The sequence below is a fragment of the Enterobacter sp. MF024 genome, assembly GCF_005843915.1.
In the GTDB taxonomy this organism is placed as follows: domain Bacteria; phylum Pseudomonadota; class Gammaproteobacteria; order Enterobacterales; family Enterobacteriaceae; genus Enterobacter; species Enterobacter barmai.
The window spans coordinates 459,961-575,303 of the sequence record NZ_VCBB01000005.1 but is presented as its reverse complement, the minus strand read 5'-3'; the positions used below and the strand labels follow the sequence as shown (position 1 = coordinate 575,303).

Annotated in this window: 108 protein-coding genes, 4 tRNA genes and 1 other annotated feature (2 of these 113 only partly in view); of the genes, 47 read left to right on the top strand and 65 right to left on the bottom strand. The window is 55.8% G+C overall.

Features of this window, described 5'->3' with window-relative positions; all coding sequences use genetic code 11:
- From fliD to amyA, 4 genes are all read left to right on the top strand, one after another.
- Positions 1-690, top strand: partial view of a flagellar filament capping protein FliD gene (gene fliD / locus FFB58_RS12115; protein ID WP_039032567.1) — the end only. The gene continues 714 nt to the left of window position 1, outside the view; 690 of the gene's 1,404 nt are visible here — the last part of the coding sequence; its start codon lies off the left edge, out of view; its stop codon occupies positions 688-690.
- Between the two features lie 24 nt (positions 691-714).
- Positions 715-1,125 (top strand): flagellar export chaperone FliS, encoded by a 411-nt coding sequence (fliS, locus tag FFB58_RS12110; RefSeq protein WP_039032566.1) that lies wholly within the window; start codon positions 715-717, stop codon positions 1,123-1,125.
- Complete coding sequence (gene fliT / locus FFB58_RS12105; protein WP_039032565.1) at positions 1,125-1,484, top strand: flagella biosynthesis regulatory protein FliT; 360 nt, start codon at positions 1,125-1,127, stop codon at positions 1,482-1,484. Before fliS ends, fliT begins: the two co-directional genes overlap by 1 nt.
- A 102-nt stretch (positions 1,485-1,586) precedes the next feature.
- Complete coding sequence (gene amyA / locus FFB58_RS12100) at positions 1,587-3,074, top strand: alpha-amylase (protein WP_138369996.1); 1,488 nt, start codon at positions 1,587-1,589, stop codon at positions 3,072-3,074.
- Between the two features lie 44 nt (positions 3,075-3,118).
- On the opposite strand, the gene yedD is transcribed toward amyA, so the two are convergent.
- Positions 3,119-3,532, bottom strand: coding sequence for a lipoprotein YedD (gene yedD, locus FFB58_RS12095; protein WP_039032563.1), 414 nt, complete (start codon positions 3,530-3,532; stop codon positions 3,119-3,121).
- A gap of 68 nt (positions 3,533-3,600) precedes the next feature.
- On the bottom strand, positions 3,601-3,915 hold the full coding sequence (gene fliE, locus FFB58_RS12090) for a flagellar hook-basal body complex protein FliE (protein WP_039032562.1): 315 nt from the start codon (positions 3,913-3,915) through the stop codon (positions 3,601-3,603).
- 227 nt (positions 3,916-4,142) lie between these two features.
- Between fliE and fliF the strand changes: the two genes are divergently transcribed.
- The 14 genes from fliF to rcsA all read left to right on the top strand — a co-directional run bounded on the left by fliF (position 4,143) and on the right by rcsA (position 15,641).
- A complete protein-coding gene (fliF, locus tag FFB58_RS12085; RefSeq protein ID WP_039032561.1) occupies positions 4,143-5,828 on the top strand; it encodes a flagellar basal-body MS-ring/collar protein FliF in 1,686 nt (561 codons plus the stop codon).
- Positions 5,821-6,816 carry a flagellar motor switch protein FliG gene (gene fliG, locus FFB58_RS12080; RefSeq protein ID WP_039032560.1) on the top strand — a complete coding sequence of 332 codons (996 nt, stop codon included), beginning with the start codon at positions 5,821-5,823 and terminating at the stop codon, positions 6,814-6,816. The genes fliF and fliG overlap by 8 nt, the downstream gene beginning before the upstream one ends.
- Positions 6,809-7,516 carry a flagellar assembly protein FliH gene (fliH, locus tag FFB58_RS12075; RefSeq protein WP_138369995.1) on the top strand — a complete coding sequence of 236 codons (708 nt, stop codon included), beginning with the start codon at positions 6,809-6,811 and terminating at the stop codon, positions 7,514-7,516. Before fliG ends, fliH begins: the two co-directional genes overlap by 8 nt.
- Positions 7,516-8,886, top strand: coding sequence for a flagellar protein export ATPase FliI (gene fliI, locus FFB58_RS12070; RefSeq protein ID WP_039032558.1), 1,371 nt, complete (start codon positions 7,516-7,518; stop codon positions 8,884-8,886). The genes fliH and fliI overlap by 1 nt, the downstream gene beginning before the upstream one ends.
- A gap of 20 nt (positions 8,887-8,906) precedes the next feature.
- Complete coding sequence (gene fliJ, locus FFB58_RS12065) at positions 8,907-9,350, top strand: flagellar export protein FliJ (RefSeq protein ID WP_039032557.1); 444 nt, start codon at positions 8,907-8,909, stop codon at positions 9,348-9,350.
- Positions 9,347-10,543, top strand: a complete 1,197-nt coding sequence (gene fliK / locus FFB58_RS12060) for a flagellar hook length control protein FliK (RefSeq protein ID WP_138369994.1) — start codon at positions 9,347-9,349, stop codon at positions 10,541-10,543. Before fliJ ends, fliK begins: the two co-directional genes overlap by 4 nt.
- A gap of 111 nt (positions 10,544-10,654) precedes the next feature.
- Positions 10,655-11,122, top strand: a complete 468-nt coding sequence (gene fliL / locus FFB58_RS12055) for a flagellar basal body-associated protein FliL (protein WP_039032555.1) — start codon at positions 10,655-10,657, stop codon at positions 11,120-11,122.
- A 4-nt stretch (positions 11,123-11,126) separates the two neighbouring features.
- A complete protein-coding gene (gene fliM / locus FFB58_RS12050; protein WP_039032554.1) occupies positions 11,127-12,131 on the top strand; it encodes a flagellar motor switch protein FliM in 1,005 nt (334 codons plus the stop codon).
- Positions 12,128-12,541 carry a flagellar motor switch protein FliN gene (fliN, locus tag FFB58_RS12045; RefSeq protein ID WP_039032553.1) on the top strand — a complete coding sequence of 138 codons (414 nt, stop codon included), beginning with the start codon at positions 12,128-12,130 and terminating at the stop codon, positions 12,539-12,541. The genes fliM and fliN overlap by 4 nt, the downstream gene beginning before the upstream one ends.
- Before the next feature lie 2 nt (positions 12,542-12,543).
- Entirely contained in the window at positions 12,544-12,918 is a 375-nt protein-coding gene (gene fliO / locus FFB58_RS12040) for a flagellar biosynthetic protein FliO (RefSeq protein WP_039032552.1), read from the top strand.
- A complete protein-coding gene (gene fliP, locus FFB58_RS12035) occupies positions 12,918-13,655 on the top strand; it encodes a flagellar type III secretion system pore protein FliP (RefSeq protein ID WP_039032551.1) in 738 nt (245 codons plus the stop codon). The genes fliO and fliP overlap by 1 nt, the downstream gene beginning before the upstream one ends.
- 10 nt (positions 13,656-13,665) lie before the next feature.
- Positions 13,666-13,935 carry a flagellar biosynthesis protein FliQ gene (fliQ, locus tag FFB58_RS12030; RefSeq protein ID WP_039032550.1) on the top strand — a complete coding sequence of 90 codons (270 nt, stop codon included), beginning with the start codon at positions 13,666-13,668 and terminating at the stop codon, positions 13,933-13,935.
- A gap of 2 nt (positions 13,936-13,937) precedes the next feature.
- Positions 13,938-14,723: a flagellar biosynthetic protein FliR gene (gene fliR / locus FFB58_RS12025; protein WP_039032549.1), complete on the top strand. Its 786-nt coding sequence runs from the start codon at positions 13,938-13,940 to the stop codon at positions 14,721-14,723.
- Positions 14,724-15,017: 294 nt separating this feature from the next.
- Positions 15,018-15,641 (top strand): transcriptional regulator RcsA, encoded by a 624-nt coding sequence (gene rcsA / locus FFB58_RS12020; RefSeq protein WP_039032548.1) that lies wholly within the window; start codon positions 15,018-15,020, stop codon positions 15,639-15,641.
- 92 nt (positions 15,642-15,733) lie between these two features.
- Here rcsA and dsrB read toward each other — a convergent pair whose 3' ends face one another.
- Complete coding sequence (gene dsrB / locus FFB58_RS12015) at positions 15,734-15,922, bottom strand: protein DsrB (protein ID WP_039032547.1); 189 nt, start codon at positions 15,920-15,922, stop codon at positions 15,734-15,736.
- A gap of 128 nt (positions 15,923-16,050) precedes the next feature.
- Between dsrB and yodD the strand changes: the two genes are divergently transcribed.
- Both yodD and FFB58_RS12005 read left to right on the top strand, forming a co-directional pair.
- Entirely contained in the window at positions 16,051-16,278 is a 228-nt protein-coding gene (yodD, locus tag FFB58_RS12010; protein WP_039032546.1) for a YodD family peroxide/acid resistance protein, read from the top strand.
- Positions 16,279-16,577: 299 nt separating this feature from the next.
- Positions 16,578-17,390, top strand: coding sequence for a mannosyl-3-phosphoglycerate phosphatase-related protein (locus FFB58_RS12005; RefSeq protein WP_138369993.1), 813 nt, complete (start codon positions 16,578-16,580; stop codon positions 17,388-17,390).
- Here the strand turns inward: FFB58_RS12005 and dgcQ are convergent.
- The 3 genes from dgcQ to FFB58_RS11990 form a co-directional block, all read right to left on the bottom strand.
- Entirely contained in the window at positions 17,372-19,045 is a 1,674-nt protein-coding gene (gene dgcQ, locus FFB58_RS12000) for a cellulose biosynthesis regulator diguanylate cyclase DgcQ (RefSeq protein WP_138369992.1), read from the bottom strand. The two genes, FFB58_RS12005 and dgcQ, sit on opposite strands and share 19 nt — an antisense overlap.
- A gap of 123 nt (positions 19,046-19,168) precedes the next feature.
- Complete coding sequence (locus tag FFB58_RS11995) at positions 19,169-19,351, bottom strand: DUF2158 domain-containing protein (RefSeq protein ID WP_039032543.1); 183 nt, start codon at positions 19,349-19,351, stop codon at positions 19,169-19,171.
- A 78-nt stretch (positions 19,352-19,429) separates the two neighbouring features.
- Positions 19,430-20,347 (bottom strand): DUF808 domain-containing protein, encoded by a 918-nt coding sequence (locus FFB58_RS11990; protein WP_138369991.1) that lies wholly within the window; start codon positions 20,345-20,347, stop codon positions 19,430-19,432.
- Between the two features lie 177 nt (positions 20,348-20,524).
- On the opposite strand from FFB58_RS11990, the gene yedA reads away from it, so the two are divergent.
- A complete protein-coding gene (gene yedA / locus FFB58_RS11985; protein ID WP_138369990.1) occupies positions 20,525-21,439 on the top strand; it encodes a drug/metabolite exporter YedA in 915 nt (304 codons plus the stop codon).
- On the opposite strand, the gene FFB58_RS11980 is transcribed toward yedA, so the two are convergent.
- From FFB58_RS11980 to drpB, 4 genes are read right to left on the bottom strand one after another with little or no spacing between them, the layout of a single operon-like run.
- The gene (locus FFB58_RS11980) at positions 21,411-21,902 is read right to left on the bottom strand and encodes a very short patch repair endonuclease (protein WP_138369989.1); all 492 of its coding nucleotides are present in this window, start codon (positions 21,900-21,902) and stop codon (positions 21,411-21,413) included. The two genes, yedA and FFB58_RS11980, sit on opposite strands and share 29 nt — an antisense overlap.
- On the bottom strand, positions 21,883-23,316 hold the full coding sequence (locus tag FFB58_RS11975) for a DNA cytosine methyltransferase (protein WP_171029957.1): 1,434 nt from the start codon (positions 23,314-23,316) through the stop codon (positions 21,883-21,885). Before FFB58_RS11975 ends, FFB58_RS11980 begins: the two co-directional genes overlap by 20 nt.
- 49 nt (positions 23,317-23,365) lie before the next feature.
- On the bottom strand, positions 23,366-24,061 hold the full coding sequence (locus FFB58_RS11970; RefSeq protein WP_138369988.1) for a phosphohydrolase: 696 nt from the start codon (positions 24,059-24,061) through the stop codon (positions 23,366-23,368).
- Between the two features lie 41 nt (positions 24,062-24,102).
- On the bottom strand, positions 24,103-24,375 hold the full coding sequence (gene drpB / locus FFB58_RS11965) for a cell division protein DrpB (protein ID WP_039032537.1): 273 nt from the start codon (positions 24,373-24,375) through the stop codon (positions 24,103-24,105).
- A gap of 636 nt (positions 24,376-25,011) precedes the next feature.
- On the opposite strand from drpB, the gene FFB58_RS11960 reads away from it, so the two are divergent.
- The 5 genes from FFB58_RS11960 (at position 25,012) to FFB58_RS11940 (ending at position 29,750) form a co-directional block, all read left to right on the top strand.
- Entirely contained in the window at positions 25,012-26,088 is a 1,077-nt protein-coding gene (locus FFB58_RS11960; protein WP_138369987.1) for a porin, read from the top strand.
- A gap of 133 nt (positions 26,089-26,221) precedes the next feature.
- Positions 26,222-27,835 carry a sensor histidine kinase gene (locus FFB58_RS11955; RefSeq protein ID WP_138369986.1) on the top strand — a complete coding sequence of 538 codons (1,614 nt, stop codon included), beginning with the start codon at positions 26,222-26,224 and terminating at the stop codon, positions 27,833-27,835.
- Positions 27,832-28,557: a two-component system response regulator DcuR gene (dcuR, locus tag FFB58_RS11950; RefSeq protein WP_138369985.1), complete on the top strand. Its 726-nt coding sequence runs from the start codon at positions 27,832-27,834 to the stop codon at positions 28,555-28,557. The genes FFB58_RS11955 and dcuR overlap by 4 nt, the downstream gene beginning before the upstream one ends.
- A gap of 219 nt (positions 28,558-28,776) precedes the next feature.
- Positions 28,777-29,574: a DgsA anti-repressor MtfA gene (gene mtfA, locus FFB58_RS11945; RefSeq protein ID WP_039032533.1), complete on the top strand. Its 798-nt coding sequence runs from the start codon at positions 28,777-28,779 to the stop codon at positions 29,572-29,574.
- A gap of 100 nt (positions 29,575-29,674) precedes the next feature.
- Positions 29,675-29,750 (top strand) — tRNA-Asn (locus FFB58_RS11940).
- Positions 29,751-29,823: 73 nt separating this feature from the next.
- On the opposite strand, the gene FFB58_RS11935 is transcribed toward FFB58_RS11940, so the two are convergent.
- From FFB58_RS11935 to nac, 3 genes are all read right to left on the bottom strand, one after another.
- A complete protein-coding gene (locus FFB58_RS11935) occupies positions 29,824-30,126 on the bottom strand; it encodes a helix-turn-helix transcriptional regulator (protein WP_138369984.1) in 303 nt (100 codons plus the stop codon).
- 297 nt (positions 30,127-30,423) lie between these two features.
- Entirely contained in the window at positions 30,424-31,374 is a 951-nt protein-coding gene (gene cbl, locus FFB58_RS11930) for an HTH-type transcriptional regulator Cbl (RefSeq protein WP_039030218.1), read from the bottom strand.
- Between the two features lie 96 nt (positions 31,375-31,470).
- Complete coding sequence (gene nac, locus FFB58_RS11925) at positions 31,471-32,388, bottom strand: nitrogen assimilation transcriptional regulator NAC (RefSeq protein WP_039030219.1); 918 nt, start codon at positions 32,386-32,388, stop codon at positions 31,471-31,473.
- Positions 32,389-32,707: 319 nt separating this feature from the next.
- Between nac and FFB58_RS11920 the strand changes: the two genes are divergently transcribed.
- Positions 32,708-32,783, top strand: a tRNA-Asn gene (locus tag FFB58_RS11920).
- Positions 32,784-32,857: 74 nt separating this feature from the next.
- On the opposite strand, the gene FFB58_RS11915 is transcribed toward FFB58_RS11920, so the two are convergent.
- From FFB58_RS11915 to ldtA, 5 genes are all read right to left on the bottom strand, one after another.
- Entirely contained in the window at positions 32,858-33,385 is a 528-nt protein-coding gene (locus tag FFB58_RS11915) for a fimbrial protein (RefSeq protein WP_039030220.1), read from the bottom strand.
- 39 nt (positions 33,386-33,424) lie between these two features.
- Positions 33,425-34,381 carry a fimbrial protein gene (locus FFB58_RS11910; RefSeq protein WP_138369983.1) on the bottom strand — a complete coding sequence of 319 codons (957 nt, stop codon included), beginning with the start codon at positions 34,379-34,381 and terminating at the stop codon, positions 33,425-33,427.
- A complete protein-coding gene (locus tag FFB58_RS11905) occupies positions 34,365-36,824 on the bottom strand; it encodes a fimbria/pilus outer membrane usher protein (RefSeq protein ID WP_286172684.1) in 2,460 nt (819 codons plus the stop codon). The genes FFB58_RS11910 and FFB58_RS11905 overlap by 17 nt, the downstream gene beginning before the upstream one ends.
- Positions 36,825-36,938: 114 nt before the next feature.
- Positions 36,939-37,616, bottom strand: coding sequence for a molecular chaperone (locus FFB58_RS11900; RefSeq protein WP_039030222.1), 678 nt, complete (start codon positions 37,614-37,616; stop codon positions 36,939-36,941).
- Positions 37,617-37,817: 201 nt separating this feature from the next.
- A complete protein-coding gene (ldtA, locus tag FFB58_RS11895) occupies positions 37,818-38,771 on the bottom strand; it encodes a L,D-transpeptidase (RefSeq protein ID WP_138370008.1) in 954 nt (317 codons plus the stop codon).
- Between the two features lie 237 nt (positions 38,772-39,008).
- Here ldtA and shiA point away from each other — a divergent pair, with 237 nt between their 5' ends.
- The 3 genes from shiA (at position 39,009) to FFB58_RS11880 (ending at position 43,632) form a co-directional block, all read left to right on the top strand.
- The gene (gene shiA, locus FFB58_RS11890; RefSeq protein ID WP_039030224.1) at positions 39,009-40,319 is read left to right on the top strand and encodes a shikimate transporter; all 1,311 of its coding nucleotides are present in this window, start codon (positions 39,009-39,011) and stop codon (positions 40,317-40,319) included.
- Between the two features lie 73 nt (positions 40,320-40,392).
- On the top strand, positions 40,393-41,847 hold the full coding sequence (locus FFB58_RS11885) for an AMP nucleosidase (RefSeq protein WP_039030225.1): 1,455 nt from the start codon (positions 40,393-40,395) through the stop codon (positions 41,845-41,847).
- An 18-nt stretch (positions 41,848-41,865) separates the two neighbouring features.
- Entirely contained in the window at positions 41,866-43,632 is a 1,767-nt protein-coding gene (locus FFB58_RS11880; protein WP_138369981.1) for an aminopeptidase P family protein, read from the top strand.
- Positions 43,633-43,717: 85 nt separating this feature from the next.
- Here the strand turns inward: FFB58_RS11880 and FFB58_RS11875 are convergent.
- The 3 genes from FFB58_RS11875 to FFB58_RS23155 all read right to left on the bottom strand — a co-directional run bounded on the left by FFB58_RS11875 (position 43,718) and on the right by FFB58_RS23155 (position 45,536).
- Positions 43,718-43,793 (bottom strand) — tRNA-Asn (locus tag FFB58_RS11875).
- An 80-nt stretch (positions 43,794-43,873) separates the two neighbouring features.
- Entirely contained in the window at positions 43,874-45,349 is a 1,476-nt protein-coding gene (locus FFB58_RS11870) for an EmmdR/YeeO family multidrug/toxin efflux MATE transporter (protein ID WP_039030227.1), read from the bottom strand.
- 94 nt (positions 45,350-45,443) lie between these two features.
- Positions 45,444-45,536 (bottom strand): DUF5951 family protein, encoded by a 93-nt coding sequence (locus FFB58_RS23155; protein WP_223073807.1) that lies wholly within the window; start codon positions 45,534-45,536, stop codon positions 45,444-45,446.
- Between the two features lie 6 nt (positions 45,537-45,542).
- Between FFB58_RS23155 and FFB58_RS11865 the strand changes: the two genes are divergently transcribed.
- A tRNA-Asn gene (locus FFB58_RS11865) sits at positions 45,543-45,618 on the top strand.
- Positions 45,619-45,728: 110 nt separating this feature from the next.
- On the opposite strand, the gene FFB58_RS11860 is transcribed toward FFB58_RS11865, so the two are convergent.
- From FFB58_RS11860 to dacD, 4 genes are all read right to left on the bottom strand, one after another.
- Positions 45,729-46,064 (bottom strand): DUF496 family protein, encoded by a 336-nt coding sequence (locus FFB58_RS11860; protein WP_039030228.1) that lies wholly within the window; start codon positions 46,062-46,064, stop codon positions 45,729-45,731.
- 166 nt (positions 46,065-46,230) lie between these two features.
- A complete protein-coding gene (locus FFB58_RS11855) occupies positions 46,231-47,289 on the bottom strand; it encodes an FUSC family protein (RefSeq protein WP_138369980.1) in 1,059 nt (352 codons plus the stop codon).
- A 102-nt stretch (positions 47,290-47,391) separates the two neighbouring features.
- Positions 47,392-47,865, bottom strand: coding sequence for a DNA gyrase inhibitor SbmC (gene sbmC / locus FFB58_RS11850; protein WP_039030230.1), 474 nt, complete (start codon positions 47,863-47,865; stop codon positions 47,392-47,394).
- Between the two features lie 121 nt (positions 47,866-47,986).
- Complete coding sequence (gene dacD, locus FFB58_RS11845; protein WP_039030231.1) at positions 47,987-49,153, bottom strand: serine-type D-Ala-D-Ala carboxypeptidase DacD; 1,167 nt, start codon at positions 49,151-49,153, stop codon at positions 47,987-47,989.
- Between the two features lie 210 nt (positions 49,154-49,363).
- On the opposite strand from dacD, the gene sbcB reads away from it, so the two are divergent.
- On the top strand, positions 49,364-50,788 hold the full coding sequence (gene sbcB / locus FFB58_RS11840; RefSeq protein ID WP_138369979.1) for an exodeoxyribonuclease I: 1,425 nt from the start codon (positions 49,364-49,366) through the stop codon (positions 50,786-50,788).
- A gap of 87 nt (positions 50,789-50,875) precedes the next feature.
- Here sbcB and FFB58_RS11835 read toward each other — a convergent pair whose 3' ends face one another.
- The 4 genes from FFB58_RS11835 to FFB58_RS11820 all read right to left on the bottom strand — a co-directional run bounded on the left by FFB58_RS11835 (position 50,876) and on the right by FFB58_RS11820 (position 54,299).
- A complete protein-coding gene (locus tag FFB58_RS11835; RefSeq protein ID WP_039030232.1) occupies positions 50,876-52,234 on the bottom strand; it encodes an APC family permease in 1,359 nt (452 codons plus the stop codon).
- A complete protein-coding gene (gene yoeI / locus FFB58_RS23150) occupies positions 52,224-52,286 on the bottom strand; it encodes a membrane protein YoeI (RefSeq protein WP_138370007.1) in 63 nt (20 codons plus the stop codon). Before yoeI ends, FFB58_RS11835 begins: the two co-directional genes overlap by 11 nt.
- Positions 52,287-52,504: 218 nt before the next feature.
- On the bottom strand, positions 52,505-53,434 hold the full coding sequence (locus tag FFB58_RS11825; protein WP_138369977.1) for a LysR family transcriptional regulator: 930 nt from the start codon (positions 53,432-53,434) through the stop codon (positions 52,505-52,507).
- 40 nt (positions 53,435-53,474) lie between these two features.
- Complete coding sequence (locus FFB58_RS11820; protein ID WP_138369976.1) at positions 53,475-54,299, bottom strand: SDR family oxidoreductase; 825 nt, start codon at positions 54,297-54,299, stop codon at positions 53,475-53,477.
- A gap of 174 nt (positions 54,300-54,473) precedes the next feature.
- On the opposite strand from FFB58_RS11820, the gene hisL reads away from it, so the two are divergent.
- The 9 genes from hisL (at position 54,474) to hisIE (ending at position 61,779) form a co-directional block, all read left to right on the top strand.
- Entirely contained in the window at positions 54,474-54,524 is a 51-nt protein-coding gene (hisL, locus tag FFB58_RS11815; protein ID WP_001364200.1) for a his operon leader peptide, read from the top strand.
- Positions 54,500-54,623, top strand: a sequence feature (His leader region). Its footprint overlaps the gene before it by 25 nt.
- Before the next feature lie 45 nt (positions 54,624-54,668).
- Positions 54,669-55,568 (top strand): ATP phosphoribosyltransferase, encoded by a 900-nt coding sequence (gene hisG, locus FFB58_RS11810; protein WP_039030235.1) that lies wholly within the window; start codon positions 54,669-54,671, stop codon positions 55,566-55,568.
- 94 nt (positions 55,569-55,662) lie between these two features.
- On the top strand, positions 55,663-56,967 hold the full coding sequence (gene hisD / locus FFB58_RS11805; protein WP_138369975.1) for a histidinol dehydrogenase: 1,305 nt from the start codon (positions 55,663-55,665) through the stop codon (positions 56,965-56,967).
- Positions 56,964-58,025: a histidinol-phosphate transaminase gene (gene hisC / locus FFB58_RS11800; RefSeq protein ID WP_138369974.1), complete on the top strand. Its 1,062-nt coding sequence runs from the start codon at positions 56,964-56,966 to the stop codon at positions 58,023-58,025. The genes hisD and hisC overlap by 4 nt, the downstream gene beginning before the upstream one ends.
- On the top strand, positions 58,022-59,089 hold the full coding sequence (gene hisB / locus FFB58_RS11795; protein WP_039030238.1) for a bifunctional histidinol-phosphatase/imidazoleglycerol-phosphate dehydratase HisB: 1,068 nt from the start codon (positions 58,022-58,024) through the stop codon (positions 59,087-59,089). The genes hisC and hisB overlap by 4 nt, the downstream gene beginning before the upstream one ends.
- A complete protein-coding gene (hisH, locus tag FFB58_RS11790) occupies positions 59,089-59,679 on the top strand; it encodes an imidazole glycerol phosphate synthase subunit HisH (protein ID WP_138369973.1) in 591 nt (196 codons plus the stop codon). The genes hisB and hisH overlap by 1 nt, the downstream gene beginning before the upstream one ends.
- Positions 59,679-60,416: a 1-(5-phosphoribosyl)-5-[(5-phosphoribosylamino)methylideneamino]imidazole-4-carboxamide isomerase gene (gene hisA, locus FFB58_RS11785; protein ID WP_138369972.1), complete on the top strand. Its 738-nt coding sequence runs from the start codon at positions 59,679-59,681 to the stop codon at positions 60,414-60,416. Before hisH ends, hisA begins: the two co-directional genes overlap by 1 nt.
- Positions 60,398-61,174 (top strand): imidazole glycerol phosphate synthase subunit HisF, encoded by a 777-nt coding sequence (gene hisF / locus FFB58_RS11780; protein WP_039030241.1) that lies wholly within the window; start codon positions 60,398-60,400, stop codon positions 61,172-61,174. Before hisA ends, hisF begins: the two co-directional genes overlap by 19 nt.
- A complete protein-coding gene (gene hisIE / locus FFB58_RS11775) occupies positions 61,168-61,779 on the top strand; it encodes a bifunctional phosphoribosyl-AMP cyclohydrolase/phosphoribosyl-ATP diphosphatase HisIE (RefSeq protein ID WP_039030242.1) in 612 nt (203 codons plus the stop codon). The genes hisF and hisIE overlap by 7 nt, the downstream gene beginning before the upstream one ends.
- A gap of 44 nt (positions 61,780-61,823) precedes the next feature.
- On the opposite strand, the gene wzzB is transcribed toward hisIE, so the two are convergent.
- A complete protein-coding gene (gene wzzB, locus FFB58_RS11770) occupies positions 61,824-62,804 on the bottom strand; it encodes an LPS O-antigen chain length determinant protein WzzB (RefSeq protein WP_138369971.1) in 981 nt (326 codons plus the stop codon).
- A gap of 194 nt (positions 62,805-62,998) precedes the next feature.
- Between wzzB and FFB58_RS11765 the strand changes: the two genes are divergently transcribed.
- A complete protein-coding gene (locus FFB58_RS11765) occupies positions 62,999-64,003 on the top strand; it encodes an NAD-dependent epimerase (RefSeq protein ID WP_138369970.1) in 1,005 nt (334 codons plus the stop codon).
- Between the two features lie 46 nt (positions 64,004-64,049).
- Here the strand turns inward: FFB58_RS11765 and ugd are convergent, their stop codons facing one another.
- The 31 genes from ugd to FFB58_RS11610 all read right to left on the bottom strand — a co-directional run bounded on the left by ugd (position 64,050) and on the right by FFB58_RS11610 (position 99,258).
- A complete protein-coding gene (gene ugd, locus FFB58_RS11760; RefSeq protein ID WP_039030245.1) occupies positions 64,050-65,216 on the bottom strand; it encodes a UDP-glucose 6-dehydrogenase in 1,167 nt (388 codons plus the stop codon).
- A 252-nt stretch (positions 65,217-65,468) separates the two neighbouring features.
- Complete coding sequence (gene gndA, locus FFB58_RS11755; protein ID WP_039030246.1) at positions 65,469-66,875, bottom strand: NADP-dependent phosphogluconate dehydrogenase; 1,407 nt, start codon at positions 66,873-66,875, stop codon at positions 65,469-65,471.
- A 149-nt stretch (positions 66,876-67,024) separates the two neighbouring features.
- The gene (locus FFB58_RS11750) at positions 67,025-68,137 is read right to left on the bottom strand and encodes a hypothetical protein (RefSeq protein ID WP_052246191.1); all 1,113 of its coding nucleotides are present in this window, start codon (positions 68,135-68,137) and stop codon (positions 67,025-67,027) included.
- Positions 68,138-68,179: 42 nt separating this feature from the next.
- Complete coding sequence (locus FFB58_RS11745) at positions 68,180-69,070, bottom strand: glycosyltransferase (RefSeq protein ID WP_138369969.1); 891 nt, start codon at positions 69,068-69,070, stop codon at positions 68,180-68,182.
- 15 nt (positions 69,071-69,085) lie between these two features.
- Positions 69,086-69,988 carry a rhamnosyltransferase gene (locus FFB58_RS11740; protein WP_138369968.1) on the bottom strand — a complete coding sequence of 301 codons (903 nt, stop codon included), beginning with the start codon at positions 69,986-69,988 and terminating at the stop codon, positions 69,086-69,088.
- A 39-nt stretch (positions 69,989-70,027) separates the two neighbouring features.
- The gene (locus FFB58_RS11735) at positions 70,028-70,999 is read right to left on the bottom strand and encodes a glycosyltransferase family 2 protein (protein ID WP_138369967.1); all 972 of its coding nucleotides are present in this window, start codon (positions 70,997-70,999) and stop codon (positions 70,028-70,030) included.
- Entirely contained in the window at positions 70,996-72,258 is a 1,263-nt protein-coding gene (locus tag FFB58_RS11730; protein ID WP_039030249.1) for a flippase, read from the bottom strand. Before FFB58_RS11730 ends, FFB58_RS11735 begins: the two co-directional genes overlap by 4 nt.
- A gap of 138 nt (positions 72,259-72,396) precedes the next feature.
- Positions 72,397-73,275, bottom strand: a complete 879-nt coding sequence (rfbA, locus tag FFB58_RS11725; protein WP_039030250.1) for a glucose-1-phosphate thymidylyltransferase RfbA — start codon at positions 73,273-73,275, stop codon at positions 72,397-72,399.
- A gap of 53 nt (positions 73,276-73,328) precedes the next feature.
- On the bottom strand, positions 73,329-74,228 hold the full coding sequence (gene rfbD, locus FFB58_RS11720) for a dTDP-4-dehydrorhamnose reductase (RefSeq protein ID WP_039030251.1): 900 nt from the start codon (positions 74,226-74,228) through the stop codon (positions 73,329-73,331).
- Positions 74,228-75,313 carry a dTDP-glucose 4,6-dehydratase gene (gene rfbB / locus FFB58_RS11715; protein ID WP_039030252.1) on the bottom strand — a complete coding sequence of 362 codons (1,086 nt, stop codon included), beginning with the start codon at positions 75,311-75,313 and terminating at the stop codon, positions 74,228-74,230. Before rfbB ends, rfbD begins: the two co-directional genes overlap by 1 nt.
- Before the next feature lie 370 nt (positions 75,314-75,683).
- On the bottom strand, positions 75,684-76,580 hold the full coding sequence (gene galF, locus FFB58_RS11710) for a UTP--glucose-1-phosphate uridylyltransferase GalF (RefSeq protein WP_039030253.1): 897 nt from the start codon (positions 76,578-76,580) through the stop codon (positions 75,684-75,686).
- A 178-nt stretch (positions 76,581-76,758) separates the two neighbouring features.
- The gene (gene wcaM, locus FFB58_RS11705; RefSeq protein ID WP_138369966.1) at positions 76,759-78,144 is read right to left on the bottom strand and encodes a colanic acid biosynthesis protein WcaM; all 1,386 of its coding nucleotides are present in this window, start codon (positions 78,142-78,144) and stop codon (positions 76,759-76,761) included.
- A gap of 11 nt (positions 78,145-78,155) precedes the next feature.
- Positions 78,156-79,376, bottom strand: coding sequence for a colanic acid biosynthesis glycosyltransferase WcaL (gene wcaL, locus FFB58_RS11700; protein ID WP_138369965.1), 1,221 nt, complete (start codon positions 79,374-79,376; stop codon positions 78,156-78,158).
- Positions 79,373-80,653 (bottom strand): colanic acid biosynthesis pyruvyl transferase WcaK, encoded by a 1,281-nt coding sequence (wcaK, locus tag FFB58_RS11695; RefSeq protein ID WP_039030256.1) that lies wholly within the window; start codon positions 80,651-80,653, stop codon positions 79,373-79,375. The genes wcaL and wcaK overlap by 4 nt, the downstream gene beginning before the upstream one ends.
- 51 nt (positions 80,654-80,704) lie before the next feature.
- The gene (wzxC, locus tag FFB58_RS11690) at positions 80,705-82,183 is read right to left on the bottom strand and encodes a colanic acid undecaprenyl disphosphate flippase WzxC (RefSeq protein ID WP_039030257.1); all 1,479 of its coding nucleotides are present in this window, start codon (positions 82,181-82,183) and stop codon (positions 80,705-80,707) included.
- A 1-nt stretch (position 82,184) separates the two neighbouring features.
- Positions 82,185-83,579 (bottom strand): undecaprenyl-phosphate glucose phosphotransferase, encoded by a 1,395-nt coding sequence (wcaJ, locus tag FFB58_RS11685; protein WP_039030258.1) that lies wholly within the window; start codon positions 83,577-83,579, stop codon positions 82,185-82,187.
- Between the two features lie 113 nt (positions 83,580-83,692).
- Positions 83,693-85,063, bottom strand: coding sequence for a colanic acid biosynthesis phosphomannomutase CpsG (cpsG, locus tag FFB58_RS11680; RefSeq protein WP_138369964.1), 1,371 nt, complete (start codon positions 85,061-85,063; stop codon positions 83,693-83,695).
- A 109-nt stretch (positions 85,064-85,172) separates the two neighbouring features.
- Positions 85,173-86,609, bottom strand: a complete 1,437-nt coding sequence (gene cpsB, locus FFB58_RS11675) for a mannose-1-phosphate guanyltransferase (protein WP_039030259.1) — start codon at positions 86,607-86,609, stop codon at positions 85,173-85,175.
- A 3-nt stretch (positions 86,610-86,612) separates the two neighbouring features.
- Entirely contained in the window at positions 86,613-87,836 is a 1,224-nt protein-coding gene (gene wcaI, locus FFB58_RS11670; protein ID WP_138369963.1) for a colanic acid biosynthesis fucosyltransferase WcaI, read from the bottom strand.
- Positions 87,833-88,306 carry a GDP-mannose mannosyl hydrolase gene (locus FFB58_RS11665; protein ID WP_138369962.1) on the bottom strand — a complete coding sequence of 158 codons (474 nt, stop codon included), beginning with the start codon at positions 88,304-88,306 and terminating at the stop codon, positions 87,833-87,835. The genes wcaI and FFB58_RS11665 overlap by 4 nt, the downstream gene beginning before the upstream one ends.
- Positions 88,307-88,308: 2 nt before the next feature.
- Positions 88,309-89,274: a GDP-L-fucose synthase gene (locus FFB58_RS11660; RefSeq protein ID WP_138369961.1), complete on the bottom strand. Its 966-nt coding sequence runs from the start codon at positions 89,272-89,274 to the stop codon at positions 88,309-88,311.
- A gap of 2 nt (positions 89,275-89,276) precedes the next feature.
- Positions 89,277-90,398 carry a GDP-mannose 4,6-dehydratase gene (gene gmd / locus FFB58_RS11655; protein ID WP_138369960.1) on the bottom strand — a complete coding sequence of 374 codons (1,122 nt, stop codon included), beginning with the start codon at positions 90,396-90,398 and terminating at the stop codon, positions 89,277-89,279.
- Between the two features lie 27 nt (positions 90,399-90,425).
- A complete protein-coding gene (wcaF, locus tag FFB58_RS11650) occupies positions 90,426-90,974 on the bottom strand; it encodes a colanic acid biosynthesis acetyltransferase WcaF (protein WP_138369959.1) in 549 nt (182 codons plus the stop codon).
- A 15-nt stretch (positions 90,975-90,989) separates the two neighbouring features.
- Complete coding sequence (gene wcaE / locus FFB58_RS11645; protein ID WP_138369958.1) at positions 90,990-91,736, bottom strand: colanic acid biosynthesis glycosyltransferase WcaE; 747 nt, start codon at positions 91,734-91,736, stop codon at positions 90,990-90,992.
- Between the two features lie 11 nt (positions 91,737-91,747).
- Positions 91,748-92,968 (bottom strand): colanic acid polymerase WcaD, encoded by a 1,221-nt coding sequence (wcaD, locus tag FFB58_RS11640; RefSeq protein ID WP_138369957.1) that lies wholly within the window; start codon positions 92,966-92,968, stop codon positions 91,748-91,750.
- On the bottom strand, positions 92,943-94,160 hold the full coding sequence (gene wcaC, locus FFB58_RS11635; protein ID WP_138369956.1) for a colanic acid biosynthesis glycosyltransferase WcaC: 1,218 nt from the start codon (positions 94,158-94,160) through the stop codon (positions 92,943-92,945). Before wcaC ends, wcaD begins: the two co-directional genes overlap by 26 nt.
- Entirely contained in the window at positions 94,157-94,645 is a 489-nt protein-coding gene (gene wcaB, locus FFB58_RS11630; protein WP_103792230.1) for a colanic acid biosynthesis acetyltransferase WcaB, read from the bottom strand. Before wcaB ends, wcaC begins: the two co-directional genes overlap by 4 nt.
- Positions 94,646-94,647: 2 nt before the next feature.
- On the bottom strand, positions 94,648-95,487 hold the full coding sequence (gene wcaA / locus FFB58_RS11625; protein ID WP_039030281.1) for a colanic acid biosynthesis glycosyltransferase WcaA: 840 nt from the start codon (positions 95,485-95,487) through the stop codon (positions 94,648-94,650).
- A 20-nt stretch (positions 95,488-95,507) separates the two neighbouring features.
- Entirely contained in the window at positions 95,508-97,670 is a 2,163-nt protein-coding gene (gene wzc, locus FFB58_RS11620; protein WP_039030269.1) for a tyrosine-protein kinase Wzc, read from the bottom strand.
- A 2-nt stretch (positions 97,671-97,672) separates the two neighbouring features.
- Positions 97,673-98,116 (bottom strand): low molecular weight protein-tyrosine-phosphatase Wzb, encoded by a 444-nt coding sequence (wzb, locus tag FFB58_RS11615; RefSeq protein ID WP_039030270.1) that lies wholly within the window; start codon positions 98,114-98,116, stop codon positions 97,673-97,675.
- 5 nt (positions 98,117-98,121) lie between these two features.
- Positions 98,122-99,258, bottom strand: a complete 1,137-nt coding sequence (locus FFB58_RS11610) for a polysaccharide export protein (protein ID WP_138369955.1) — start codon at positions 99,256-99,258, stop codon at positions 98,122-98,124.
- 689 nt (positions 99,259-99,947) lie between these two features.
- Between FFB58_RS11610 and FFB58_RS11605 the strand changes: the two genes are divergently transcribed.
- Positions 99,948-101,531, top strand: a complete 1,584-nt coding sequence (locus FFB58_RS11605; RefSeq protein ID WP_039030272.1) for a TerC family protein — start codon at positions 99,948-99,950, stop codon at positions 101,529-101,531.
- Between the two features lie 146 nt (positions 101,532-101,677).
- Here FFB58_RS11605 and asmA read toward each other — a convergent pair whose 3' ends face one another.
- The 3 genes from asmA to udk all read right to left on the bottom strand — a co-directional run bounded on the left by asmA (position 101,678) and on the right by udk (position 104,870).
- The gene (asmA, locus tag FFB58_RS11600; RefSeq protein WP_138369954.1) at positions 101,678-103,531 is read right to left on the bottom strand and encodes an outer membrane assembly protein AsmA; all 1,854 of its coding nucleotides are present in this window, start codon (positions 103,529-103,531) and stop codon (positions 101,678-101,680) included.
- Between the two features lie 26 nt (positions 103,532-103,557).
- Positions 103,558-104,139, bottom strand: coding sequence for a dCTP deaminase (gene dcd / locus FFB58_RS11595; protein WP_138369953.1), 582 nt, complete (start codon positions 104,137-104,139; stop codon positions 103,558-103,560).
- An 89-nt stretch (positions 104,140-104,228) separates the two neighbouring features.
- On the bottom strand, positions 104,229-104,870 hold the full coding sequence (gene udk, locus FFB58_RS11590) for a uridine kinase (RefSeq protein WP_032612454.1): 642 nt from the start codon (positions 104,868-104,870) through the stop codon (positions 104,229-104,231).
- A gap of 344 nt (positions 104,871-105,214) precedes the next feature.
- Between udk and FFB58_RS11585 the strand changes: the two genes are divergently transcribed.
- Positions 105,215-108,544, top strand: a complete 3,330-nt coding sequence (locus FFB58_RS11585; protein ID WP_039030282.1) for a diguanylate cyclase — start codon at positions 105,215-105,217, stop codon at positions 108,542-108,544.
- Here the strand turns inward: FFB58_RS11585 and alkA are convergent.
- Positions 108,512-109,378, bottom strand: coding sequence for a DNA-3-methyladenine glycosylase 2 (gene alkA, locus FFB58_RS11580; RefSeq protein ID WP_138369952.1), 867 nt, complete (start codon positions 109,376-109,378; stop codon positions 108,512-108,514). The genes FFB58_RS11585 and alkA overlap by 33 nt on opposite strands.
- Positions 109,379-109,511: 133 nt before the next feature.
- Between alkA and yegD the strand changes: the two genes are divergently transcribed.
- From yegD to FFB58_RS11565, 3 genes are all read left to right on the top strand, one after another.
- A complete protein-coding gene (gene yegD, locus FFB58_RS11575; protein ID WP_138369951.1) occupies positions 109,512-110,864 on the top strand; it encodes a molecular chaperone in 1,353 nt (450 codons plus the stop codon).
- A 279-nt stretch (positions 110,865-111,143) separates the two neighbouring features.
- Positions 111,144-112,376, top strand: a complete 1,233-nt coding sequence (locus tag FFB58_RS11570) for an MdtA/MuxA family multidrug efflux RND transporter periplasmic adaptor subunit (RefSeq protein WP_138369950.1) — start codon at positions 111,144-111,146, stop codon at positions 112,374-112,376.
- A protein-coding gene (locus FFB58_RS11565) for an MdtB/MuxB family multidrug efflux RND transporter permease subunit (RefSeq protein WP_138369949.1) crosses the window boundary here: on the top strand, positions 112,376-115,343 show its 5' portion. It continues 158 nt past the right edge of the window; 2,968 of the gene's 3,126 nt are visible here — the first part of the coding sequence; its start codon is at positions 112,376-112,378; its stop codon lies off the right edge, out of view. Before FFB58_RS11570 ends, FFB58_RS11565 begins: the two co-directional genes overlap by 1 nt.

The window sequence follows — 115,343 nt, the reverse complement described above, 5'->3', positions numbered from 1 at the left end:
AGCAACGCCATTACCGATGCGCCGGAAGGCGTGACGCTCAACCTGACCAAAACTAACGTCGGCAGCCCGGAAACCTTGTCGATAGTGAAAGACAACCAGCCGATGACCGATGCGATCCAGGCGTTTGTCGATGCGTATAACTCGTTGCAGACCACCATCGGCAACCAGACCAAATATACCGCGGTTAAACAGGGCGATGGTTCTCAGGACACGAGCAACGGCGATCTGCTGGGCGATGGCACGCTGCGTAATATCCAGACGCGCCTGCGTTCTGCGGTCTCGGCTACACAAGGTTCCGGTTCTCTGTCTTCGCTGTCGCAGTTGGGTATTACCCAGGATGTAAACGGTAAGCTGACCGTGGACAGCACCAAGTTAGGGAAAGCCCTGACGGAAAAATCTACCGACGTGCTTGCATTGCTGTCCGGTGACGGTAAAACCACCGGCTTAGCGACCCAGACCAGCAACCTGCTGAAAGACATGTTAGGGACAGAGGGTTCGGTCAAGAGTGCCACCGATGGTATCAATAAGACGCTGAAAAACCTGTCAGATCAGTACGACCGTGTTAACGCACAGATTACCGCCACCATGGCGCGCTACAAAACGCAGTTCACCAGTTTGAGTCAGCTGGTCTCTTCCATGGATCAAACCGGGAGCTATCTGACCCAACAGTTCAACGCCATGAACAGTTAATGAATGATGAGTTGAGGTTTTACGATGTATACAAAATCGGGAATTCAGGCCTATGCGCAGGTTAGCGTAGAGAGTGCCGTCCTGAGTGCCAGCCCGCATCAACTGGTGGTATTACTTTTTGATGGCGCGTTAAGCGCCATGAAAAAAGCCATTATTTTGATTGAGCAAGGTGATATTCCCGGTAAAGGGCAGGCGCTGGGCAAAGCCATCAATATTATCAGTAATGGTCTGCAGTCAGGGCTGAATCATGAGGTTGGTGGTGAGTTAACCACCAATCTGGACAGCCTCTACGACTACATGACCCGACGTCTTTTACAGGCCAATATTCATAATGACATTGATGCCATTAATGAAGTGGCGGGGTTACTCAATAACATCGCTGATGCCTGGAAAGAGATAGGCCCCAATTCTCAACATATCCGGGACAATTACTAATGGAAGCCAATCTGGGATTGCTCCAACACTATCAGCAACTGCTAACCACCAGCGCCTCGATGCTGGCCCTGTCAAAATCAGGGCGCTGGGATGAGCTGATTACTTTTGAAGTGAAATATCTGACCGCCGTTGAAAAGCTAACACAGTTTCAGGATGCGAATGAAATTGCGCCGCACATACAGGCGCAAATACGCCCGATGCTGCGTCAGATCCTCGACAATGAAATTGAGCTTAAAGCCTTGCTGCAACAGCGTATGGACGAGCTGAGAACTTTGGTTGGGCACTCTTCCCGACAACATAATCTGAATGCAACTTATGGACGTCTCTCTGGCAATATTCTTTTCCCCGCGGATATCTGAACGGGGGTTGATTACAGGCGGGTGAATATATTTCACTATTTCACCCGCTAACTTCTTCCGTCTCGCTCATACTCTCTGTGTTCTTAAACTGGAGCACGGAAGATGAAAAACCCCACCCTTTTGCAGTTCTTCCATTGGTATTACCCTGAAGGCAGTAAACTCTGGCCGGAAGTGGCCGAGCGTGCCGACGGCTTAAACGAGATCGGTATCAACATGGTCTGGCTGCCCCCGGCCTATAAAGGCGCTACCGGCGGCTACTCTGTGGGTTACGACTGTTACGATCTTTTCGATCTCGGCGAGTTCGATCAAAAAGGATCTATCCCCACCAAATACGGTGACAAAAACCAGCTGCTGGCCGCTATCGACGCGCTGAAACGCAACGACATCGCAGTGCTGTTGGACGTGGTGGTGAACCACAAAATGGGCGCCGATGAGAAAGAGTCCATCCGCGTTCAGCGCGTCAACGCCGACGATCGCAATCAGATCGATGACGAGATTATTGAATGCGAAGCCTGGACCCGCTACACCTTCCCCGTTCGCGCCGGAAAGTACTCAGAGTTTATCTGGGATTACAAATGCTTCAGCGGCATCGACCATATCGAAAATCCTGAGGAAAATGGCGTCTTTAAGATCGTCAATGATTACACCGGCGACGGCTGGAACGATCAGGTCGATAACGAGATGGGGAATTTTGACTACCTGATGGGCGAAAACATCGATTTTCGTAACCGTGCGGTAACCGAGGAGATCAAATACTGGGCGCGCTGGGCGATGGAACAGACCCAGTGCGACGGCTTCCGTCTGGATGCGGTGAAACATATTCCGGCCTGGTTCTATAAAGAGTGGATCGAACATGTGCAGGAGGTCGCGCCGAAGCCGCTGTTTATCGTGGCGGAATACTGGTCGCATGATGTCGATAAACTGCAGCAGTATATCGATCAGGTTGAAGGCAAAACCATGCTCTTCGACGCCCCGCTGCACATGAAGTTTCACGAAGCCTCGCGACAGGGTCGGGATTACGACATGAGCCAAATCTTCACCGGCACGCTGGTGGAGGCCGATCCGTTCCATGCGGTGACGCTGGTTGCAAACCACGACACCCAGCCTCTACAGGCGCTGGAAGCCCCGGTCGAAGCCTGGTTTAAGCCGCTGGCCTATGCCCTGATTTTGCTGCGTGAAAACGGCGTGCCCAGCGTCTTTTACCCCGACCTATATGGTGCCAGCTACGACGACACCGGCGGTGATGGCGAGACGTACCACATCGACATGCCGGTGATCGAGCAGCTCGACCAGTTGATCCTCGCCCGTCAGCGCTTTGCACACGGCATCCAGACCCTGTGGTTCGATCACCCTAACTGTATCGCCTTCAGCCGCAGCGGCACCGACGACGATCCCGGCTGCGTGGTGGTGCTCTCTAACGGTGACGAGGGCGAAAAAACGATCGCGCTTGGGGAGAACTACGGCAACAAGAGCTGGAAAGATTTTCTCGGCAACCGGGAGGAGATCGTGACCACTGACGAAACCGGCACCGGCGTCTTTACCTGCAACGGTGGCAGCGTCAGCGTGTGGGTGATGGAAGAGGTGTTATAAGCGGTAAAGCCGGGCGGCGCTGCGCCCGCCCGGTCTGCAGATCGTTACGGCAGTTTGCTTTCGAGCGGATTTTTACTGAGGTAAGCGGCGCACTCGACGGTAGGACGATCGACGCGCTGCAGGATCATCCCGTCATACTCGATGGCCGAGCCTTCACGCTCCAGCGGATAAATATCCAGCTTGCGGGTGACGTTATAAAAATCGTCAGAACGCAGCATGATTTTCCCCGGTACGGCCACTACCCGCTGCCACTGACGGCAATCCAGGGTATCCCCTTCTTGCGTCACCACCAGCGTCGCCATCGCTTCCGGGCTGACCAGGCTGCTTTGCGGCCCTTTCGACTGCCAGTACCCCGCCAGTTCCGCCGGGACAGGATGCTTGATCACGTCCTGATATTTATCGACCTGCACACAGCCGGTTAAAGCCAGCAGCCCCGCCATAATTGCTATTTTTTTCATCATGATTCCATGTACGGAGAAAAAAATAGTGTGGCATTAAAGCCGTCGCGTCGCCAGCACCAGAAGGACTAAACCTGCATACTCATCACGTCCTGGTACGCCTGCATCAGCTTGTTACGCACCTGGATGCCCATCTGCATCGACACCGACGCTTTTTGTAAATCGGTCATCACATCGTTCAGCCCGATGCCCGGCGCGCCCATAGTGAATTTTTCGCCCTGCACGCGCGCCGCGGTTTGCGTGTCGCTGATCCGGTCCAGCGCCGCATGCAGCTGGCCCGCGAAGCTGACGGTTGACTGCACGTCAGCCACGTTCTGATTCCGGGCGGTCATTGCCGTTGCCTGAAGCTGGCTGATGACGCCTTCAATCCCCTGTATTGCCATGACTTTCCCCTGATGGATTTTTACGCGCTCAAGAGTAGCAGTCTGTCAATGAGATAAAGGCGCTAAATAGCGATAAAAAACCAGGTTATTTGACGCATAGAAATTCCCGATTCATCAAATAATGGCACGGCCATGATTATGGAATTTTTGTTGTGTTTGCCGACCCGGGAGTCTGTTTTGTTTCTCCACACCAATAATGAAATCCACGATGAGTCACGAGGTGCGCTATGACTGCGTCAGCAACATCAGGCCCTCAAACTAAATCTCTCGAATGGATGAGCCGCCTGCGCGCGAACCCTAAAGTGCCATTGATCGTGGCAGGTGCTGCCGCCATCGCTATTGTGGTCGCTATGGTCTTATGGGCCAAACAACCTGACTACCGCACCCTGTTCAGCAACCTCTCTGACCAGGATGGCGGCGCTATCGTCACCCAGTTAACCCAGATGAACGTCCCTTACCGCTTCGCGGATAATGGCGGCGCGCTGGAAGTCCCTGCCGATAAAGTTCATGAACTCCGCTTACGTCTTGCCCAGCAAGGGCTGCCGAAAGGCGGCGCGGTAGGCTTTGAGCTGCTGGATCAGGAAAAATTCGGTATCAGCCAGTTCAGCGAGCAGGTTAACTACCAGCGCGCGCTGGAAGGCGAACTGGCCCGCACCATCGAAACGCTGGGCCCGCTGAAGAGCGCCCGTGTTCACCTGGCCATGCCAAAACCGACGCTGTTTGTGCGTGAACAAAAAGCCCCGTCGGCTTCCGTCACCGTTAATCTGCAGCCTGGCCGCGCGCTTGATGAAGGGCAGATTAGCGCGGTGGTGCATCTGGTCTCCAGCGCCGTGGCGGGTTTACCGCCGGGTAACGTGACCCTGGTGGATCAGATGGGCCGCCTGTTAACCAAATCCAATAACGGCGATCGCGATCTGAATGACGCGCAGCTGAAATATGCCACTGACGTGGAAAATCGCGTTCAGAGCCGCATCGAAGCGATTCTGGGCCCGATTGTCGGGACAGCTAACGTGCATGCCCAGGTCACCGCGCAGATCGATTTCTCCGATAAAGAGCAGACCGAAGAGCAATATCGTCCGAACGGCGATGCCGCCCAGGCGGTCATGCGCTCGCGTCAGGTGAATGAAAACCTGCAGGTCGGCGGGCCAAATCCTGGCGGCGTGCCGGGCGCGCTCTCTAACCAGCCTGCCCCGGCCAACACCGCGCCCATTAACGCCCCGGCACAGAACCAGCAGAACGGCCAACAGGCGAACCAACAGCAGCAGCAAACGGCGTCGGCCGCGAATTCCGGCCCGCGCACCAGCAGCCGCAACGAAACCACTAACTACGAAGTCGATCGCACCATTCGCCACACCAAAATGAACACCGGCGATGTGCAGCGTCTCTCCGTGGCGGTGGTCGTTAACTACAAAACCCTGCCGGACGGTAAGCCGCTGCCGCTGACCGCCGAGCAGATGAAACAGATCGAAAACCTGACCCGTGAAGCCATGGGTTACTCCGAGAAGCGTGGCGATACCTTAAACGTCGTGAACTCGCCGTTCAGCGCGGTTGACGATACCAGTGGCGAGCTGCCGTTCTGGAAAACCCAGTCGTTTATCGAGCAGATGCTGGAAGCCGGTCGCTGGCTGCTGGTGGTGATTGTCGCCTGGCTGCTGTGGCGTAAAGCGGTACGTCCGCAGATCGTCCGTCGCGCAGAGGAAGCGAAAGCGCTGAAAGAGCAGACCATGCTGCGTCAGGAAACAGAAGAAGCGGTGGAAGTCCGCCTCAGCAAAGACGAACAGATGCAGCAGCGCCGTGCTAACCAGCGCATGGGCGCTGAAGTGATGAGCCAGCGTATTCGCGAAATGTCAGATAACGATCCGCGCGTCGTGGCGCTGGTCATTCGCCAGTGGATGAGTACAGAAAATGAGTAACCTTACCGGAACGGATAAAAGCGTCATCCTGCTGATGACCATTGGCGAGGACCGGGCGGCAGAGGTGTTCAAACACCTCTCCCAGCGCGAAGTACAGGTTCTCAGCGCGGCGATGGCCAACGTGCGTCAGATCTCCAACAAACAGCTGACCGAGGTGCTGGCAGAGTTTGAGCAGGAAGCGGAACAGTTCGCGGCGCTCAACGTCAACGCCAACGAATACCTGCGTTCGGTGCTGGTCAAAGCGCTCGGCGAAGAGCGCGCGGCCAGCCTGCTGGAAGATATTCTCGAGACCCGCGACACCGCCAGCGGCATCGAAACGCTCAACTTTATGGAGCCGCAAACCGCTGCCGATCTTATTCGCGACGAGCATCCGCAGATCATCGCCACCATCCTGGTTCACCTCAAGCGGGGTCAGGCGGCCGATATTCTGGCGCTGTTCGACGAACGCCTGCGTCACGATGTGATGCTGCGTATCGCCACCTTCGGCGGCGTCCAGCCGGCGGCGCTGGCGGAGCTGACCGAGGTGCTGAACGGCCTGCTCGACGGCCAGAACCTCAAGCGCAGCAAAATGGGCGGCGTGAGAACGGCGGCCGAAATTATCAACCTGATGAAAACGCAGCAGGAAGAGGCGGTTATTACTGCAGTACGCGAGTTCGACGGCGAACTGGCGCAGAAAATTATCGACGAGATGTTCCTGTTCGAAAACCTGGTCGACGTGGACGACCGCAGTATCCAGCGCCTGCTGCAGGAAGTGGACTCCGAATCGCTGCTTATCGCCCTCAAAGGTGCCGAACAGCCGCTGCGCGAGAAGTTCCTGCGCAATATGTCCCAGCGTGCGGCGGATATCCTGCGCGACGACCTTGCCAACCGTGGTCCGGTGCGTCTGTCTCAGGTGGAAAACGAACAGAAAGCAATCCTGCTTATTGTGCGTCGTCTGGCCGAAACCGGCGAGATGGTGGTAGGCAGCGGCGAGGATACCTATGTCTGATGAACTGCCGTGGAAGGTCTGGACGCCGGATGACCTCTCCCCTCCCCGCGCGGAATTTGTGCTCGCGAGCGTCGCCCCTGCCGAACCCGGCGAGGACGACGACGCGCCCGAATTAAGCGAAGAGGAGCAGCGCGCGCAGCAGCTGGCACAGATCCAGATGCAGGCGCACGATCAGGGCTATGCTGCCGGGCTGAACGAAGGCCGGCAGAAAGGTCAGGATCAGGGCTATCAGGAAGGTCTGGCTCAGGGCCTGGCGCAGGGGTTAGAGCAGGCGCGCTCGCAGCAGGCGCCGATCCATGCCCGCATGCAGCAGCTGGTGAGCGAGTTCCAGAACACGCTTGATGCGCTGGACAGCGTTATCGCCTCGCGTCTGATGCAGATGGCGCTGGAGGCGGCACGCCAGGTGATCGGCCACACGCCGCCGGTAGATAATTCGTCGCTCATCAAACAGATTCAGGGGCTGTTGCAACAGGAGCCGCTGTTCAGCGGCAAACCGCAGCTGCGCGTTCACCCGGACGATCTTCAGCGCGTGGAAGAGATGCTCGGCGCGACCCTGAGCCTGCACGGCTGGCGTCTGCGCGGCGATCCGACCCTGCATCACGGCGGATGTAAAGTCTCCGCCGATGAAGGGGATCTGGATGCCAGCGTAGCCACCCGCTGGCAGGAACTGTGCCGCCTGGCGGCCCCGGGAGTCATCTGATGACCGCACGCCTCACCCGCTGGCTCAACACCCTCGACAACTTTGAAACGAAGATGGCGCAGCTGCCCGCCGTGCGTCGCTATGGCCGCTTAACCCGCGCCACCGGCCTGGTGCTGGAAGCCACGGGCCTTCAGCTGCCGTTGGGGGCCACCTGCATTATTGAGCGGCCAGACGGGAACGAGATCCGCGAAGTCGAGAGCGAAGTGGTCGGCTTTAACGGCCAGCGCCTGTTCCTGATGCCGCTGGAAGAGGTCGAAGGGGTTCTGCCCGGCGCGCGGGTGTATGCCAAAAATTTATCCGGCGACGGACTGCACAGCGGCAAACAACTGCCGCTCGGCCCGGCGCTGCTCGGACGCGTGCTGGACGGCGGCGGTAAGCCGCTGGACGGCCTGCCCGCGCCCGATACCACCGAAACCGGCGCGCTGGTAACCCAGCCCTTCAATCCGTTACAACGAACGCCGATCGAGCATGTGCTGGATACCGGCGTGCGCCCGATCAACGCCCTGCTGACCGTCGGTCGCGGCCAGCGTATGGGCCTGTTTGCCGGTTCCGGCGTCGGCAAATCGGTGCTGCTCGGGATGATGGCTCGCTATACCCAGGCCGACGTTATCGTGGTTGGGCTGATTGGCGAGCGTGGCCGTGAAGTGAAAGATTTTATCGAGAACATCCTCGGCCCCGAAGGGCGTGCCCGCTCGGTAGTGATTGCCGCCCCGGCGGACGTCTCTCCCCTGCTGCGTATGCAGGGCGCCGCCTATGCCACCCGCATCGCCGAAGATTTCCGCGACCGGGGTCAGCACGTGCTGCTGATCATGGACTCCCTGACCCGTTATGCGATGGCCCAGCGTGAGATCGCCCTGGCGATCGGCGAACCGCCGGCCACCAAAGGTTATCCGCCGTCGGTGTTTGCCAAATTACCGGCGCTGGTCGAGCGCGCGGGTAACGGCATCAGCGGCGGGGGCTCGATTACCGCGTTTTACACGGTTCTGACCGAAGGCGATGACCAGCAGGATCCGATTGCCGACTCGGCGCGTGCGATCCTCGACGGCCATATCGTGCTGTCGCGCCGCCTGGCCGAAGCGGGCCACTACCCGGCGATTGATATTGAAGCCTCGATCAGCCGTGCGATGACGGCTCTGATCACCGAGAAGCATTACGCCCGGGTGCGTAACTTCAAGCAGCTGCTCTCCAGCTTCCAGCGCAACCGCGATCTGGTCAGCGTCGGGGCCTATGCCAAAGGCAGCGACCCGATGCTCGACAAGGCGATTGCCCTGTGGCCGCATCTGGAGGCGTATCTGCAGCAGGGTATTTTTGAAAAAGCCGACTGGGAAAGCTCAATCCAGGCTCTGGAGATGATCTTCCCGCAGGCGTAACCAGGTAGAGGGCGAATGTCATGGCACAACACGGCGCATTAACCACGCTGAAAGATCTGGCCGAAAAAGACGTTGATACTGCCGCACAGCAGCTGGGCGCGATGCGCCGCGGTTACCAGCAGGCGGAAGAGCAGCTGAAGATGTTGATCGACTACCAGCATGAGTATCGCAATAACCTCAATACCGATATGACGCAGGGCATCGGCAGCCAGCGCTGGATCAACTACCAACAGTTCATTCAGACGCTGGAAAAAGCGATCGAACAGCATCGCCAGCAGGTACTTCAGTGGACCGAAAAGGTTGACCGGGCGTTGAACGTCTGGCGCGAAAAGAAACAGCGTCTACAGGCCTGGCAGACGCTGCAGGATCGCCAGCTTGCCGCCGCTATGCTGGCGGAAAACCGTCTCGATCAGAAAAAAATGGATGAATTTGCCCAGCGGGCAACAATGAGGACCCCGGAATGATCACCCTTCAACAACTGCTCTCGACCGACAGCGAACTTACTGCTGGCGTCCGGGGCGGAAAAGCGGCCGATGGCGCGCAGGATTTTCTTGCCCTGCTGGCGGGCGCGTTAAGCGATGCAAAAGGCCAGGGCAAAGAAGCTGGCCTGACGCTGAGCGATCTGCAGGCATCGGGCGGCAAGCTCGCGAAAGCGGCACTGCAGGCCGGTGCGGCTGACGCCGACGTTGACGCCGATGCCGGTAAGCTGGCCGAACTGCTGGCGCGTCAGGACCTGACGTTCACCGACGAAAAAGCCACCCCGCCGGGGCTGACGCAGGGCCTGCTGCCCGCAGCCAAAAGCGACGTGCTGAAGAGCCTGACCCAGGCGGCGAAAGAGGCCGACAGTAAAACCGAGCTCAGCGAAGAGGAGCTGGCGGGCTTAAGCGCCTTAATGGCAATGCTGCCCCACCAGCAGACCGCAACCGCTGCGGCCCCTCAGCCGGTCAGCGCCACCAGCCTTGACGTGAAGGCGGCAGCCACCAGCGAGCGCGGACGTCAGCCAGCCCTGGATACCAATGCCCTGGGCAGCACGAAAACCGTCGCTCAGGATAAAGATGCGTTGGTTGCCGACAACCAACTGACGCCAGCCGTCGCCGCGACCATCAACAAACAGGCGGCAGAGAGCACTCCGTCCCCGACCGGGCCAACCGCCACGATGGGGCCGATTGTCAGCAATCATACCTCTGTCCAGGGGACCTTTGCCGCCGCACCGGTGGTCAGCGCCCAGCTGGGCAGCAACGAGTGGCAGCAGACCATCAGCCAGCACATCACGCTGTTTACCCGTCAGGGCCAGCAGAGCGCCGAACTGCGTCTGCATCCGGAAGATCTTGGCCAGGTGCAGATCACCCTCAAGCTGGATGATAACCAGGCGCAGCTGCAGATGGTGTCAGGCCATAGCCACGTTCGCGCGGCGCTGGAAGCGGCGCTGCCGGTTCTGCGCACCCAGCTGGCGGAGAACGGCATTCAGCTGACCCAAAGCAGCATCAGCAGTGAAAACTTTAACGGTCAACAGCAGGCCTCTTCTCAGCATCAGCAGCAGGCATCCCGCTCCGGCAATGCCGGCGGATTTGATGAAGAGAACGATGAGCTGCTGGCGGTACCTGCCTCCCTGCAGTCTGCCGCACGTGGAAACAGCGCTGTCGATATCTTCGCCTAAACCTAAACGCCAGAGGTAGCGTGATTATCCCCGTCTTTTCGACCCTTTGACGGCGACGGGACACGGGATAATCACCACATTAGCAGTTCCGAAACAGGAAACACGCAACAGATGACTGACTCCGCCATCACCAAAAAAAGTAAGCGTTCCATCTGGATCCCGCTGCTGGTGTTAATTACGCTCGCCGCCTGCGCCACCGCAGGTTACAGCTACTGGCGTATGAATAAAGCCCCTTCAGCCGAAGCCAAAGTAGAGCCACCACCGCCGGCTGCACCGGTCTTTTTCGCGCTGGATACGTTCACCGTTAACCTGGGCGACGCCGATCACGTGTTTTACGTGGGCGTTACGCTGCGCCTGAAAGACGAAGCCACCCGCGCGCGTCTGAGTGAGTACCTGCCGGAAGTGCGCAGCCGTCTGCTGCTGCTGTTTTCCCGTCAGGATCCTGCCCAGCTCTCTACCGATGAAGGTAAACAGAAGCTGGTAGAAGCCATCAAGCAAACGCTGGCCGCGCCTCTGATCAGCGGGCAACCTAAGCAGGAAGTCACCGACGTTCTGTATACAGCTTTCATTCTGCGGTAACGACATGGGCGACAGTATTCTTTCTCAGGCGGAAATCGATGCGCTGCTCAACGGCGACAGCGATAAGGCCGACGAACCAAAAGCGGGCCAGGCGGGCGAAAGCGACATTCGCCCCTACGATCCTAATACCCAGCGTCGCGTGGTGCGCGAGCGTCTGCAGGCGCTGGAGATCATTAACGAACGTTTCGCGCGTCAGTTCCGTATGGGGCTGTTTAACCTGCTGCGCCGTAGCCCGGATATCACCGTCGGCGCGATCCGCATTCAGCCGTATCATGAGTTCGCGCGTAACCTGCCGGTGCCAACGAACCTCAACCTGATCCACCTGAAGCCGCTGCGCGGCACAGGCCTGTTCGTCTTCTCGCCAAGCCTGGTGTTTATCGCCGTGGATAACCTGTTTGGCGGCGACGGACGTTTCCCGACCAAAGTGGAAGGGCGCGAGTTCACCCACACCGAACAGCGCGTCATCAACCGCATGCTGAAGCTGGCCCTTGAGGGCTACAGCGATGCGTGGAAGGCGATCCACCCGCTGGACGTGGAGTATGTGCGTTCCGAGATGCAGGTGAAGTTCACCAACATCACCACCTCGCCAAACGACATCGTGGTCAACACCCCGTTCCACGTGGAGATCGGCAACCTGACCGGTGAGTTCAACATCTGCCTGCCGTTCAGCATGATTGAGCCGCTGCGCGAAGTGCTGGTGAACCCGCCGCTGGAAAACTCCCGCCATGAAGACCAGAACTGGCGTGAGAACCTGGTCCGCCAGGTTCAGCACTCCCAGCTGGAGCTGGTGGCGAACTTTGCCGACGTGCCGCTGCGTTTGTCGCAAATTTTAAAATTAAAACCCGGCGATGTTCTGCCGATAGAAAAACCCGACCGCATCATTGCGCATGTGGATGGCGTGCCCGTGCTGACCAGCCAGTATGGCACCGTTAACAATCAGTACGCGTTACGCGTTGAGCACCTGATCAACCCGATTTTGAATTCTCTGAATGAGGAACAGCCCAAATGAGTGATATGAACAATCCGTCCGATGACAACACCGGAGCACTGGACGATCTGTGGGCTGAGGCGTTAAACGAACAACAGGCACCGGCCAGCAAAAGCGTTGCCGATGCGGTATTCCAGCAGCTGGGCGGCGGTGACGTCAGCGGTACGCTGCAGGATATCGATCTGATCATGGATATCCCGGTCAAGCTGACCGTGGAGCTGGGCCGTACCCGGATGACCATCAAAGAGCTGCTGCGCCTGACGCAGGGTTCAGTGGTGGCGCTGGACGGTCTGGCCGGTGAGCCGCTGGATATTCTGATCAACGGCTACCTGATTGCCCAGGGTGAAGTGGTGGTTGTCGCCGACAAGTACGGCGTGCGCATCACCGACATCATCACCCCGTCTGAACGTATGCGTCGTCTGAGCCGTTAAGTATGAAAACCCAGGCAATCGTCTCACAACCCTCTGCCGTTCCAGGCTCGCCGCTGCTTCAGGTTAGCGGCGCGCTGCTGGGGATCATTGCCTTTATTCTGATTGTCGCGTGGCTGGCAAAACGCGTGGGTCTGGCGGGCAAAACCGCCGGAGCCCGCGGGTTGAAGCTCGCCGCCAGCACCTCGCTGGGCCCGCGTGAGCGGGTGGTGATCGTGGAAGTGGAAGACGCCCGGCTGGTGCTGGGTGTCACCGCCTCACAAATTACTATTCTGCATACATTGCCGCCTGCGCCGGTCTCTGAGGAGAGTCGCGCAGAGGTTCAACCGGATTTTCAGTCCGTGATGAAGAGTTTGCTTAAGCGTTCCGGGAGATCGTGATGCGCCGTTTGTTGTCCCTTACGCTGGCAGGCCTTGGCCTGTTTGCTCCCGCCGTGTATGCCCAGCTGCCAGGCCTTATCTCCACGCCGATGGCCAACGGTGGCCAGAGCTGGTCTCTGCCGGTGCAGACGCTGGTGTTTATCACCTCCCTGACCTTTATCCCGGCAATCCTGCTGATGATGACCAGCTTCACCCGTATCATCATCGTCTTCGGCCTGCTGCGAAACGCGCTGGGTACGCCCTCCGCGCCGCCTAACCAGGTGCTGCTCGGTCTGTCGCTGTTTTTGACCTTTTTTATTATGTCCCCGGTGATCGACAAGATTTATGTCGACGCCTATCAGCCGTTTAGCGAAGAGAAGATCTCGATGCAGGAGGCGCTGGAAAAAGGGGCGCAGCCGCTGCGTGAATTTATGCTGCGTCAGACCCGTGAAGCCGACCTGGCGCTGTTTGCCCGTCTGGCTAACGCCGGGCCGATTCAGGGGCCGGAAGCGGTGCCGATGCGCATTCTGCTGCCCGCCTACGTCACCAGCGAGCTGAAAACCGCATTCCAGATTGGCTTTACGATCTTCATTCCGTTTTTGATTATCGACCTGGTGATTGCCAGCGTCCTGATGGCGCTCGGGATGATGATGGTGCCACCGGCCACCATCGCCCTGCCCTTCAAGCTGATGCTGTTTGTTCTGGTGGACGGCTGGCAGCTGCTGGTGGGTTCGCTGGCGCAAAGTTTCTACAGTTGAGGAGCGCGCAATGACGCCAGAATCGGTCATGATGATGGGCACGGAAGCGATGAAGGTCGCCATTTCCGTTGCCGCTCCCCTGCTGCTGGTGGCGCTGGTCACCGGTCTTGTCATCAGTATCCTGCAGGCCGCCACGCAGATTAACGAGATGACGCTGTCGTTTATCCCGAAAATCATCGCCGTGTTTGTGGCGATCATTATCGCCGGGCCCTGGATGCTGAACCTGCTGCTGGATTACATGCGCAACCTGTTCACCAACCTGCCCTACATCATCGGCTAGTCATGCTGCAAGTTACCAGCGTTCAATGGCTTGAGTGGCTCGGCCTCTACTTCTGGCCGCTGCTGCGCATTCTGGCGCTGATTTCCACTGCGCCCATTCTGAGCGAACGGGCCATTCCCAAGCGGGTGAAGGTCGGTCTGGCAATCCTGATCACTATTATTGTCGCCCCGACGCTGCCGCCGGTAAACGTGCCCATTTTTTCCGCTCCGGCGCTGTGGGTGGGGTTGCAGCAGATCCTGATTGGCGTCGCCATCGGCTTTACGATGCAGTTCGCGTTTGCCGCCGTGCGTACGGCCGGGGAGCTGATTGGCCTGCAGATGGGTCTGTCGTTCGCCACCTTCTTTGACCCGGGCAGCCGGCTGAACATGCCCATCCTCGCCCGTATCATCGACCTGCTGGCGATGCTGCTGTTTATGGCCTTTGACGGCCATCTGTGGCTGATTTCAATGCTGGTGGATACCTTCCACACGCTGCCCATTGGCGGCAATCCGGTTAACAGCAACGCTTTCATGGCGCTGGTCAGCGCGGCCGGGCTGATTTTCCTCAACGGACTGATGCTGGCGCTGCCGCTCATTACCCTGCTGCTGGCAGTCAACCTGTCGCTGGGCTTACTGAACCGTATGGCGCCGCAGCTCTCGGTGTTTGTCATTGGTTTCCCGATTACCCTGACCATCGGTATTCTGCTTATCTCCCTCCTCATGCCGCTTATTGCACCTTTCTGCGAACATTTATTCAGTGAAGTATTTAATTTGCTGGCCGATATCGTGCGCGAACTTCCGACGAAATAATAACCCCTGTGTTTTATATTGTTTCTTTGAGGATATTCCTAAAATAAAGAACGCGAAACATCTGCCAGGATATATCTGATGCGGGTTGAATGTTTTAATGCTACTCACATAATTCAACATTTACTTTACTTTAAGATGTTTCCTGGCAAATTATACGTAACTTTACGGGATAGTGAGTTCGCCTGAAAGTCCTTGTAATGCTCACAGGTAATTTATTTTTTCCATCCCGTTTGGCTGTTATAGAGCTCTCAGGCAGGTGGTTAATTATCGTTATGCATTGAGTGAGGGTATGCCATGTCAACGATCATTATGGATTTATGCAGTTACACCCGGCTAGGGTTAACCGGGTATCTGGCCAGCAGAGGGGTAAAGAAAAAGGACATCAACGATGTACATACCGTTGACGAACTTGCCGCCGCATGCGAGGCCTTTACGCCAGGTGTGGTGTTTATTAATGAGGACTGTTTCATTCACGACCCCGCCAACAGTCAGCAAATAAAGCACATCATTAATCAACATCCCGGCACACTGTTTATTGTTTTTATGGCGATAGCCAATATCCATTTCGATGAATATTTGCGGGTTCGTCAGAATCTTCTGATTAGTTCAAAATCTATTAAACCAGAATCACTGGATGAACTGGTGGGGGATTATTTAAGCAAAGAGATAAAGAGTGTAGCAGAATTTAATTTTCCGACTTTATCATTAAGCCGAACTGAATCCAGCATGCTGCGAATGTGGATGGCTGGACAGGGAACGATTCAGATTTCCGACCAGATGAATATCAAGGCGAAAACCGTATCGTCACATAAGGGAAATATTAAAAGGAAGATAAAAACGCATAATAAGCAAGTGATCTATCATGTCGTTCGTCTGACAGATAATGTGACCAACGGAATTTACGTTAACCTGCGATAACCCCTTCTCCTTTCTTACACGCAATCCGATCTCTGGCTATGCCAGAGATTTTTCATTCCGGTCGGGCCAGCCCGCGCCACCCGACATCCACGCTACTCCTGGCTCTCAACGAAGATACCGTCAGGGTGGCCCAGCTCGTTAAAGAACCAGATCCCGAGCGGGTAATCTTCCAGCGAGACCAGATACATCGTGCCTTCATTAAACTGTTCAACCGCCAGTACAACACCCGGGCGACGCGGCCCGCCATCGGTTTTAACTGTGACCCGATCGTTGACGTTCATAAAATCCTCCTCTGGTTTTGAGCCAGTGTAGAACAAAACGTGAAAACTGGCAGCGTGTTGCCGCGCGATTGCCGCTTTTATCGGCGGTCTATACTTACAGATGAGTTCGGTTAAATGAGGAGTGAGGAATGAAGACCGCAAAAGAGTACAGCGAGACTGCAAAACGGGAAGTGAATGTTGACGTTGACGCCCTGCTCGCCGCAATCAATGAAATTAGCGAGAGCGAGGTCAAGCGGATCGAGGATGACCCTACCCGGGTCAGAGTGAACGACAGGGATTACCATACCTGGCGCGAGCTGGCGGAGGCCTTCGAGCTGGATATTCATGATTTTAGCGTAACGGAAGTGAACCGCTGAGGCGAAAAAAATCCCGGTCATGGGGTGACCGGGATCAAACTTGCTTATGCAAGAAGCACTTGTAAATTCGTTACACCAGGAAATCTGATGTCGGGTAAACATTATCTGCAAAATTTTTGCAAGACAAGGAAATATTCTTCACATTTATAGTTACCGCGCGAAATTAAAATATTAGTTATGGTTCCACAACACGCGTGGGGCGCGGGGTGCGCGGGATCGGTTCCAGACGTAAACCGTTTTAGCGAATTTGCTTTTAAGAAAAATCCTATAAAAGGCCTTTATCAGTTACGGGAGATGCTATGCCTTCACTTGACGATCCGCTGCTCATTTATAGCGATCTGGACGGCACATTGCTGGACATTCACACCTATGACTGGCAGCCCGCGCTTGGCTGGCTGGAGAAGTTACGGGACAACCAGATCCCGGTGATCCTCTGCAGCAGTAAAACCGCGGCGGAGATGCTGGAGATCCAGAGCGACCTGGGCCTGGATGGCCTGCCCTTTATTGCCGAAAACGGCGCGGTGATCCAGCTGGACGTGCGCTGGAACGACCATCCTGACGCCCCGCGGTTAATCACCGGCGCTGCCCATACCGACATCGTTAACGTCATTAACCAGCTGCGCGACCGGGAGGGTTATAAATTCACTACCTTTGATGATGTGGATGAGCGGGTGATTGGCGAGTGGACCGGGCTTAACCGCGAGCGCGCGGCGCTGGCGAAGCTGCATGAAGCCTCGGTGACCCTTATCTGGCGCGACAGCGACGAGAGAATGGCCGCCTTTGACGATGCGCTGGCCGGGCTGGGGCTGAAGTTTGTGCAGGGCGCGCGGTTCTGGCACGTTCTGGATGAGCGCGGCGGCAAAGACCAGGCGATTAACTGGCTTAACGAGCAGTACCTGCAGCGCGAAGGCGCGCTCCCCACTACCCTCGGCCTGGGGGACGGCCCCAACGACGCCCCGCTGCTGGATAGCGTCGATTACGCCGTGGTGGTCAAAGGCATTAACCGCCAGGGCGTGGCGCTAAAAAACGACGACCCGGCGCGGGTCTACCATACCCACCAGCCCGGTCCTGCCGGATGGCGTGAAGGGCTGGATCACTTCTTCTCGTCCTGACCCACTACCTGGTTGCGTCCTCGCTGCTTCGCCTCGTAGAGACGGGCGTCGGCGATGGACTGCAGCTGTTCAAAATCGTAATTCCCGCTTTCCTGCGCGCTGCTGACGCCAATCGACACGCTGACGCGGGTCGTCTGGCTCTTTTTCACCAGGATCTCCCGGCGATTGATGCGCTCGCGAATGCGCTGGGCAATCACCATCGCCTGTACCGGGCCGGTGTCCGGCAGCACCACGCAGAACTCCTCTCCCCCAACCCGACCGGCGACATCGCGCTCCCGTATCGTACGGGTGATCAACCCGGCCGCATGGGTCAGCACTTTATCCCCCGCCTGGTGACCAAACCAGTCGTTGACGCTTTTGAAGTGATCAAGATCCATCTGCAACACCGAGTAAGGCTGCTTTTGCTGTTCACAACGCTTCGCCAGCGCTTTCGCGCGCTCAAACAGCGCACCACGGTTATTGATGCGCGTCAGGGGGTCGTGCCAGGCCTGCCACTGGAGCGAGTGCTGCAGGCGGTACATATTGCTGACCATCCGGCGGATCACAATCCAGGAAACGACCAGCATGCCGGTGAACAGCAGCCACAGCAGCGCCAGGGCGATGGTAATACTGCCAAAATCGCCGTTGGCCCCTTCCCTAAGGGTATGGATGCGCAACACCACGCCACCGAAGTGATCCAGATGCTGCCAGTTGACGTAGCGGCTCCCCAGACGGAGATCCCCTTCGGTATCTTTTTCCAGCGCAGCGGCGATTTGCGCCCGCTCACGCTCGTCAAAATGGTTCACATCGTCGGCATTGCTCTCTGAGGTGACGAGCAGGTTAAAACCGTTGTCGTAGAGCTGGAACTCCCCTTCACCGTTGCCGTCTACCGCATCCTGCAGCAATTTTTTGAGGCCGTTAAGGGTAAAGTCTATTCCCAGCGCGCCGTACCAGTAGTGCTGATAATCGACCGGTACGCTGACGGTGACGGTGCCCTCCTCCGCCCCCTGGGTAAACCAGCGCACGCTGCGGGTCCGGTTCTCACGTTCCGACTGGCCGGTGTACCACGGGCGTGTTACCAGCTGGTAATAGCGGGAGATAATGTCATTGCCCCAGTCTGCAGGTTCCGTCGAGACGTAAAACCCGGCGCGGGAGACATAGACCACGCGCTTTGCGTGTGCCGCAGGCGCGTCGATTCGCAGCAAATAGCCCATTTCGAAGGCGGCACTCAGCTCTCTTTCTAGCCGTTCTTCGTCGCGTATCAGGCTGGTGGTTTGCCGCACAAAGGCATCAGAAACGCCGTTTAGCGGTAAGGTGCGCCGCACGTCGAACGTCAGCTGCCAGAAGGGTTTTCCCTGCAGATCTCTAAAATGGGAGACAGTATTGTGTAGCACCGTGGAGGCCAGCGGGGTTTCAAGGGCGTCGCGCATGCCGTTGCGAAAGAACAGCAGTTTTTCAACGCTGAATTCAAGCTGGCGATCCAGTGAATTGACCACCGTCTCCAGATGATTTTTCTGGCTGGCGGCGTAGGCATCCTCCAGCACCACAGCCTCACGCCAGGTCAGCAGCGTGGAGAAGATGAGGACGGCAATAAAGCATATATTAACAACCCGGCCCGGATGAAAACGGTGTCGCGCCGAAAAAGCGTCTTTTCCTGAAACGTTATCGTGCTCCACACACTCTCCATGAAAGCCAACTCTGCCATCCGCATGACATTAACGCCTGGCGGGTTTGCAATGCTACTGCTGTTGGCGATTATAGCGAACAAAAACGCCCGGCAGTGCCGGGCGTAGCGTGACTTAAGCCATATCCTGTCGCCGGGTGCCGTCACCATGCTGAAGCTCATCTTCACGAAACGCTTCCTGCTTGATGCCGTAACCGTCGTACCAGCGACACTCCACCATTCCGCTTGCATAGCCGGTGACGACCATACGTGGACCGCCGTTTTTAGGCTTAACTTCATCGCTGACCAGAAAGACCATAACCGCCTCCTTTATCAGTGTGAAACTGTATCAATTTAGTCGAGGAATAGAAGTTATGCCTGGTATAGCTGCAGCCTATTAATGTGAGCGACCTCGCATTTTTTCGACAACTTTCACTACCGCTACGACGATAAGACCAATGATAAAGCCCAGCACCAGATTCAGTAACGTCGGTAAAATGGCCGCGATAACAGCGCCTTGCGCCTCAGCGAGGTGCTCAATGGCATGATGCAGCGGCGCAATACCGTGTACTACAATCCCGCCGCCGACCAGGAACATCGCCAGGGTGCCAATCACCGATAACGACTTCATCAGCCAGGGTGCAATCACCAGCAGCGCCTTGCCGATCCCCTGTGCCAGCGCGCTGGTTTTCTCGCTCAGCCAGTAGCCGATATCGTCCAGTTTGACGATTAGCCCCACCAGGCCGTAAACCCCGATGGTCACCAGAATGGCGATGCCGGAGAGCACCAGCACCTGATTCAGCAGCGGCGCATCCGCCACGATCCCGAGGGTAATGGCGACAATTTCCGCCGACAGAATAAAGTCGGTACGGATAGCCCCCTTCACTTTATCGCGCTCGAAAGCGACAGGATCTTTGGCGGCCAGCGCTTCCAGACGCTGTTGCCGCGCGGCCGGGCTCTCCTTCTCCTTGTCTTTACGCGATGCGATAGTGTGGAGGATCTTCTCTGCCCCTTCAAAACAGAGAAACGCCCCGCCAATCATCAACAGGGGCGTAATGGCCCAGGGGATAAAGGCGCTGATCAGCAGCGCCAGCGGCACCAGGATCACCTTATTGATAAAGGATCCCTTCGCCACGGCCCAGACCACCGGCAGCTCCCGGTTGGCGCGCACGCCCGTGACCTGTTGAGCGTTGAGGGATAAGTCATCCCCCAGCACGCCCGCGGTCTTTTTCGCCGCCAGTTTTCCCATCAGTGAAATATCGTCCAGCAGCGTGGCGATATCATCGAGCAGTGTTAATAAGCTACTTCCCGCCAAAATAACGTTCCTTTTTTTTGTTAATTACCACAACAGTATGGAGTAAAACCGCGAACCCCGAAACCATCCCGATTAAGTCAACAAATTATTCACATCTGCGACACAATTAAAGGACTCGCCAGCGTGATAGTTTTCACGTTAACTATATGCGACCTTTTTATTACGCCGTGAGGGAGTATGCGTTTCAGGCAAGTATTACCATTAGCGGGCGCGCTGTTCGCGCTCTATATCATCTGGGGTTCTACCTACTTCGTGATCCGCATCGGGGTGGAGAGCTGGCCGCCACTTATGATGGCGGGGGTGCGCTTTCTCTCTGCGGGCGCGCTGCTGCTGGCGTTTCTGTTACTGCGTGGCAATAAGCTGCCGCCCCTGCGTCCGTTGCTCAATGCTGCCCTGATTGGCGTCCTGCTGCTGGCGGTGGGTAACGGCTTTGTCACCGTCGCCGAACATCAGAACGTGCCGTCCGGGATCGCCGCGGTCGTCGTGGCGACCGTGCCGCTGTTCACTCTCTGCTTTAGTCGTCTGTTTGGCATCAAAACGCGCAAGCTGGAGTGGCTGGGGATCGCCATCGGCATGGCGGGCATTATTCTGCTCAACAGCGGCGGCAACCTGAGCGGTAATCCGTGGGGCGCGGTGCTAATCCTGATTGGCTCGATGAGCTGGGCGTTTGGTTCGGTCTACGGCTCGCGTATTGCGTTGCCGACCGGGATGATGGCCGGGGCCATAGAGATGGTTACCGCCGGGATCGTCCTGCTGACGGCGTCCGTGCTGTCGGGAGAGAAAATGACCGCCCTGCCCGACCTGTCGGGATGGCTGGCGGTGGGCTATCTGGCGATTTTCGGCTCGGTGATCGCGATTAACGCCTACATGTTCCTGATCCGCAACGTCTCACCGGCGGTCGCCACCAGCTATGCCTATGTGAACCCGGTGGTGGCGGTCCTGCTGGGCACCGGCCTTGGCGGGGAATCGCTCTCAAGCGTAGAGTGGCTGGCGCTGGGGATTATCATTATGGCGGTGGTGCTGGTGACCCTCGGCAAGTATCTGTTACCGGCCAAACCGGTGGTTACGCCGTGTCAGGCGGAGAAACCCTGAGCGGGCGAATGCCCTGAGTGTCGATCTGCGCGGTTTTGCCGCCGCTGCAGATCCACTCCTCCAGCCGCTCCATAAGCGCCCTGTCATCCAGCTTCATTCGGCCGCGCAGCGCACACTCCCACACCACCAGCACCCGCCAGCCCTGCTCCTGCAACAACGTGATATCCCGCGCGTCGCGCGCCACGTTTTTGCCAATTTTTTCCAGCCAGAAATCGGTGCGGGTCGCGGGCACTTTAAACAGGTAGCAGTCGTGGCGATGCCAGAAACAGCCGTGGGTGAAGATCACGCATTGGCCGCTATCGATAACAAAATCAGGTCGTCCGGGAAGCGCGGCGTCCTGCACGCGAAACTCAAACCCGACCTCCGTGAGCAGACCCGCCAGCCGTTTCTCGATAGCCGTATCCCGCGTGCCGATGGCACGCATGTTTTTACTGCGCGTGGCCTTATTGTGAACGTCCGCCATTCGCGGCCCCGGTTTTGCGTTGTTCTACTGCCTGCAGAATGCGCGACTCCAGCAAACGCGCCACGGCGGCAAACGCCGGAACCACCACCGAGTTACCAAACTGGCGATAGGCCTGGGTGTCCGATACAGGAATGCGGAAGCTGTAGCCCTGCGGAGTTTCAAAGCCCATCAGGCGCGCGCATTCGCGTGGCGTCAGGCGGCGCGGACGGTGGCGCTGGTTTTCGGCATCATCGAAGTCGCGCTCGCCCAGGGCCTTATCCCAGCCACGGTCGATGAGGATCTCGGCGCCATCTTTGTAATAGCGTGCCGACAGGGTGCGGGCCACGCTGTGCGGATTGGTGGGATCGACCATCCCAAAGCCAAAGCCGTTGCCCTTGGCCTGATGCTTTTTGGCATAGCGATACAGATACTTCCACAGCACCGGGGTGAGAATGAATTTGGCGTCCACCACCGGCTCGAGTAGATCGGCAATCGTCGTGCGGCGGGTCGGCCACAGTCCAGGGAGATCGCGCAGCGTAAAGTTGCCCCGCAGGTTGAGATCCCGTCGAAAGCCCACCAGCACGATGCGCTCCCGGTGCTGGGGCAGAAAATGTTTGCCATCGACGATCTTCGGATCGTCCGGGCCGCTGTCCGCCGCATCCGCCACGTCATACCCCAGCTCATCCAGGGTCTGCATGATGATGCGGAACGTTTTGCCTCCGTCATGGCTCTTCAGGTTTTTGACATTTTCCAGCACGAAGATCGCCGGGCGGCGAGCGTCAATAATGCGGACCACGTCGAAGAACAGCGTCCCCTGAGTGTCGCAGGCAAACCCGTGCGCACGGCCCAGCGCGTTTTTCTTTGACACGCCCGCCAGGGAAAACGGCTGACATGGAAAGCCCGCCAGCAGCACGTCATGCTCGGGGATGTTGTCCCGAATGTGCTGCGCCGCTTCTTCGTCAGTGACGCCGCTCTGGTGGCTGAGCGTCACTTCGCGAATATCTTCGTTGAACTGATGCGCGTCAGGATCGCAATACCAGTTGGCCTTGTAGGTACGCACCGCGTGTTTGTTCCATTCGCTGGTAAACACGCACTGCCCGCCAATCGCCTCGAAGCCATGGCGGATACCACCGATCCCGGCAAAGAGATCGACGAAGCGGAAAGCATAGTGAGGGTGACAGGCAGGAGGACGCGGGAGCAGGTTTTGCAGCATGCCAAATTCGCCGTCGCTGAGACGATGCCCTGCCCGCTCACTGGTCACCAGCCGCTTGAGGATCGCCGGGCTCCAGTGGCTCTCACCCTGAGCATTCAGAAGATGGGCCAGGGTTCTGGCATCGTAAATTTCCAGCAGTTGGCACAATAACGCCTGAACGGACGCCGTTGATTTTACTGCCAGCAAAGGCGCGGATTCCGTCACTGATACATTTTCCTGCATACATTTAACCGGACCAAAAAGGATGTAAACAGAGTAACACAGAAAGGCCTTACAGACCCTCCCGGAAGCGCTGTAATACCCCGCTGTCGGTACCTTCGTAATCCCCGCGCAGCTCGGCGCTGAGACGGGCCATAAACTGGATCAGAAAATCGGCGCTCTGGCGCGCCAGTTCGCGTCCGGCCGCGGTCTGCATCGTCCGGGGCAGGCGCAGCAGTTTGGTCTGGAAATGGTCCAGCGCAAACGCGCGGTCGTTCAGTTCGCGCCCATCGGCAAAGGGATCGTCCGGATCGAAGAGGGGCACGCCCAGCGCGCCGGAGACGGCAAACACACGCGCCAGACCAATGGCGCCAAGGGCTTCCAGCCTGTCGGCATCCTGCACGATTTTCGCTTCCAGGGTGTGAGGCGGGATCCCGGCGCTGAAGCTGTGCGCCTCAATCGCATGCTGAACGGCAGCGTAAAGCCGGTTGGGGAAATCCGCAAAGTCTTCGTCCAGAATAGCGGCCGTCTTTTCAGCGGCCAGTTGCGACGAGCGGCCCCGCTGCGGATGGTTTTTCGGCAGGCTGACAATATCGTGAAAATAACAGGCCGTCAGAATGACCAGAGCGTCAACCTGCTGGTCTTTCATCAGCCGCTGTGAGGTATTCCAGACCCGGCGAAAATGAGAAATATCATGCGCGGTATCATCGCTGGCATGATGCGCCATCAGCCAGTTTTCAAAACGTTGCTGCCACTGCACGAGTTCCATAGCGCTTTCCCTATAGTGAAAAGCCGTACAATAGCAATTATTTACTGGTCTGGCACATCACGCGGACGGGTGTACCAGGCAATACTGGCAAGGATTGCCCCCACTGCGCTTAACGCCATAAAACGTAACATCACCCCCAACAATTTACTGGATATTACACAGGGATCGTCTCCCGCCAGCGAGTCCAGAAAAGTAGTGACTTTGCCTATCACCCACAAATAGTGCATCACTGTCCAGATGAAATAGCCGCAAAATGCATAAAAGACCCACAAGGCCAGTATTCCGCCAGGGCTACGTTCGCGTTTGTTTTGCATATTCCCTTCTCCTTTTATGCGATGCCGGGGCAACATTCACATCACCAATCCATATTAATAAATCAATTACATTTTATTATAAAATACACTCCCCCGTTACAGAATCCTCCTTAAAAAAATTAATTAAGTTGATCCAGCGCAATTTTATATTGATGATAATTATTAATTAATTAAAATCATTCATAAAACAAATGGTTTCCACTAAAAGGTAAATAGCTGTTTCCTGCCGCCCCAAAGCCCGAGAAAATATATTCAACCAAGCGGATAAGTGTGCCATGATGCATGAGGTTATGTGTTTTTTTTGCTTCATCATAACTACCTTTAAATTACCCCTTATTTTCCCGATATTCTTATCGGGATTTTTTTATCCCTTTTTCGCAGACCATCTCATCACGCAAATAAACACCAAGGCTTCTATTCAAAACTTGAATAGATATTAATTCACAGCAGTCATGATTTATAAAAAACCATTCAACAGATATATCAACATTCATTTATTAACATTTAGAAATAATCTAAATAACTTAGTTACATTTATTTTTAAACAGTAAAAACCCGCTCTGAAATAGTATTGACCCGGTAACCCGGAGGGGGTTTCGTATATTCATGAAGAAAATACATGAAAGGGAATATATAATGAAAAGAAAAGTACTGGCAGTTCTGGTCCCCGTTTTATTGAGCGCAGGCGCAGCTAACGCGGCGGAAATTTACAATAAAAACGGCAATAAATTCGATCTGTACGGAAAGATGGTCGGTGAGCGTGTCTGGGACAAGACCGATGATAGCAACAGTGAAAACGCCGATACCTCCTATGCCCGTTTCGGCATCAAAGGCGAAACACAAATCAGCGACCAACTGACCGGTTTTGGTCAGTTTGAGTACAACATGCCCGCCAACGCCCCGGAAGGCCAGCAGGAGCAGAGCACCCGTCTGGCGTTTGCAGGCCTGAAATTCGGCGAGTACGGCTCATTCGACTATGGCCGTAACTATGGCGTAGCCTACGACGCCGGTGCTTACACCGATATGCTCGTAGAATGGGGCGGTGATTCCTGGGTTCACACCGATAACTTTATGACCGGCCGTACCACCGGCGTGGCGACCTATCGTAATTCGGACTTCTTCGGCGCGGTTGAAGGTCTGGATTTTGCGCTGCAGTACCAGGGCAAAAACCATGATAACCAAGTGGAGAAAGCCAACGGCGACGGTTACAGCTCATCAGTTAGCTACAACTTCGATGGCTTCGGCTTTGTAGGTGTATACGGCAAATCTGACCGTACTGACAAGCAGTCTGCTGACGGCTATGGCGAGAACGCTGAAGTCTGGTCCCTGGCAGCGAAGTATGATGCAAACAACCTTTACGCAGCGGTAATGTACGGTGAAACCCGTAACATGACCTGGACCGGTGGCGATGTCGGATTTGCCAACAAAACCCAGAACGTCGAAGCCGTGGTGCAGTACCAGTTTGATTTCGGCCTGCGTCCTTCCCTGGGCTACGTCTATTCCTCAGGCAAAGATCTGGGTGAGAAGAACGGCCGTGGCGGTTTCAACGCCGATCTCGTGAACTATGTTGAACTGGGTACCTGGTACTACTTCAACAAGAACATGAACGTCTACACCGCATACAAATTTAACCTGCTGGACGAAGAAGACGCGGCCCGTACCGGCGGTCACTCTGACGACCAGTTCGCGCTGGGTATCGTTTACCAGTTCTGATTGGCCGACAACAATCTGTTAAGCCCGCTGCGAAGCGGGCTTTTTGCTTTCTGCCGCCCTCCGTTTTACATCCCTTTTACAAATTAGCGCCATCAGCGATAATGCCCTCCTTTCTGTATTTACCGGAGTTTCAATGCGCGATTTGCCGCCCCTTCCCTCCACGCACAAGCGCCCAATGAAACTCAACACGCTGGTCACATTGATGGTGTACAGCGTGACGGGCGCGGTGCTGCTGGTAATTTTTGTCCTCTATTTCGCGCAAATCACCCGGGCCACCCGTGACGGGGTGCGGGATACCGCCCTGGCGGTCGCCAGAACGCTGGCCGACAGCCCTGAGGTTATCCGCGGCTTGTCGCTCCCGCCGGAGAGCAACATTATCCAGCCCGTCGCCCTGGCCGTAATGCAGCGCAACAACCTGCTGTTTGCGGTTGTCACCGATATGCAAGGGATCCGCTATTCGCATCCCAACAGCACCCTGCTCGGCAAAGCTTTTATTGGCGACGATCTCCGCCCGGCGCTGGAGGATAAAGAGAATGTCGCCATCAATCACGGGGTGCTCGACGAGGCGCTGCGCGTGTTCACGCCGGTCTACAACGCACAGCATCAGCAGATTGGGGTGGTTGCGGTGGGGATCTCGCTCAATAAAGTGGAGCAGCAGATCGCCCGCAACCGCTGGGATGCCATCTGGCTGGTACTTTTCAGCGCGCTGCTGGGGGCGCTCGGCGCCTGGGGGCTGGTGAAAATGCTGAAGCGCGTTCTGTTCGGACTGGAACCCTGGCAAATCTCAGCCCTGCTGGAGCAGCGTCAGGCGATGCTGCAATCCCTGCGCGAGGGCGTCATTGCCGTGGATCAGCATGGGCATGTGACGATGGTCAACCATGCCGCCCGGCAGATCCTGAATATCAGCGCCAGCAGCAATACCCTGCATGAAGCCCCGCTGCTGGCGAACCTGCGCGAGGTATTACGTAGCGGACATCCTCTTGAGGATCAGGAGATTAACTGCCACGGTCGATTGTTGCTCTGTAATACTCTGCCCGTCAAAAGCGATAATCAGCTGATGGGTGCCATCACCACTTTTCGCGATAAAACCGAAATCAGCGAGCTTCTGCAGCGGCTCGACGGCATGGTGAACTATCTCGATGCCCTGCGCAGCCACTCCCACGAGTTTATGAATAAGCTGCATGTGATCCTCGGGCTGCTGCATATGAAACACTATGCCAGACTTGAAGAGTACGTCCTGCTGACCGCCAATGCCTGGCAGAGCGATGTCGGCACGCTGCAGCGCAACGTCAAATCGCCGGTAGTTGCCGGGTTTTTGCTGAGCAAAATCAACCGTGCCAGAGAACTGGGGGTTAGCCTCACACTCTCTGATGCCAGTCAGGTTCCCGATAACCCGAACGCGCAGCAGGTCGCAGGCCTGGTTACCGTGCTCGGTAATCTGATTGAAAATGCGCTTGATGCCATGGCAACGCAGGGCGAAGGGGAAATCAGTCTGCTGCTGCATTATCAGCAGGGCTGGCTGAGTGCCGAGTTGAGTGACGATGGCCCGGGTATCGCCCCTGAGCATCTGCAGACCATTTTTAGCAAAGGGTTTTCCACCAAAGGTGAGAACCGGGGGGTGGGACTCTTCCTCGCCCGTCAGCAAATCGAAAATCTGGGCGGGGAGATCGCCGTGGAATCTGAGCCGGGCGTGTTTACCCAGTTTTTTGTGCAACTCCCCTGGGACAGTGAAAGGAAAAACGCGTGATACATGTTTTGATTGTCGATGACGATGCCATGGTGGCCGATCTTAACCGCCAGTACCTGGACCGGGTCGAGGGATTTTGCTGCTGCGGCATTGCCACTTCCCTTGCAGAGGCTGAAGCTGTACTTCACTCCCCTGCCCGACAGGTGGATCTGATCCTGCTGGATGTCTATATGCAGCGCGATAATGGCCTGAGCCTGCTGCCGACGATCCGCGCATCCGGGCGTAAAACGGACGTCATTATGATCACCTCGGCCTCGGACGCCACCACCCTTCAAACCGCCATGCATTATGGCGTGGTGGATTACCTGATCAAACCGTTTCAGTTTCCGCGTTTTGCCGAGGCGTTGAACGGCTGGTGCAAGAAAAAACAGCTGATGGAATCGCACCAGTATTATGAGCAGGCAGACGTTGACCGACTGCTACGCGGTGGTGCGCCGGAGCTGGCGGACAGTCGTCGCCTGCCGAAAGGATTAACCCCTCAGACACTGCGTACATTGTGCTTATGGATTGATGCCCATCCGGGGACAGAGTTCTCGACCGACGATCTGGCGAACGCAGTCAATATTTCGCGGGTATCCTGTCGCAAATACCTGATCTGGCTGGCGCAGGTCAACATTCTGCACACCAGCATTCACTATGGCGCAACCGGCCGGCCCGTCTATCGTTATCGCCTGCGTCCAGAGCAGATTGCCCTGCTCAGACAGTATTGCCACCAGGAGTAATGTCCGTAAAACAGCCTCTTCAGGCAAACATCCTGATTTAGCTCACATATATTGTTATGAGGCGGTAAAGGGCTGTTACTTCTCGTAAGCGGAATGATAAGGTAACCAGCGCACAGGAAGTCTGGTGAGAAGCGAGCAGAAATTCTGACGAGTAATCTGGCATTTTAACAGACCATAACCGTTCAATTTTGTTCAAGTAACGAGTTTGCGAGCAAAGCGATGATTAAGTGGCCCTGGAAATCGAATGAATCCGCCCGAAGCGCGGCGCTGCCGTGGGAAGAGGCGCTGGCGATCCCCGTTCTGTCCACTTTATCGGATGAGGATAAATCGCGTCTGGTACAGCTTGCCATGCGGTTCTTACAGCAGAAACGCCTGGTGCCGCTCCAGGGTTTTGAACTCGACGATCGCAAGAGCACCCGTATTGCCCTGCTCTTTTGCCTGCCGGTACTGCAGTTGGGTATCGAGTGGCTGGACGGATTCCATGAAGTGCTGATCTACCCGGCGCCGTTTGTAGTGGACGACGAGTGGGAGGATGACATCGGGCTGGTTCACAGTCAGCGAATGGTGCAGTCCGGTCAAAGCTGGCAGCAGGGGCCGATTATCCTCAACTGGCTGGATATTCAGGACTCCTTCGACGCATCCGGTTTCAACCTCATCATTCATGAAGTGGCTCATAAGCTGGATACCCGTAACGGCGATCGCGCCAGCGGCGTGCCGTTTATCCCGTTACGTGAAGTGGCAGGATGGGAACACGACCTGCACGCTGCCATGAACAACATTCAGGATGAGATCGATCTGGTGGGCGAAAGCGCGGCCAGCATTGACGCTTATGCCGCCACCGATCCTGCTGAGTGCTTTGCAGTGTTATCGGAATATTTCTTCAGCGCCCCCGAACTTTTCGCCCCCCGCTTCCCGGCGCTGTGGCAGCGTTTTTGCCAGTTTTACCAGCAGGACCCGCTGCAGCGTTTGCGTGAAAATGAAGGACCCGGCGATGATCCCGCCACGCAAGTACACTAAATCAGCAGCCTGAGTCATAATTAATCAATTGAATCAGGGCGTTGAATTTAGTGTTGACACAAAATAGCGAGGCCATTAATATGCGCCTCGTTCACACGATTCCTCTGTAGTTCAGTCGGTAGAACGGCGGACTGTTAATCCGTATGTCACTGGTTCGAGTCCAGTCAGAGGAGCCATATTTGAGAAGCCCGCTTAAGGAAACTTAAGCGGGCTTTTTGCTTTTGCACATTTTTATCAATAAAACTCATCTCAAAGCGCAAAGCCGTAATGGGAGCCATCCGGCAGATCGACCTCCACACGCAGTTTGCCCCCTGCCGCCTCAACATAGCGTTTCAGGGTAGAAAGTTTAATATCACGCCTGGCCTTTTCCATACCCGCCACCGTCGGCTGCTTCAGGCCCAGCGCCTGAGCCATTTCGTTCTGCGTTTTATTCACTTTCTCGCGCAGTTCAGCCAGATGAATATTGAGAAGCATCTCTTCCGCCAGAACAGTGGCGGCGCTAACAACCTCTGGTTTTTCCTCTGCAAGCAGCTGCTCCAGCGTTCTGCCCATATTTTACTCCTTTCATTTACTGTTCAGATAAGCCGTTAATTCGCGATCCGCTAGCACGTTCAACCAACGATCAAACGTATCCGTCGTTTCAATCTTCCACACGAGTCCTCCCTGATAATATAGGTTAAAAACTATATAGATTAAAGCCTATATTGAAACTATCTTTTTTAAGGGGAAGGAGGAAGTGTGGCTGAGGGAAAATGGATGAGATTTCGCAAGAAACATCTTCATGCAATGTAACTGTGTTCATTGCTGGAAGCGACACAGAAAAAACCCCGCATGGCGGGGTCGTTCAGGCTATATCTGGTAGTCAATCGCCGCTTCTTCCGGCTCCATCACCTGACGTTTAATCTCATCCACCGACAGCCCGGCGTTGCAAAGTTCGATAAAGCGCCAGACATAGTTGCGCTGCAGCTGCCCCCGCTTAAGCCCAAGCCAGACGGTGTTGGCATCAAACAGGTGGCGAGTATCGAGACGTAGCAAATTCCCCTGCTCGCGCTCGTCGCCGGACTGTTCCGCCACCAGCCCGATCCCCAGCCCCAGCTCGACGTAGGTTCGGATCACGTCAGAGTCCTGAGCGCTGAGCACCACATCCGGCGTCAGCCCTTTGCGGTTAAAGGCTTCATCGATGCGGGAGCGCCCGGTGATGCCCTGGCGATAGGTGATCAACGGCCATTTGGCGATAGCCTCCAGCGTCAGCGGGGAGACCTGCGTCAGCGGATGGTCGACCGGCAGCAGCAGGCTGTGATGCCAGCGAAACCACGGGAACGCCGCCAGCAGCGGATCGTTGCTTAAGCGCTCGCTGGCGATGCCGATATCCGCCCCGCCGTTTTGCAGCAGCACTTCTATCTCCTGCGGCGTGCCCTGGATCAGCTCCAGACGCACATCCGGGAACAGCTCCCGGAAGGCCTTGATCACCGGCGGCAGGCTGTAGCGGGCCTGAGTGTGGGTGGTGGCGATGGTCAACACGCCGGAGGCATCGTTGGTGAAGAGATCGGCCAGACGGCGCACGTTGCTCGCTTCGTTGAGAATGCGTTCGGCGATGGTCAGCAGCGCCTTGCCGGGCTCGGTCATCCCCAGCAGGCGTTTGCCGCGGCGAATGAAAATCTCAATGCCCAGCTCCTCTTCCAGCTCGCGGATATGGCGGCTGACGCCCGACTGGGAGGTGTAGAGCATGTTGGCGACCTCGGTCAGGTTGTAATCCCGACGGGCCGCCTCACGGATAATTTTAAGTTGCTGGAAATTCACGGTTCACTCCGGCGAATCTGACATGACGCTATTGTTAGAGTGTGCCCGTCGTGAGAACAAATAATAAAAACCCGCAACTTATACCTTTATGGAATATCAGCTCACCAGCTGTAGCTCGCGATTCTCCAGTGACGGGCGGCTCACCAGCGACATGAGGATCTCTTTCACCGCCTGCGCCTGTGGTGATAAAGATCCGCGGGCAGAGACATTAAGCGACAACGGCAGGCTCATCGACGGCGAGGAGATTCTCGCCATCCAGCCATTGGCAGCACTGGAAAGCGAGCGCGCGGCGGATTCAGGCAGAACCGTTACGCCCATCCCGCTGGCAATGGCGGCGGTCAGGGTAGATATTGAGTCGATTTCACCGATGATTTTTGCCGTCAGGCGGCGCAGAGAGAAGGCCTCATCGACGCGCAAACGCACGGCGCTGTAATCGCGGGGTAAGAACAGATTCATCTCCGCTACGGCGTTTAAATCCACGCTCTGCCCCGGACAATCCCGCGTGCCTACCAGAAAGAGATCTTCTTTCAATACCGGCTGGCTGGTGATCCCCGCCACAGGGGAACGATCGTATAGCACCGCCATATCCAGCTGCCCGCTGAGTAATTTATCGTTCAGCGCCGCGCCGCTGTTTTCGTGCAGGTAGACCAGCACCTCCGGTAGTTCTGCGCGCACTGCCTGTAATAACGGCATGGTCACAGACGAGGCCGCCGTGCCCGGCGCCAGCCCAATCGAGACCTGCCCGGTCAGCGTCTGGCCGACATTGCACACCGCAAGCTGCGCCTGCTCACACTGGCGCAAAATAGTGCGTGCATGAGTGTAGAGGATCTTGCCGGCTTCAGTTGGTGTTACGCCGCGTTTCGTGCGGATCAACAGCTGCTGATCGAGTTCACCTTCCAGAGTGGCCACCTGCTGGCTCAGTGCCGGCTGTGCGATATGCAACACTTCAGCAGCCTGGGTCAGGCTACCGATATCGACGATTTTTACGAAGTATTTCAGTCGTCTTAAGTTCATTTTGCCCCCTGTACGAAATGCGTTGCCGGTTCCGGCGCGAATGTACAGAAGGTTTTGCAAGATGCTTGCCAGTTTTTAAAAGAGGTCCGATATGTCCGCTAAGCGGCTGAAAATAAGGAAATCCAATTGCTGTCGCGGCTTTTTGAAGTGAAACAGCGGTTTATGATCTGCCCCATTCGGGGTATATCCGCACCAAAAACGTGCAAACCGCTGTGGAAAACGCCACTTTGCTGATTTTGTCAGCAAACGATACCAACAGGCGGGATCACCCTTTGACAAGTGCACCTGACGTCGATAATATGCGCCCCGTTCACACGATTCCTCTGTAGTTCAGTCGGTAGAACGGCGGACTGTTAATCCGTATGTCACTGGTTCGAGTCCAGTCAGAGGAGCCATATTTAAGAAGCCCGCTTAAGGAAACTTAAGCGGGCTTTTTGCTTTGGTATCGACAGCGCCGACACCATCGGTTTCACTGATACTCGAAAGAGGCCACAATCGCTGAGGAGACATCGCCAGGCATAACTTTACCTGCCTTCGAATAGACACGCGCCTGAAGCTTAAAGGTTGTATTCCCCTCTTCAACGGCACCAATTAATGAGCTGTTATTGCTCAAAATGGCTCCCGTAGATTGCTGGGATAACTCAACTGCGGTATTGGCAGCAGCTTGAGCCGCGTTGTTTGCCCACAGCGTCGCATCTGTGCCGTCCGGGTTGCCAGTAAACGTCACTTTTACGTTAGTGGTACTAGCCGGACAACCGGTCACCGGTAAATCAAAGGTCTTCATTGCTGAACCCGAGCCTGCCCCTTCAAAAGAGGAAGCCTGGAGGGATTGGCCCAGGTCAACGTTTAACGCATCGGAACCACCATTTAATGTAGTACAAGGAGAAGCAATTACTCTCCCGGTAATGTTGATATTAACGCTATCTGCCGCATAAATATTACCCGCAAAAAGAACAGCAGAAATAGATGCGGTCAGATAACATAAACTTTTTTTCATTTTAGCCCACCTTGGCATGATGTTGAGACATTGAATATTTCATTGGTATGTCAGTGTCAACGTTGCGGAAGTATTAGCTTCGCCGACGGTGACGGTATTTCTGGTTTGGTAATAACGGGCAGTAAGAGGAAAGGCTTCTTTTCCGCCGCTGGATGTTTTTAATGCAAGCCTGGAATTAATAACGAGTGGTTTACCGTCATATAATAATTGCACTCCAACGCCTTGCGCGATATTCGTACCTCCTTGATTATTTAAGGCCATTACGCTGGCATCGCTGACATCCGGATTCTGTTGCCCGTTCAGCGTGACATTTATATTGGCGGAACCATCACAATCTAATCCGAGATTCTGGGTACTGGTTTTTGCCGGGGTAAATCCTGTAGTTGTACCAAAATCTGCTTTTGAAACATTGCCTATCGGAAACGTTAAATTAGGCGTAGTCACTGAACATGCAACCTGGGTTATACTCCCACCCGTCATATTTATTCTCACTACCGTAATGTCTGATACCGTCCAGGTGCCAATGAGCCCGGTACTTAACTGACCAGACTGAATATCACCCGTTTTTATCAACTTATAGATAATCGGGGGGAGTCTTACAGATGCCAATGGCGTATTATCAGTGGACGCTGGATTGTCAAGATATCCCCATGCAAGATCGACAGATATCGCTACACTAGGAATATTGGTCGCATAAGCATGATTAATTGATGTTGGTACGCCACCAAGATAAAGCATCTTATAATAATTAGTGTTGATATCGCCATTACAACCCAGCAACATTGAACCCGCCGCCGTTGAGTCTGAATATATTACTGTTCCAACGGGCACATCTCTTTGCACGGTAACGTTATCAGGTGAAAAGCTCAGATTTTGCGTTCCCTGCCCGGAGACAAATGAACAATCAGCAAAAGCATTAAAACTGAAGCACCAAAATATCATTATCATTAAGGCACCAACGCGTTTATAGCTGATAAATTTATTTGCATATTTCATTGATTAAAACCACTCCAGAATCCGCTTCAGATCCCTGAAGCAAATAATTAACTCGACATTTTTCATTCGCTTCCATACCCCAGCGTGCAATTAACTCACCGCGGTTTTCCAGGCCGGTCAGGTAGACCTGGCCCTGATCCCCCACAATAAATCCGGCTGAATTTTTATCGGTGGCAACAGTGACTGTGGCCCCGAACGGAACGGGTTGCCCCGTTGCCCTGGTCAGAGTCATTAATACGCGAGTGCCCACATTGGCTTTATATACAGCTCTCACCACCGCGCCCCGCGTGGGAATGACGGTCTGGGTAGTTAATTCCAGCTCAACGTCATCCGGCAGTGTTTCAGTGTCCAGACTCAGGCTGTTCTTACGATACGGCGAGACATTGCTGGCGATGGTATAACCCCGGTAATCGGTATTCACGCCGGTCTGGCCTGTTACGCCCACCCCCGACGCGCCCGGGGCTTTAATCAGTGCAAGGGTTTCACCAAAAGGCTGCGCCAGCGTCACACCGTCGGCATGCACTATAACGCCTCCATTCAGGCCATAGTTAACCCGCTGCATATTATCGTCAGTGCTATACCCGCCGGTGACTTCGCCATAGGTTCCGTGATAGTCAGCGCTAAGGTTACCGCTATGACCAGTTCCGTCATTGCCATACCCTTGCTGTACACCCCAGCTCAGGGCATTTTCCTGCAACGCCGTGCCGCTCAGACCAACCGTATGGGTTGTATCCCCTTTCTTACTGCTATTCAGGCTGTAGCTGGCCCAGGTATTACTCAGGAAACGATCTAAAGGAACACTTATATTTAAAGCCAGGATCTGGTCTTTATCATAGGTTTTCTCCCCGTCGCTACCCTCTGCGCTCGCGTTATTGCTATAGGTATAACTCAGTCCCCAGGTGATACCGTTCCACGCGTTGTTATAGCTGACGCTGTATGAACTCATCGTCTTGTCAGCGTTCCAGTAATCTTCACGGATTGCGCTGCCGGTGATCGAGCCGAAGGCAGGGCCGAGCGTTTGACTCAGCGTCAATTCAGCGCGGTTACGCCGATGATCCTGCAACGACTGACTGTTGCTATCGGCGTCAAGCACGTCCTGCATCCCGTAATATCCCGCGGTGGAATAGCGATAGCTGGTCGCCGAGAAATTGGTTCCGGTATCGGTAAAGTTTTTGCTATAGCGCACGCGCCAGGCTTGCCCGCTTGTTTTATCCTGCGTCTCAGGGCTCGACCAAGCCTGGGTAACGTCCATAGACAACGCCCCGATCTCACCCATATTTTTACCAACGCCGATAGCGTAGGACTGATAGGGGCTGGACGCCTGTATACCGCCATAAAGGGTTAAGCCCTTCGGTAGACCATACATAGCGGTTCCCTGCATCAGCGGGCGCTTTTCTGCCTGGCTATCACTGGGACGATATTGCCCCCCCGTCAGGCTGTACTTCAGTCGCCCCTCTCGCTGCAGAACAGGCACAGAGGCATAGGGCACGACAAAATCCTGTTCGCTGCCGTCCGCTTCTTTCACCGAAACACTTAAATCACCCGCACCGCCGGTAGGGTACATATCGGTAATTTCAAAGGCGCCGGGGGCAACATAGCTCTGGTAGATGGTGTAGCCATTCTGGCGGATAACCACCTGAGCGTTGGTACGCGCAATACCGCGAACCACAGGGGCATAGCCTTTCTGGCTGTCGGGTAGCATCTCATCGTCGGAGGCCAGCTGCCCACCGCGAAAAGGAATACTGTCAAATACGTCGGAAGGCGATGAACTGTCGCCGAGCGTCAGCTGGCTTTTCAAAGGAACGATATTGCGCTGGGCATACGTATAAACCGTATCCCACTGCGCTTTACCATCAGAATCGCGGCGCCATGTCATATAATTACGCAGACGCCAGGGGCCAATATTCACGCCCGGACGCAGGTTCGCGTACTGACTCTGGCTGTTACTGGAGGTGCTATTTCTGCCCCAGGTGTTATCACCGCTGATGCTGTAATTCAGCAGCAAGGCGTTAATGCCTTCGTCCCACATTTCTGGCGCAACATAGCCGCGCGCCTGGGATGTAAGTGCCGCCTGAGGAAAACTCAACAATAGTTTTTGCGCACCAAAGATGAAATCGGCAGTCGCCTTTGGGATCGCCGCAAGATTTGCGCATTCAGGATCTTTATCGAGTCCGGGAAAGAGATCGGTTTTGACACCATAACTTTGCAGCAATCCTATCGACAGACACGGCTGGAGGCTTTGATCGCCTTCGGCCTTTGCCACCGATTTAAAATCAATCTCGCGGGTATCCACCGTCTGATCGTTTACCACGACCTCAACGCGATATTTACCTGGCACCTGCGCGCCACGTGCAAAAGAGGAGAGATCAATACCTCTCATCGAGGGGTTACCCACTTCGAGCAGTGCCGGATTAAAATACTCTTCGGCACTGGCGCTCTGCATAATACCCGGCAACGCCAGCGCAATTAAACAGGCCAGACGAGTCGGTGTAAACCAGGAGTATAATATCTTGCGCATAAAAATTCTTATCCCATGCCCCTGCAGAGTTTCCCCTCTTTAAATAGCGGCGTGATGAGTCTTTCCTACCCCACCAAAATCATTGATCAGTTTGAATGTTACAGGCCCTGAGCTTACGCCAGCCGGTAATGAAAACGTTGCAGACGCCCCCGGTGCAACATAGGTGGGTTCAGGTACGTTTTTTCCCGCAACGGTAATCTCATTAAAATTCATATAATAATTCCCGGGATTACGCACCGAAATATTGTTAGAGGAACGTGTCCATTTCAGCTGGTCAGCAAAATCTTCCGGGTTTTTTCTTTTTAACGAAGCCGGGCGGTATATTAATTTGATACGGGTTTTCACCGCAATCTGCAACGAGTTTGCTTTTCTTTCCGCCGCAGGAATGGCTTTAATATTTAGCCAGAACATTGATTCTTTATTGTCCGGTACACTCCCCGCGCGGACAATCCTCATCGTATTTTCCTGTCCACGATCCAGTCGATACAGGGGAGGTGTAATGACAAAGGGAATTTTCCCGCTGCTATTATCCGGGTTATCGAACCATGACTGAATAAGATAAGGAACGCTATCTGGATTTGAAACGCCGATTGCCGCTTCCTTTTTCCCGCCGTCGTAAATTACGCGCGTTCCGCCAATATTAACGCCCGCACAGACTGACGAGGCGCAAAATAGCGCCAGCAAACCTGTCAAAAGGTTATTTCTGATATGTTGCATAATAAACCAGTGGATTTTAGCTGAAAAAGATACCTGCGCTGTCGTTACAGGGTGATAAATAGTTCGGCAGAGTATTTAGCTTTTCAGCAAATCCAACAATCAAAGCGCAGCGTAATTTTATGCTAAGAGATGCTTTACCCTATTTATAAAGCAAAGACCCGCGCAGAGAAGCTTGCGCGGGTTTTGACTGATGTTGTCAGCTCATTGGCCGAGCGTTGCCACCAGCGGCGTCTCGCGCGCGCCATAGCCGATATTTACCGGCATACCCGACCGGCGCTCCAGCGCTCCGTCAACCTTCACTGCATCCACATCTGCACCGTTGAGTTGCGCGCGCAGCCCTGCCGTCATCGGCAACGGCACTTTATTGCTGGATTCAAATTCCGCGCGATTGCGCGACAGCGGTTCGTGAACTTCGACCCACCGGCTGCCGTCCGGCTCGGTGGTGACTTTAACCGGCTGATCGATAAGCTGCACCCGGGTTCCGACCGGGACATTGTCGAACAGGTATTTAATATCGGCGTTACGCAGACGAATGCAGCCCTGGCTCACGCGCAGCCCGATGCCAAAGTTTGAATTGGTACCATGAATAGCATACAGCCTGCCGATATACAGGGCATATAGCCCCATCGGGTTGTCCGGCCCTGCGGGCACAAAGGCCGGCAACGTTTTGCCCTCTTTGGCGTAGGCCCGACGGGTGTTTGGCGTTGGTGACCAGGTTGGCCCGTCCTGCTTGCGCTCAACGGCGGTGACCCAGTTGCGCGGCGTCTCGCGCCCGGCTTCACCGATACCGATTGGGAAGATCTCAACGGTGTTGCTCCCTTTCGGATAATAATAGAGACGCATCTCCGCCACGTTGACCACGATGCCCTCACGCACCGTCGGCGGGAGGATCAGCTGCTGCGGCACAACCAGCTGTGTACCGGCTTTGGGTAAAAACGGATCGGCACCCGGGTTGGCCTCCAGCATATTGCTGAGCCCCTGCCCGTGCTGCGCCGCAAACGCCTCCAGCGGCAATTTATTATCATGCGGAACGACGATCGTCTGCGCGCTTCCTACCAGGCGGCTCCCTTCAGGCGGCAACGGATAGCTCACCGCCAGTACATTCTGGCTCACCAGTAAAGCAGTAATAAAACCCAACTTCTTAATACGACCCATCATTCCCTTCCTCTGTCGCTCCACGTGTCTGACAAGCATAGCCTTGTTGCTGCGTTTATAGCCAGCCAACAAATCATCATTACGATGAATATCACCCGTTTAGCTCATGCCGGGATAAAAACGTTTTCAGCTGTCCGCTGTCGCGGTAGTCTCTTACCCGCCGCTGTTTAAAGGCAACCGTAATGTGAGCGATCTTCTTCCTATACCTATAAGAAAATAACCTCAGACAGGATCACTATGGATACCACCCTCGCTTCCTCGTCCCCCGACGGGGCAACACCATCGCTTCAGCGCGCACGCCGCGCGGCCCTTGGCAGTTTTGCCGGTGCGGTAGTCGACTGGTACGATTTTCTGCTGTACGGCATTACCGCCGCGCTGGTTTTTAACCGCGAATTTTTCCCGCAAATAAGCCCGGCAATGGGCACCCTCGCCGCCTTTGCCACCTTTGGTGTCGGCTTTCTCTTTCGCCCGCTGGGCGGAGTGATCTTCGGCCATTTCGGCGACAGGCTGGGCCGCAAACGGATGCTGATGCTGACGGTGTGGATGATGGGGATCGCCACGGCGCTGATTGGTATTCTTCCCTCTTTTGCCGCTATTGGCTGGTGGGCACCGGTTCTGCTGGTCACCCTGCGCGCCGTTCAGGGTTTTGCCGTCGGCGGCGAATGGGGCGGCGCGGCGCTGCTGTCGGTTGAAAGCGCCCCGGCACGTAAAAAAGCCTTCTACAGCAGCGGCGTGCAGGTGGGTTATGGTGTGGGTCTGCTGCTCTCCACCGGACTGGTGTCGCTGATAAGTACCCTCACCACAGACGAACAGTTCCTGAGCTGGGGCTGGCGCATCCCGTTCCTGTTCAGCATTGTACTGGTGCTGGGGGCGCTGTGGGTACGTAAGGGGATGGATGAGTCTGCCGAGTTCGAACAGCAGCGACAGCAACCCGCAGAGCAGCGCCGCCTGCCGGTGATGGACGCGCTGATCCGCCATCCCGGCGCGTTTTTGAAAATTATCGCCCTGCGCCTGTGTGAACTGCTGACCATGTATATCGTCACCGCCTTCGCGCTAAGCTACTCGACCCAGAACCTGGGCCTGCCTCGCGAGCTGTTTTTGAATATTGGCCTGCTGGTGGGCGGCATCAGTTGCCTCACCATCCCCTGCTTTGCCTGGCTGGCGGACAGGTTTGGCCGCCGCCGGATCTATATCACCGGTGCGCTAACGGGTGCCCTGAGTACCTTCCCCTTCTTTATGGCCCTCGAAGCCCAGTCTGTTTTCTGGATTGTAGTCTTCGCCATTATGCTGGCGAATATTGCTCATGACATGGTGGTGTGCGTCCAGCAGCCGATGTTCACCGAAATGTTTGGTGCCAGCTACCGCTACAGCGGCGCAGGGGTTGGCTATCAGGTGGCGAGCGTGGTGGGAGGCGGATTCACGCCGTTTATCGCCGCCGCGCTGGTAACCTTCTCCGGCGGCGACTGGCACAGCGTTGCGATCTATCTGCTGGCCGGGTGCCTGCTCTCCGCCGCGACCTGCCTGCTGATGAAACGCGCCGACGCCTGATCTCACTTTTGTTTCACATACAGGTGACATACTATCGGGTAACGCCGTACACCTGTGGAACAAGGAGACAGAGATGAATAATAAGGGCTCCAGCCTGACCCCGGCTCAGGCACTGGAAACGCTGGATGCGCTGTACGACCAGGCGGTCAACGCCCTGCGCAGCGCCATCAGCAACTATATCAAAGACGGAACGCTCCCCGATCCAGAGGCCAGAATGAATGGCCTCTTTGTTTATCCATCACTTTCCGTGACCTGGGATGGTAGCGCCACTAATCCACCAAAAACCCGCGCCTATGGCCGTTTTACCCATGCCGGATGCTACTCCACCACCGTCACCCGTCCGACGCTTTTCCGTCCTTATCTGGAAGAGCAGCTGACGCTGCTGTATCAGGATTATGGCGCCCACATCACCGTAGAGCCATCGCGCCATGAGATCCCCTATCCGTACGTTATCGACGGCTCAGAGCTGACCCTGGACCGCTCCATGAGCGCGGGCCTGACGCGCCACTTCCCGACTACCGAGCTGTCGCAGATTGGCGATGAGACGGCGGACGGGATCTACCATCCCGCGGAATTTTCTCCGCTGTCGCACTTTGACGCCCGCCGCGTCGATTTCTCACTGGCGCGCCTGCGCCACTACACCGGCACGCCCGCAGAACACTTCCAGCCGTTCGTGCTGTTTACCAACTACACCCGCTATGTGGATGAATTTGTGCGCTGGGGCTGCAGTCAGATCCTCGATCCCGACAGCCCGTACATCGCCCTCTCCTGCGCGGGTGGGATCTGGATCACCGCCGAAACCGAAGCCCCGGAACAGGCCATCTCCGATCTGGCGTGGAAAAAGCACCAGATGCCCGCCTGGCACCTGGTCACCGCCGATGGCCAGGGCATCACCCTGATTAACATCGGCGTAGGTCCGTCTAACGCCAAAACCATCTGCGATCACCTCGCGGTACTGCGCCCGGACGTCTGGCTGATGATTGGCCACTGCGGTGGGCTGCGCGAAAGCCAGCTGATTGGCGATTACGTGCTGGCCCACGCCTACCTGCGTGACGACCACGTGCTGGATGCGGTGCTGCCGCCAGATATCCCTATCCCGAGCATCGCCGAGGTGCAGCGGGCGCTGTACGACGCCACTAAAGAGGTGAGCGGCATGCCGGGCGAAGAGGTTAAGCAGCGTCTGCGTACCGGAACGGTTGTCACCACCGACGACCGTAACTGGGAGCTGCGCTACTCGGCGTCGGCGCTGCGCTTTAACTTAAGCCGCGCGGTGGCGATCGATATGGAGAGCGCCACCATCGCCGCCCAGGGTTACCGCTTCCGCGTGCCCTACGGCACCCTGCTGTGCGTCTCCGATAAGCCGCTGCACGGCGAAATTAAGCTTCCCGGCCAGGCCAACCGTTTCTACGAGGGGGCCATCTCCGAGCATCTGCAGATTGGCATTCGCGCCATCGATCGGCTGCGCGCCGAGGGCGATAAATTACACTCGCGTAAACTGCGTACCTTTAACGAGCCGCCGTTCCGCTAATCATAAAAAAGGAAAGTTATGCAAACCACATCACCGCTATCCGCCCTGCGCCAGTGGCTGGAAACCCAGGCGCTGGATGGCATTATCGTGCCGCGCGCCGATGCCTTTCAGAGTGAATATTGCCACCCGCACGACGATATTCTCGCCTGGCTGACCGGCTTCGACGGCTCGGCGGGCCACGCCCTGATCCTGCGCGATCGCGCACTGCTGTTTGTCGACGGACGTTATCAGGTTCAGGCCCGTGAACAGGTTAATCTGGCCGAGGTTGAGATCCTGCACCTGCACAACGATCCGCTGGCGGACTGGTTGCAGCAGAACGTGGCGGCAGATACCCGAATCGCTTTTGAAGCGATGCTGATGACCAACGCCCAGTACGAAGCGCTGAACGCCAGCCACTGCGAGCTGGTCGCCCTGAATGACTCCCCGTTCGATCTGCTCTGGCAGGATCGTCCGGCCCAGCCTGTGGGTGCCATCCGCGAAATGCCGTTGGAGATCAGCGGCGAGAGCAGCGCCGATAAACGCCAGCGCGTGGCCGCCATCCTGGCAAAACAGAACGCCGATTATCTGGCCATCACTCAGCCGGACAACATCGCCTGGCTGCTCAACGTGCGCGGCAGCGATATCCCGATGAGCCCGGTGCCAAACTCGTTTGCCCTGCTGAGCCACGAGGGTGCGGTGGAGTGGTTTGTCACGCCAGAGAAAACCCGCGGACTTCCGTCCGCGCTGCTGGAGAGCCTGACGTTATCGCCTGAAGCAGATTTCCTGACGCGCAGCCAGCAACTTTGTGTGGGTAAACGACTTATGATTGATGCCGATACAGCGCCTGTCGCCCTGTGCTTTGCCGTTCAATCGCAGGGCGAGATCGTCTGGCACGCCGATCCGATCACCGCGATGAAAGCACACAAAAACCCTGTCGAGCTGGCGGGCTACCGCGACAGTCACCATCAGGATGGCGTGGCATGGGTCAACTTCCTTGCCTGGCTGGCGCATGAGGTGCCGCGTCGCGAAGCCGCTGGCAACCCGATTACCGAACTGGAGGCCCAGGCGCAGCAGCTTATCTTCCGCCAGCAGCGGCCGGGCTTTATCGAACAGAGTTTTGCCACCATATCCGCCTCCGCCGGCAACGCGGCGATGTGCCACTACCACTCCAGCGAGCAGACCAATACCGCCATCACCCGCGCGCATTTTTACCTCAACGATTCCGGCGGGCAGTATCACAACGGCACCACCGACGCCACGCGCACTCTGGCTTTCGGTCCGCTGAGCGAGCAGTGTCGACTGCATTACACTGCGGTGTTGAAAGGCTTTTTATCGCTCATTTCCCTGCAATTCCCGACCGGGACATGCGGGCATCAGATTGATGCTTTTGCGCGGTCTGCGCTGTGGGAGCTGGGGCTCGATTTTGATCATGGCACCGGACATGGCGTCGGCCACCAGTTGCTGATCCATGAAAATCCGCAGCGGATCGCGAAGAAGGTCAACCCCTGGCCGCTGGTGGCAGGCAATATCATGACTATTGAGCCGGGCTATTATCTGGCCGATGCGTACGGTATCCGCATTGAAAACCAGGTGGAGGTGGTAGAAAGCGTGCCGGGCTTCTGCCGCTTCGCGTCGCTGACGCTGGCCCCGATTGATCTGAGCCAGGTGCAGCTGGCGCTGCTCAGCGATAAGGAGATTAAGTGGCTGAATGATTACCACCACCGGGTACGCGAGGCGCTCTCGCCGCACGTTAGCAGTGAGGCCCGTCCGTGGCTGATCGCGGCAACGGCGCGCGTGCACCGGTAGCCTGTACTCGCCCTCTCCTGGCGGAGAGGGCAATCAGAAAAAGCAAAAAGCCCGCTTAAGTTTCCTTAAGCGGGCTTCTTAAATATGGCTCCTCTGACTGGACTCGAACCAGTGACATACGGATTAACAGTCCGCCGTTCTACCGACTGAACTACAGAGGAATCGTGTGAACGGGGCGAATATTAGCGATGCCACCTGGCGATGTCAAAGGCAGAATGCAGTTTTTGCATCGTTTGCCGATTTATTCCCCAGTTTGCACATTCGCTATCCGTTCCTCGGGGATTACCGCCGCATTTTCACGCGCGGGTCGCGGATATTTCCACAGCCAGCGTCCGCTGACCATGCGCCAGTAGAACAGCGCGCCACGTACCGCCCAGTCGAGGAACATCCCCAGCCAGACACCCACCACGCCCATACCCAGCATGATCCCCAGGGTATAACCGGCCACCACGCGACAGCCCCACATCCCGAGCATAGAGACCCACATGGCAAAGCGGGCATCGCGCGCCCCTTTCAGCCCGGCAGGCAGCACCCAGGACGCCGCCCAGATCGGCATAAAGGCGGCGTTAAGCCAGATAAGGATCACCACCACGTCCTTAACGTCCTGCTCATGGGTATAGAACGACGCCAGCAGGCTGGCGAACGGCGCGGTGCCCCAGGCAATGGCGGTAAGCCCGATCGTCGAGAGCCAGAAGACGTGGCGCAACTGGCGCTCAGCCTGGCCGATCTGCCCTTTCCCGAGCCGTTTACCGGTGATGATAGTGGAAGCGGAACCCAGGGCGTTACCCGGCAGGTTGATCAATGCGGCGATGGAAAAGGCGATAAAGTTACCGGCGATGACGTCGGTCCCCATCCCGGCCACAAACATCTGGGTCAACAGTTTGCCGCCGTTGAACAGCACCGACTCAATACTGGCGGGCACGCCGATGCCCATCACTTCCCAGATAATGGCGAAGTTGAGCGGCTTGAAATAGCTTTTGAGGCTGATACGCAGTGCCGGATTAAAACCAACCGCCAGCACCACAATAATCGCGATGGCACCGATATAGCGGGAGATCGTCAGCCCCAGACCGGCCCCGACAAACCCGAGCCCGTCCCAGGAGAAAATCCCGTAGATCAGCACGCTGCTGATCATGATGTTGAGGATGTTCATCCCGCCGTTAATCAGCAGCGGAATTTTGGTATTCCCTGCCCCACGCAGCGCCCCGCTGCCAATCAGCGCAATGGCCGCTGCCGGGTAGCTGAGCACCGTCATTTCAAGATACGACAGCGCCAGGGCTTTCACCTCGCCGGTGGCCTCACCGGCAACCACATTGATGATCTCTTCGCCGAAATAGTGGATCACCGCCGCCAGCACAATGGAGAACAGGGTCATGATCACCAGCGACTGTCTGGCAGCCGCCCGGGCCCGGCGCGGATCGCGCTTACCGAGGCTAAAGGCTACCACCACCGTGGTACCCAGATCGATGGCCGCAAAGAAGGAGATGATGACCATATTGAAACTGTCGGCCAGCCCCACGCCCGCCATCGCCTCTTTACCGAGCCAGCTCACCAGGAAGGTGCTGAGCACGCCCATCAGCAGAACGCAGGTATTTTCCAGAAAAATAGGCACGGCCAGGGGGGTGATTTCGCGCCAGAAGAGAACTTTGTAGCTCTTACGTTTGCTATACCAGCGCGTGCGCATCACGGCCTGGCGTAAAGCGGAGGTGACGTTCAAAATGGACCTTAGAGAGAGAGTTGAAACTACATTTCAAATAATGAGGGAGAAATGCAGATCCTGCAAAGTATTTCCCACAAAAATATGTTGGTAATTACGACAAACTGATGACAGAATCGGCAGTTGAACAATCCTGGCTAAGATCAGGTTTGACAAAAGTTTTTTCGCCGCTAAGATAACGCTCCACAACGATTCCTCTGTAGTTCAGTCGGTAGAACGGCGGACTGTTAATCCGTATGTCACTGGTTCGAGTCCAGTCAGAGGAGCCACATTTAAGAAGCCTGCTTTCGAGCAGGCTTTTTGCTTTTCCGGGGCGGGTAAACGGCGGCCAAAAAAAAGCCCCCCGACAGGTCGGAGGGCTTAGTCTGTTCAGCGGCGATTATTCGCCTTTGACTTCAGCGTGCTTCATCTCGCCCATCACTTTCAGCTTTTTCGAGATTTCACGACGTTCTTTAGAGATCTCAGCGTTTTTGATGATGTAGTCGTCTACGCGGTCTTCGTAGTCGCTTTTCATGCTGGCAATGATGCCCTGGATTGCTTCAACGCTCATGCCTGGTTTGATGTAATCGCTCAGGTTGTCCAGCAGCAGAACTCGCTTCTGGTTGTCACGGATCTTCTTCTCAACGTCCTGGATTTCACGTTGCAGTTTGTTCTTGCGGCGGAACAGGCGGACGAATTCCAGAACATCCTGGAACGAAGGCTTAGTAGTTTCCATTTTTACACCCCTGATAATGTGAGATTCGGATTCGTTTAAACAACCGCTATGGCATTAACTTACTGATAGCGATTGCTGATGACAATAATTTTTCCTTTGTCCCTATCATAACCTCAATTTCTGCTGAATCGAAGCAGCAGACAACGCAACCGCGCATAGCCGCTTTTTATTTGCGCAGTGCCCGGCAGATAAGATGTGACAGTAATTCCAGCTGGCGGGCAAGTTCCATGCTCAACCATACATAGCCGTGAATGGGCGTTTCCGCCACGTTTTCACTGCGGTGATCGTTCATCAGCTGACGCAGCTCGGCAACAATTTCATTCAGCCGCTCGGTGTTGGCCAGTATGGGCTGCGGATTGCCTTCGTAAAGCGCATGGGCGATGGTGAGCAGCGTTTGCTGAGTCATCTGTTGCGTCTCTTTGAGGGTCCTGGCATTCAGCATCACAAAATGGCTGGCCCGGGAGGACCAGTGCGCGTTGATCTGCAGTTCGAGCATGCAGACCAGGTTGCGGCTGACGGTCTGGATCGCCTCGAAGATGGCTCGCTGAATATGGGTCTCTTTGCTGGCCGGGGTAATCAGGCCACGCATTTTTACCACGTCGTTGAGGATGGTTTGCAGGTGCTTTTCCAGCCGCGGACGCTCAACCAGGTTGGGTGAAAAGCCCGCCTGGTAGACCCGGTTAAAGGCGGTAACGTAGTTCGCCATCTGGATACGCCAGTGTAAAAACGCCCGCTGCGGCCAGATGCCGGTAAACAGCATCGCCAGCAGGGAACCGAGGATAACGTCGCCGCTTCGCCACAGCGCAGTCTGCATGTCCCCGGTCGGCGCGCCAATGACCACCGCGAGGGTGATGCCGATAAGCAGCGCCTGGTAAGGGCGTTTACCCAGCGCCAGCCAGCCGCAGAGGAACATGGCCACCGCGCACCACAACAGCATCAGCGGTAGAGAGATAAGCTCCAGCTTCAGGGCAATTAACCCCAGCGCCGAGCCCAGAATGGTGCCGCCAATACGCTCGTACGCGCGCGGAACCACGTTCCCCCAGAAAGAGATGGGCCCCATGATGACCACCAGGGTGATCAGCGGCCATGTTCCTTCCGGCACGTCCAGCAGACGCACCAGTAAGAAGGTGAGGATAAACGCCAGTGCGATACGGCAGCCGTGTACGGTGCGGTAATGACGATACAGTCGAATTTCAAAAGGTGTCAGAGACTTGTCGGGGCGCACAGGCTCTCCAGCTTTACGGCAAACCCTGATTGTACTGCGTTTTCTGCCGGAGTTGTGCCCCCCGGCAGAAAAACCCTGGAAAGAGTAAGAATTAGTGGCCTCTTACGCGATACGGTTCTGAACAGGAATAAACATCTCAATATCCCAGAAACCGTCGGCATTGCCGTCATTCAGATAGCGTTCAAAGCAGGCTTTTGGCGCGATCTGGTAATCGACATCTTCAAGCAGGCTATCGAAAAACAGGTTCCACGGGGTGGCGAAATCGTGGTTCTCGACGCGGGCTTTCGCCACCGCGTAGTCGCCCTCTGCCACTTCGGTGAGGATCACCCCTTCGCTGTTAGGTGGGATAACAAAATCGTCCGGCACGGTGACAACCGTGTCGCAGCGCAGCTTTTCAGCAGGAACTTCATCGGGATTATCGTAGTAAACCGCCACCCACTCCAGGGGTTGGATCTGACGCCCTTCCACCCACATCATCAGTTGCTCAAAACCCTGCTTAACGGTTTGTTCCCATGGGCCAACCATATGAAAACCGGCAATTTTGCGTTTATTCTGGTGCGTGATGCTGTAGTCCATGCTGCCTCCGACTGTTTACTGTATATATATACACTGTAATGCAGAGAAAAGCGGTTTAACAATGATGAACTGTTTATTATGCGAGCAGGCTCGCACAGTCGCCAGCCTGCTCCTTCATACGTTATGCTTTATGATGCAGATAATCGCTCAGACGCGAGAACATCCCGCCTTTACCGACGCTTTCCAGCGTCACCAGCGGCCAGTGGGCCACGACTTTATCGCGATCGTATAGCTCGATCTCCCCGACCCGCTGATGGGCGGCAATCGGCGCTTCCAGCTCTTTCTTGTCCAGCACGTATTTGGCCTTAATGTTCGGCACCTCCGCCTTCGGCAGCGCCAGCCAGAAATCCTGATCGGTGCCGAGTGAAATACGCTCCTTATCGCCGTACCAGATGCGCTCGTTGCCCACCTGCTTGCCGTTACGCAGGATCTGCACGGTATCGAAATTCTGCTGTCCCCAGTGGAGAAGTTTGCGCGCCTGATCCTCGCGACCTTTCGGGCTTTCGGCTCCCATCACGACGGCAATCAGACGGCGCTCACCGTCAACGGCGGAGGCGATCAGGTTAAAGCCGGCGCCGGAGGTGTGCCCGGTTTTCAGGCCATCCACGCTGAGCGACTTATCCCACAGCAGGCCGTTACGGTTCTGCTGGGTGATGCCGTTCCAGGTCAGGCTCTTTTCGCTGTACATGTGATAAAACGCCGGCTCGCCGTGGATGATGGCACGGGAGAGCACCGCCAGGTCGAAGGCGGAGCTGTGCTGGCCCGGCGCATCAAGACCGTGGACCGTTTCAAAATGGGTATCGCGCAGATTCAGCTTTTTGACGTAATCATTCATCATCGTGACGAACTGCGGCTGCCCGCCCGCCACATAGTCGGCCAGCGCCACGCAGGCGTCGTTGCCGGAGTCAACAATCAGGCCGCGGCTAAGGTCGCGCACGGAAACGCGCTCGCCCGCTTTCAGGAACATCAGCGAGGAGCCGTCAAAGACCGGATTGCCCTTTGCCCAGGCGTCCTGCCCCACGGTGACCATGTCTTCCGGCGTGATACGGTGGCTGTCGATAGCGCGATCGACCACATACCCCGTCATCAGCTTGGTCAGGCTCGCCGGATTGCGCTGCTGGTGTTCATTGCCCGCCGTTAAAATTTGCCCCGTCGTATAGTCCATCAGCACCCAGGATCCCGCCTGGATAGCCGGCGGCTGCGGCGCATAGTTAATTGGGTCGGCAGCCAGCGCGGATGAAATGCTCAAAGTGAGTAAAGAAACAGCAATAAACAGACGGCGTTTCAACGGTGTATCCTCAGGTCGTTTAAAATCGTTGACCTTTTTACGGAACTTTTCAGGTTGATTCCTGGATTAATTGCAAAAAAATGTGACAGTACGCATAGTTTTCCCGGACGATGCTTCGCAAATTTGCACGGTTACAGCGCATTTCCTTCGGCGTGCCAGGCCGGATGGTTTACCATAGTGAGGTCACTCATAAACAGGATGGTATTACTGGTGTCTGACTCCGCCGCGCGCCCTACATTTTTATTTCACGATTACGAGACCTTTGGCACCAGCCCGTCGCTGGATCGCCCCGCTCAGTTTGCCGCAATCCGCACCGATGAAGATTTCAACGTTATCGGCGAGCCGGAGGTGTTTTACTGCAAACCGGCCGATGACTATTTACCCCAGCCTGGCGCGGTGATGGTGACCGGCATCACGCCGCAGGAAGCCCGCGAGAAAGGGGTGAATGAGGCAGAGTTCGCCCGTCGTATTCACGACCTGTTCACCGTGCCCAACACCTGCGTAGTGGGCTACAACAACGTGCGCTTCGATGACGAAGTGACCCGCCATATCTTCTACCGTAACTTCTACGATCCCTATGCCTGGAGCTGGCAAAACCGTAATTCACGCTGGGATCTGCTCGACGTAATGCGCGCCTGCTACGCCCTGCGCCCGGAGGGGATCAACTGGCCTGAGAACGACGACGGACTGCCCAGCTTCCGCCTGGAGCATCTGACCCGCGCAAATGGCATTGAACACAGCAACGCCCACGACGCCATGGCGGATGTGTATGCCACCATTGCGATGGCGAAGCTGGTGAAGACCCGGCAGCCGAAGCTGTTCGAGTACCTGCTCAGCCATCGCAGCAAGCAAAAATTAACCACCCTGATTGACGTACCGCAGATGAAGCCGCTGATGCATATCTCCGGCATGTTTGGTGCCTGGCGCGGCAATACCAGCTGGGTCGCCCCTCTGGCCTGGCATCCGGAAAACCGCAACGCGGTGATTATGGTGGATCTGGCGGGTGATATCTCCCCACTTCTGACCCTCGACAGCGACCAGCTTCGTGAGCGGCTGTACACGCCGAAAGAGGCGCTGGGCGAGGATGCCGCCGTGCCGGTGAAGCTGGTGCATATTAACAAGTGTCCGGTGCTGGCGCCTGCCAACACCCTGCGCCCGGAAGATGCTGAGAGGCTGGGAATCGACAGGCAGCGCTGCCTGGCTAACCTGAAATTGCTCCGGGATAATCCGCAGGTGCGCGAAAAAGCGGTGGCGATTTTTGCCGAAGCAGAGCCGTTCATCCCCTCAGAGAACGTCGATGCCCAGCTCTACAACGGCTTTTTCAGCGATGCGGACCGCAATGCCATGAACATCGTGTTAAAGACCGATCCCCGCAACCTGCCCGCGCTGGATATCACCTTTGTGGATGAGCGCATCAGGAAGCTGATGTTTAACTACCGCGCCCGTAATTTCCCCGGCACGCTGGATGAGGCCGAGCAGGAGCGCTGGTTACAGCATCGCCGCAACGTCTTTACGCCGGAGTATTTGCAGGCTTACGCGCAAGAGCTGGAGATGCTCTACGGTGAGTATGAAGGCAACGCGGAGAAGCAGGCGCTGTTGAAGGCGCTGTATCAGTATGTGCAGGAAATTGTGTAAGTTCAGGGCATAAAAAAACCGGAGGCGATGTTCTCCGGTTTTTTTTGCTTTGCCCGGCGGCGCTACGCTTGCCGGGCTCAGGATTTGTTATGCAACGTCTTCGTACTGAGGAACCGGGTTGCGGAAGCTTTTGGTCACGCAGGCCAGGTAAATCAGGCCGATACCACCCCAGATCAGACCCAGAACCATGGAGCTCTCTTCCAGGTTGACCCACAGTGCGCCAACGGTCAGCGCGCCACAGACTGGCAGTACCAGATAGTTGAAGTGGTCTTTCAGCGTTTTGTTGCGCTTCTCACGGATCCAGAACTGAGAGATCACGGAGAGGTTAACAAAGGTAAAGGCAACCAGCGCACCGAAGTTAATCAGGGCAGTCGCGGTAACCAGGTCGAAGTTGATGGCCAGCAGCGCAATCGCACCGACCAGCAGCACGTTCCATGCCGGGGTACGCCATTTCGGATGAACATAACCGAAGAAGCGAGTCGGGAACACGCCATCGCGACCCATCACGTACATCAGACGAGAAACGCCTGCGTGCGCCGCCATACCGGATGCCAGAACGGTGACGCTGGAGAAGATCAGCACGCCCCACTGGAAGGTTTTACCGGCAACATACAGCATAATTTCTGGCTGTGACGCGTCCGGATCTTTGAAGCGAGAGATATCCGGGAAGTACAGCTGCAGGAAGTAAGACGCGCCAATAAAGATCACGCCGCCCAGCAGCGCCGTCAGGAAGATGGCACGCGGGATCACACGCTCAGCGTCTTTGGTCTCTTCAGACAGAGAAGAGATACCGTCAAAGCCCAGGAACGAGAAGCACAGGATTGTCGCACCGGTGATCATCGGCACAACGTGCGCGCCTTCAGACCAGAACGGACGTGAGCTTACCAGCGTACCTGCACCTTCACCGTGGGAAACCCCGTAGATGATCAGACCGACAATCACCGCCACGATACCCATCTGCAGGATAACGATCAGGGTGTTGAAGTTAGCAACGGTCTTGATGCTGCGCAGGTTAGAGATGGTCATAAAGGCCACCAGCGCCACAACGAAGATCCACGACGGTACGGAAGGCACCAGCGCTTCGAAGTAAATCTTTGCCAGCAGAATGTTGATCATCGGCATGAACAGGTAGTCCAGCAGGGATGACCAGCCCACCATAAAGCCAACGGCCGGGCTAATGGATTTCTGAGCATAGGTGTACGCAGAGCCTGCGGACGGGAAGCGGCGAACCAGCTTGCCGTAGCTCAGCGCAGTAAAGAGAATCGCGACCAGCGCAAAGGCATACGCCGTTGCAACGTGACCGTCAGTGAGGCCTGATACAATACCGAATGTATCAAACAGCGTCATCGGCTGCATATAGGCAAGGCCCATCATAACAACCGGAATCAACGTAAGCGTTTTACGTAATTCCACGCGAGAGGTTTTTGGAGTTGCGTTATGCGACATAGTTATTCTCCTTTACGGTGAATACCGCCACGTAAGCGAATGATTGCCCCATTTCTTTCTTCCTCAGCGACAACAACTGTCGGATTTTAGTAAATATCTATCCGGTACGAAGCCCGGCCTCTTGGATTTAAATGATTTTCTTACATGCAAAAAAAAATAACCGACGCCTTTTATATCGTCGATTATTTATATGTTTGCAGCGGCGCATTTTGCCCTGGTTTGGGACGAAAAGGCAAGAGTGCATAGGCCCCGTGCAACAAAAAATTCATACTAATCGCTTGATTTATCGGCTTCGCTTTGCCCATAAACCGCAGCAATAGCACTATTTGCCAAAATTTCCTGCCGCCACCATGCACTCGCCAGCCCAGCGGTCTGCTCATTCCAGCCGATCCATACGGAATCATAGCTGGATTGCGTCATCACCTGCTTCTCAATTAACGCCCCGCTCTCAATAAAGCGCTGAGCTAAATAACGGGGCAGATAACCGCAGCCCAGGCCGCTTATTTGCAGTTCCAGTTTGGTTTTAAAATCGAAGACGGTGATGGCTTCCTGATCGTCAAGCAGCTGTGATGAGGCTGTGCAATCTGGAAGTGAGTTATCGCCCACCACAATGGCGCGGTAGCTTTTAATGACCCGACGGTTAACCGGCTCCGGCTCCTGGGCCAGAGGATGGTGCGGCGCGATGACGAATACCTGTTCCAGTTGTCCAAGACAGGCAAAACCAAAATCGCTGATCCGGGGCGGCTCATGTAACGCGCCAACGACGATATCCGCCCGCCCCTGCACCAGCGCTTCCCACGATCCCGCCAGCACGCCGTTGATAAACTTAAGCCGGGTGACGCTGTGATGCTGATAGAAGGCTTCAATTAACGGCGCCAGCAGTGAAAAAGGGAAAGTGTCGTCTACGCCGATAATCAGCTCGTTTTCCCAGCCCTGATGCAGCTTAACGGCCTGTTTTTCCAGCTCACGCACGGAATGCAGCACTTCCCGTCCTTTTTCCAGCAGCATCTGTCCGGTGCGGGTAAACCGCGCCCGATGGCCGGTACGGTCGAGGATCTGAATATTGAGGTCGCTTTCTAGCTTATGGACGGTGTAGCTGAGGGCGGAGGGCGTTTTGAAGAGCTTCGCCGACGCCGCAGCAAAGCTCCCCTCTTTTTCCAGTGCATCAAGGATTATAAGGACATCCAGCAGCGGTTTCATGCTCACCCCCTTGTGGTGCGCCTACGCTCCGCCAGCGGCATTACTCCATTGGCATAACCAGCGGATCGGGAAAGAGATACTCAAATCCCAGTTCATGACAGATGCGGTTCCCATCAATCAATTTGCCCTTCCCCTCTCCGGGGGCATCGTGGAAGTGCGGTGGCTCCAAACCAAGCTGACGGGCCATCACCGGATAGAATGTACTGCGTGTTGGATGAGAGGGCGCACATATATTATAGATGTGCCCGCCCTTTGGAGCCTGCAATAGCAGAGTAATCGCGTTAATTACATCCTCCAGATGGACCAGATTGACGCCATGCTGTCCATCAGGCGCTGATTTTCCGGCAAAAAAACGTCCCGGATGACGGCCCGGGCCTACCAGCCCTGCCAGACGTAATATATCCACCTGTGTGCCGGGTAAATTATGCAGCCAGTCCTCCAGCTCTTTTAAAACACGCCCGCTGGCCGTTACCGGCTGGCGCGGCATATTCTCTTTGACGGCACCTTCGACATCGCCATATACCGAGGTTGAGCTGGTGAAAATAATGCGCGGAATATGATGGGCCAGGGCGCTGTCGACAATTTCCTGCACGGCCTGCAGGTAATAGTTTTCCCCCGGACCTGTGCGACGCGCCGGTAAGGTAATGACCAGCGCATCGACATTCATCAGGGCATCCAGGTCATCGGCGTCGCACACCAGTTCCGGCTCCAGGCGCAACTCCACGCTCTCAATGCCGCACATTCGCGCCGCTTCGACGCCATCTGCGGTGGTTTTACTGCCGGTAACGTGCCAGCCCCGCGCCTGTAACGACATGGCCAGCGGCATTCCAAGCCATCCCAGACCGACAATTGCGACCTTTTTCATGCGTTTTCTCCTGACTTTTACGCCTCTGCTGTAAGGCTACGCCAGCCACGCGGAACTGACAATTGATAGCGCCAATATGAAATCATTTAATGATAAAAAAAAGCCCTTGCTTTATGTAGCGCAAGTGGTTTAGGTTAAACGACATCATATGAATAAGCATTCATCGAGAATTTTATGACACGCGTTCAATTTAAACACCACCATCATCACCATCATCCTGACTAGTCTTTCAGGCGATGTGTGCTGGAAGACATTCAGATCTTCCAGTGGTGCATGAGCGCAAGAAAAAGCCCCCGGAAGATCATCTTCCGGGGGCTTTTTTTTGGACCGTATTCAGGCAAGTTACAACAGGATCATGAGGAACCGACAATGTTAGATAATTCACGTTTACGCATAGCTATGCAGAAATCAGGTCGTCTTAGCGACGATTCCCGCGAACTGCTGGCGCGCTGCGGCATAAAAATCAACCTGCACACCCAGCGCCTGATTGCGCTGGCAGAGAATATGCCGATTGATATTCTGCGCGTGCGTGACGACGACATTCCGGGCCTGGTCATGGACGGCGTGGTGGATCTGGGCATCATCGGCGAAAACGTGCTGGAAGAAGAGCTCCTGACCCGCCGCGCGCAGGGCGAAGACCCGCGTTACTTCACGCTGCGTCGTCTGGACTTTGGCGGCTGCCGCCTGTCGCTGGCCACCCCGGCTGACGAAGCCTGGGACGGCCCGGCCGGGCTGAACGGTAAGCGTATCGCCACCTCCTACCCTCACCTGCTGAAGCGTTACCTCGATCAAAAAGGCGTGCAGTTTAAATCCTGCCTGCTGAATGGTTCTGTTGAAGTCGCGCCGCGTGCCGGTCTGGCTGACGCGATTTGCGATCTGGTCTCCACCGGCGCAACGCTGGAAGCTAACGGCCTGCGCGAAGTGGAGGTGATTTACCGCTCCAAGGCCTGCCTGATCCAGCGCGACGGCGACATGCCGGAAGCCAAACAGCAGCTGATTGACCGCCTGCTGACCCGTATCCAGGGCGTGATCCAGGCGCGCGAATCCAAGTACATCATGATGCACGCGCCAACCGAACGTCTGGATGAAGTGATTGCCCTGCTGCCGGGCGCCGAACGCCCAACCATTCTGCCGCTGGCAGGGGATCAGCAGCGTGTGGCGATGCATATGGTCAGCAGCGAAACCCTGTTCTGGGAAACCATGGAAAAACTGAAAGCGCTGGGCGCCAGCTCTATCCTGGTGCTGCCGATCGAGAAGATGATGGAGTAATTCCACTTTTGCTGCCCGGTGGCGCTGACGCTTACCGGGCCTACGGGTCTAGTAGGCCGGATAAGCAATGCGCATCCGGTAAAAGGAAAATGATATGAGCTTTAATACCCTCATCGACTGGAACACCTGCGACGCAGAGCAACAACGCGCGCTGCTGATGCGCCCGGCTATTTCCGCCTCGGAGAGCATCACCCGCACCGTGGCGGAGATCCTGGACAATGTAAAAGCCCGCGGCGACGATGCCCTGCGGGAGTACAGCGCGAAATTCGACAAAACCGAGGTTGGCGCGCTGAAGGTGAGCGAGCAGGAGATCGCCCTGGCTGCGGCACGTCTGAGCGATGAATTAAAGCAGGCGATGGCCGTTGCGGTGCAGAACATTGATACCTTCCACACCGCCCAGCAACTGCCCGCCGTCGACGTGGAAACGCTGCCCGGCGTACGCTGCCAGCAGGTGACCCGTCCGGTCGACTCGGTGGGCTTGTATATTCCGGGTGGCTCCGCCCCGCTCTTCTCTACCGTGTTGATGCTGGCGACGCCTGCCCGTATCGCCGGCTGTCGGAAAGTGGTGCTCTGCTCGCCGCCGCCGATTGCCGATGAGATTCTGTATGCCGCTCAGCTGTGCGGCGTGCAGGAGGTCTACAAGGTTGGCGGGGCACAGGCCATCGCGGCGCTGGCGCTGGGTACCGAATCCGTTCCGCGCGTGGATAAAATTTTTGGCCCGGGCAACGCCTTCGTCACCGAAGCCAAGCGCCAGGTCAGCCAGCGGCTGGACGGTGCGGCCATCGACATGCCGGCCGGTCCGTCGGAAGTGCTGGTCATCGCCGACAGCGGTGCAACGCCGGATTTCGTGGCCTCTGACCTGCTCTCTCAGGCCGAGCATGGCCCGGATTCACAGGTGATCCTGCTGACGCCGGATGCGGATATGGCAAAACGGGTCGGCGAAGCCGTGGAACGCCAGCTCGCGGATCTGCCCCGCGCAGAAACTGCCCGTCAGGCGCTCTCTGCCAGCCGCCTGATTGTGGCCCGGGATCTTGACCAGTGCATCGCCATTTCTAACCTGTATGGCCCGGAGCACCTGATCATTCAGACCCGCAACGCCCGTGAACTGGTCGACAGCATCACCAGCGCCGGTTCGGTATTCCTCGGCGACTGGTCCCCGGAATCCGCAGGGGATTACGCCTCCGGCACCAACCACGTGCTGCCTACTTACGGTTATACCGCGACCTGCTCCAGCCTGGGACTGGCGGATTTCCAGAAGCGCATGACCGTGCAGGAACTCTCCCGCGAGGGCTTTGCCAGCCTGGCGGCCACCATTGAAACGCTGGCCGCCGCCGAACGTCTCACCGCCCACAAAAATGCCGTGACGCTGCGCGTTGCCGCCCTGAAGGAGCAAGCATGAATATTGAAGAGTTAGCCCGCGAGAACGTTCGCGCCCTGACCCCGTATCAGTCTGCCCGCCGCCTGGGGGGCAATGGCGATGTCTGGCTGAACGCCAATGAATTTCCGACGCCTGTCGCCTTTGAGCTGACCCAGCAGACACTGAACCGCTACCCGGAGTGCCAGCCGAAAGCGGTGATCGAAAACTACGCCGCCTATGCTGGCGTGCAACCGGAGCAGGTGCTGGTAAGTCGCGGCGCAGATGAGGGTATCGAACTGCTGATCCGTGCCTTCTGCGAGCCGGGCCAGGACGCGGTGCTCTACTGCCCGCCGACCTACGGGATGTACACCGTGAGCGCCGAAACCTTCAACGTTGAGCTGCGCAAGGTGCCCTCTCTTGAAAACTGGCAGCTCGATTTGCAGGGTATCGCCAATAATCTCGACGGCGTGAAGGTGGTGTTTGTCTGCAGCCCGAACAACCCCACCGGCCAGCTGATTAACCCCCAGGACATTCGCGCCCTGCTGGAGATGACCCGCGGCAAAGCCCTGGTGGTCGCCGATGAAGCCTATATTGAGTTCTGCCCGCAGGCGACGCTGGCCGGGTGGCTGGCTGAGTATCCGCACCTGGTGATCCTGCGTACCCTGTCAAAAGCCTTTGCCCTTGCCGGGCTGCGCTGCGGCTTTACGCTGGCGAATAAAGAGGTGATCGATCTGCTGATGAAGGTGATTGCGCCCTATCCGCTCTCGACCCCGGTGGCGGATATCGCTGCTCAGGCCCTTGCGCCAGCGGGAATTACCGCCATGCGCGCTCGGGTGGCGCAGATCGTTGCCGAGCGCGAGTATCTCGTCAGCGCGCTGAAAAACATCGCCTGCGTTGAGCAGGTTTTCGAGTCAGATACCAACTATATTCTGGCGCGCTTCACCGCCTCGAGTGCAGTATTTAAATCTTTGTGGGATCAGGGCATTATCCTTAGAGACCAGAACAAACAACCCTCTTTGAGTGGCTGCTTACGTATCTCCGTGGGCACCCGGGAAGAGAGCCAGCGCGTTATCGACGCCCTGAATGCGGAGAAAGTATGAGCCAGAAGTACCTCTTTATCGATCGTGACGGCACCATCATTTCAGAACCACCCACGGATTTTCAGGTCGATCGTTTCGACAAGCTGGCGTTTGAAGCCGACGTTATTCCTGTGCTGCTTAAGCTGCAGAAGGCCGGTTTTAAGCTGGTGATGATCACCAATCAGGACGGTCTGGGCACCGACAGCTTCCCCCAGGCCGATTTTGACGGTCCGCACGATCTGATGATGCAGATCCTCTCTTCACAGGGCGTGGCGTTTGATGAAGTGCTGATCTGCCCGCACTTACCCGCAGACAACTGCGACTGCCGTAAGCCGAAGGTGAAGCTGGTTGAGCAGTACCTCGCCGAAGCGGCGCTGGATAAAGCCAACAGCTACGTGATTGGCGATCGCGCCACCGACATTGAGCTGGCCACCAACATGGGCATCGCGGGCCTGCGCTACAACCGCGATACCCTCAACTGGGCGATGATTGGCGAGCAGCTGACCAGACGCGACCGTTTCTCCCACGTTGAGCGCAACACCAAAGAGACGCAGATTGACGTGAAGGTGTGGCTGGATCGCGAAGGCGGCAGCAAGATCCACACCGGCGTCGGCTTCTTCGATCATATGCTGGATCAGATCGCCACCCACGGCGGATTCCGCATGGAGATCGGCGTAAAAGGCGATCTCTACATTGACGATCACCACACCGTGGAAGATACCGGCCTGGCGCTGGGCGAAGCGCTGAAGCTGGCGCTGGGCGACAAGCGCGGGATCAACCGCTTTGGCTTTGTGCTGCCGATGGACGAGTGCCTGGCCCGCTGCGCGCTGGATATCTCTGGCCGTCCGCACCTCGAATACAAAGCCGACTTTACCTACCAGCGCGTGGGCGACCTCAGCACCGAGATGGTTGAGCACTTCTTCCGCTCCCTCTCCTATACCATGGGCCTGACGCTGCACCTGAAAACCAAAGGCAAGAACGATCACCACCGCGTGGAGAGCCTGTTTAAGGCCTTTGGCCGCACCCTGCGCCAGGCCATTCGCGTGGAAGGCGATACCCTGCCGTCGTCGAAAGGAGTGCTGTAATGAACGTGGTGATCCTCGATACCGGCTGCGCCAACCTTAACTCTGTAAAATCCGCCATCGCCCGTCACGGCTACGACCCGCTGGTCAGCCGCGATCCGGATGTGGTCCTGCGCGCCAGCAAACTCTTTTTACCGGGCGTCGGTACGGCGCAGGCGGCGATGGATCAGATCCACCAGCGTGAGCTGGTCGAACTGATTAAAGCCTGTACCCAGCCGGTGCTGGGGATTTGTCTGGGGATGCAGCTGCTGGGCCGTCGCAGTGAAGAGTCTAACGGCGTGGATCTGCTGGGCATTATTGATGAAGACGTGCCAAAGATGACCGATCACGGTCTGCCGCTGCCGCACATGGGCTGGAACCGCGTCTACCCGAAGGCGGGCGATCGCCTGTTCCGCGGGATCGAGGACGGGGCGTACTTCTATTTCGTGCACAGCTATGCGATGCCGGTTAACGCCCACACCATCGCCCAGTGCCACTACGGTGAACCTTTCACCGCCGCAGTGCAGAAAGATAACTTCTACGGCGTGCAGTTCCACCCGGAGCGTTCCGGTGCCGCAGGGGCGCAGCTGCTGAAAAACTTCCTGGAGATGTAATGATTATTCCCGCTTTAGATTTAATCGACGGCACGGTTGTCCGTCTTCACCAGGGCGACTACGGCCAGCAACGCGACTATGGCAACGATCCGCTGCCACGGCTGCAGGACTATGCCGCTCAGGGTGCAGAAGTGCTGCACCTGGTTGACCTGACCGGCGCGAAAGATCCTGCCAGACGGCAGATCCCATTGCTGAAAAAACTGGTCGCGGGCGTGAACGTCCCGGTCCAGGTTGGCGGCGGCGTGCGTACAGAAGAGGACGTGGCGGCGCTGCTCGACGCGGGCGTGGCGCGCGTGGTGGTAGGCTCTACGGCAGTAAAAGATCCGGAGACGGTAAAAGGCTGGTTCAGACGCTTCGGTGCCGACGCGCTGGTGCTGGCGCTGGACGTGCGTATCGATGACCAGGGACAAAAACAGGTTGCGGTCAGCGGCTGGCAGGAGAACTCCGGCGTGACGCTGGAAGCACTGGTGGATCTCTATCTGCCGGAGGGGCTGAAGCATGTCCTCTGCACCGATATATCCCGTGACGGCACGCTGGCGGGCTCTAACGTGTCGCTGTACGAAGAGGTTTGCGCCCGTTATCCGCAGGTGGCGTTCCAGTCCTCAGGCGGCATTGGTGATTTAAATGATATCGCGGCCCTGCGTGGTACGGGCGTTCGTGGGGTTATCGTTGGTCGCGCCCTGCTGGAAGAAAAATTTACTGTGACGGAGGCGATTCAATGCTGGCAAAACGGATAATTCCTTGTCTCGACGTGCGTGATGGTCAGGTCGTGAAAGGCGTGCAGTTCCGCAACCACGAAATCATCGGTGATATCGTTCCCCTGGCTAAACGCTATGCGGAAGAAGGGGCTGACGAACTGGTCTTCTATGACATCACCGCTTCCAGCGATGGACGCGTGGTGGATAAAAGCTGGGTCGCGCGCGTCGCGGAAGTGATCGACATTCCTTTCTGCGTGGCGGGCGGGATTAAATCGGCGGAAGATGCAGCCAAAATTCTCTCCTTCGGCGCGGATAAGATCTCCATTAACTCCCCTGCCCTGGCCGACCCCGAGCTGATCACCCGCCTGGCGGACCGCTTCGGCGTGCAGTGCATTGTGGTCGGGATCGATACCTGGTTTGACGAGGCTACCGGCAAGTATCACGTCAATCAGTATACCGGCGACGAGAGCCGCACCCGCGTGACCCAATGGGAGACGCTGGACTGGGTGCAGGAAGTGCAGAAGCGCGGTGCGGGAGAGATCGTGCTGAACATGATGAACCAGGACGGCGTGCGTAACGGCTATGACCTGGCGCAGCTGAAAAAAGTGCGCGAAGTATGCCACGTGCCGCTGATTGCCTCGGGTGGCGCAGGCACAATGGAGCACTTCCTGGAAGCCTTCCGCGATGCCGACGTTGACGGCGCGCTGGCGGCCTCGGTGTTCCACAAGCAAATTATTAATATTGGTGAGTTAAAAACGTTCCTGGCGAATCAGGGCGTGGAGATCAGGGTATGTTAACAGAGCAACAACGTGCGCAGCTGGACTGGGAAAAAACCGACGGCCTGATGCCGGTGGTGGTGCAGCACGCGGTGTCCGGTGAAGTGCTGATGCTGGGCTATATGAATCAGGACGCCCTGGCGAAGACCCTCGACAGCGGCAAAGTGACCTTCTTCTCACGCACCAAACAGCGTCTGTGGACCAAAGGCGAGACCTCCGGCCATTTTCTGAATGTGGTGAGCATCACCCCGGACTGCGATAACGATACCCTGCTGGTGCTGGTTAACCCTATCGGACCAACCTGCCATCTCGGTACCAGCAGCTGCTTTGGCGACGCCAGCCACCAGTGGCTGTTCCTGTATCAGCTGGAGCAACTGCTGGCGGAACGCAAAACCGCTGACCCGCAGAGCTCCTACACTGCGAAGCTCTATGCCAGCGGCACCAAGCGCATCGCGCAGAAGGTCGGTGAGGAAGGTGTTGAGACAGCCCTGGCCGCCACCGTGAACGACCGGGCCGAGCTGACGAATGAAGCCTCTGACCTGATGTATCACCTGCTGGTGCTGCTGCAGGATCAGGATCTCGATTTAACAACGGTGATTGAGAATCTGCGCCAACGGCATAAATAAAAAAACCGGGGAAACCCGGTTTTTTTTCAGCGGTTGAACCTGTATCAGGCTTTGGCGTTGTAGTTACGCAGCGCGTTGCGGCCTAACACCACACCGGAGCCGATGATGCCGCCGAGCAGTACCGCGAGGATCAGCACGATTGAACGTTTCGGGCTGTCACGGCGGATCGGCAGATCTGGCTTCATCACGTAGCGATAGGCATGGATAGAGGTCGGATCGATTTTCAGCTTCTGAATATCCAGCAGCTTCTGTTTATTCTGGTAGTAGCTATCGGACAGCGTCAGAGGACGCGAAGACTCGTGGGCAATCATGGATTGCAACGCTTCGGTCCCTAAGAGGAACATCGTCTCCTGCGTTACATCCTGGGTCTGCTGAATTTTAGGCGTCGTAATGTTTGCCGCCTCGGCGTACTTCAGCGCTTCGGTAATCTGTCTGATACGCAGGTCTTTCTGCTCCTGAGCAATGGTCTCCTGGTTACCCAGAACGTCCTTCAGGGTCAGAACCTGCTGCTTGATGTTGTCGTTGAGATCAACTTCAAGCTCTTTTTGAATTTGCTCATCTACCTGCTGAATGTATTTCGCCACCTGCTTTTGCGCCGCTTCAGCCGAACCATTTACGTAGCTGATGCTCAACGGCAAAGGCTGGCCTTTCACTGATTGTTCAATGATCAGCTTTTCAGGAATGTCCTGGTTTTCCAGCGTCTGGGACAATGCGGAGAAAGAGGCGTTATAACGGGTAATCACGCTCTCCTGAATATCCGTTAATTTCGGCGCATTAGCACCGTAGAGAATGTTCAGCGCGTTGCTATAACCACCAATCTGGGCTGCATCGGGCTGGGTAATAATTGCGGTAGACGTCCACTTCTCTTTGGCAAAAGCCAGGTACACTCCAGCAAGAATCAGTGCGAGGGCGATAAACGCAGCAACGATCCATTTTCCCCGCCACAGCTGGACAACAAGATCAATCAAATCAATCTGCTCAGGGTCACTGCTTCGCGTGACCACGTTATTGTTGTTGTGAGTCATATAGTCCTTAGAATGCAAATAAGCGCAAAGAATAAAGTTTGAGATATAGTTTATCGATTGTTTTCGGATTATCTATAGGAATCCGATGAGCGATATCGAAAATATGATGTTTGGTAACCCTGCGCATCGCGTTATCATACCCCAAATCCGGTACTTAACGCACCGGACATGATAAGTAACAGATGAGGACAGTTATGAAATTTCTGGTCACTGGCGCAGCGGGCTTTATCGGCGCACATGTCAGCAAGCGGCTCCTGGATGCCGGGCATCAGGTTGTAGGTATCGACAACCTCAATGACTATTACGATGTGAACCTGAAGCAGGCGCGTCTTGATCTTTTGACATCCGCGAACTTTACCTTCCATAAGCTCGATCTGGCTGACCGTGAAGGCATGGCCACGCTCTTCGCCGATGAAAAATTCGATCGCGTCATTCATCTCGCCGCCCAGGCAGGCGTGCGCTACTCCCTGGATAATCCTCACGCTTACGCAGAAGCCAACCTGGTTGGTCATCTGAACGTGCTGGAAGGCTGTCGCCACAATAAGGTGCAGCACCTGCTGTACGCCTCTTCAAGTTCGGTTTACGGCCTGAACCGTAAAATGCCTTTCTCGACCGATGATTCCGTAGACCACCCGGTATCGCTCTACGCCGCGACCAAAAAAGCCAACGAGCTGATGTCGCACACCTACTCCCATCTGTACGGCCTGCCGACCACCGGCCTGCGCTTCTTTACCGTATACGGTCCGTGGGGCCGTCCGGATATGGCGCTGTTTAAATTCACCAAAGCCATGGTTGAAGGCAAGAGCATCGATGTTTATAACTTCGGTAAAATGAAGCGCGACTTCACCTACATCGATGATATCGCCGAGGCAATTGTTCGCCTGCAGGATGTGATCCCACAGGCTGACAGCCAGTGGACGGTGGAGTCAGGTTCCCCGGCCACCAGTTCAGCGCCTTATCGCGTCTATAACATCGGTAACAGCTCACCCGTTGAGCTGATGGACTACATCACGGCGCTGGAAGAGGCCTTAGGCATCGAAGCGGACAAAAATCTGATGCCGATCCAGCCAGGCGACGTCCTGGAGACCAGTGCGGATACGACTGCGCTGTATGAGGTCATCGGCTTTAAGCCGCAGACATCGGTGAAAGACGGCGTGAAGAACTTCGTTGACTGGTATCGCGACTTCTATAAGGTTTAAAAAAAAGCCCGGCATTATCGCCGGGCTTTTTTCTTTTACAGCATAATCAGTCGCTGCCAAACAGATCGCGGGTATAGACCTTATCCGCCACGTCAGACAACTCTTCCGCCATCCGGTTGGAGATAATCACATCCGCTTCTTTTTTGAAGGCATCCAGATCGCGAACCACACGTGAATGGAAGAATTCATCTTCCTTCATCACCGGTTCATAAATAATAACCTGGACGCCCTTCGCCTTAATACGCTTCATAATCCCCTGAATGGAGGACGCACGGAAGTTATCCGAGCCGCTCTTCATGATCAGACGGTACACGCCCACTACTTTCGGCTGACGCGCCAGAATGGAGTCGGAGATAAAGTCTTTACGCGTGCGGTTCGCATCTACAATCGCAGAGATTAAGTTATTCGGTACCGCCTGATAGTTTGCCAACAGCTGCTTGGTGTCTTTCGGCAGGCAATAGCCACCATAACCGAAGGATGGGTTGTTATAGTGATTACCGATACGCGGATCGAGGCAGACGCCTTCGATGATCTGACGAGTGTTCAGCCCCAGGCTCTCTGCATAGCTGTCCAGTTCGTTAAAGTAGGCGACACGCATTGCCAGATAGGTGTTAGCAAAGAGTTTGATGGCTTCCGCTTCCGTCGCATCGGTAAACAGCACATCAATGTTCTGTTTGATAGCGCCTTCCTGCAGCAGCGCAGCAAAGCGTTCCGCACGCTCTGAGCGCTCACCAATGACGATACGGGATGGGTGCAGGTTATCGTACAATGCCCTGCCCTCACGCAAAAATTCTGGTGAGAAAATGACATTATCGATACCCAGCTCTTCTTTGATCGACTGAGTGAAGCCAACAGGAATGGTTGATTTGATGATCATCACGGCATTTGGGTTAATCGCCGTTACGTCTTTGATCACCGCTTCTACACTGGAAGTATTGAAGTAGTTGGTTTTAGGATCGTAATCAGTTGGCGTCGCAATGATGACAAAATCCGCACCACTGTAGGCATCAACTTTGTCCGTCGTGGCGCGGAAGTTCAGTGGCTTGTTGCTCAGGTAATCCTGGATCTCTTTATCTACAATTGGGGAGATCTTCTGGTTAAGCATATCAACCTTGGCCTGCACGATATCCAGTGCGACCACTTCGTGGTGCTGTGCAATCAGGATCCCGTTGGAGAGACCCACATAACCTGTTCCGGAGATTGTTATTTTCATTGAGTTAACTTCTTTAGATTGAGTGTCCGGGAGCGACGACCGCCCCACCGCAATAAGCAACTTTTGGGGTTTTTACCTCGTATGCTGAGTTGATGTCAAGGCGAATGGCTGGCTGCAGAAAGGCGTGATTACAGTGATTTATGCTGCAGTATAACCTGTCGGATGAATCAGGCGAGGTAATGCAGGGGATTACGCATAAAAAAAGCCCGGTGATGTTCACCGGGCTTCGCTACATGACTGAGTTAAATCAGATTAATCCAGCCACTCAGTGTGGAACACACCTTCTTTATCAGTACGCTTATAGGTGTGCGCGCCGAAGTAGTCACGCTGCGCCTGGATCAGATTGGCAGGCAGTACGGCCGCACGGTAGCTGTCGTAATAAGCAACGGCTGCGGAGAAGGTTGGAACCGGAATACCGTTCTGTACCGCATAAGCCACGACGTCACGCAGCGCCTGCTGGTAATCGTCAGCGATTTGCTTGAAGTACGGAGCCAGCAGCAGGTTAGCGATGTCTGCGTTTTCAGCGTAAGCATCGGTGATTTTCTGCAGGAACTGAGCACGGATGATGCAACCGGCACGGAAGATCTTCGCGATCTCGCCGTAGTTCAGGTCCCAGTTGTTCTCGTCAGACGCAGCGCGCAGCTGTGAGAAGCCCTGAGCGTAAGAGACGATTTTGCCCAGATACAGCGCACGGCGCACTTTCTCGATGAATTCAGCTTTATCACCTGCCACTTTCGGCTGCGGTCCGGTCAGCACTTTAGAAGCCGCCACACGCTGCTCTTTCAGGGAAGAGATATAACGCGCGAAGACGGATTCAGTGATCAGTGACAGTGGCTCGCCCAGATCCAGGGAGCTCTGGCTGGTCCATTTACCGGTACCTTTGTTTGCCGCTTCATCAAGGATCACATCGACCAGATATTTACCGTCTTCATCTTTCTTGGTGAAGATGTCTTTGGTGATGTCGATCAGGTAGCTGCTCAACTCACCGTTGTTCCAGTCGGTGAAGGTCTGCGCCAGCTCTTCGTTAGTGAGGTTCAGGCCGCCTTTCAGCAGAGAATAGGCCTCTGCGATCAGCTGCATATCACCGTATTCGATACCGTTATGAACCATCTTCACATAGTGACCCGCACCGTCTGGACCGATATAGGTCACGCACGGCTCACCGTCTTCAGCAACGGCAGCAATTTTGGTCAGGATAGGCGCAACCAGCTCATAAGCGTCTTTCTGACCGCCAGGCATAATAGATGGCCCCTTCAGCGCGCCCTCTTCACCACCGGACACGCCGGTACCGATGAAGTTGAAGCCTTCAGCAGAAAGTTCGCGGTTACGACGGATGGTGTCGTGGAAGAAGGTGTTGCCGCCATCAATGATGATGTCGCCTTTTTCCAGGTACGGCTTCAGAGAGTCGATGGCAGCATCGGTGCCGGCGCCTGCTTTCACCATTAACAGGATACGACGAGGCGTTTCCAGGGATTCAACAAACTCCTGAACCGTATAGAAAGGAACGAGTTTTTTGCCTGGATTCTCGGCAATCACTTCTTCAGTTTTATCACGGGAGCGGTTGAAAACGGAGACGGTATAACCACGGCTTTCGATGTTCAGCGCCAGGTTGCGCCCCATCACTGCCATACCGACAACGCCGATCTGTTGTTTGGACATTACATACTCCTGTCAGGTGTGTTTAAGACAATTCTACATCGCGAATCACAATAACAAAATCATCTTTTTTTTAACAAATAAAAATTAGCGATAAGAGTGATTACAGCCACTTTGGCTACAAGCACAAAATCAGCATGTTAAATGAGCAGTTATGCAGAAGTGTTTTTATTTGAATTAATTGCCATTGCCATTACGAATATCCCCATAGGGGTATAAAGGAAGGGATTTGTAATGGAAACGCCTGCTGAAAAAATAAGCGCGCAAACGATCTGTAGCTTGCGGAGGGTAAATGATTTCAAAATAGTCCCTATCGACAATATAAAAATAGGGAGCACAGATAAAATCACGCCTAACGCTCCTGTTTTATAAAAGAGTTCCAGTGGAACAACTTCAATTCTTCCTCTGTCCAGAATCTGCGCGCCAAAACCATGGCCGAAGACTGAAACCAGACCATTCATCGAGTTCATTATATAGGTGAAGTCCTGAAGTCGTACGGAGTCAGAGTCGCCTGCCCGTCCGCCAACGATAACCATCAAACCCAGCCCTGCCACAACGGCTAACGCAATATAAATTAGATTTTTCATTGCGCCGTTGATTCTGAAACTTGCGATCATCATCGCGATCCCAGCAAACAGGAATACGCCTCGGGTTTCAGTTAAAAATAGTGCAATAACGGTAAGGATAAAGAAAAGATATCGTTTTTCGATAAAGAAGAAAATCGCACCGATGCCGAGGAAGAAAAATGATTTTGCAAAAAAGGCGCCACTCGGCCTGAAGAAAAATTCTGATGTCAGTGAAAGAGCGTTGTAAATAGCGACGGAATTGAGTAGTCCGCCCTTTAGCATAACAATATAAAGGATGTAAATCGAAGAGGCGATAACGCAAAAAAACTTTACTACTTTAACAAATATGGCTAACGAGTATTCTGTCAACGACTCATTTAATGTACAAAGATATAACAGTATTAACATGTAGATGTAAGGCTGAAAATCAAAGGCCATTTCAGACACATCATTTCCGTTAATCGCTCCCGCAAGACAACCGTAGACCGGAAGAGCAATTATTGCAAATATGGTTAGCAGCGTTTTACTGTTTGATCTGGCAGTTAATGTAATTGCGTTTAAAATAAACAGTACGATCGCCAAACCGAAGAAGACATAACGCAACGGCGGTACACCAAGAGGGTCTAACAATCTACCGCCGCCGCCAAAGACAATTTCCATGGTGAGAAGCAGGATAAAAATCCTGTTTAACTTATTCATCGTTTTTTCTCAAAAATTATCATGAGTTTAATTTACAATTATTCAAAAGAAGTTGAGCAGCAAAAGCATACGTAAAATGATTTTATCCCGACCACGTCGTCTCAATTTAGACACAAAAGGCATGAGCATAATGTTATTGCTGTAATTACGCGCATTTGTTATGCGCTTAATCGGGCTAAAGTTGGTTACAAACAGACTTTTTAATTTATAGACTTCAGTTCGGTACCAACCTGAATTGACCAACTTCACCCTTTTCACCCACATTTTAAATGATATGTTGGCGCCGACCTGATTTGAAGAATGCTGGCGATACTTCATTCCGGGGACTGAATCAATATACCAGGTATAGTTGTGTGAACGCGCGTAGGCATAAATCAACCAGTCATGCAAAGATACATCCTGGGCTAATTCATTTGATAACAGGAACTCACGAAATGCGGTTCCTAATTTATTGGTAAAAACATACGTACAGCCCGGGCCTGCTGCTTCAAAGTAATAGTCAAATGCAGCCTGGGGTTGCGCTTTGTCGATCAGACATGTCCTGCCATCTTCCCAGAAAGCAAGGACATTACTTGAATAGGCGTCAACATGTTTACTCGCAATGGTTTCAATTGCGCGCTGGAGTTTATCTGCATACCAGATATCGTCCTGATCGGCGAAAGAGATATAATCATAGCCGTCAAAATTCACATCCATTACCAGGCGGTAAAAGTTCTTTCCGGCAGAACCATATTTATCACCGTAGGGCAAAAAATGAACATTCTTGAAATGAGTGTATTTCTCTGTCAGATATTCCCACGAACCATCGCTTGAAAGATCTATACTGATAAACACATCAACGTTAACTTCAGTTTGCGCTAAGATAGACTCTAATTGTTCATCAATCCAGTTCCGGCCATTATAAACCGCAAGTAAAACTGCCACTTTATTCATTATAAAATCTCAAAATTACTTATGTGCTGTATTAGACGTGCGAGGATTCTCACCTGCTACATTTCGGATACCATCCCAAACGCCAGAGACAAAGGATTTGAAGTAGTTTTTCTTGTCATTTTCATGAAAAATGAGAATGACACTGTGCACTACACAAAATGTAATTTCGCGAAGTGCCAGCAATTTAGGCACATGAGGATAGCGTAGCAAACGAAATGCATTTCTTACACGGTAATATCGTCTTGCAGCCGAGTGGACAGGTACAGTAAAGCCAAACACTGAAAAAGATGAGTTTCCAATAGAATGAATCATGACTGCATTCGGATTTATATATACCAGATGGTCTTTATCGAAACAGCGAAGACACCACTCGGTATCAACATAATCGATAAATAATGAGGCATCCATCATGCCAACCTGGTCGAAGAGAGCGGTTTTAACCAGTGAGCCCGATGAAATAACTACCGATGAAGTGAAGGTCTTTTTCTCGCCACGAGAATAAAGTTTTTCACGAAAGCCATTCTTTTTTATGTGCGTTATGGCATATTCAAAGCCGCGAGCCTCGTCATAAAAAACGGGTGCTGCTATCAGCGCATTATTTTCTGCGGAAAACTGAAGCATGTTTGTGATGAAAGTATCAGGAATTTTGCTATCCTGATCAAAGAAAATAACATTTTCATATCCACTTTCAATACAATACTCAATACCGATGTTCTGCGCTAAGGCGATTCCCTTATTACCTTTCAACCAGCGGTACTCGATCCCTGTTCCTTTCAACTCTTCAGTTTCAGAAGGGCTGTTATCCACGACTACAACATCACATCCCTGGATTTTCAATGATGTTATGGTTTGTGTTAAATCAGAGAGTACCGGGTTATAGGCTACTATAATGGCGCAAATTTCTTTTGTATTATTCATTTAAATTTTCTCAAATAGCATCCTGAGCTCAACATAGCATTATGAAAAATTCAATCTAATGAATAATCCATCAAGCAAATCCCTAATGATTGATTTTTTAGTTGAGTATTTCGTATAACTGGAATTGAATACTGCTGACAGCAGGTTTTTCCTTTTTCCACCATCAAATATTCCGCCACGATAAACAGTATTAACACAATCCAGATAGTTAAGGATGCTTTCAGACGTTTGATTAATTTGTGAAGTCTGCTGTGATTTACGGATCGCATGAACTAAATCATAGATTTCCCGATAATGGGCGATTCGTTTATTTCTTTTTTTACTATCAAACGCAGCTTTCAATTTACCGGCAAAAGTACTTTTTTTTGCACCAATTTGATTATTTTCATGCTGCCTGTACAGAATCAATTTGTCTTCGACGGGGACCAACGATCCCAGAGCACATGCATTGCTGGCGAGCCAATAGTCATGCGGAATTTTTGCCGGGAACGGCATAACGGTATCAAGAAAGCCTTTACGTACAGCCATAGTGGCACCCGTCACGACATTATTGATGAGAATTTTGTCTAACCTTATATCGCCGTTGGCTGGCGTGAAATTCACGTGCTGCCAGAGCGTCCCCAACCTCTCCATAGTATTGTTTATCAGCCAGGCATCAGAAAAAACAACGTTGGCATGACTTTGATTTGAAAAAACCGCCAGTAATGTTTCTGCTTTGTTTTCTACCCAAATATCATCCTGATCTGAAAAGAATACAAAGTCAGAGGTAACATGCTCAGTAAGTTTCTCAAAGTTTTTGATATAGCCTAAATTGAGTCCATCATGAATGATATCAATATCAATTTGCGACTCTGCTTTTAAGGCTTGAAGAACAGTGAGGGTATCATCCGTTGATCCATCATCTCGTATGATGATTCGGGATGGCTTAACTGACTGAGCAAGAATACTTTCGACTTGCTCGCGAACATAGCGCTCACCATTGTAAGTCGCAAGAATAACTTCGTAACTCATATTTTCCCTCTATGTTTCGTTATACATTCCCGGGAAACGATAATGAGTAAAACGCAATCCACAAATACCCGAATAGTCCATGCATACGCAGCGCCAAGTACGCCATAAGAGTTAACAAGAAAATACAGCAGGGCCAGATAAGGTATGACCTCAATGCAGTGTAAAAAGGCGGTATATTTCGCTTTTCCCAGAGACTGTATGACGGTAAAAGGGATTTGGGCGATAGAGTTAAAGAAAAAGCCCACTAATAAAATCTGGAAAATAGCCTGTGAATGGATGGCATACTGTTCGCCAAGCCATAGCTGCATAATCAGTTTTGCCAGGAAAATCAGGATGACGACTAAGGGTAAACACCCAAGCCCCATTATCAGATAGGCGAATCTGATATTTTTCTTTAACTCATCATAGGTTTTTGCTGCGCTGAGTTTAGGGAAAACAGCTCTCGAAAGCGCACCGGGAAGAAGACCTAAACGCGATACGATTTCAGACGGGGCGGTATAATAACCGACTTTATCAGCACCTAATGAGCCTGAGATAACGAACCGATCAAAGTATACCATCACAGGGCTAATGATGTTGCTAACAGTGATCCAGCCTCCGAAGAAAATCATTCGTCGGAACGTTTCTCTGTAAAAAATAAAACCGGCATTAATGATTTCATTTCTGACAATCACGAATGCAATGATTAATGACAATAGTCTGCCCACGGCTAAGCCAAGTATTGCAGAAAACAGGGATGGAGAAAACAATACAAACAAGGCCGGTAAGCCTGCGATAATAGAACTACCGAAACTTCTCTGTATATTTAATATTGCGAAACGTTCATCGCCCTCAAGTATGGACATCCATAATTGGTTAAGCAGGAAAGCAGGTATTGTCCAGACGAGGACACGAATAGAGTTTTGAACATCAGTATGATTGGATGCTGTAATATTCAAAAGCGAAATAATATTTGGCGTAAAGACGGAAATGAGGATTGCGCCAAAAACGCTGAACAAAAATAGAAATATAGTTGCTGTAGAAATTATTTTTTTGCGTTCATCATTATTGCCCCGGTAAACGGCAATTTCTCTAACAATTGCACGAGTCAAACCGATATCAAATATGCCTGCATAACCAACAATAGCAATTGCTAAAGTGTAAACGCCAAAAAGTTCAACCCCTAATACCCTAGCAAGATAACCCATTGCCGGGATAGCGATAGCAGTAGGTATAACATAGCCTGCTAAATTCCAGACACTATTCTTAATTAATCCCATTCCGTTTACATTATCTCATCTTAATAAATAAAGGGGCCGTTAGCCCCTTTTAATAACTTTAAGCAAAATATGATGCATTATTCCCCTCCTGGATTTTCATCATTCGGGGTCGGTGCGAAATCATCTGGCCTTTAAATATCAGTAACCTTTGAGCATCTTCAACAAATACTGACCATAAGCATTCTTAGCCAGTGGTTTTGCCAGCGTTCTGACCTGCTCCGCATCAATAAACCCTTTGCGATAAGCAATCTCTTCCGGGCACGCCACTTTCAGTCCCTGACGCTCTTCAATGGTCGCAATAAAGTTGCTGGCTTCAATCAGGCTCTGATGTGTACCGGTATCGAGCCAGGCAAAACCGCGTCCCATCATGGCAACGGACAGACGGCCCTGCTCCATGTACAGACGGTTGATGTCAGTGATTTCCAGCTCGCCACGTGGTGACGGCTTCAGGCTTTTCGCCATTTCTACGACACTATTGTCATAGAAATAAAGACCGGTAACAGCGTAGTTACTCTTCGGTTCTAATGGCTTTTCTTCGAGACTGACAGCGGTGCCCTGTTTATCAAACTCAACGACGCCATAACGCTCTGGATCGTTAACATGGTAAGCAAAGACGGTGGCACCGCTCTCTTTATTTACAGCGGAGTCCATCAGCTTCGGCAGGTCATGGCCATAGAAGATGTTGTCGCCCAATACCAGCGCACAATCATCATCACCAATGAACTCTTCGCCAAGGATAAACGCCTGGGCCAGACCGTCTGGACTCGGCTGGACTTTATATTGCAGGTTAAGGCCCCACTGGCTACCGTCACCGAGCAGCTGCTCGAAACGTGGCGTGTCCTGCGGAGTACTGATAATCAGGATGTCACGAATACCCGCCAGCATCAGCGTGGTCAACGGGTAGTAAATCATTGGTTTGTCGTAGATTGGCAGAAGCTGCTTGCTGACCGCCATCGTCACCGGGTACAGACGGGTTCCTGAGCCACCGGCTAAAATAATCCCTTTACGCGTTTTCATTTCATCATCTCTTTAATGTGCAAAATGCCCGTAAACGGGCATTTAATTAAAAGTCAGACCGCAGTGGTCGTAAATAGCTCAGCCAGCATCCGTTTAACACCGGTTTCCCATTCAGGTAATACCAGGTCGAAGTTCTGCTGGAATTTCTCAGTATTCAGACGGGAGTTATTCGGACGACGCGCAGGAGTAGGATAAGCGCTGGTAGGAACAGCATTAAGCTTCTTGATCGCCAGTTCAATGCCAGCCTTACGTGCTTCGTCGAACACCAGCGCAGCGTAGTCGTGCCAGGTGGTCACGCCACCCGCAACCAGATGGTAGAGTCCAGCCACTTCCGGCTGCTTCATTGCCACACGAATTGCATGCGCGGTACAGTCAGCCAGCAACTCAGCGCCTGTTGGTGCACCAAACTGATCGTTAATAACCGCCATCTCTTCGCGTTCTTTTGCAAAACGCAACATGGTTTTTGCAAAGTTATTGCCTTTGCCCGCATAAACCCAACTGGTGCGGAAAATTAAGTGCCGGGCACAATTTTCCTGCAGTGCTTTTTCACCTGCCAGTTTGGTCTCGCCGTATACGTTTAGCGGCGCGGTCGCATCCGTTTCCAGCCACGGCTTCTCCCCGTTGCCAGGGAAAACGTAATCGGTGGAGTAGTGAACAACCCAGGCGCCAATTTTTTCCGCCTCTTTCGCAATGGCTTCAACGCTCGTGGCATTGAGCAACTGTGCGAATTCCGGCTCTGACTCCGCTTTATCCACGGCGGTATGCGCCGCCGCGTTGACAATAACGTCCGGCTTAATGCGACGTACAGTTTCCGCCACGCCTTCGGGATTGCTGAAATCACCGCAATACTCGCTGGAGTGCACATCGACGGCAATCAGGTTACCTAACGGGGCGAGCGCGCGCTGCAACTCCCAACCCACCTGCCCTGTTTTGCCGAACAGAAGGATATTCATTACTGACGTTCCCCGTAGTTCTGTTCAATCCAGGATTGATAGTTACCGCTTTTCACGTTCTCAACCCACTGGGTGTTCGCCAGGTACCACTGCACCGTTTTACGGATCCCGCTTTCAAACGTCTCCTGCGGTTTCCAGCCTAAGGTCTGGCTAATTTTATCGGCATCGATGGCATAACGACGGTCATGACCCGGGCGGTCAGTCACATAGGTGATCTGGTCGCGATATGAACCCTCTTTCGGCACGATTTCATCCAGCAGATCGCAGATGGTATGCACCACATCCAGGTTCTGCTTCTCGTTGTGGCCGCCGATATTGTAGGTCTCGCCAGGCTTACCCTGGGTCACAACGGTGTAGAGCGCACGGGCGTGATCTTCAACATACAGCCAGTCGCGGATCTGATCGCCTTTGCCATAAATCGGCAGCGCTTTCCCGTCCAGCGCGTTGAGGATCACCAGCGGGATCAGTTTTTCCGGGAAGTGATACGGGCCGTAGTTATTGGAGCAGTTAGTCACGATAGTCGGGAACCCGTAGGTACGTAACCATGCGCGAACGAGGTGATCGCTTGAGGCTTTTGAAGCAGAGTAAGGGCTGCTTGGCGCATATGCTGTCGTTTCAGTGAACAGCGGCAAATCAGTAGAGGCAGGATGTTCGTCCGGGTGCGGCAGATCGCCGTACACTTCATCGGTAGAGATGTGGTGGAAACGGAAGGCTTTTTTCGCAGTTTCATCCAGCGTTGACCAGTACGCGCGAGCCGCTTCAAGTAGGACGTAGGTGCCGACGATGTTGGTTTCAATAAACGCTGCCGGGCCGGTGATAGAGCGGTCAACGTGGCTTTCTGCCGCCAGATGCATCACTGCATCAGGCTTATGCTCGGCAAAAATACGGTCCATCGCCGCTTTATCGCAAATATCCGCATGTTCAAAAATATAACGCTGGCTGTCGCTCACTTCAGCCAGAGATTCCAGGTTACCGGCGTAGGTCAATTTATCGACATTAACCACTGTATCCTGGGTGTTTTGAATAATATGTCGTACAACCGCAGAGCCGATAAAACCCGCACCGCCAGTAACAAGAATTTTCACGCGTTATTTTCCGTTAAATGAATACATCGGGATGGTGGCATTCTGAATAATAAATGAACTAAATATCCAGAAACCGGACACGCTACCGCCCCTGGCTTAACAGCTACCAGTGCACTGAACGTGATCGTAATAGAGGTATTTTGCCGTCTATTCCCGTCAACATGGCGACAGGATAGCGCGCAAATCAATTAATAATTGTCGTCTTAAATGCCAGCAGAAACAAGGGAAAAATCTGACTAACGAGACAAAAAGCAAGCAATTAACTTACTGATATTTAAGAATATATTAAAAAAAGAAAACGGCAGCGTCATTCTCATGGCCCTGATAGCCCGGAATGATCCACTGCCGTTAGACAACGACGAACCAATCGTTAATCGTTGGTTAAGAGCTTCGTCATGCTTTCGCGGAACTTCTGCCCTTCTTTATGGTTACGCAGGCCATACTGTACGAACGCCTGCATATACCCCAGTTTCTTACCACAGTCGTAGCTGTCACCGGTCATCAGCATTGCATCAACGGACTGCTTCTTCGCCAGTTGCGCAATGGCATCCGTCAGCTGAATACGATCCCACGCGCCTGGCTCGGTACGTTCCAGCTCGGCCCAGATTTCTGCATTCAGCACATAGCGGCCGACGGCCATCAGATCGGAATCCAGCGTCTGCGGCTGATCCGGTTTCTCGATAAACTCAACGATACGGCTGACTTTACCTTCTGAATCCAGCGGCTCTTTGGTCTGAATAACGGAGTACTCAGAAAGATCGCCCTTCATGCGCTTCGCCAGCACCTGGCTCCGTCCCGTCTCGTTGAAACGCGCCACCATAGCTGCCAGGTTGTAGCGCAGCGGATCGGCAGAGGCGTTATCAAGAATGATATCCGGCAGGACAACCACAAATGGGTTATCGCCGACCACAGGACGGGCGCACAGAATAGAGTGGCCCAGACCCAGAGGCTGCGCCTGACGCACGTTCATGATGGTCACGCCCGGCGGGCAGATGGACTGCACTTCCGCCAGCAGCTGACGTTTAACGCGCTGCTCCAGAAGGGCTTCAAGTTCGTAGGAGGTGTCGAAGTGGTTTTCCACCGCATTCTTGGAGGAATGGGTAACCAGAACGATTTCTTTGATCCCTGCAGCAACAATCTCGTCGACGATGTACTGAATCATCGGCTTGTCAACGATCGGCAGCATCTCTTTAGGAATGGCTTTTGTGGCCGGGAGCAAATGCATGCCCAGACCGGCTACCGGAATGACCGCTTTCAAATTAATCATATTTCTTCCACCTTAAAATGGTTGCCGAATTATAGCCCTTTAGCCTGGTTTCGCCAGCACGAATTGCTACAAATCTGGAGATGATGTTACGCAATTACAGCGTAAATTCCAGTGGATGCAATCCGAATACCGGCGCTTTAATTCCAGGAATCCTCGCAAAATGCCGTCTGGCTAATATTTAGCGCTTCGGCAGTTTAAAATTCAGCCGTTCCGTGTTGATTGTATGATGGTCAATTCGGTCGATATCGACAGAACTTTGCCCCTTCTCATTAACGGCGTTAATGTTCGCCAGTGAGAGCAGCGTCTCGTCACGCGCCATAAATTTCCCGCGCACATCCTTACGCAGATCGAAATTCAGCTTCAGGGCTGGCCCTCGCTCTGCGTCCTGCATGACGTTGATATTGCGCATGAAAAGATGCTGAGGTTTATTGTGCAGTTCAAGCGTTGCCCGTTTCATGTCCATATTGGTGAGCGCCACGAAAGAGGTTTTATTGCCGGAGGAGATCTGTATTCCGCGCAATTTCCGCGCAAGGTTCCGGTTGTCCATCTGGATATTATTGAGGCGAAAATTCTGCGGTATCGACAAATAATCGCCTTTGATCACCCCGTAGCCAATTAACATCCCGGCGCTGTCGATCATCTCAACATTATCGATGACAAAGTTATCGCAGCCGTATATCGCTACCGTTGCGTTATCAATACCCGCTTTTTTGCTGAAGTCCGGGGTGATATTCCGGGCCTTAACATTACGAATGATAAAGTGTTTGCCGTTTTCAACATGTACCAGCTGGCGGCAGTTGCTGCCGGTAATGTTCGCCACCACGAAGTTCTTAACCGCCTGGTCTTCGGGGTAATTATTGTCGTACGTGCTGCCCGCCAGACCGATGCCGATCCCCCAGTTAATCTTGCCGTTGGTACAGTCGATATGGTCGATAACGTGGTCTGAAATCAGGATGTTCTTGTCGTTGATCGCCACGTTCCACTCGATGGCATCGCCCTGCAGGTAGCTGAAATGACAATTGGTGATCTTCACCCCGTCCAGCTGGTTATGAAATCCCTGACGCAGGATCGCATAGTTGGCTTTGGTGACCCGCAGGTTGTCGATCAGCAGATTGCGCATCACCCGCTTCTGTTTGCCGCCGATATAAATCTGGGTCACCGGGCCATAGCCGCTCATCGCCAGGCCCTGGATCACGCAGTCGGAGCCGCGCACGTCGAGGGTGATGTTTTCGCTACGCCCCTCCCCTTCGCCAATCACCTTGCTGCCATCCTGCAGCACCAGGCGGCCCCGGCCGTTGCCGGTCAGCGCCCCGCGAATGCGCAGGGTTTTGCCTTCGGGGATAAAAATGGCGGCGTTGATATTTTCACAGGTGAGCCCCGCGGGCACCACCACGGTATCACCCTCAGCAAAGGCCTTTTTGAAAGCGGCGATCCCGTCACGAAGGTCATACCGGCTGATGTCTACCGTGGCGCTGTTCGTGGCGGCCCGTACCCCTACCAGCGGCGCGGCCGCCAGTACGGAACAGGTGGTGACAAACGCGCGTCGCGTCATCTCTTTCGGCATATCGCCTCCGTTTAAAGCGTGTGTAGCAGAGTGGCTAACTGTCGATTGATAAGATGCTGGTTGAAATCGGTCTCCACCTTTTTGCGCGCGTTGTGCAGCACGGGGGAGAGCTCCTGATGGGCGATGGCGGCAAACCGTTCCAGCTGGAGGGCCAGCGCCTCCGGGTTGTTCTCTTCCACCAGCCAGCCGGAATGGCCGGGTTCGATAAGCTCAGGAATGCCGCTGTGTACCGTGGAGACCACCGGAATGCCCACCGCCATCGCCTCCATCAGGGCTACAGGAATGCCTTCCATATCGCCGTCCGTACCGGTGACGGACGGGAGTAAAAAGACGTCGGCGGCATCAAGCATCGCCTTAACTTCATGGCTGGGCTTAAAGCCTGGCATCTCGACATACGACTCCAGCTGATACTGCTCGATCAGGGTACGCAGGCGGCGCTCCCAGGGGCCAATGCCCAGAATGCGGTAGTGGAAATCCACCCCTCGCGCTTTCAGCTGGCGGCAGGCTTCGATCGCCACGTGAAGCCCTTTTTTCTCGGTCAGGCGCGCAACAGAGATAATCTGCAGCGGGCTGCCGGGCGCTTTAACCGGCCGTTGGGTAAAGCGCTGCATATCCACGCCCATACGCGAAACGGTGATTTTCTCCGGCGGACAGCCCATGGTTTTGAGTCGCCCGGCCCAAAGCTCGCTGATTGGCAGCATCATGTCGCCGCGCTGAAACAGCCGCTGGTATTCAGGCGTATAGTGGTTCAGCACCTCGCGGCTGGAGATATCAATCCCGTGAAACACCGTCGCGATTTTCCCCTCGATCACGCCCAGCTCGCGCAGCTTGGCCGCCGTCACCCCGGCCGGTCCAAAGTGGGCGATAAATACATCCGCACGCCAGGGGCGCTGCGTCTGGCCACAAATGGCGGAGAGGATCAGATTGCGCGATTCGGCGCCGTAGCGGGAGACATTCAGCGCTTTCCATGTGCCGGGGCGATGCAGCCCGCGCAGGGTCTGGCGGGCGCGGTAGCGCAGTTTCGCCAGCTTGCCCTGGGGCTCATCCTGCAGCCAGCGGGTCTTACTGGCCAGGTCATACTGCGTCCAGGCGGCGTGGGTGTTCTGGGTATCGCCCTTTTGCAGGGCGATAATCTCCACGTCATATCCCATATCAATAAAGGCGGTGATCTGGTTAAGCACAAAGGTCTCAGACGAGAGCGGGAATTTCAGTAAGAAGAAACCAACCTTCATTTGCCCTCCCCGACCCGATCCAGCACCGATTTCACCATGTTGATGCCGTTTTCACGTTCGGCCTTCACCGCCACCGCCAGGCGTTCGTTGATAGCCGGAAGCTGGCCGAGCGTGTCCCCAACCATCGCCCCCAGGGAGCCGTCCAGCAGATGGCGAATATCCACCGCCATCTCCGGCATACCCAGCTGCTGCATGATCCCGGCAGACTTGTGCTCGTAGTTAATGGCAATGGCTGGCGTGCCGAAGTTCATGGAGATGATGGCCGAATGCAGGCGGGTGCCCACGGTCAGGTCGCAGGCGCCCAGCAGCTTGCCCATCTCAAGATCGTTAAGTTCGTCCATCACCACGTGATAGCGCGACGGATCGCTGACGTGCTGGCGCAGGTTCAGCGCCACCATGCGGTCATCTTTGTTGTAGCTGTCGATCCCGGTACAGGTGGAGAGCGCCAGCACCTGGTAGCCGCTGTCCAGCACCCGGTTGACCACCTCGGCAAAGGCCTTTTCGTAGGCCGCCTGGGTGGTGCCCAGACGCTTATCAAACGGCGCCAGCTCGCGCAGGGTGATGGCAACGGTCTTCTGCTGCGCGGCCACGTTCAGCCAGTGCTGCACGGCATAGCTCGGGGTAAAGTTCGCTTCCTGATGATCCACCAGCCAGGCGGTATCCACCCCCTGCTCCACTTTGGTGGTGTCGATTTCGCTGCGCTGCATCAGATTCAGGCTCACCGACTCGCGCAGGATCAGCGCGTCACAGTGGCCAAACACATAGTTTGCCAGCTGGTTGAACTGTGGATCCTGGAATGGCCCGACGCTGTGGCCGACCATATACAGCGGCTTTTTCGCCATAAAGGTGCAGAGCGCATGCTCGAACTGCGGCACGCCGTAGAGGTCGACAAAAAACGATCCGCCCACCTGAATGATGGCGTCGTAGCCGGAGAGCAGACGGACAAAATCGGTAAAACCCTGGGCGATGGCGATATTGCGCAGCTTGCCGGTGTCGGTCACGCGGGACAGCAGCACCTGATGCTGATAACGGCGGCGCAGCACCTTCTTCACGCGGCCCATCATGCCGGCGGCGCTGTTATGCTGCTTCATCTGGCTGTAGAGCGGATCGCCCATCACCGGGCGGTTCAGCAGCCAGGAGGAGCTCACCGGGTAGCGGCTCATCACATCCACTTCTGTCTCAGGCGACAGGGCGTAAATAGCATCCAGTAGGCCGCGCAGAATGGCGCTGTCACCACGGTTACCACAGGTATGGTTGCCCAGAATCAATAATTTCATAATAACCTCTTAAAAGATTCCCCTCCCCAAAGGGTGAGGGGGAGGAAATAATTAACCTGCGCGAAGCAGCGTTTTCATCTTTTCGTTGCGGCAGAACTGGCGTTTGATCTCCACCACCAGCGCGTTGCGCGACAGCACAATCATTACCGCGAAGGCCAGCGCCCCGGCGGCGACCTGCACCGCCAGCAGCGCGGCCAGCGGCAGATGGCCGTTAAGGGCGACGCCTAAGCCATAGCTCACCGCCAGCGTCGGCAGCGAGAGGTAAAACGGCAGCCACAGGCTCAGGATGTACTGGCGGTAGCTGGAGCCCAGCACCGGCTTAATCATCACGAAGTAGCTCAGGACGGTATTAATAATCTGCACCAGCAGGAAGCCCAGCGTGACGCCCATCGCGCCCGCCAGGTGGCCGCCGATAACGATCGCCGGAATAAACAGGAACGTTTTGAATACGTTGAACTTAAAGCTGATATCGACGCGGGCTTTGGCCATCAGCAGCGAACCAATCGGGTTACCGACGGAGCGCAGCAGCCCCACGACGCACAGCAGCTGCAGGATCGGCACAATGCTGATCCACTTCTCGCCAAACACCAGCGGCACCAGATTGCCGGAAACCACCATCAGCCCCAGCAGGGTCGGGAAGTTAATGATCCCTACCACCGACAGCAGCTTGTAGAAGTTGATGCGCAGCTTGTCGGTATCGTCCTGAATTTTGGCGAACGCCGGGAACAGCACGCGGGTGATGATCGGGTTGAGCTTCATCGGCGGTACCACCGCCACGTTGTACGCCAGGTTATAGCCCCCGGCGACGCTGGCACCCAGAATACGGGCCAGCACCAGGGTGGAGAGATTGGTATTCACGTAGTTGATGATGCTGTCGGCGGTCAGCCACGCGCCGAAGCGCAGGTTGGAAGCCACCGACGCGAGGGAGAAATGAAAACCTGGACGGTAGATTTTACGGCCGAAGTAGCCGAACAGCAGGGTGCGCACGGCAGAGTTCACCAGATAACCGAGGATGGCGGTCATCGCCAGCGGCCAGAAGTGGGCGCTGACCACGGTGAAGGTAAACCCGGCCAGCACCGAGCTGGTTTCAATCATGCCGATTTTGCTGAACTCCAGCTCCTTTTGCATCAGCGCGCGGAACTGCTGGCCGTGGGGGATCACCACAAACGCAAACGACAGCGCACGCATCAGGGGGCCAAGTTCAGGGTTGTTCAGGGCGTCAGCAATAAGATCGCTCAGCAGAAACAGCACCACGAACACCAGGATACCCAAGCCGACGTTTAGCCAGTAGAGGGTGGTCAGCTCCAGCTGGCTAATCTCTTTGCGCTGAATAATCGAGTTGGCGATGCCAAAGTCCGACAGCGTATCGGCCAGGGCGATGATCACCAGCGAGACGGTCAACAGGCCAAACTGGTGGCTATCGATAATGCGCGCCAGCACCGTCATCTGCACCAGCCCAAGGCCGATGATGATCACCGTGGCGATAGCCGACCACTTTGCCCCGCTGAGGGTTTTTTCACGTAAGCTCATGTTAGTACGCCGCTTTGTTCACAAAGCCCTTAAAGACGGTGAGAAAAACGATTTTGATATCAAACCAGAGGCTCCACTCGCGGATGTACTCCAGGTCAAACTCAATGCGTTTCTCCATCTTCTCCAGGGTGTCGGTCTCGCCGCGCCAGCCGTTGATCTGCGCCCAGCCGGTGATACCCGGTTTCACTTTGTGGCGCAGCATGTAGCCTTCGATCAGCTGACGATACTGTTCGTTATGGGCCACCGCGTGCGGGCGTGGGCCAACGATGGACATGCCCCCGGTAAACACGTTGATAAACTGCGGCAGTTCATCCAGCGAGGTGCGGCGCAGGAAGTTACCGACGCGGGTTACGCGCGGGTCGTTTTGCGTCGCCTGGGTCACCACAGCGTCGTTCTCCATCACCTTCATGGAGCGGAATTTCCACACCATGATCGGCTTACCGTCCATGCCGTAGCGGGTCTGGCGGAAGATCACCGGCCCCTTCGAGGTGAGCTTCACCGCCAGGGCAATGGCGCACAGCACCGGGGAGATCAGCAGCAGGATCAGAGAGGAGAGGACGATGTCCTCCACGCGCTTCAGCACCCGGTTGAGGCCGGAGAGCGGCGTGTCATACAGCGGCACCACCGGCACGCCGTTCACCTCTTCGATACGGGAGTGCAGAATGTTAAAGGTGAACACATCCGGAATGAGGATCACCGAGCAGGTGGTGTCCGCCAGCTTGCGCATCAGGGTTTTAATTCGGGCCTCGTCGCTCATCGGCATGGCGATGTAGACGTTGTGGATCTTGCCCGCTTTGGCATCGTCCACCAGCTGGGAGTAATTACCGGCCCAGTCAGCAGGCACGCCGCCGGGCTGCGCGTCGTGATAAACCCCGACCACATCAAACCCCAGCCACGGCTCTTTGCGAAAACCGTCCAGTAGCGCCAGTCCGGCCGGCATGCTTCCGGCCACCGCCACCCGGCGGGTGTTGTAGCCACGGTTACGCAGCCAGCCCGCGCCAAAGCGGATAAGGGATCGGCAGACCAGCATGCCCACGCTGGTCAGCAGATACCAGGCAAAATAGGTGGCAAAGCGATTATCAAAGTCGTTATTAAAGGCCACCAGCCCGAAGCTGAAGACCAGGCTTAAGGTCCAGTTCTGCAGCAGCAGCTGCAGCTCGGTGGTGATTTTGACGCCGCGCCATGAGCGGTAAAAGTCGGTCATCCCGCCGATCATCTGGAAGACGACCAGGGCGATCAGCGCCATCAGCAGGTGCATGTAGAGGAACGGCAGCCCGCTGAGTTTACACACCATCCACAACCCACCGAACATGATGGTGATATCAGAAAAACGCTGCACCATAGAGATTAACGATGCATTCGTTTTGGCTCGCTCGCGCTTTTTTAGATTTGTCATCGTTGTTCCTGTTGTTTATCCCCTCACCCTAACCCTCTCCCCAGAGGGGAGAGGGAATTTGAACACCCTCTCCCCTCTGGGGAGAGGGCCGGGGTGAGGGGTAAGGTCTGACATTACTGATTCAGCAGCGCCATAATGTCCTGCGTTCGCGCCGCCATCAGCGCCGCATCGGCGCGGGATTCCACGTTCAGGCGCACCACCGGCTCGGTGTTTGACGAGCGCAGGTTGAAGCGCCACTGCGGGAAGGTCATGCTGATGCCGTCGGTACGGTCGATCTCCAGCGCGTGCAGGGCAAAGTGATGCTCCACACGGGCAATCGCCTCAGCAGGCGCCGCAAGGGTGCTGTTGATCTCCCCGCTCGCCGGGAAGGCCGCCATGCGGTCACGCACCAGCTCACCCAGCGACTGGCCCTTCAGGCACAGAAGCTCGGTCACCAACAGCCACGGGATCATCCCGCTGTCGCAGTAGGCAAAATCGCGGAAGTAGTGGTGGGCGCTCATCTCGCCGCCGTAAATGGCGTCTTCCTCACGCATGCGCTCTTTGATGAAGGCATGCCCGGTTTTGGACATCACCGGGGTGCCGCCCGCTGCGGCGACCACGTCCACCGTGTTCCAGGAGAGACGCGGGTCATGGATGATGCGCGAACCGGGGTTTTTCTCGAGGAATGCTTCCGCCAGCAGGCCGACAATGTAGTAGCCCTCGATAAACTGCCCTTTTTCGTCGAACAGGAAGCAGCGGTCAAAGTCGCCGTCAAAGGCGATGCCCATGTCGGCGCCGTGTTCGATAACGGCGTTGCGGGTATCGGCCCGGCACTCCGGCAGCAGCGGGTTCGGTATACCGTTCGGGAAGTTGCCGTCCGGGGTGTTGTGTACCTTCACGAAGGTGACCGGCACGTTGAGCGCTTTGAAGCGGGCTTCGAGAGCATCCACCACCGGGCCTGCCGCGCCATTCCCGGAGTTAATGACCAGCTTAAGCGGCTTGAGGTTCGCCGGGTTGATGTAGCCCAGCAGGTGGTCAATGTAGGCCTCGCGCAGATCGATTTTTTGATAGCTGCCGCGTTTCGCCTCATTCACCGGCGGGAAGTCGTTGGCTTCCGCCAGACGCTGCACGTCGCGCAGGCCGGTATCGCCGCTGATCGGGCGAGCCCCCTCGCGCACCAGCTTCATGCCGTTGTAGTCCATCGGGTTATGGCTGGCGGTCACTTCGATCCCGCCGTCGACGCCCAGGTGGAAGGTGGCGAAGTAGATCTCTTCGGTGCCGGAAAGACCGATATCCAGCACGTCGACGCCCGCGTCCTGCAGCCCTTTCGCCAGCGCCAGCTTCAGCGCTTCGCTGGTCAGGCGCACGTCACCGCCCAGCACGATGGTTTTTGGTTTTAAGTATTCGCCGTACGCGCGGCCAATGCGCCACGCAATGTCTTCATTCAGCTCTTCACCGAGCTTGCCGCGAATGTCGTAGGCTTTAAAACAGGTTAATTTTTGCATCATTACCCCTTTTTCAGGCAACAGTTGGCCCGACCCGGACAGGGCCAATTTAATTTTGTTGTTTTGTAGGCCCGGTAAGCGCAGCGCCACCGGGCAAAATGCGTGAGCGCTAGACCCGCCCGTACCTGTCCTCAAAGCGGACGATATCGTCCTCTTCCAGGTACGAGCCGGAGCGCACTTCAATCAGATCGAGGGGGATTTTCCCCGGATTTTCCAGGCAGTGGGTCGCCCCCAGCGGGATGTAAATCGACTCGTTTTCACCGAGCAGGGTCTCGACATTGTCGATGGTGACTTTGGCGGTACCCGCCACCACCACCCAGTGCTCTGCGCGGTGGTGATGCATCTGCACCGACAGCCCCTCGCCCGGCTTAACGGTGATGCGTTTCACCTGGTAGCGGTCGCCCTCGTCGATGGAGTCATATTTGCCCCACGGACGGTAAACTTCGCGGTGAATGTGGTGCTCATGACGGCCATCGGCCTTGATCTGCTCCACCACTTTTTTGACGTCCTGCACCGCGTTGCGATCGGCAATCAGCACCGCGTCTTTGGTCTGCACCACCACCAGGTCCTTCACCCCGACGGTAGTGACCAGGCCAGACTCGGCGTACACATAGCTGTTTTCGGTTTTATGGCTGATCACGTCCCCGTGGTGGACGTTACCTTCCGGCGACTGGGCGCTGATCTCCCACAGAGAGGACCAGGAGCCGACGTCGCTCCAGCCCGCATTCATCGGCACCACCACCGCATCGGCGGTTTTTTCCATCACCGCGTAATCCACCGACTCCTCGGGGCAGGCGAGGAACGCAGCTTCGTCCACGCGGATAAAGTCCAGATCCGGGTCAACGGTAGCCATTGCGCGTTCGCAGGCTTCGAGGATGTCCGGGCGATATTTTTGCAGCTCTTCCAGATAGCGTCCGGCGCGGAACAGGAACATACCGCTGTTCCAGTAGTACTCGCCGCTGGCGACGTAGGCCTGAGCGGTTTCCATATTCGGTTTTTCGACGAACTGCGCCACGTCAAAGGCCAGGCTGTCGCCCTCGCCCGGCGTGACGTTGCCGCGACGGATATAGCCATAGCCGGTTTCGGGCAGATCCGGCACGATGCCGAAGGTCACCAGCTTGCCGCTGTCGGCATACGGGATCGCGGCGCGCACCGCTTCGCGGAACGCCTCTTCCTGCTGGATGACGTGGTCTGCCGCCAGCACCAGCATCAGCGGATCGCAATCCGGGCTGCTGCGCTGCGCCGCCAGGGCCGCCAGGGCGATGGCCGGGGCGGTGTTGCGTCCGGCCGGCTCAAGAATGATGTTTTCGGTGAGCTTGTTCAGCTGACGCAGCTGCTCGGCGACGATAAAGCGGTGCTGTTCGTTACAGATCACCACCGGGCTTTCGCAGTCCACGCCGTTAAGACGGTTCACCGTGGTCTGCAGCATGGTGAGCTCCCCTTTCAGGCAGAGGAACTGTTTTGGATAGAGCACGCGGGAGAGTGGCCATAACCGGCTACCTGAGCCACCCGCCATCACAACCGGGTACAACGTATTCTTATTCATGATTTATCCCCGAATATCTGCAATAAACTGGTTCAGCACGTTCTCTTTCTCGAGCGTGCGTTCGGCATAGTCACGCGCTATCGCGTTCTCTTTGGGCATAGATAAGGCTTGTTCGATCCCGCTTACCAGCGCGGGCACCGATTCAGGCTCGACGCACACCGCGATCCCCGGCAGGCTGTCGCACAGCTGGCCCAGCTCGGTGTGGGCCTCGGCGGTGATCACCGCGTTGCCGCCCACCGCCAGAATGTTGGTCAGCTTGGAGGGCAGAACGGCATCCGCCGCGCCGCGCTTTTGCACCACCAGATGGCAATCGGCCATCTTCAGCAGCGCCGGTAAAGCGTCGTAAGACTGCAGCGGCAGGAAGCTGACGTTTTGCAGGCCGCGTTCGCGGGCCATTTTTTGCAGCCTTGCCTTGCCACCGCCCTGGCCGACAATCACAAACTGCCAGGGCTGACCGCTGAGCTGTTCGGCGGCCTCAATGACGTTCTCGAGCCCCTGCTTCTCGCCGATGTTGCCCGAATAAAGAATGAGTTTTTTGGCCTCTGGCAGACCCAACTGCTCGCGCAGGGCTGCGGCATCCGCCGGTGTTACATCGCGAAAACGCGCCACTTCTGACCAGTTGGGAAAGAAGATCACTTTCTCCGCCGCCACGCCCTTCTCCTGCGCCTTGTTCATCATTGAGCGCGAGATAGTGGAGACGTAGTCGACGTTGTGCAGGCCGCTGCGCTCGAAGGCGCTGGCCATTTTCGCCACCTTGCCGCCCTTGCCTTTCCCGGCCATTCCCAGGCCCAGCATGGCGTCCACTTCGTAATCCTGAATGTGCAGCAGGGTGCGCGCGCCCGAGAGTTTGCCCAGCAGGCGCATGCCCGGGGTGCAAAACAGGGTTGGCACCACGCCGATAATGCGATCCGGCTTCCAGCGACGTTGCGCCATCAGCGGGAAGAAACTGCTCAGGGCAAAGCTGCCCAGATGAATCAAACGTTTTAAGGTCGATGGCTGCTTCGGCACGTACAGCGGGCAGCGCCAGACGGTGGCGGCGCCCTCTTCACGACGGTAGCGCCAGCTGGAGTAGGACTCGCCCACCTGCCACTCCGGGTAGTAAGGCGGTGCGGTAATGACCCGCACCTCGTGGCCCTGACGGGCCATCCACTCGACCATCTCGCCGGTGTACTTACCGATACCGGTCAGTTCAGGGGAATAGTTAATTCCGTATACGAGGATCTTCATAGTCCCGGCACTCCGGCCTGCTGCAGAAAATAGGCCCGGCTGTTGTCATGCACGTTATCGCTTGCCAGCAGCTGTTCTGCCGTCTGCCAGCGGTAGTCGTCATGCTGTGCATCAGGCAGACGCAGGTCCGCCTGATGCACCTTCAGGCGAAAACCGAGCACCACGTAGTGGGTGGTGAAATCGGTGCCGGAAAAGTTGTCGTCATAGAAGTGCTGCCAGACACCGTAGAACTGCCCCGCCGTCATCGGCAGACGGAGCCCCAGCTCCGCCTCCGTCAGACGCGCAAAGGCATTTTCCAGCGTCTCGTCTTTCTGCACCCGCCCGCCCGGTACGAACCAGTAACCCTGCGCCGGGCGGTTGGTACGCTGCCCGAGCAGGAACTCACCGCGCTCGTTCTCCACAATCAGATCGATGGAGATAAGCGGGGTGGAACGCACCACAGTGGCAAAATCTTCCTGACTCAAAAACATAGTTACCCCCGGAAGCGGTGCTGGTTTTCCAGGAACCACTGGTACGTGCTGGCCAGCCCCTGCGCCAGCGTCACCTCGTGGAACCAGCCCAACTGGTGCAGACGGGTCACGTCCAGCAGCTTGCGCGGGGTGCCGTCAGGTTTGGTGGCATCGAACACCACGCGCCCCTTGTACCCGACCACCTGGCTGATGGTGAGCGCCAGCTCGCGGATGGTGCAGTCCACGCCGGTGCCGACGTTGATGTGCGACAGCATCGGCTCGGTGTTCTCCTGCCACACCTCCTGGGCCAGCTCCATCACGTGGATGCTGGCAGCCGCCATATCGTCCACGTGCAGGAACTCGCGCATCGGCGTGCCGCTGCCCCAGACCACCACTTCCGGCGCGTTACCGACCTTCGCCTCATGGAACCGGCGCAGCAGCGCCGGGATCACATGGGAGTTGCTCGGGTGGAAGTTATCGTTCGGGCCGTACAGGTTAGTCGGCATCACCGAGCGATAGTCGCGGCCATACTGGCGGTTATAGGATTCGCACAGCTTGATCCCGGCAATCTTGGCGATGGCGTACGGCTCGTTGGTGGCTTCAAGCGTGCCCTGCAGCAGCTCGCTCTCGGCAATCGGCTGCTTCGCCATCTTCGGATAGATACAGGATGAGCCGAGGAACAGCAGCTTGTTCACGTTGTGCAGGTGCGCCGCGTGAATGATGTTGCTCTCGATCATCATGTTTTCGTAAATGAAGTCCGCCGGGTAGGTATTGTTGGCGACAATACCCCCCACTTTTGCCGCCGCCAGATAGACCTGGTCGATGCGCTGTTCGGCAAAGAAGGCCTCTACCGCTTGCGCATCCAGCAGGTTAAGCTCGTCACGGCCGCGCAGCACCAGTTCGACGTTGCCACGCTGTTCCAGCTGGCGGACGATCGCCGAACCCACCATCCCGCGATGTCCGGCAACAAAAATACGTTGTTTGGTCATTCTCAGGACTCCAGCGCGATGGCAACCTCGTAGCCGTGGGATTTGAGCAGGGAGTGTTTTTTCGCCGCTTCGAGATCTTTAGCCACCATTTCGGAGACCATCTCCTGCAGCGTGGTTTCTGGTTTCCAGCCCAGTTTTTCGTGCGCTTTGGTCGGGTCGCCCAGCAGGGTTTCAACCTCGGCAGGACGGAAGTAGCGCGGATCAACTTCCACAATCACGTCGCCCGGCTGTACGCCCGGTGCGTCGTGGCCGGTCACGGAAACCACAATGCCCTTCTCTTCCACGCCGGTGCCTTCGAAGCGCAGTTTGATGCCCAGCTGAGCCGCGGCCATCTCAACGAACTGACGCACGGAGTACTGCACGCCTGTGGCGATAACGAAGTCTTCCGGTTTATCCTGCTGCAGCATCATCCACTGCATCTTGACGTAGTCTTTGGCATGGCCCCAGTCACGCAGGGAGTCCATATTGCCGAGGTGCAGCTTCTTCTCGAGGCCCTGGGCGATATTGGCGATAGCGCGGGTGATTTTGCGGGTCACGAAGGTCTCGCCGCGGCGCGGGGATTCGTGGTTGAACAGAATGCCGTTACAGGCATACATGCCGTAGGATTCACGGTAGTTAACGGTGATCCAGTAGGCGTACATTTTTGCCACCGCATACGGGGAGCGCGGGTAGAACGGGGTGGTCTCTTTCTGCGGGATCTCCTGCACCAGGCCGTACAGTTCGGAGGTAGACGCCTGATAGAAACGGGTCTTCTTCTCAAGGCCAAGGAAACGAATCGCTTCCAGCAGGCGCAGGGTACCGATGGCGTCTACGTCAGCGGTGTATTCCGGGGACTCGAAGGAGACCGCAACGTGGCTCATGGCGCCCAGGTTATAGACCTCGTCCGGCTGCACTTCCTGCAGAATACGGGTCAGGTTGGAGGTATCGGTCAGATCGCCGTAGTGCAGGTGGAATTTCGGGTTCGTTGCGTGTGGATCCTGGTAGATATGATCCACGCGCTCGGTATTGAAAGAGGAGGCACGACGTTTGATTCCGTGCACTTCGTAGCCTTTTTCCAGCAGGAGTTCCGCCAGATAAGAACCATCCTGTCCGGTTACGCCGGTGATGAGAGCGACTTTAGACATGTTTATTTTCTCCAGACTTATCAGAAGTTATTCAGTTTCAACGCGTTCGCGTATCACCACTGCGGGATTGCCACGGCAAAGCCTGTTTGCCGGTAGCGACTTAAAAACACTGCTGCGCGCGCCAATAACGGTACCGTTACCAATTGAGACGCCGGGGGCGACAAATACGTCGGTCGCCAGCCAGCATTTCTCGCCAATGGTTATTGGCTGCGCGTTAATATCAAAATGTTGACTCATATAATCGTGGCTGCCGGTGCACAGGTAGCATTTCTGTGATACCACCGCATTCGCACCAATCGAAATATCGCCGAGGGTGTATAACACCGCGTCATCGCCAACCCAGGCGTTATCCCCTAAGGTTAATTTCCACGGGTAAGTAATTTTTACCGAGGGGCGAATCACTACGTTTTTTCCGATTTTTGCGCCGAAGCAGCGTAATAAAAATGCGCGCCAGCGATACATAATTTGCGGTGACCAGGCAAATAACGTTGCCTGAACGGCCCACCATAACTGCACCTTAATGCCGCCTGCGCCGCGAAACCCTTTTGGCACAGAGAAGCCGCTTAATTCCTGCATACTCTTTCCTTATATTCAGACTTTGTTATATAAGGCTTTTGTTTTACCCGTCGTTTTCAGACGTAATAAATAAGATAATTCCGCGAGCGCGCCCGGCATGCGCAATATTTCGCGCTGAACTTTTTTGGCGTCCTGACATAATTCCAGATTATTCGAGGTTGACACCCCGCCCATCGAAAATTCAGATACCAGACCCGGCAGGCGTTTAAACGGATAACCGGCTTTATACAGTCGCGCGGTCAGGGCGTAATCCGATGAGACGCGATATTGCAGATCGTACGGGTAGGTTTTTAACCCACTCAGCGGAAAGAAAATCGCCTGATGGCTGGCCGGCAGGCTGTGATAAATATACCAGCCCGGTTTCGCCGCACGGCGCACTTTATTTCCGTCACCAAAATCGAGTAAGGCGTCGCCCATGTACATGGCGTTGTCGTTCGCCCGGCTAAGCTGACGTACAAACTGCGCCACGTCGTCATGAAAAATATCGCCGGAGTTCAGGAAAATGGCGTAGCGCCCCTGCGCCATATCGATGCCCTTATTCATGGCATCATAGATACCGCGATCCTTCTCGCTGATATAACGTAAGTTATACTCACCGTTGAGTTTTTCGAGAAACTCCGCAGTGCCGTCGTTCGAACCGCCATCCACCACAATCCATTCAAAGCTGAGGCTGGGATCGCCTGCCAGATTGCGCAGCGACCGCCAGGTTTTTACCACACCCTCGTAGTTACGAAAGGCAACAGTAATAACGCTGAGTAACATAAACCACCTCGTTATGAATGCGTAATATTCAGCGCCTTGCGCAAAATAAACGGGCAAACAATTAAGAATGCGTACTCCGGGCTAAATATTGACCCGGTAAAAAATAGCGACACCGGCGTAAAAAGATAAAGCTGCACGCGAAAATTCTGATTATCACCAAAGGCGCTGATCGTCATTTTGAAAACTTTAAACAGATACCACGCCGTTAATAATACTGCGAACCATGAAAAATAAATAATCAGCAGATACAAGCCATTGTCTATTGTTTTTCCGACGTCCGCACCGTTAAAGATTCCGAATGATGCGACATATTCATAAAGTGAGCCGAATCTGACAACGCCGTCAATATGGGTTAAAGAGTACCCAACCATCACCAGCGGACCGATAATACGATAATAAGATGACGACCCTTCGGTACCTAAATCACCCAGACGTTCGGAAATATACGGGAAGGCAAAGACCACCCCGACTAAAAACACTGACAATGAAATGATCGCTAAAGGTAACTTTTTCTTGATCGCCTCTTTATTCAGGTACTGAAACGCCCACTCAAGGAGGTAAAACAGAATAAAAGTCATTACCCCGGAGAACGAACCTGACAGAACAATTCCTGCAAGAATCATAGCATCGCTCTTGGGCGTTTTGATACCAAACTGTTTGATGCTGAGCCAAATTGAGATTAACGCCAGAGCGAAGAATGCCGGTTCGAAATAGAGTGCCGTGGTGCGCTTTCCGCCAAATTTAATGAAATTCAATACATAGCTATTACTGTAAATAAGATATTTCGAAATTATTTCCATCAGGCTACTGCCGCCGGTGAGAATAATTTGCGCCATCTCCAGGGCAGCAATAGAAACGATGATGCCAATGACCAGATAAAAGAACCTGAGGATCTTCCGATAATTGTGCGGCGATATCGTTTTAAAGCGAATACTCCACACCATGCCGATGATGATCACGATATAGACAAACAGCATGGTGGAGGTGACATATTTGCTGGCATCCAGCGACTGACCAAAGATGTAGTTGAAGGCCGTCAGCCCCACGCCCAATCCCAGGGCTATCATCAGCTTCTTCACGCTGATTTTGTCGACAAACAGCAACAGCAGCAGCGGTAAGAAGGTGACGATGGTGATGGGGAAACTTTCCCCCAGCTGGGCAATTTTGACGTTGACCAGCAGGTAGACCAGCGGCAGCAGCAGATAGCTACAGATTCTGATAGAACGAGACATACTCCTCCAGCATCTGTTGTCCACTGTAGGCCTGGCGGCTGCGGGCGCGGAACGCCTCAAGGGAGGTGCCAAACACCGCCTGGGCGATCTCCGCCTTCGCCAGTTGCACCAGCGGCAGCACTTCGTTTTCGCTGAAGGTTTTGCCCCCGGATTTCTCCAGCACTTCCCGCGCGGCGTCGCTGTGGGTGGCGATCACCGGCACCCCAATCGAGAGCGCTTCGCACAGGATCAGCGGGTAGTTATCGACCCGGGAGCTGAACACCAGCGCATCCATTTCGTTCAGGGCGCTCATCAGCTTGCGCTTGTCGGTTTCGAAGCCGTGGTTCACCACGTTCGTCCCCTCAAACGGCGAGAATTTACCGAAGGTGTGCAGTTCGATTTTGTCGCCGAGCGCCATCATGTCACGCACCAGCTGCTGGTTAGTTTTGCCGTCGTAGCGCAGATCGTGGGCGACCACGGCGATTTTCGGCTTGCCGGCGGTCACCGCGACCGGGGTCAGCTCGGCCAGAATGGCCTCCGTCGCCACGTCGATGCCGTTGTTGATGATCCGGCAGCGCCCTGCTCCGTACAGGCTGTTAAAGGCATCGGCCACGTGCTGGCTGGGAGAGATAAACTGGCAGCCCAGCGCCAGCATGTCGCGGAACAGCTGGCGTTTGCCGTCCACCAGCTGGTGGGCGCGATCCACCTTCACCGGCGGGTAGTTGCTGAGGGTCGGGCATTTCTGGCAGTTGTCTTTCCACCCTTCGCAGCCGTCGGTAAAGGCGCAGCGGCCGGTCACGCTCCAGTGATCGTGCAGGGTCCAGACGAACGTGGTGTCCGGCTTATGGGCCTGCACGTTCTCGCAGAACGCTACCACCTCTGCAAGCCGAAGCCAGTAGCTGTGCAGCACGTGGAAATGCAGCACCACCGGGCCCGGCGTGCGGGTGACGGTGCGGTACAGGCTGTTGAGATTGCCAAACAGGTCGCGGTTAAACAGGCGGAACAGCGCGATGTTGGCCACCGAGGTCAGGCGCGGAGTGTGTTTCACCACATGGGGATAGCGATCGTGGCTGACGCTTTTCTTGCCGCCCTTGCCGTAACCGTAAACAAAGCGCGACTGAAGTCCTTTTTGCAGCGCGCGCTGGTGCAGATCCAGCGCCACGCCTGCCGCCCCGCCCTCGGCGAGACGCACATTAAATTGCAGAATGTTCATTTGATCACCTTCACGCGGGCCTTCTCGCCCACCACCAGCGCGTTGTCCGGGATGCTGTCGAGCACCACGCTTCCCGCCCCAATAGTGACGTTATTGCCGACGGTGATATCACCGATCATCACCACGTTGGCGCCCAGCTCAACGTTATTGCCGATCACCGGACAGGCCAGGCTGTCCGGGCCGCGGTTGCCAAGGGTCACCCCGTGGCGAATGGTGAAATCATCCCCGGCGACCACGAATTTATTGATCACCACGGCATAGCCGTGATGAATGGTGAAGCGGCGACCGATGGTGGCCGCGGCCTGGATCTCGTAGCCGAAGAAGCACTCGGTGATGATGCGATAGAGCACCAGCACCGGCGCCGCCCACAGATTGTTAAGGACGTTCTTTTTGCGCCACACCGAGCAAAAATGGGCCACCCGGTAGGCCAGCACCATGCAGCAGGGGCGCAGGCTCCAGCTGTTTGCGCGACAATCTTCCAGCACCATTATTTCCCCCGCAGTCCATCAGCCAGACGCTTACCGTTACGCACTGAAATCAGGGTCAGCAGCGTGCGCCAGTTCATGCGCTTGTTGCGGATCTGATAGAGCGTAAACAGCTGATATTTACGGCTGGCGCGGTCGAACTTGTCCCGATGCTTGCGATAGAAGTGGAAGTAGCCGGAGAACTTTTTCGGCGACGAGGTGATCTGCATTTCGCCATGATTAATGTGCAGAATTTGCGTGGCTTCTTCCACCTTCCACGGCTCGCCGTACTCCACTACCATCCGCAGGAAGATGTCGTAATCCTGGGCGGCGGCAAGGGTCGTATCGAACAGGCACTCCTTGAAGCGCCATGCCCAGGTAAAGACCTGATTGCCGATGATATTGCGCTTGTAGAACAGGTGGCGCGAGTACGGCGATTTTGGATACAACGGCAGGCTGGCGGGCTGGGAGTAGACCTCCCCCTCGCAGACGTAGTCGTTGGCGTATAAAAACGCGTGGGTCACCAGGTGATGCTGATGGGACAGGAAGGTCGACAGCCGGTTCGGCGTCCACTCATCGTCATCGTCGATGCCGGTCAGGTACTGGCCTTTGGCCTGCAAAATGGCCTGGTTGCGGACCGCACAGGCACCGGAGTTGATGGCGTTGTGGGTGTAGATCACCCGCGGATCGTTCAGGTCAGCGACAAACTTTTGCAGCTGCTCGTACGAGGAGGAGCAATCATCAACGATGATCAATTCCCAGTGGTCATAATCCTGGCGCAATACCGATTTTATCGCACGGATCGCCAGCTGCTGACGGTTCCATGTCGGCATATAAATGGAAATCAAAGGACGTGGTGTCATGGTATTCCCCGAATGGCTCATTACTTGCTGTCCGATTTATATTCGTACTCGTAATACCCGTAATCCTGATACCCGCTGGCGCGGCGGAAGATGGAGTTGAGGATCACCCCTTTCACCGCGATGCCGTTCTGCTCGAAGCGGCTGAGGCTGGTTTCCACCTCTTTCAGGGTGTTCACCGCATAGCGCGCCACCATCAGGGTGGTGCCCGCATGGCGGCCGACAACCGCTGCATCCGTTACCGCGAGGATTGGCGGGGTGTCGATCAGCACCAGGTCATAGTTTTTGCTCGCCCACTCCACCAGCTGGGTAAAGCGCTCGCTCATCAGCAGCTCCGATGGGTTCGGCGGCACCTGCCCGCGCGTGACCAGGTCAAAATTAGGGATCGAGGTCGGCTTCGCGCACTGGCTGATATCGCCCTTGCCCAGCAGAATGTCCGACAGACCGTTCTCGTTGTTGGTGCCGAGCAGCTCGTGGGTGTAGCCCTTACGCATATCGCAGTCGATCAGCAGCACGCGCTTGTTGGTCTGGCTGACCACCGCCGCGAGGTTGGCACAGACGAAGGTTTTCCCGATGGACGGGCTGACCCCGGTGAGCATCAGCACGTTGTTGCTGGCCTGCATCATGGCGAAGTGCAGGCTGGTGCGCAGGCTGCGGATGGCTTCGATAGCCAGATCCGTCGGGTTGCCCACTGCCAGCAGCTGGCTCTGTTTGTAGCGTTTGACGCCGTTGGTGGTTTTGACGCTGTCACGCGACTTCTGCCACTCCGACAGCGGGATGCTGGCGTAGACGTTGATGCCGTGCTCTTCCAGCACCTGCGGGCTTTCGATCCCACGGTTAAACAGGGAGCGCAGCAGCACGCCAACGATGGAGAGCATCAGGCCGAGAATAATGCTGCCGAGAATAATCAGCGCTTTCTTCGGCTTCAGCACGCCCGGCTGGGTGATGGCCGGGTCGACAATGCGCACGTCGCCCACGGTGCTCGCCTCGGTGATCTTCAGCTCCTGCTGTTTATTCAGCAGCTGCATATAGACCTGCTGGCCCGATTCAACGTCGCGGGTCAAACGCAGGATCTCCTGCTGGGTTTTTGGCATCGCGGTGACGCGATTATTCAGCTTCGCCTTTTCCTCTTCCAGGGTCTGGCGTTTTTCCAGCAGCGTGCGGTAGGCCGGGTGACGTTTGGTGTAGAGCTTGGAGATTTCCGCCTCTTTAAAGGTCAGCTCGTTCAGCTGGGCGTCGATGTTGACCATCGAATCCAGCACCGACTTCGCCTCCAGCGGCAGGTCGACGGAGTCTTTATCCTGACGGAACGCGTTGAGCTTGTTCTCGGCCTGATCCAGATGGCCGCGCACTTCCGGGAGCTGTTTCGCAAGGAACTCGAGGCTCTTTGACGCCTCTTCCGACTTGCGCTTCACGTTCTGCGCCTGGTAGTTGCGGGTAATGCTGTTGAGGATGTCGCGGATCTTATCCTTGTCTTCCCCGGTAAAGTTCAGTCTCAGCACCCCGGTGTCTTTTCCGGTTTCAGTGACGGTCAGGTTGCCCTGCAGGTTATTGATCATCCCCAGCATCGAGAATTTGCTGACGGTAAACTCGCTGCCGGTCTGGGCATGAATGGCGCTGACCATCATGCTCACGCCGTCTTTTGTCAGCATCTCCCCCACCTTGCCCTCGGCGCTAAACCCGGCGTCGCTGGTGAGCTGATAGCGATCTTTTCCCAGCACCTCAAGGGTAAAGACCTGGCTGGCCCCCCCGGCAGGAAGCGTGAAGGTGGTCACTTTGACGGTGTCGTTCTGACGCCCCATCAACCGATCCCAGCCCGCGCCAAACACCGGGAAGCTGTTTTTGCTGACGCCGATATCGAGATCCAGATCGTCCACGGTTTTGCCCAACACCAGGCGGGACTGGATCAGCTCAATTTCCGCCTGCGAGGCGGGCGGCTTGTTCGCCAGCGCCGAACCAATGTCCTGCACCAGGGAACTGCCGCTGTTCTGCTCAATTTGCACCAGCGCATCGGCGCTGTAGATCGGCGTGGCGAAGAGGGTATAGATCACCGCCGCAACGGCGAACACGGCGGTAATGCCAATCACCCACCAGCGCGCCTCGACCACGGTGCCGATCAGGCGACCAATATCAATTTCATCACCGCCCGCACTCGGGGCGGCAGAAGGTTTTACGTTTGCTGTCATTATTATCCCTGCTGAACGTTCAGTGCCTGTGCCCACTGGCGGGCAGACTGGTCGAGTAAGGTGTAAACCGCCTCAAACGCTTCGTGGCTTTTGCGATAGGGGTCGGGGATCTCACGTTCGTTATCCCAGTGACCAAACAGCATCACCTTGCCGCGCATCTCCGGTGCGATATCGCACAGGGCGTGGATATGGCGTTTTTCCATCGCCAGGATCAGGTCATAGTCGCGGCACAGGCTGGCCGACACCTGACGGGCGCAGTGCCCATCGAGTGAAAGCTGATGCTCTGCGGCAACCTGACGCGCCCGCTCGTCGGCACCTTTGCCCACCAGCGCGCCCAGCCCGGCTGACGCCACGGTGAGCTGCGGTTGATACTGTTTCAAAAGCCGTTCAGCGGTAGGGGAACGGCAGATGTTCCCCACACACACCACCAGAATCTTGTTAAACATCGCTATCACCAGTTGTGGTACTGATGCACCGTATCGGACATCGTGTGGATATTGTTGATGGTCGGCATCAGCTGGTTCATCACACGGTTCCAGCGCGTTATCGGCGCGGTAGTGACGTAGACCACGTCATACGGCTGGAGGCGGAAGCTGGTCGCCATCACCAGCGAGGTGGCATCAGACATATCCAGCTGGTAGACGTTGGCAATCTTGCCCTTCGCACCGTTTCCAGTAATCGGACGGATGACGAAGATGCCGCTGGCGTCGGAGGTGCTCATATCCAGTCCTTCCGCGTTGCCCAGCGCTTCGGTCAGGGTCATGCCGCTGAAGTCCATCTTGAGGGTGCTCTGTTTCTTCACTTCACCCATCACGAACACTTTCAGGTCGTCATTGCGCGGCACGAACAGAATGTCACTCGGATAGAGCAGACGGTTCTGACTCAGATCGCCGTTCTGCATCAGAGCCTGCAGGGAGATACGCTCCTCTTTGCCTTTATGGGTCAGCACCGCGTTGCGCCAGTCGGCGCCGTCGGTGAGCCCGCCCGCGGCGTTGATGGCATCAAGCACCGTCAGCGGCACGTTAGTGATTGGCTGCTGGCCGGATTTATTCACCTGGCCGGAGACGTAGGCTTTTTGCGAGCGGAATGCGGCGATATTAACGTCCACCTGCGGGTCAGCGATGTACTGCGCTAAACGGCCGGTAATATCACTGCGGATCTGGCTAAGGGTTTTGCCTGCAACACGGATCTTGCCGACATAGGGATAGAACATGGTGCCGTCCGACTGGACCCAGTTACCGGCATCGCTGGAGCTACGGTACTGCCCGGCGGGAGTAGTCAGTTCGGGGTGATCCCAGACGGTGACGTTAATCACATCGCCAGGCCCGACGCGGTACTGGTAGTTGGCGATCTCTTCATCAAGGCTGACGTTAGGTCGCGCGACAACCGGGCGGGGGCGTAATTGTTCAACCAGCTGCGGGGTCATGGGATAAACATTCACCATGCGGTTAATATCAAAGTCAGCGTCCTGCTGTTTAATCACATCCTTGCCCGAGGTTGACATATTGCTGCCGGGAAAGATCGTACAACCACTCATCAAGGTCACAGACACCAATAATGGCATCAATTTCATTTTGGATTTCATCATTGATTATTTATCACTATGGCAGAGTAATTATCCTGTGCATTTAAATAAGTGCGAAGGCGTATTACTTTTAGCATGCAGTCAATAAAAGAGAAATATAACTGGCATCAGTCCTAAAAGAAGCTTATTCGCTCTCAGGCTATTGACAGAATAATCGAGGCTGATTAACACGCTTTCAGGCACGCTACCGCCCTTGGCTTTCAGTTACCAATTCACTGCTTAAACAGCAAGTTAGGGATAAACACCCTCTTTGATAGCGTTTAATGAAAAATATAAAGGACAGGATAATTCCGAACCCAATATAGATTTATCACGTCATTAAACCGACACAGAAATAGCATCAAAAATGACCGCTATTTGATGCTGAAAGAATTGTTGCAGCTATCTGAAAAGCAGGCAAGGAAACATCACCAAAGGCGTGGCTTTTAAGATTAATATTAACGGTCGCATTTCTGTGTTTTTAGGAATAGCTTGATATTGACATTATTAAATACACTTATCGACCTGCGACATTTCTTATTTTACTTTATTCGGATTTATTCCACTATTAGCCCACAGAGTGAGGGGTTTATTTCATATGCATTAAGGAAAATCTGTGCAGATAAATGCCCGGCTGGCATTGCATTTTTCTGGCGCAGTATCCATGATCGAAATGTGACAATTGTCATATAACGAAAGGTATTACTCTCACTATGGAATGGATAGCAGATCCATCAATATGGGCCGGCCTGGTCACCCTGGTGGTGCTGGAGCTTGTGCTCGGTATCGATAACCTGGTCTTTATCGCTATTCTCGCCGAAAAACTGCCCCCTGCTCAGCGCGACCGCGCCCGCATTACCGGTCTGTTAATGGCGATGATCATGCGCCTGCTGCTGTTGGCCTCTATCTCCTGGCTGGTGACCCTCACCCGCCCGCTGTTTACCGTCCACGGTTTTGGCTTTAGCGCTCGCGATCTGATTATGCTGTTTGGTGGTTTTTTCCTGATCTTCAAAGCCACTGTCGAACTCAACGAAAGGCTGGAAGGTAAGGACAGCGAGAACCCCACCCAACGCCGCGGCGCGAAGTTCTGGGCGGTGGTGGCGCAAATCGTGGTGCTGGACGCCGTCTTCTCGCTGGATTCGGTGATCACCGCCGTGGGCATGGTCGATCACCTGCCCGTCATGATGGCCGCCGTGATCATCGCCATCGCGCTGATGGTGATGGCCAGCAAGGCGCTGACGCGCTTCGTCAATGATCACCCGACGATTGTCATTTTATGCCTGAGCTTCCTGCTGATGATTGGCTTCAGCCTGGTGGCAGACGGTTTTGGCTTCCACATTCCGAAAGGGTATCTCTACGCCGCAATTGGCTTCTCGGTGATTATCGAGGCGCTGAACCAGCTGGCGATCTTTAACCGCCGCCGTTTTCTCTCTGCCAACCAGACCCTGCGCCAGCGCACCGCTGACACGGTCATTCGCCTGCTGAGCGGGAAAAAGGAGGATGCCGAACTGGACGCGCAGTCTGCCTCGCTGCTGGCCGACCATGACGACAGCCCGATCTTTGCCCCGCAGGAGCGGCGGATGATTGAGCGGGTACTGCACCTTAACCAGCGCTCCGTCAGCAGCATTATGACCTCGCGCCACGATATTGAGCATATCGACCTCAACGCGCCGGAAGAACATATCCGTGCCCTGCTGGATAAAAACCAGCACACCCGCATCGTGGTCACCGGCAGCGATCGGGAAGAGGAGCTGCTGGGTGTGGTGCATGTGATCGACCTGCTTAATCAGCAGCTGCGCGGCGAGCCGTTAAACCTGCGGGTGCTGATCCGCCAGCCGCTGGTGTTCCCGGAGGTGCTGCCGCTGCTGCAGGCCCTGGAGCAGTTCCGCAACGCGCGTACCCATTTTGCGTTTGTGGTGGATGAGTTTGGTTCCGTGGAGGGGATCGTGACGCTCAGCGACGTGATGGAGACCATTGCGGGCAATCTGCCGAACGAAGTGGAAGAGATCGACGCCCGGCATGATATCCAGAAGAATGCCGACGGCAGCTGGACCGCCAACGGCCATATGCCGCTGGAGGATCTGGTGCAGTATGTGCCCCTGCCGCTGGACGACAAGCGCGAATACCACACCATCGCGGGCCTGCTGATGGAGTACCTGCAGCGGATACCGCAGCCGGGCGAAGAGGTACAGGTGGGAGATTACGCCCTGAAAACGCTGGAGGTGGAGAACCACCGGGTGCAGAAAGTGCAGCTGATTCCGCTGATCACGCAGGAGGATGTGGATTACGAGGTTTGATGCTGTTCCCCTCACCCTAACCCTCTCCCCATAGGGGAGAGGGAACAGTCAGTTGCGGTCTTTAAGCATGAGCTCGATCGGGTTTTCCCCCTCTCCCCTATGGGGAGAGGGCAGGGGTGAGGGGTGGGGTGTGAAGGTGTTTAAATCTACTGGATCTTCTCCAGCAGCTTCTTCACATCTTTACCGTTCTTCGACTCTTTATTCTTCTCGGCCCAGTCACTTAACCGGCGTTTCGCTTCATCCTGCAGATGCTTACGCATCAGCTGATCCACCTGCAGGCTGTAGTTCAGCGCCTGCCAGTTGCCGTATACGTTCAGCGGGATCGGCGTGGTTTTCAGGAAATCGATCAGCTTGCCTTCGCCAAGCCATCCTTCCAGCACGCGGACTTTAAAGCGGGTATCAGCCGTCTCTTTAACCAGATCCAGCGTGCCGTTTCCTTCAAGGGTCAGCATTGGCGACTCGCCCTGCATATCCTCCAGCGTCACCTGCCCTCTGTCGAGCGTCAGGTCGGTAACGAAGCTGTCCAGACGGGTGGCGTTGTCAAAGTTCTCTTTGACCTTCACGTTACTGCTGCGCTCTACCGCCTGCTGCACCAGCTGCTGGAAGTTAAGCCCTTCCATGCGGGTATTGTGCATTTCCAGATGCGCCTCGCCCTGCCAGTTGCGGCGGAAGGCTTCGGCGTCAATCTTGCTGCCGGAGAAGTCACCGGCCATGGTCAGGCTGCCGGTAAGGGCAATCGGATAGTTAAACGCCTTCAGGATAGTGCCGATCTCAATGTTATCCAGACGCGGCTGGAAGGCGGTCTGGGCAGCGGCTTTACGCACGTCGAGGGTACCGGGTAAAGACAGGCTCCCCTCCCCCAGTTTACCGCTCAGCTCCGCAATGGTCAGAAGGCCGTTCTTGTTGCTCAGCTGGCTGCTGACCTGGGTGAAGTCCATTCCGCGCCAGCGCACGCTGTTCGCTTTCAGCTGGACATCGGCGCTAAAGCCGCGCAGGCCGTTATAATCCGGTTCGTCCAGATTCGAGGCGATCACCGGACGTTGCGACCTGGCCTGGGTTTGTCCCTGCTGTACCGCCTCGCTGTTTGTCGCTGCGGCAGCCTGCGCCGGGAGCAGATTTTCCAGATTGAGCTTGTCGAACTGCAGGTTGATGTTCCACTGCGGGTCGGTGCCCAGCAGCACACTGGCCTCACCGGTCAGGGCGCTGTCATTGGCCTGCAAATTAAGCTGATTGAGTTCGAGCTGCTTCTGCTCCTCATGCCACAGCGCCTGCAGCGTGCCCTGCCCGCTGATGCCCTGCGTCGGCAGATCGACGCCGGTCAGCTGCCAGCTGAGCTGCTGAATGTCGGCGCTCAGCAGGTGCGGATAATCGGAGGCGTTGACGTTGGCAGAGAAGGACAGGGTCAGATCGCGCTGATTGCGGTTCACCCGGGCGCTAAAGTCGATCTTGCCTTTATGATGCTCATCCTGGTCCATCTGCAGGTTGAGATTGCGCACAGTGACCTGCTCATCCCCTTCGTGCTGGAACACCAGCACGCTGTCGGCCACCTTCAGGCGGCCAATATCAAATGACCAGCCAGCGTCATCCGCTTTATCAGGCAGGGTATTTTCGCGCGGCGCCACGGGGGCTTCGGCATTACGAACGGCTTCGGTTTGCGGGGTGAGCTGGATCACCGCCCCTTTGAGCATCACCTGATTGACCTGGAGCTGATGCGAAAGCAGCGGCATCAACGCCACGTCGAGGCGCATATTGTCAGCAGACACCAGCGGCGCGGAGGCCCCCGGCGCGGTGAGCGACATGCGCCCGGAAAGGATGCTGAGCTGCGGCCAGACGTGCCAGCGCAGCGGGCCATCCAGCTTCAGAGCATAACCGCTGCGCGCCTCAACCTGACGCACCATGTAGGCGCGAAAGTCATTGGGATTGACCAGCAGAACCAACGCTGACAGGCCAGCAACCAGCACCACCAGCAAAATCATCAGCGTGGTCAGAACTCTTCTCATGGCTTCCTCAATGGACCGGTTCGGACTTAGTCTTTATCAATACGACTGGCGACAGCACCCTGCTGGTCGCGATATTTGGCATCCTGGCGGGCGTTATACGGACGTGCCGCCGGGCCGGTTAACGGCTCAAAGCTCAACGCGCCAATCATCATGCCCGGGCGCAGCGCCAGCGGCAGTTTGCCGGCGTTGAAAAACTCCAGCACGATACGTCCGGACCAGCCTGGATCGATACGGTGCGCTGTGACGTGCACCATCAGCCCCAGACGCGCCAGAGAAGATCGTCCGTCGAGCCAGCCGACCAGATCCGCAGGCAGGGTGATGGATTCAAAGGTTACGGCCAGCGCCAGCTCACCCGGATGCAGGTAGAACGCCTCGCCATCCTCGAGCACGATTTCGTCGCTCATCACCCGGTCGAGTGCGGCGCTGACTTCATCTTTCGGCCCGCTCAGGTCGATAAATGGTGCGGTATGACCGCTAAAGGTACGAAACTTATTCCCCAGACGGACATCCACAGTCACGCCGTTAATGCGCTCGACGGGCGGGCGCGGGGTGATGCTCAGACGGCCTTCGTCCAGCCAGGCTTCAATATCACGGTCACAAAGACGCATCACTTTCTCCTTTCGTGCAGCGCGCCTTCCGGCCTTGCGAGCCGGAGGGCGAACCCGGTTATCTTTGAACGGTACACAATTCGCGCGTGTTATTCAAAAAACTGGCTGATTTTCGCTTTCAGAATATCAATGGCGATGCGGTTTTTACCCCCGCGCGGCACGATAATATCGGCGTACTGTTTGGATGGTTCAATAAACTGCAGGAACATTGGGCGTACCGTTTTCTGGTACTGCGCCATCACGGAATCCATCGAGCGGCCGCGTTCGTTGACGTCGCGTTTGATACGGCGCATCAGGCAGATATCCAGCGGGGTATCAACAAAAATGGAGAAGTTCATCGATTCGCGCAGACGGGCGTCGGTGAGCAGCAGGATGCCTTCGAGGATAATGACCTTTTTCGGCGCAATGCGAACGGTTTCCTGCAGGCGGGTATGTTCAACGTAGCTATAGACAGGCAGCTCAATGGCGGTGCCGTTTTTCAGAGCCTGAAGATGCTGGAATAACAGGCTGTGATCCATCGCGCTTGGATGGTCATAGTTGGTCTTAACACGCTCTTCCATCGACAGATGGCTTTGATCTTTGTAATAGCTGTCTTCTGGAATAACGCCGATGTGCTCATCACCGACCTGTTCACGTAATTCACGGTAAAGCGTACTGGCAATGAGACTTTTACCTGAAGCCGATGCGCCGGCGATGCCTATAATGACGCACTGATGAGACTTATCAGTCATAAATTTTTGCGACCTGAGTAACCTGGATGTAAGGAAGGACGACGCCTGAGCGTCAAACGCGGCAATTATAGGGATTTCGTCGGTATGATACCAGCCGAATAGAAATGTTCTGCGAGAGACGTTCAAAGTCCGTGCAGAATAATCCTGGCCCCCATTAATCCGGTTACTTTTCCAGCACCTGAGATGAAATTATTGCAGGATAACTGTTTAATAACTCTGTGATGTCAATTTATGAGCGCATACCATATAAATTGTAAATTGTTTGTACTAGCATGAACCAAATTAAAAAATCAACGCGTCCGGAGATGACTCCTGGCGGCATGGCGTCTTCGGATAAAGCGGTAATGAATAAAAAATACCAGCGCGTTTTGGTAACTACGCCACATCCTTTACTACGGCTTGTCAGTCTTGGACTGGTTACCTTCATATTCACTCTTTTCTCGCTCGAATTAACGCGTTTCGGAACTTTTTTGGCGCCCTTATGGTTCCCGACCTCCATTATGATGGTGGCGTTTTACCGTCACGCCGGGAAGATGTGGCCCGGCATCGCCCTCGCCTGCAGCCTTGGTAACCTCTCTGCTTCCTGTCTCATTTACTCCTGGGATTCCATTAACCTCTGGTACACGGGTGTCAACGTCGTGGAGGCGTTTGTCGGCGCCCTGCTGCTGCGTAAACTGCTCCCCGGCTACAACCCGTTGCAGAATCTCGGGGACTGGATCCGTCTGGCGATCGGCAGCGCCCTGATCCCTCCCCTGCTGGGTGGGGTGCTGGTCTGGCTGGCGGTGCCCAGCAACGAGCCGCTGCGCAGTTTCATGGTCTGGGTGCTGTCGGAGTCCATCGGCTCGCTGGCGCTGGTGCCGTTAGGCCTGCTGTTTAAGCCGCACTACCTGCTGCGCCACCGCAACCCGCGTCTGCTGTTTGAAACCCTGCTGACCATGGCGGTAACGCTGCTGCTCAGCTGGATCTCCCTGCACTATTTGCCCTGGCCATTTACGGCCATCATTGTCCTGCTGATGTGGAGCGCCGTGCGCCTGCCGCGTCTGGAAGCCTTCCTGGTCTTCCTGGTGACGGTGATGATGGTATCGCTGATGATTGCCAGGGACCCCGACCCGCTGACCATGCAGAATTTCGGGGCGCTGATCAACGCCCCGTGGCTGCCGTTCCTGATGATGCTCCTGCCCGCTAACGTGATGACCATGGTGATGTACGCGTTTCGCGCCGAGCGTAAGCACATTACCGAGAGCGAAGAGCGTTTTCGCAATGCGATGGAGTATTCCGTTATCGGTATGGCGCTGGTCAGCACCGACGGTCAGTGGCTGCAGGCGAACAAGGCGCTGTGCCAGTTCCTCGGCTACTCCCAGTCCGAGCTGCGTTCCCTTAATTTCCAGCAGCTCACCTGGCCGGAAGATTTAGAGAACGATCTGGAGCAGCTGGACCAGCTCCTGCAGGGCAAAATCAACAGCTACTCGCTGGAGAAGCGCTATTACACCCGCAGCGGCGAGGTGGTCTGGGCGCTGCTGGCGGTATCGCTGGTGCGTCACGCCGACGGTACCCCGCTCTACTTTATCGCCCAGGTCGAAGACATTAACGATCTCAAGCATACCGAATGGGTGAACAAGCGCCTGATGGAGCGTATTACCCTGGCGAACGAAGCGGGCGGCATCGGCATCTGGGAGTGGGACCTCAAACCCAACGTCATCAGCTGGGATAAGCGCATGTTCGAGCTGTACGAAGTGCCTGCCCACGTCAAACCCACCTGGCAGCTCTGGCACGAGTGCATGCTGCCGGAAGATCGCGCCCAGGCGGAGCAGGTGGTGCGCGATTCTCTCGCAGCCCGCGTGCCGTTCAAGCTGGAGTTCCGCATCCGGGTGAAAGACGGGATTCGCCATATCCGCGCCCTCGCGAACCGGGTGCTGAATAAACAGGGCGAAGTGGAGCGCCTGCTCGGCATCAATATGGACATGACCGAGGTGAAAGAGCTGAACGAGGCGCTGTTCCAGGAAAAAGAGCGTCTGCACATTACTCTCGACTCCATCGGCGAAGCGGTGCTTTGTACCGATATCAATATGAACGTCACCTTTATGAACCCGGTGGCGGAGAAGATGAGCGGCTGGCTGCAGCAGGATGCGCTGGGGCAACCGATCCTCTCGGTCCTGCACATCACCTTCGGCGATAACGGCCCGCTGATGGAGAATATCCACAGCGGGGATATGTCCCGCAGCGACATCGAGCAGGATGTGGTGCTGCACAGCCGTAACGGCGGCAGCTACGATATTCACTACAGCATCACCCCGCTGAGCACCCTTGACGGGCAGAATATCGGCTCGGTGCTGGTTATTCAGGACGTTACCGAGTCGCGCAAAATGCTGCGCGAGCTGAGCTATAACGCCTCGCACGACGCCCTCACCCACCTGGCGAACCGCGTCAGCTTTGAGGCCTGCCTCAAGCGGATGCTGCATACCGTGCAGGAGACGCGCCAGCGTCATGCCCTGGTATTTATCGATCTGGACCGCTTCAAAGCCGTCAACGACACCGCAGGCCACGCGGCGGGGGATGCGCTGCTGCGGGAGCTCTCATCCTTGATGCTGAGCATGCTGCGCTCCACCGATATGCTGGCCCGCCTTGGCGGGGATGAGTTTGGCCTGCTGCTGCCGGACTGCAACACCGAAAGCGCGCGCTACATTGCCGGTCGCATTATCGACGCCATCAACGACTATCACTTTATGTGGGAAGGCCGCCTGCACCGCATCGGGGCCAGCGCCGGGATCACCCAGATCGACGAGCGCAATAACCAGGCCTCTGAGGTGATGTCGCAGGCCGATATCGCCTGCTACTCCTCGAAGAACAACGGCCGTGGCGTGGTGACGGTGTATGAACCGCAGCAGGAGCGGATGCTCAAGGCGCCGGGCACCATCTCGCTGGACGAGCAGTGGCATATGATTAAAGACAATCATCTGCTGATGATCGCCCGCAGCGTCGCTTCACCGCGCATCCCGGAAAGCAGCACCTTCTGGATGCTGGCCCTGCGCCTGTGGACCAACGACGGCGAGATGCTGGAAGAGCACGCCTTCCGGGCCGGACTGGCGGAGCCGGAGCTGATTCACGCCCTCGACAGACGCATTTTGCAGGAGTTTTTCCGCAATTTTGCCACGCCGCTGACCAACAAAGGCACCGGGGTCGCCCTGCCGCTCTCCACCGCCGGTCTTGCCAGCGCCACCCTGGTGGATGAACTGCTGGAGATGCTGCGCGCCTGTCCGCTGCAGCCGCGTCTGCTGCATCTGATCGTCCACGTCAGCGTCCTGACGCAGGAAGATGACGTTACCCACGCCAACCTGCAGAAGCTGCGCGAGGCCGGGTGCCGTATCATCCTGAGCCATGTAGGGCGCGATATGGAGGTGTTTAACCACCTGAGCGCGCAGATGGCCGACTACCTGCTGCTCGATCCTGAGCTGGTGGCAAACGTCCACGGGAATCTGATGGATGAGATGCTGGTGACCATTGTTCAGGGCCATGCCCAGCGTCTGGGGATCAAGACCATCGCCGGGCCGAGCAATCAGCCGATCATGATGGATACACTCTCCGGCATTGGCATCGACTACATCTACGGCAACACCATTGGCGAGCCGCAGCCGCTGGAGCTGCTACTCAATGCCAGCTACTTCGCCATCAACTGACGGCGTCCAGCCGTCGGTGTACCAGATGTGCAGCAGGGCGTAAGAGCGCCAGGGCTGCCAGCGTTCAGCATAGCGACGTATTTGCGCCGGAGTCATTCCGGCAAAGCGCTGCTTGATCAGATAGTCATCCGCTAAAAACACATCCTTTGCCTGCCAGCCGCGCAGGGCGAAGTAGTTCGCCGTCCAGCGGCCGATCCCGGGCCGGGACTGCAGCGCTTTGATGGCGCTGTCGATATCATCCGGGGCCTCGGTCGGGAAATCCCCTGCCACCACCGACTGCGCCAGATGGATCAGTGACTCGGCGCGTTTAAGCGGCATGCCCAGCGCCTTCAGCGCCAGCGGATCGGCCTGTGCCACCGCGTCAGGCGTCGGGAAACAGCGGTATTCCGGCGCTTCCGCCAGGGGCTCGCCACAGAGCGCCACCAGCTTAGCGGTCAACTTCGCGGCCATCGCCACGCTCACCAGCTGTCCGAGAATGGCGCGCACGCCCTGCTCCCAGGTATCCATCGAACCCGGCAGGCGCAGGCCGGGGCGCGCGGCACCAAGCGAGCCCAGTGTCTGTTCAATTTGCTGCGGATCGCAGTGCAGATCGAACAGGCGGGTGATGCGCGCCAGGCAGAGATCGGCGATGGGCAGCAGCCCGTCGCTGAGCGCCACCTCCAGCGTGCCGTTGGGCTGCGGCGTCACGTGGATCAGCCCCCGATGCCCCTGGCAGGCGAAGCTGCGGGTGTAGTCGGTGGCGGTCACGGTTTCAATCCCGGCGACCGCACGATCGCCAAGAAATTTCAACATCCAGTGCCAGTCGTAGGGCGGCTGCCAGGTCAGGGTAAACATCGTCGCTCCTTATTTTGTTCTGTCACAGCATAAACGCAGATGGCTCCTTACGCCTTGCTTTCATATTCCTGTTGTCGCCAGCCGGACATTTCGCTAAAGTCTCGCCCCTTCTCAATGGCATGGGGACGCTGACGTGTTTATCGGATTTGACTATGGCACCGCCAACTGTTCAGTAGCGGTGATGCAAAACGGGCAGCCGCAGCTGCTGAAAATGGAAAACAACAGCACGCTGCTGCCGTCGATGCTCTGCGCGCCGACCCGCGAGGCGGTGAGCGAGTGGCTGTACCGCCACCATCAGGTTCCGGCCAACGGCACGGAAACCCAGGCGCTGCTGCGCCGGGCGGTCAGTTTTAACCGCGAAGAAGATATCGATGTGACGCCGGCCAGCGTGCAGTTTGGTCTGTCGTCGCTGGGTCACTACATTGAGGATCCGGAGGAGGTGTACTTCGTTAAGTCGCCGAAATCCTTCCTGGGTGCCAGCGGCCTGAAGCCGCAGCAGGTGGCGCTGTTTGAAGATCTGGTCTGCGCCATGATGCTGCATATTCGCCAGCAGGCCCAGACTCAGCTGACGGAGGAGATCACCCAGGCGGTGATCGGTCGCCCGATCAACTTCCAGGGGCTGGGCGGCGATGAGGCTAACCAGCAGGCGCAGGGGATTCTGGAGCGCGCCGCGCAGCGCGCGGGCTTTTGCGACGTGGTGTTCCAGTATGAGCCGGTTGCCGCCGGTCTGGATTTTGAAGCGACGCTTGAGCGCGAAAAACGGGTGCTGGTGGTGGATATCGGCGGCGGGACCACCGACTGTTCGCTGCTGCTGATGGGGCCACAGTGGCATCAGCGCCGGGATCGCGAGAGCAGCCTGCTGGGACACAGCGGCTGTCGTATCGGCGGTAACGACCTGGACATCGCCCTGGCCTTCAGAAGCCTGATGCCGCTGCTCGGCATGGGCGGGCAGACAGAAAAAGGCACCGCCCTGCCGATCCTGCCGTGGTGGAACGCCGTGGCGATCAACGATGTCCCGGCGCAAAGCGATTTCTACAGCGTTGCCAACGGGCGTTTCCTTAACGATCTGGTGCGCGACGCCCAGGACGGCGATAAGGTGGCGCTGCTGCATAAAGTGTGGCGTCAGCGTCTGAGCTACCGGGTGGTACGCAGCGCGGAAGAGAGCAAAATTGCGCTTTCAGATGCCGCAGAACACGCCGTGACCCTGCCGTTCATCAGCGATGAGCTGGCGACGGCCATCAGCCAGCAGGGGCTGGAGGCGGCGCTGGCGCAGCCGTTACAGCGCATCCTTGAGCAGGTGCAGCTGGCGCTGGATAACGGCAACGAGAAGCCGGACGTCATCTACCTGACCGGCGGCAGCGCTCGCTCACCGCTGATCAAAAAAGCGCTGGCGCAGCAGCTGCCGGGCATCCCAATTGCCGGGGGCGATGATTTTGGTTCCGTCACCGCCGGGTTAGCACGTTGGGCGCAGGTGGTATTCAGCTAAGGTGGCATTGCCGGGGGCGCTTCGCTTGCCCGGCCTACAAACCCGAATCGTGCACCGTACCTTGCCGAGGGCGCTTCGCTTGCCCGGCGTGGAAAATCTGCGCCGACACGTAGGCCGGGTAAGGCAACGCCGCCACCCGGCGTGCAGACCGCACCGCTCGCGCCCCGCGCCATTCAGACAAATCCAGACAGTCTTTCATATTTCCTCCATTTTTCCGCTCAATTGCCTCACTAAACTAGTATTATTTTCCGCACTGTTTCAGGACGAGAACATATAACGATGAAAGGCCGCAATAAATCCCGCTGGGTAATCGCCGCTGGCATCATTGTGGTGGCCCTTGCCGCCGCGTGGTACTGGCACCAAAAGAGTCCTGCACCTGCCGGTGCGTCGAGCCAGACGCAGCGCCCGGCGGGCGGTGGACGCCACGGGATGCGCAGCGGCCCGCTGGCGCCGGTACAGGCGGCGACCGCAGTCAGTAAATCCGTGCCGCGCTATCTCTCCGGCCTCGGCACCATTACCGCCGCCAACACCGTCACCGTGCGCAGCCGCGTCGACGGGCAACTGATCGCCCTGCACTTCCAGGAAGGGCAACAGGTGAAAGCCGGCGATCTGCTGGCCGAAGTCGATCCCAGCCAGTTCAAGGTTGCGCTGGCCCAGGCTCAGGGACAGCTGGCCAAAGATCAGGCCACCCTCGCCAATGCCCGCCGCGATCTGGCCCGTTTCCAGCAGCTGGTAAAAACCAACCTCGTCTCCCGTCAGGAGCTTGACGCCCAGCAGGCGCTGGTCAGCGAAAGCCTCGGCACCATCAAAGCCGATCAGGCCGCCGTCGCCAGCGCACAGCTGCAGCTCGACTGGAGCCGCATCACCGCCCCGATTGACGGGCGCGTGGGCTTAAAACAGGTGGATATTGGCAACCAGATCTCCAGCGGAGATACCACCGGGATTGTGGTGCTGACCCAGACCCACCCTATCGATTTAGTGTTTACCCTGCCGGAAAGCGATATCGCGACCGTCATCCAGGCGCAGAAAGCGGGCCAGGCCTTAACCGTTGAAGCCTGGGATCGCGCCAACAAGCAGAAGCTCAGCGACGGTACCCTGCTGAGCCTTGATAACCAGATCGACACCACCACCGGCACCATCAAGCTGAAAGCGCGCTTCAGCAATCAGGACGACGCCCTGTTCCCGAACCAGTTTGTTAACGCCCGCATGCTGGTGGCGACCGAGGAGAACGCGGTAGTGATCCCGACCGCGGCGCTGCAGATGGGTAACGAAGGCAACTTCGTCTGGGTGCTGAACAGCGACAACAAGGTCAGCAAACATCTGGTGAAACCGGGTATTCAGGACAGCCAGAACGTGGTGATTGCCGCCGGACTGTCGGCAGGCGACCGCGTGGTAACCGACGGTATTGACCGTCTGACCGAAGGGGCAAAAGTGGAAGTGGTGGAAGCCCACACCGACACCCCTGCTGAGCCTGCGAAACGCGAACATAAAAAACAGGGAGCGGACGCCTGATGCAGGTAATGCCTCCGAGCGCCACGGGCGGCCCGTCGCGCCTGTTTATCCTGCGCCCCGTCGCCACCACGCTGTTGATGGTGGCGATCCTGCTGGCGGGGATCATCGGCTACCGCTTCCTGCCGGTCTCTGCCCTGCCGGAAGTGGATTACCCCACCATTCAGGTGGTGACGCTCTACCCGGGCGCCAGCCCGGACGTGGTGACCTCGGCCATTACCGCCGCGCTGGAGCGCCAGTTCGGGCAGATGTCGGGCCTGAAGCAGATGTCCTCCCAGAGCTCCGGCGGCGCGTCGGTGGTGACACTGCAGTTCCAGCTGAGCCTCTCCCTGGACGTCGCCGAGCAGGAGGTACAGGCCGCGATCAACGCCGCCACCAACCTGCTGCCTTCCGACCTGCCTAACCCGCCGGTCTACAGCAAGGTTAACCCGGCGGATCCGCCGATCATGACCCTCGCCGTCACCTCCTCCGCCATGCCGATGACCCAGGTTGAAGACATGGTGGAAACCCGCGTGGCGCAGAAGATCTCCCAGGTCTCCGGCGTCGGGCTGGTGACCCTCTCCGGCGGCCAGCGCCCGGCGGTTCGCGTGAAGCTCAACGCCCAGGCCATTGCCTCTCTCGGGCTGACCAGCGAAACCATCCGCACCGCCATCAGCAACGCCAACGTTAACTCGGCGAAAGGCTCTCTTGATGGCCCGACCCGGGCAGTAACGCTTTCCGCCAACGATCAGATGCAGTCTGCCGATGAGTATCGCCAGCTGATTGTCGCGTACCAGAACGGCGCGCCGATCCGCCTCGGCGATGTGGCAACCGTCGAGCAAGGGGCAGAAAACAGCTGGCTGGGGGCCTGGGCTAACAAGCAGCAGGCGATCGTGATGAACGTCCAGCGTCAGCCGGGGGCGAACATCATTGATACCGCCGACAGCATCCGCACCATGCTGCCCACGCTCATCGACAGCCTGCCGAAATCGGTCAGCGTCAAGGTGCTGTCGGATCGCACCACCAACATTCGCGCCTCGGTCAGCGACACCCAGTTTGAGCTGATGCTGGCGATTGCGCTGGTGGTGATGATCATCTACCTGTTCCTGCGTAACGTCCCGGCGACCATCATCCCGGCGGTGGCAGTGCCCTTGTCGCTGGTCGGCACCTTCGCGGTAATGGTGTTTCTCGACTTCTCGATCAACAACCTGACGCTGATGGCCCTGACCATCGCCACCGGCTTCGTGGTGGATGACGCCATTGTGGTGATCGAGAACATCTCGCGCTATATCGAAAAAGGCGAAAAACCGCTGGCGGCGGCGCTGAAGGGGGCCGGTGAGATCGGCTTTACCATCATCTCCCTCACCTTCTCGCTGATTGCGGTGCTGATCCCGCTGCTGTTTATGGGTGATATCGTCGGGCGTCTGTTCCGCGAGTTTGCGGTGACCCTGGCGGTGGCGATTTTAATCTCGGCGGTGGTCTCCCTGACCCTGACGCCGATGATGTGCGCCCGGATGCTGAGCCATGAATCCCTGCGCAAGCAGAACCGTTTCTCCCGCGCCTCGGAGCGGATGTTCGAGCGGATCATCGCCGCCTACGGACGCATGCTTGCAAAAGTTCTCAACCATCCATGGGCGACCCTCGGCGTGGCGCTGGGCACTCTCGCCCTGAGCGTGCTGCTGTGGGTGATGATCCCGAAAGGCTTCTTCCCGATCCAGGATAACGGCATTATTCAGGGCACCTTGCAGGCGCCGCAGTCGGTGTCGTTTGCCAGCATGGCCCAGCGCCAGCAGGCGGTGTCCGAGGTGATCATGAAAGATCCGGCGGTAGAGAGCCTGACCGCCTTTGTCGGGGTGGATGGCACTAACCCGTCCCTGAACAGCGCCCGCCTGCAGATCAACCTCAAGCCGCTGGACGATCGCGACGACCGGGTTAACACGGTGATTGAGCGACTGCAGAGCGCCGTGGCGAAGGTGCCGGGCGTGGAGCTGTACCTGCAGCCGACCCAGGATCTGACCATCGACACCACCGTGAGCCGCACCCAGTATCAGTTTACGCTGCAGGCCACCAGCCTCGACGCCCTCAGCACCTGGGTGCCGCAGCTGGTGGACGAGCTGCAACAGCTGCCGCAGCTCTCCGACGTCAGCAGCGACTGGCAGGATAAAGGTCTGGCGGCGTACATCAACGTCGATCGTGACAGCGCCAGCCGTCTGGGGATCTCCATGGCGGATGTCGATAACGCGCTCTACAACGCCTTCGGCCAGCGTCTGATCTCCACCATCTACACCCAGGCCAACCAGTACCGGGTGGTGCTGGAGCACGACACCCGGCAGACGCCGGGGCTGGCAGGGCTGGATACCGTTCGCCTGACCAGCAGCAGCGGCGGGATTGTGCCGCTGAGCGCCATTGCCAAAGTGGAAGAGCGCTATACGCCGCTGGCGGTGAACCATCTGGATCAGTTCCCGTCTACCACCATTTCGTTTAACGTCCCGGACGACTACTCCCTGGGCGAGGCGGTGCAGGCGATTACCGATGCGGAGAAAAACCTCAGCTTCCCGACCGACATCCAGACCAAATTCCAGGGCAGTACCCTGGCGTTTCAGGCCGCGCTCGGGAGCACCATCTGGCTGATCGTCGCCGCGGTGGTGGCGATGTACATCGTGCTGGGCGTGCTGTATGAGAGCTTTATCCACCCGATCACCATTCTCTCGACCCTGCCCACCGCAGGCGTGGGGGCGCTGCTGGCGCTGATGCTGGCGGGCAGCGAACTGGATGTGATTGCCATTATCGGGATTATTCTGCTGATCGGTATCGTCAAGAAAAACGCCATCATGATGATCGACTTTGCTCTCGCCGCCGAGCGTGAGCAGGGGATGTCGCCGCGTGACGCGATTTTCCAGGCCTGTCTGCTGCGTTTCCGCCCGATCCTGATGACGACGCTTGCTGCCCTGTTAGGCGCGTTGCCGCTGATGCTCAGCACCGGCGTCGGCG

Excerpts from the sequence above, each read along its gene's own strand:
- fliT (WP_039032565.1), top strand. The coding sequence starts at position 1,125 with ATGGAAGCCAATCTGGGATTGCTCCAACACTATCAGCAACTGCTAACC.
- wcaD (WP_138369957.1), bottom strand. The coding sequence starts at position 92,968 with ATGTCTCGTTCTATCAGAATCTGTAGCTATCTGCTGCTGCCGCTGGTC.
- sbmC (WP_039030230.1), bottom strand. The coding sequence starts at position 47,865 with ATGGACTACAGCATCACGCACCAGAATAAACGCAAAATTGCCGGTTTT.
- wcaA (WP_039030281.1), bottom strand. The coding sequence starts at position 95,487 with ATGACACCACGTCCTTTGATTTCCATTTATATGCCGACATGGAACCGT.
- FFB58_RS11955 (WP_138369986.1), top strand. The coding sequence starts at position 26,222 with ATGCGCGATTTGCCGCCCCTTCCCTCCACGCACAAGCGCCCAATGAAA.
- hisIE (WP_039030242.1), top strand. The coding sequence starts at position 61,168 with ATGTTAACAGAGCAACAACGTGCGCAGCTGGACTGGGAAAAAACCGAC.
- hisF (WP_039030241.1), top strand. The coding sequence starts at position 60,398 with ATGCTGGCAAAACGGATAATTCCTTGTCTCGACGTGCGTGATGGTCAG.
- FFB58_RS11980 (WP_138369989.1), bottom strand. The coding sequence starts at position 21,902 with ATGGCGGACGTTCACAATAAGGCCACGCGCAGTAAAAACATGCGTGCC.
- wcaF (WP_138369959.1), bottom strand. The coding sequence starts at position 90,974 with ATGCAGGAATTAAGCGGCTTCTCTGTGCCAAAAGGGTTTCGCGGCGCA.
- wcaE (WP_138369958.1), bottom strand. The coding sequence starts at position 91,736 with ATGTTACTCAGCGTTATTACTGTTGCCTTTCGTAACTACGAGGGTGTG.
- FFB58_RS11970 (WP_138369988.1), bottom strand. The coding sequence starts at position 24,061 with ATGGAACTCGTGCAGTGGCAGCAACGTTTTGAAAACTGGCTGATGGCG.
- alkA (WP_138369952.1), bottom strand. The coding sequence starts at position 109,378 with ATGTTTACCCTGACCTGGCAGCCGCCCTACGACTGGCACTGGATGTTG.
- FFB58_RS11765 (WP_138369970.1), top strand. The coding sequence starts at position 62,999 with ATGAAATTTCTGGTCACTGGCGCAGCGGGCTTTATCGGCGCACATGTC.
- FFB58_RS11915 (WP_039030220.1), bottom strand. The coding sequence starts at position 33,385 with ATGAAAAAAAGTTTATGTTATCTGACCGCATCTATTTCTGCTGTTCTT.
- FFB58_RS11995 (WP_039032543.1), bottom strand. The coding sequence starts at position 19,351 with ATGGTCTTTCTGGTCAGCGATGAAGTTAAGCCTAAAAACGGCGGTCCA.
- yedA (WP_138369990.1), top strand. The coding sequence starts at position 20,525 with ATGCGTTTCAGGCAAGTATTACCATTAGCGGGCGCGCTGTTCGCGCTC.
- hisG (WP_039030235.1), top strand. The coding sequence starts at position 54,669 with ATGTTAGATAATTCACGTTTACGCATAGCTATGCAGAAATCAGGTCGT.
- FFB58_RS11730 (WP_039030249.1), bottom strand. The coding sequence starts at position 72,258 with ATGGGATTAATTAAGAATAGTGTCTGGAATTTAGCAGGCTATGTTATA.
- mtfA (WP_039032533.1), top strand. The coding sequence starts at position 28,777 with ATGATTAAGTGGCCCTGGAAATCGAATGAATCCGCCCGAAGCGCGGCG.
- wzc (WP_039030269.1), bottom strand. The coding sequence starts at position 97,670 with ATGACAGCAAACGTAAAACCTTCTGCCGCCCCGAGTGCGGGCGGTGAT.
- fliL (WP_039032555.1), top strand. The coding sequence starts at position 10,655 with ATGACTGACTCCGCCATCACCAAAAAAAGTAAGCGTTCCATCTGGATC.
- rfbA (WP_039030250.1), bottom strand. The coding sequence starts at position 73,275 with ATGAAAACGCGTAAAGGGATTATTTTAGCCGGTGGCTCAGGAACCCGT.
- fliE (WP_039032562.1), bottom strand. The coding sequence starts at position 3,915 with ATGGCAATACAGGGGATTGAAGGCGTCATCAGCCAGCTTCAGGCAACG.
- FFB58_RS11860 (WP_039030228.1), bottom strand. The coding sequence starts at position 46,064 with ATGGAAACTACTAAGCCTTCGTTCCAGGATGTTCTGGAATTCGTCCGC.
- hisC (WP_138369974.1), top strand. The coding sequence starts at position 56,964 with ATGAATATTGAAGAGTTAGCCCGCGAGAACGTTCGCGCCCTGACCCCG.
- hisB (WP_039030238.1), top strand. The coding sequence starts at position 58,022 with ATGAGCCAGAAGTACCTCTTTATCGATCGTGACGGCACCATCATTTCA.
- asmA (WP_138369954.1), bottom strand. The coding sequence starts at position 103,531 with ATGAGAAGAGTTCTGACCACGCTGATGATTTTGCTGGTGGTGCTGGTT.
- FFB58_RS11750 (WP_052246191.1), bottom strand. The coding sequence starts at position 68,137 with ATGAATAAGTTAAACAGGATTTTTATCCTGCTTCTCACCATGGAAATT.
- wcaM (WP_138369966.1), bottom strand. The coding sequence starts at position 78,144 with ATGCCGAAAGAGATGACGCGACGCGCGTTTGTCACCACCTGTTCCGTA.
- FFB58_RS11935 (WP_138369984.1), bottom strand. The coding sequence starts at position 30,126 with ATGGGCAGAACGCTGGAGCAGCTGCTTGCAGAGGAAAAACCAGAGGTT.
- wzxC (WP_039030257.1), bottom strand. The coding sequence starts at position 82,183 with ATGAGCTTACGTGAAAAAACCCTCAGCGGGGCAAAGTGGTCGGCTATC.
- amyA (WP_138369996.1), top strand. The coding sequence starts at position 1,587 with ATGAAAAACCCCACCCTTTTGCAGTTCTTCCATTGGTATTACCCTGAA.
- rfbD (WP_039030251.1), bottom strand. The coding sequence starts at position 74,228 with ATGAATATCCTTCTGTTCGGCAAAACAGGGCAGGTGGGTTGGGAGTTG.
- FFB58_RS12005 (WP_138369993.1), top strand. The coding sequence starts at position 16,578 with ATGCCTTCACTTGACGATCCGCTGCTCATTTATAGCGATCTGGACGGC.
- fliN (WP_039032553.1), top strand. The coding sequence starts at position 12,128 with ATGAGTGATATGAACAATCCGTCCGATGACAACACCGGAGCACTGGAC.
- fliM (WP_039032554.1), top strand. The coding sequence starts at position 11,127 with ATGGGCGACAGTATTCTTTCTCAGGCGGAAATCGATGCGCTGCTCAAC.
- FFB58_RS11900 (WP_039030222.1), bottom strand. The coding sequence starts at position 37,616 with ATGCAACATATCAGAAATAACCTTTTGACAGGTTTGCTGGCGCTATTT.
- FFB58_RS11660 (WP_138369961.1), bottom strand. The coding sequence starts at position 89,274 with ATGACCAAACAACGTATTTTTGTTGCCGGACATCGCGGGATGGTGGGT.
- dcd (WP_138369953.1), bottom strand. The coding sequence starts at position 104,139 with ATGCGTCTTTGTGACCGTGATATTGAAGCCTGGCTGGACGAAGGCCGT.
- hisH (WP_138369973.1), top strand. The coding sequence starts at position 59,089 with ATGAACGTGGTGATCCTCGATACCGGCTGCGCCAACCTTAACTCTGTA.
- wcaJ (WP_039030258.1), bottom strand. The coding sequence starts at position 83,579 with ATGACAAATCTAAAAAAGCGCGAGCGAGCCAAAACGAATGCATCGTTA.
- fliI (WP_039032558.1), top strand. The coding sequence starts at position 7,516 with ATGACCGCACGCCTCACCCGCTGGCTCAACACCCTCGACAACTTTGAA.
- FFB58_RS11605 (WP_039030272.1), top strand. The coding sequence starts at position 99,948 with ATGGAATGGATAGCAGATCCATCAATATGGGCCGGCCTGGTCACCCTG.
- fliQ (WP_039032550.1), top strand. The coding sequence starts at position 13,666 with ATGACGCCAGAATCGGTCATGATGATGGGCACGGAAGCGATGAAGGTC.
- FFB58_RS11835 (WP_039030232.1), bottom strand. The coding sequence starts at position 52,234 with ATGTCGCATAACGCAACTCCAAAAACCTCTCGCGTGGAATTACGTAAA.
- FFB58_RS11880 (WP_138369981.1), top strand. The coding sequence starts at position 41,866 with ATGCAAACCACATCACCGCTATCCGCCCTGCGCCAGTGGCTGGAAACC.
- cpsG (WP_138369964.1), bottom strand. The coding sequence starts at position 85,063 with ATGCAAAAATTAACCTGTTTTAAAGCCTACGACATTCGCGGCAAGCTC.
- FFB58_RS11740 (WP_138369968.1), bottom strand. The coding sequence starts at position 69,988 with ATGAATAATACAAAAGAAATTTGCGCCATTATAGTAGCCTATAACCCG.
- nac (WP_039030219.1), bottom strand. The coding sequence starts at position 32,388 with ATGAACTTAAGACGACTGAAATACTTCGTAAAAATCGTCGATATCGGT.
- fliJ (WP_039032557.1), top strand. The coding sequence starts at position 8,907 with ATGGCACAACACGGCGCATTAACCACGCTGAAAGATCTGGCCGAAAAA.
- shiA (WP_039030224.1), top strand. The coding sequence starts at position 39,009 with ATGGATACCACCCTCGCTTCCTCGTCCCCCGACGGGGCAACACCATCG.
- fliK (WP_138369994.1), top strand. The coding sequence starts at position 9,347 with ATGATCACCCTTCAACAACTGCTCTCGACCGACAGCGAACTTACTGCT.
- FFB58_RS11610 (WP_138369955.1), bottom strand. The coding sequence starts at position 99,258 with ATGATGAAATCCAAAATGAAATTGATGCCATTATTGGTGTCTGTGACC.
- FFB58_RS11820 (WP_138369976.1), bottom strand. The coding sequence starts at position 54,299 with ATGAAAAAGGTCGCAATTGTCGGTCTGGGATGGCTTGGAATGCCGCTG.
- fliH (WP_138369995.1), top strand. The coding sequence starts at position 6,809 with ATGTCTGATGAACTGCCGTGGAAGGTCTGGACGCCGGATGACCTCTCC.
- hisD (WP_138369975.1), top strand. The coding sequence starts at position 55,663 with ATGAGCTTTAATACCCTCATCGACTGGAACACCTGCGACGCAGAGCAA.
- cpsB (WP_039030259.1), bottom strand. The coding sequence starts at position 86,609 with ATGAATAAGAATACGTTGTACCCGGTTGTGATGGCGGGTGGCTCAGGT.
- wcaI (WP_138369963.1), bottom strand. The coding sequence starts at position 87,836 with ATGAAGATCCTCGTATACGGAATTAACTATTCCCCTGAACTGACCGGT.
- wcaL (WP_138369965.1), bottom strand. The coding sequence starts at position 79,376 with ATGAAGGTTGGTTTCTTCTTACTGAAATTCCCGCTCTCGTCTGAGACC.
- galF (WP_039030253.1), bottom strand. The coding sequence starts at position 76,580 with ATGATTAATTTGAAAGCGGTCATTCCGGTAGCCGGTCTGGGCATGCAT.
- gndA (WP_039030246.1), bottom strand. The coding sequence starts at position 66,875 with ATGTCCAAACAACAGATCGGCGTTGTCGGTATGGCAGTGATGGGGCGC.
- FFB58_RS11735 (WP_138369967.1), bottom strand. The coding sequence starts at position 70,999 with ATGAGTTACGAAGTTATTCTTGCGACTTACAATGGTGAGCGCTATGTT.
- fliS (WP_039032566.1), top strand. The coding sequence starts at position 715 with ATGTATACAAAATCGGGAATTCAGGCCTATGCGCAGGTTAGCGTAGAG.
- fliF (WP_039032561.1), top strand. The coding sequence starts at position 4,143 with ATGACTGCGTCAGCAACATCAGGCCCTCAAACTAAATCTCTCGAATGG.
- FFB58_RS11910 (WP_138369983.1), bottom strand. The coding sequence starts at position 34,381 with ATGAAATATGCAAATAAATTTATCAGCTATAAACGCGTTGGTGCCTTA.
- yedD (WP_039032563.1), bottom strand. The coding sequence starts at position 3,532 with ATGAAAAAAATAGCAATTATGGCGGGGCTGCTGGCTTTAACCGGCTGT.
- FFB58_RS11745 (WP_138369969.1), bottom strand. The coding sequence starts at position 69,070 with ATGAATAAAGTGGCAGTTTTACTTGCGGTTTATAATGGCCGGAACTGG.
- ugd (WP_039030245.1), bottom strand. The coding sequence starts at position 65,216 with ATGAAAATAACAATCTCCGGAACAGGTTATGTGGGTCTCTCCAACGGG.
- wcaK (WP_039030256.1), bottom strand. The coding sequence starts at position 80,653 with ATGAAATTATTGATTCTGGGCAACCATACCTGTGGTAACCGTGGTGAC.
- FFB58_RS11885 (WP_039030225.1), top strand. The coding sequence starts at position 40,393 with ATGAATAATAAGGGCTCCAGCCTGACCCCGGCTCAGGCACTGGAAACG.
- yodD (WP_039032546.1), top strand. The coding sequence starts at position 16,051 with ATGAAGACCGCAAAAGAGTACAGCGAGACTGCAAAACGGGAAGTGAAT.
- wzb (WP_039030270.1), bottom strand. The coding sequence starts at position 98,116 with ATGTTTAACAAGATTCTGGTGGTGTGTGTGGGGAACATCTGCCGTTCC.
- wzzB (WP_138369971.1), bottom strand. The coding sequence starts at position 62,804 with ATGACTCACAACAACAATAACGTGGTCACGCGAAGCAGTGACCCTGAG.
- fliG (WP_039032560.1), top strand. The coding sequence starts at position 5,821 with ATGAGTAACCTTACCGGAACGGATAAAAGCGTCATCCTGCTGATGACC.
- fliR (WP_039032549.1), top strand. The coding sequence starts at position 13,938 with ATGCTGCAAGTTACCAGCGTTCAATGGCTTGAGTGGCTCGGCCTCTAC.
- drpB (WP_039032537.1), bottom strand. The coding sequence starts at position 24,375 with ATGCAAAACAAACGCGAACGTAGCCCTGGCGGAATACTGGCCTTGTGG.
- FFB58_RS11960 (WP_138369987.1), top strand. The coding sequence starts at position 25,012 with ATGAAAAGAAAAGTACTGGCAGTTCTGGTCCCCGTTTTATTGAGCGCA.
- fliO (WP_039032552.1), top strand. The coding sequence starts at position 12,544 with ATGAAAACCCAGGCAATCGTCTCACAACCCTCTGCCGTTCCAGGCTCG.
- wcaC (WP_138369956.1), bottom strand. The coding sequence starts at position 94,160 with ATGAACATTCTGCAATTTAATGTGCGTCTCGCCGAGGGCGGGGCGGCA.
- udk (WP_032612454.1), bottom strand. The coding sequence starts at position 104,870 with ATGACTGATAAGTCTCATCAGTGCGTCATTATAGGCATCGCCGGCGCA.
- FFB58_RS11585 (WP_039030282.1), top strand. The coding sequence starts at position 105,215 with ATGAATAAAAAATACCAGCGCGTTTTGGTAACTACGCCACATCCTTTA.
- FFB58_RS11665 (WP_138369962.1), bottom strand. The coding sequence starts at position 88,306 with ATGTTTTTGAGTCAGGAAGATTTTGCCACTGTGGTGCGTTCCACCCCG.
- FFB58_RS11825 (WP_138369977.1), bottom strand. The coding sequence starts at position 53,434 with ATGAAACCGCTGCTGGATGTCCTTATAATCCTTGATGCACTGGAAAAA.
- rcsA (WP_039032548.1), top strand. The coding sequence starts at position 15,018 with ATGTCAACGATCATTATGGATTTATGCAGTTACACCCGGCTAGGGTTA.
- FFB58_RS11975 (WP_171029957.1), bottom strand. The coding sequence starts at position 23,316 with ATGCAGGAAAATGTATCAGTGACGGAATCCGCGCCTTTGCTGGCAGTA.
- FFB58_RS11905 (WP_286172684.1), bottom strand. The coding sequence starts at position 36,824 with ATGCAGAGCGCCAGTGCCGAAGAGTATTTTAATCCGGCACTGCTCGAA.
- dsrB (WP_039032547.1), bottom strand. The coding sequence starts at position 15,922 with ATGAACGTCAACGATCGGGTCACAGTTAAAACCGATGGCGGGCCGCGT.
- hisA (WP_138369972.1), top strand. The coding sequence starts at position 59,679 with ATGATTATTCCCGCTTTAGATTTAATCGACGGCACGGTTGTCCGTCTT.
- gmd (WP_138369960.1), bottom strand. The coding sequence starts at position 90,398 with ATGTCTAAAGTCGCTCTCATCACCGGCGTAACCGGACAGGATGGTTCT.
- fliP (WP_039032551.1), top strand. The coding sequence starts at position 12,918 with ATGCGCCGTTTGTTGTCCCTTACGCTGGCAGGCCTTGGCCTGTTTGCT.
- FFB58_RS11570 (WP_138369950.1), top strand. The coding sequence starts at position 111,144 with ATGAAAGGCCGCAATAAATCCCGCTGGGTAATCGCCGCTGGCATCATT.
- ldtA (WP_138370008.1), bottom strand. The coding sequence starts at position 38,771 with ATGGGTCGTATTAAGAAGTTGGGTTTTATTACTGCTTTACTGGTGAGC.